General features: G+C 73.9%; 102 protein-coding genes, 5 tRNA genes, 4 pseudogenes and 1 riboswitch (1 of these 112 only partly in view). Of the genes and pseudogenes, 24 read left to right on the forward strand and 87 right to left on the reverse strand.

The window, feature by feature from the left end; all coding sequences use genetic code 11:
• Positions 1-1,090, reverse strand: a 1,090-nt coding sequence (locus tag BN2279_RS10220; RefSeq protein ID WP_079032050.1) for a family 2B encapsulin nanocompartment shell protein, incomplete at its 3' end; no start/stop codon positions are given.
• 416 nt (positions 1,091-1,506) lie between these two features.
• Between BN2279_RS10220 and BN2279_RS10225 the strand changes: the two genes are divergently transcribed.
• Positions 1,507-3,951, forward strand: coding sequence for a right-handed parallel beta-helix repeat-containing protein (locus BN2279_RS10225; RefSeq protein WP_059008389.1), 2,445 nt, complete (start codon positions 1,507-1,509; stop codon positions 3,949-3,951).
• 32 nt (positions 3,952-3,983) lie between these two features.
• Here BN2279_RS10225 and BN2279_RS10230 read toward each other — a convergent pair whose 3' ends face one another.
• The gene (locus tag BN2279_RS10230) at positions 3,984-6,377 is read right to left on the reverse strand and encodes a hypothetical protein (protein WP_234347724.1); all 2,394 of its coding nucleotides are present in this window, start codon (positions 6,375-6,377) and stop codon (positions 3,984-3,986) included.
• 524 nt (positions 6,378-6,901) lie between these two features.
• On the opposite strand from BN2279_RS10230, the gene BN2279_RS10235 reads away from it, so the two are divergent.
• Positions 6,902-7,330: an ATP-binding protein gene (locus tag BN2279_RS10235; protein ID WP_159037188.1), complete on the forward strand. Its 429-nt coding sequence runs from the start codon at positions 6,902-6,904 to the stop codon at positions 7,328-7,330.
• Between the two features lie 13 nt (positions 7,331-7,343).
• Here the strand turns inward: BN2279_RS10235 and BN2279_RS10240 are convergent, their stop codons facing one another.
• Entirely contained in the window at positions 7,344-7,652 is a 309-nt protein-coding gene (locus BN2279_RS10240; protein ID WP_059008391.1) for an SHOCT domain-containing protein, read from the reverse strand.
• A gap of 168 nt (positions 7,653-7,820) precedes the next feature.
• On the opposite strand from BN2279_RS10240, the gene BN2279_RS10245 reads away from it, so the two are divergent.
• Positions 7,821-9,464 carry a bifunctional 3'-5' exonuclease/DNA polymerase gene (locus tag BN2279_RS10245; protein ID WP_059008392.1) on the forward strand — a complete coding sequence of 548 codons (1,644 nt, stop codon included), beginning with the start codon at positions 7,821-7,823 and terminating at the stop codon, positions 9,462-9,464.
• A 31-nt stretch (positions 9,465-9,495) separates the two neighbouring features.
• Here BN2279_RS10245 and BN2279_RS10250 read toward each other — a convergent pair whose 3' ends face one another.
• The gene (locus BN2279_RS10250) at positions 9,496-10,998 is read right to left on the reverse strand and encodes an SCO1417 family PLP biosynthesis transcription factor (RefSeq protein WP_059008393.1); all 1,503 of its coding nucleotides are present in this window, start codon (positions 10,996-10,998) and stop codon (positions 9,496-9,498) included.
• 108 nt (positions 10,999-11,106) lie between these two features.
• Between BN2279_RS10250 and yczE the strand changes: the two genes are divergently transcribed.
• Complete coding sequence (gene yczE / locus BN2279_RS10255) at positions 11,107-11,820, forward strand: membrane protein YczE (protein ID WP_079032051.1); 714 nt, start codon at positions 11,107-11,109, stop codon at positions 11,818-11,820.
• Positions 11,821-11,990: 170 nt separating this feature from the next.
• Complete coding sequence (locus BN2279_RS10260; RefSeq protein ID WP_059008394.1) at positions 11,991-12,365, forward strand: RNA polymerase-binding protein RbpA; 375 nt, start codon at positions 11,991-11,993, stop codon at positions 12,363-12,365.
• Positions 12,366-12,453: 88 nt separating this feature from the next.
• On the opposite strand, the gene fxsA is transcribed toward BN2279_RS10260, so the two are convergent.
• From fxsA to BN2279_RS10285, 5 genes are all read right to left on the reverse strand, one after another.
• Positions 12,454-13,041, reverse strand: coding sequence for an FxsA family membrane protein (fxsA, locus tag BN2279_RS10265; protein ID WP_059008395.1), 588 nt, complete (start codon positions 13,039-13,041; stop codon positions 12,454-12,456).
• A gap of 3 nt (positions 13,042-13,044) precedes the next feature.
• Positions 13,045-13,776, reverse strand: coding sequence for a polyprenol monophosphomannose synthase (locus BN2279_RS10270; RefSeq protein WP_059008396.1), 732 nt, complete (start codon positions 13,774-13,776; stop codon positions 13,045-13,047).
• A complete protein-coding gene (gene lnt / locus BN2279_RS10275; RefSeq protein WP_059008397.1) occupies positions 13,773-15,521 on the reverse strand; it encodes an apolipoprotein N-acyltransferase in 1,749 nt (582 codons plus the stop codon). The genes BN2279_RS10270 and lnt overlap by 4 nt, the downstream gene beginning before the upstream one ends.
• A gap of 481 nt (positions 15,522-16,002) precedes the next feature.
• Positions 16,003-17,643, reverse strand: a complete 1,641-nt coding sequence (locus BN2279_RS10280; RefSeq protein ID WP_059008398.1) for an amidohydrolase — start codon at positions 17,641-17,643, stop codon at positions 16,003-16,005.
• 47 nt (positions 17,644-17,690) lie between these two features.
• Entirely contained in the window at positions 17,691-18,131 is a 441-nt protein-coding gene (locus BN2279_RS10285) for an Lrp/AsnC family transcriptional regulator (RefSeq protein ID WP_199827702.1), read from the reverse strand.
• A gap of 206 nt (positions 18,132-18,337) precedes the next feature.
• Between BN2279_RS10285 and BN2279_RS10290 the strand changes: the two genes are divergently transcribed.
• The gene (locus tag BN2279_RS10290) at positions 18,338-18,697 is read left to right on the forward strand and encodes a hypothetical protein (RefSeq protein WP_079032085.1); all 360 of its coding nucleotides are present in this window, start codon (positions 18,338-18,340) and stop codon (positions 18,695-18,697) included.
• A 37-nt stretch (positions 18,698-18,734) separates the two neighbouring features.
• Here the strand turns inward: BN2279_RS10290 and BN2279_RS10295 are convergent, their stop codons facing one another.
• The gene (locus BN2279_RS10295) at positions 18,735-19,892 is read right to left on the reverse strand and encodes an acyl-CoA dehydrogenase family protein (protein ID WP_059008400.1); all 1,158 of its coding nucleotides are present in this window, start codon (positions 19,890-19,892) and stop codon (positions 18,735-18,737) included.
• 76 nt (positions 19,893-19,968) lie between these two features.
• Entirely contained in the window at positions 19,969-21,339 is a 1,371-nt protein-coding gene (locus BN2279_RS10300) for a peptidase C39 family protein (RefSeq protein ID WP_059008711.1), read from the reverse strand.
• A 134-nt stretch (positions 21,340-21,473) separates the two neighbouring features.
• On the opposite strand from BN2279_RS10300, the gene BN2279_RS10305 reads away from it, so the two are divergent.
• Positions 21,474-22,052: a uridine kinase family protein gene (locus tag BN2279_RS10305; RefSeq protein WP_059008401.1), complete on the forward strand. Its 579-nt coding sequence runs from the start codon at positions 21,474-21,476 to the stop codon at positions 22,050-22,052.
• 51 nt (positions 22,053-22,103) lie between these two features.
• Positions 22,104-24,002: an AAA family ATPase gene (locus BN2279_RS10310; protein WP_199827703.1), complete on the forward strand. Its 1,899-nt coding sequence runs from the start codon at positions 22,104-22,106 to the stop codon at positions 24,000-24,002.
• On the opposite strand, the gene BN2279_RS10315 is transcribed toward BN2279_RS10310, so the two are convergent.
• The 11 genes from BN2279_RS10315 to BN2279_RS10365 all read right to left on the reverse strand — a co-directional run bounded on the left by BN2279_RS10315 (position 23,994) and on the right by BN2279_RS10365 (position 33,144).
• Positions 23,994-24,428, reverse strand: a complete 435-nt coding sequence (locus tag BN2279_RS10315; protein WP_059008713.1) for a PH domain-containing protein — start codon at positions 24,426-24,428, stop codon at positions 23,994-23,996. The two genes, BN2279_RS10310 and BN2279_RS10315, sit on opposite strands and share 9 nt — an antisense overlap.
• A 71-nt stretch (positions 24,429-24,499) precedes the next feature.
• A complete protein-coding gene (gene hisG / locus BN2279_RS10320; RefSeq protein WP_059008403.1) occupies positions 24,500-25,348 on the reverse strand; it encodes an ATP phosphoribosyltransferase in 849 nt (282 codons plus the stop codon).
• Positions 25,349-25,417: 69 nt separating this feature from the next.
• Entirely contained in the window at positions 25,418-25,690 is a 273-nt protein-coding gene (locus tag BN2279_RS10325) for a phosphoribosyl-ATP diphosphatase (protein ID WP_059008404.1), read from the reverse strand.
• Between the two features lie 35 nt (positions 25,691-25,725).
• Positions 25,726-26,211 carry a 6,7-dimethyl-8-ribityllumazine synthase gene (ribH, locus tag BN2279_RS10330; RefSeq protein ID WP_059008715.1) on the reverse strand — a complete coding sequence of 162 codons (486 nt, stop codon included), beginning with the start codon at positions 26,209-26,211 and terminating at the stop codon, positions 25,726-25,728.
• A 93-nt stretch (positions 26,212-26,304) separates the two neighbouring features.
• Complete coding sequence (locus BN2279_RS10335; RefSeq protein ID WP_059008405.1) at positions 26,305-27,606, reverse strand: bifunctional 3,4-dihydroxy-2-butanone-4-phosphate synthase/GTP cyclohydrolase II; 1,302 nt, start codon at positions 27,604-27,606, stop codon at positions 26,305-26,307.
• Positions 27,603-28,259 carry a nicotinamide mononucleotide transporter family protein gene (locus BN2279_RS10340; protein ID WP_059008406.1) on the reverse strand — a complete coding sequence of 219 codons (657 nt, stop codon included), beginning with the start codon at positions 28,257-28,259 and terminating at the stop codon, positions 27,603-27,605. Before BN2279_RS10340 ends, BN2279_RS10335 begins: the two co-directional genes overlap by 4 nt.
• The gene (locus BN2279_RS10345; protein ID WP_059008407.1) at positions 28,256-28,891 is read right to left on the reverse strand and encodes a riboflavin synthase; all 636 of its coding nucleotides are present in this window, start codon (positions 28,889-28,891) and stop codon (positions 28,256-28,258) included. Before BN2279_RS10345 ends, BN2279_RS10340 begins: the two co-directional genes overlap by 4 nt.
• A complete protein-coding gene (gene ribD / locus BN2279_RS10350; protein WP_059008717.1) occupies positions 28,892-29,977 on the reverse strand; it encodes a bifunctional diaminohydroxyphosphoribosylaminopyrimidine deaminase/5-amino-6-(5-phosphoribosylamino)uracil reductase RibD in 1,086 nt (361 codons plus the stop codon).
• A 180-nt stretch (positions 29,978-30,157) separates the two neighbouring features.
• Positions 30,158-30,288: riboswitch (FMN riboswitch) on the reverse strand.
• Between the two features lie 183 nt (positions 30,289-30,471).
• On the reverse strand, positions 30,472-30,930 hold the full coding sequence (locus BN2279_RS10355; RefSeq protein WP_059008408.1) for a phospholipase: 459 nt from the start codon (positions 30,928-30,930) through the stop codon (positions 30,472-30,474).
• A gap of 259 nt (positions 30,931-31,189) precedes the next feature.
• Positions 31,190-32,629: a GuaB1 family IMP dehydrogenase-related protein gene (locus tag BN2279_RS10360; RefSeq protein WP_059008409.1), complete on the reverse strand. Its 1,440-nt coding sequence runs from the start codon at positions 32,627-32,629 to the stop codon at positions 31,190-31,192.
• The gene (locus tag BN2279_RS10365) at positions 32,626-33,144 is read right to left on the reverse strand and encodes a MarR family winged helix-turn-helix transcriptional regulator (protein ID WP_079032052.1); all 519 of its coding nucleotides are present in this window, start codon (positions 33,142-33,144) and stop codon (positions 32,626-32,628) included. Before BN2279_RS10365 ends, BN2279_RS10360 begins: the two co-directional genes overlap by 4 nt.
• A gap of 266 nt (positions 33,145-33,410) precedes the next feature.
• On the opposite strand from BN2279_RS10365, the gene BN2279_RS10370 reads away from it, so the two are divergent.
• Complete coding sequence (locus tag BN2279_RS10370) at positions 33,411-34,325, forward strand: LLM class flavin-dependent oxidoreductase (protein ID WP_059008410.1); 915 nt, start codon at positions 33,411-33,413, stop codon at positions 34,323-34,325.
• A 75-nt stretch (positions 34,326-34,400) separates the two neighbouring features.
• Here BN2279_RS10370 and BN2279_RS10375 read toward each other — a convergent pair whose 3' ends face one another.
• The 4 genes from BN2279_RS10375 to fmt all read right to left on the reverse strand — a co-directional run bounded on the left by BN2279_RS10375 (position 34,401) and on the right by fmt (position 38,708).
• Positions 34,401-35,384, reverse strand: coding sequence for a sugar-binding transcriptional regulator (locus BN2279_RS10375; RefSeq protein WP_059008411.1), 984 nt, complete (start codon positions 35,382-35,384; stop codon positions 34,401-34,403).
• 161 nt (positions 35,385-35,545) lie between these two features.
• A complete protein-coding gene (gene rpe, locus BN2279_RS10380; RefSeq protein WP_059008412.1) occupies positions 35,546-36,220 on the reverse strand; it encodes a ribulose-phosphate 3-epimerase in 675 nt (224 codons plus the stop codon).
• A 58-nt stretch (positions 36,221-36,278) separates the two neighbouring features.
• Positions 36,279-37,697, reverse strand: a complete 1,419-nt coding sequence (locus BN2279_RS10385) for an RsmB/NOP family class I SAM-dependent RNA methyltransferase (protein WP_059008719.1) — start codon at positions 37,695-37,697, stop codon at positions 36,279-36,281.
• Positions 37,698-37,775: 78 nt separating this feature from the next.
• The gene (gene fmt, locus BN2279_RS10390) at positions 37,776-38,708 is read right to left on the reverse strand and encodes a methionyl-tRNA formyltransferase (RefSeq protein ID WP_059008413.1); all 933 of its coding nucleotides are present in this window, start codon (positions 38,706-38,708) and stop codon (positions 37,776-37,778) included.
• Between the two features lie 425 nt (positions 38,709-39,133).
• On the opposite strand from fmt, the gene BN2279_RS10395 reads away from it, so the two are divergent.
• Positions 39,134-39,634: a hypothetical protein gene (locus BN2279_RS10395; protein ID WP_059008414.1), complete on the forward strand. Its 501-nt coding sequence runs from the start codon at positions 39,134-39,136 to the stop codon at positions 39,632-39,634.
• Positions 39,635-39,649: 15 nt separating this feature from the next.
• Here BN2279_RS10395 and BN2279_RS10400 read toward each other — a convergent pair.
• From BN2279_RS10400 to pyrR, 14 genes and pseudogenes are all read right to left on the reverse strand, one after another.
• A pseudogene (locus BN2279_RS10400) lies at positions 39,650-41,885 on the reverse strand (primosomal protein N').
• A gap of 74 nt (positions 41,886-41,959) precedes the next feature.
• A complete protein-coding gene (gene metK / locus BN2279_RS10405) occupies positions 41,960-43,183 on the reverse strand; it encodes a methionine adenosyltransferase (RefSeq protein WP_059008415.1) in 1,224 nt (407 codons plus the stop codon).
• Between the two features lie 254 nt (positions 43,184-43,437).
• Complete coding sequence (coaBC, locus tag BN2279_RS10410; RefSeq protein ID WP_059008416.1) at positions 43,438-44,652, reverse strand: bifunctional phosphopantothenoylcysteine decarboxylase/phosphopantothenate--cysteine ligase CoaBC; 1,215 nt, start codon at positions 44,650-44,652, stop codon at positions 43,438-43,440.
• 134 nt (positions 44,653-44,786) lie between these two features.
• Complete coding sequence (rpoZ, locus tag BN2279_RS10415; RefSeq protein ID WP_059008417.1) at positions 44,787-45,059, reverse strand: DNA-directed RNA polymerase subunit omega; 273 nt, start codon at positions 45,057-45,059, stop codon at positions 44,787-44,789.
• A 64-nt stretch (positions 45,060-45,123) separates the two neighbouring features.
• Positions 45,124-45,675 carry a guanylate kinase gene (gmk, locus tag BN2279_RS10420; protein ID WP_059008418.1) on the reverse strand — a complete coding sequence of 184 codons (552 nt, stop codon included), beginning with the start codon at positions 45,673-45,675 and terminating at the stop codon, positions 45,124-45,126.
• 60 nt (positions 45,676-45,735) lie between these two features.
• Positions 45,736-46,059, reverse strand: a complete 324-nt coding sequence (locus BN2279_RS10425) for an integration host factor (RefSeq protein ID WP_059008419.1) — start codon at positions 46,057-46,059, stop codon at positions 45,736-45,738.
• A gap of 235 nt (positions 46,060-46,294) precedes the next feature.
• Entirely contained in the window at positions 46,295-47,134 is an 840-nt protein-coding gene (pyrF, locus tag BN2279_RS10430; protein ID WP_059008420.1) for an orotidine-5'-phosphate decarboxylase, read from the reverse strand.
• Positions 47,131-48,246, reverse strand: coding sequence for a quinone-dependent dihydroorotate dehydrogenase (locus BN2279_RS10435; protein ID WP_059008421.1), 1,116 nt, complete (start codon positions 48,244-48,246; stop codon positions 47,131-47,133). Before BN2279_RS10435 ends, pyrF begins: the two co-directional genes overlap by 4 nt.
• Positions 48,247-48,253: 7 nt before the next feature.
• Positions 48,254-51,568, reverse strand: a complete 3,315-nt coding sequence (gene carB / locus BN2279_RS10440; RefSeq protein ID WP_059008422.1) for a carbamoyl-phosphate synthase large subunit — start codon at positions 51,566-51,568, stop codon at positions 48,254-48,256.
• Positions 51,561-52,715 carry a glutamine-hydrolyzing carbamoyl-phosphate synthase small subunit gene (carA, locus tag BN2279_RS10445; RefSeq protein WP_059008423.1) on the reverse strand — a complete coding sequence of 385 codons (1,155 nt, stop codon included), beginning with the start codon at positions 52,713-52,715 and terminating at the stop codon, positions 51,561-51,563. Before carA ends, carB begins: the two co-directional genes overlap by 8 nt.
• A 179-nt stretch (positions 52,716-52,894) precedes the next feature.
• Positions 52,895-53,533: a PH-like domain-containing protein gene (locus BN2279_RS10450; protein WP_079032053.1), complete on the reverse strand. Its 639-nt coding sequence runs from the start codon at positions 53,531-53,533 to the stop codon at positions 52,895-52,897.
• On the reverse strand, positions 53,530-54,825 hold the full coding sequence (locus BN2279_RS10455; RefSeq protein ID WP_059008424.1) for a dihydroorotase: 1,296 nt from the start codon (positions 54,823-54,825) through the stop codon (positions 53,530-53,532). The genes BN2279_RS10450 and BN2279_RS10455 overlap by 4 nt, the downstream gene beginning before the upstream one ends.
• Positions 54,822-55,811: an aspartate carbamoyltransferase catalytic subunit gene (locus tag BN2279_RS10460; protein ID WP_059008425.1), complete on the reverse strand. Its 990-nt coding sequence runs from the start codon at positions 55,809-55,811 to the stop codon at positions 54,822-54,824. The genes BN2279_RS10455 and BN2279_RS10460 overlap by 4 nt, the downstream gene beginning before the upstream one ends.
• A gap of 63 nt (positions 55,812-55,874) precedes the next feature.
• On the reverse strand, positions 55,875-56,450 hold the full coding sequence (gene pyrR, locus BN2279_RS10465) for a bifunctional pyr operon transcriptional regulator/uracil phosphoribosyltransferase PyrR (RefSeq protein WP_059008426.1): 576 nt from the start codon (positions 56,448-56,450) through the stop codon (positions 55,875-55,877).
• Positions 56,451-56,648: 198 nt separating this feature from the next.
• Between pyrR and bldD the strand changes: the two genes are divergently transcribed.
• The gene (gene bldD, locus BN2279_RS10470; RefSeq protein WP_059008427.1) at positions 56,649-57,149 is read left to right on the forward strand and encodes a transcriptional regulator BldD; all 501 of its coding nucleotides are present in this window, start codon (positions 56,649-56,651) and stop codon (positions 57,147-57,149) included.
• A gap of 49 nt (positions 57,150-57,198) precedes the next feature.
• Here bldD and nusB read toward each other — a convergent pair whose 3' ends face one another.
• From nusB to BN2279_RS10540, 14 genes and pseudogenes are all read right to left on the reverse strand, one after another.
• A complete protein-coding gene (gene nusB / locus BN2279_RS10475) occupies positions 57,199-57,624 on the reverse strand; it encodes a transcription antitermination factor NusB (RefSeq protein ID WP_059008428.1) in 426 nt (141 codons plus the stop codon).
• Between the two features lie 2 nt (positions 57,625-57,626).
• Positions 57,627-58,193, reverse strand: coding sequence for an elongation factor P (gene efp / locus BN2279_RS10480; RefSeq protein ID WP_059008429.1), 567 nt, complete (start codon positions 58,191-58,193; stop codon positions 57,627-57,629).
• Positions 58,194-58,258: 65 nt separating this feature from the next.
• Positions 58,259-59,401 carry a M24 family metallopeptidase gene (locus BN2279_RS10485; RefSeq protein ID WP_059008430.1) on the reverse strand — a complete coding sequence of 381 codons (1,143 nt, stop codon included), beginning with the start codon at positions 59,399-59,401 and terminating at the stop codon, positions 58,259-58,261.
• 62 nt (positions 59,402-59,463) lie between these two features.
• Positions 59,464-60,066: pseudogene (locus BN2279_RS10490) on the reverse strand (AAA family ATPase); the annotation flags it as partial.
• Between the two features lie 458 nt (positions 60,067-60,524).
• Complete coding sequence (gene aroQ / locus BN2279_RS10495; RefSeq protein WP_059008431.1) at positions 60,525-60,965, reverse strand: type II 3-dehydroquinate dehydratase; 441 nt, start codon at positions 60,963-60,965, stop codon at positions 60,525-60,527.
• The gene (aroB, locus tag BN2279_RS10500) at positions 60,962-62,077 is read right to left on the reverse strand and encodes a 3-dehydroquinate synthase (protein ID WP_059008432.1); all 1,116 of its coding nucleotides are present in this window, start codon (positions 62,075-62,077) and stop codon (positions 60,962-60,964) included. The genes aroQ and aroB overlap by 4 nt, the downstream gene beginning before the upstream one ends.
• A complete protein-coding gene (locus tag BN2279_RS10505) occupies positions 62,074-62,589 on the reverse strand; it encodes a shikimate kinase (RefSeq protein WP_059008722.1) in 516 nt (171 codons plus the stop codon). Before BN2279_RS10505 ends, aroB begins: the two co-directional genes overlap by 4 nt.
• A gap of 50 nt (positions 62,590-62,639) precedes the next feature.
• Positions 62,640-63,824, reverse strand: a complete 1,185-nt coding sequence (gene aroC, locus BN2279_RS10510) for a chorismate synthase (RefSeq protein ID WP_059008433.1) — start codon at positions 63,822-63,824, stop codon at positions 62,640-62,642.
• A 131-nt stretch (positions 63,825-63,955) separates the two neighbouring features.
• Complete coding sequence (locus BN2279_RS10515) at positions 63,956-64,792, reverse strand: shikimate dehydrogenase (RefSeq protein WP_059008434.1); 837 nt, start codon at positions 64,790-64,792, stop codon at positions 63,956-63,958.
• Positions 64,792-66,423 carry an endolytic transglycosylase MltG gene (mltG, locus tag BN2279_RS10520; protein ID WP_059008435.1) on the reverse strand — a complete coding sequence of 544 codons (1,632 nt, stop codon included), beginning with the start codon at positions 66,421-66,423 and terminating at the stop codon, positions 64,792-64,794. Before mltG ends, BN2279_RS10515 begins: the two co-directional genes overlap by 1 nt.
• 81 nt (positions 66,424-66,504) lie before the next feature.
• The gene (gene ruvX, locus BN2279_RS10525) at positions 66,505-66,969 is read right to left on the reverse strand and encodes a Holliday junction resolvase RuvX (protein WP_059008436.1); all 465 of its coding nucleotides are present in this window, start codon (positions 66,967-66,969) and stop codon (positions 66,505-66,507) included.
• Positions 66,969-69,638, reverse strand: coding sequence for an alanine--tRNA ligase (gene alaS, locus BN2279_RS10530; protein ID WP_059008437.1), 2,670 nt, complete (start codon positions 69,636-69,638; stop codon positions 66,969-66,971). The genes ruvX and alaS overlap by 1 nt, the downstream gene beginning before the upstream one ends.
• A complete protein-coding gene (locus BN2279_RS30540) occupies positions 69,625-69,999 on the reverse strand; it encodes a DUF6167 family protein (RefSeq protein ID WP_234347725.1) in 375 nt (124 codons plus the stop codon). The genes alaS and BN2279_RS30540 overlap by 14 nt, the downstream gene beginning before the upstream one ends.
• Positions 70,000-70,006: 7 nt before the next feature.
• A complete protein-coding gene (locus tag BN2279_RS10540) occupies positions 70,007-70,426 on the reverse strand; it encodes a DUF948 domain-containing protein (protein ID WP_059008438.1) in 420 nt (139 codons plus the stop codon).
• Between the two features lie 210 nt (positions 70,427-70,636).
• Between BN2279_RS10540 and BN2279_RS10545 the strand changes: the two genes are divergently transcribed.
• A complete protein-coding gene (locus tag BN2279_RS10545) occupies positions 70,637-72,913 on the forward strand; it encodes an ATP-binding protein (RefSeq protein WP_079032055.1) in 2,277 nt (758 codons plus the stop codon).
• On the opposite strand, the gene rpsD is transcribed toward BN2279_RS10545, so the two are convergent.
• Positions 72,901-73,512, reverse strand: a complete 612-nt coding sequence (gene rpsD, locus BN2279_RS10550; RefSeq protein ID WP_059008439.1) for a 30S ribosomal protein S4 — start codon at positions 73,510-73,512, stop codon at positions 72,901-72,903. The two genes, BN2279_RS10545 and rpsD, sit on opposite strands and share 13 nt — an antisense overlap.
• Positions 73,513-73,567: 55 nt before the next feature.
• On the opposite strand from rpsD, the gene BN2279_RS10555 reads away from it, so the two are divergent.
• Positions 73,568-74,434: a DUF2470 domain-containing protein gene (locus BN2279_RS10555; protein ID WP_107115529.1), complete on the forward strand. Its 867-nt coding sequence runs from the start codon at positions 73,568-73,570 to the stop codon at positions 74,432-74,434.
• Positions 74,435-74,450: 16 nt separating this feature from the next.
• On the opposite strand, the gene BN2279_RS10560 is transcribed toward BN2279_RS10555, so the two are convergent.
• The 4 genes from BN2279_RS10560 to BN2279_RS10575 form a co-directional block, all read right to left on the reverse strand.
• Entirely contained in the window at positions 74,451-75,824 is a 1,374-nt protein-coding gene (locus tag BN2279_RS10560; protein WP_059008440.1) for a replication-associated recombination protein A, read from the reverse strand.
• A gap of 57 nt (positions 75,825-75,881) precedes the next feature.
• Positions 75,882-76,523 carry a vitamin K epoxide reductase family protein gene (locus tag BN2279_RS10565; protein WP_079032056.1) on the reverse strand — a complete coding sequence of 214 codons (642 nt, stop codon included), beginning with the start codon at positions 76,521-76,523 and terminating at the stop codon, positions 75,882-75,884.
• A 97-nt stretch (positions 76,524-76,620) separates the two neighbouring features.
• On the reverse strand, positions 76,621-77,883 hold the full coding sequence (gene hisS, locus BN2279_RS10570; protein ID WP_059008442.1) for a histidine--tRNA ligase: 1,263 nt from the start codon (positions 77,881-77,883) through the stop codon (positions 76,621-76,623).
• Positions 77,884-77,894: 11 nt separating this feature from the next.
• Positions 77,895-78,608: an MBL fold metallo-hydrolase gene (locus BN2279_RS10575; protein ID WP_059008443.1), complete on the reverse strand. Its 714-nt coding sequence runs from the start codon at positions 78,606-78,608 to the stop codon at positions 77,895-77,897.
• Between the two features lie 185 nt (positions 78,609-78,793).
• Between BN2279_RS10575 and BN2279_RS10580 the strand changes: the two genes are divergently transcribed.
• The gene (locus BN2279_RS10580) at positions 78,794-79,645 is read left to right on the forward strand and encodes a peptidylprolyl isomerase (protein ID WP_059008444.1); all 852 of its coding nucleotides are present in this window, start codon (positions 78,794-78,796) and stop codon (positions 79,643-79,645) included.
• Positions 79,646-79,858: 213 nt separating this feature from the next.
• On the forward strand, positions 79,859-81,088 hold the full coding sequence (locus tag BN2279_RS10585; RefSeq protein ID WP_059008445.1) for a DUF349 domain-containing protein: 1,230 nt from the start codon (positions 79,859-79,861) through the stop codon (positions 81,086-81,088).
• Between the two features lie 82 nt (positions 81,089-81,170).
• Here the strand turns inward: BN2279_RS10585 and BN2279_RS10590 are convergent.
• The 15 genes and pseudogenes from BN2279_RS10590 to pgsA form a co-directional block, all read right to left on the reverse strand.
• Positions 81,171-83,459, reverse strand: a pseudogene (locus BN2279_RS10590) (RelA/SpoT family protein); the annotation flags it as partial.
• Positions 83,460-83,849: 390 nt separating this feature from the next.
• Entirely contained in the window at positions 83,850-84,410 is a 561-nt protein-coding gene (locus BN2279_RS10595) for an adenine phosphoribosyltransferase (protein ID WP_059008447.1), read from the reverse strand.
• The gene (gene secF / locus BN2279_RS10600) at positions 84,407-85,588 is read right to left on the reverse strand and encodes a protein translocase subunit SecF (protein ID WP_059008448.1); all 1,182 of its coding nucleotides are present in this window, start codon (positions 85,586-85,588) and stop codon (positions 84,407-84,409) included. The genes BN2279_RS10595 and secF overlap by 4 nt, the downstream gene beginning before the upstream one ends.
• 1 nt (position 85,589) lies before the next feature.
• Complete coding sequence (gene secD, locus BN2279_RS10605; protein ID WP_234347726.1) at positions 85,590-87,434, reverse strand: protein translocase subunit SecD; 1,845 nt, start codon at positions 87,432-87,434, stop codon at positions 85,590-85,592.
• Positions 87,435-87,524: 90 nt separating this feature from the next.
• Positions 87,525-87,971 (reverse strand): preprotein translocase subunit YajC, encoded by a 447-nt coding sequence (gene yajC / locus BN2279_RS10610; RefSeq protein ID WP_059008449.1) that lies wholly within the window; start codon positions 87,969-87,971, stop codon positions 87,525-87,527.
• A 191-nt stretch (positions 87,972-88,162) separates the two neighbouring features.
• The gene (gene ruvB, locus BN2279_RS10615) at positions 88,163-89,233 is read right to left on the reverse strand and encodes a Holliday junction branch migration DNA helicase RuvB (protein ID WP_059008450.1); all 1,071 of its coding nucleotides are present in this window, start codon (positions 89,231-89,233) and stop codon (positions 88,163-88,165) included.
• Positions 89,234-89,249: 16 nt separating this feature from the next.
• Positions 89,250-89,867, reverse strand: coding sequence for a Holliday junction branch migration protein RuvA (gene ruvA / locus BN2279_RS10620; protein WP_059008451.1), 618 nt, complete (start codon positions 89,865-89,867; stop codon positions 89,250-89,252).
• The gene (gene ruvC, locus BN2279_RS10625) at positions 89,864-90,418 is read right to left on the reverse strand and encodes a crossover junction endodeoxyribonuclease RuvC (RefSeq protein ID WP_059008452.1); all 555 of its coding nucleotides are present in this window, start codon (positions 90,416-90,418) and stop codon (positions 89,864-89,866) included. The genes ruvA and ruvC overlap by 4 nt, the downstream gene beginning before the upstream one ends.
• Before the next feature lie 94 nt (positions 90,419-90,512).
• Entirely contained in the window at positions 90,513-91,265 is a 753-nt protein-coding gene (locus BN2279_RS10630) for a YebC/PmpR family DNA-binding transcriptional regulator (RefSeq protein ID WP_059008453.1), read from the reverse strand.
• A gap of 61 nt (positions 91,266-91,326) precedes the next feature.
• Positions 91,327-91,917, reverse strand: coding sequence for a pyridoxal 5'-phosphate synthase glutaminase subunit PdxT (pdxT, locus tag BN2279_RS10635; RefSeq protein ID WP_059008454.1), 591 nt, complete (start codon positions 91,915-91,917; stop codon positions 91,327-91,329).
• A gap of 20 nt (positions 91,918-91,937) precedes the next feature.
• On the reverse strand, positions 91,938-92,786 hold the full coding sequence (gene pdxS / locus BN2279_RS10640) for a pyridoxal 5'-phosphate synthase lyase subunit PdxS (protein ID WP_234347773.1): 849 nt from the start codon (positions 92,784-92,786) through the stop codon (positions 91,938-91,940).
• Positions 92,787-93,034: 248 nt separating this feature from the next.
• A complete protein-coding gene (locus BN2279_RS10645; protein ID WP_059008456.1) occupies positions 93,035-93,595 on the reverse strand; it encodes a LemA family protein in 561 nt (186 codons plus the stop codon).
• A 53-nt stretch (positions 93,596-93,648) separates the two neighbouring features.
• A complete protein-coding gene (locus tag BN2279_RS10650; RefSeq protein ID WP_059008457.1) occupies positions 93,649-94,809 on the reverse strand; it encodes a glycosyltransferase family 4 protein in 1,161 nt (386 codons plus the stop codon).
• Positions 94,810-94,815: 6 nt separating this feature from the next.
• A complete protein-coding gene (locus BN2279_RS10655; protein WP_059008458.1) occupies positions 94,816-95,724 on the reverse strand; it encodes a phosphatidylinositol mannoside acyltransferase in 909 nt (302 codons plus the stop codon).
• 37 nt (positions 95,725-95,761) lie between these two features.
• The gene (gene pgsA, locus BN2279_RS10660) at positions 95,762-96,430 is read right to left on the reverse strand and encodes a phosphatidylinositol phosphate synthase (RefSeq protein ID WP_059008459.1); all 669 of its coding nucleotides are present in this window, start codon (positions 96,428-96,430) and stop codon (positions 95,762-95,764) included.
• 245 nt (positions 96,431-96,675) lie between these two features.
• Between pgsA and BN2279_RS10665 the strand changes: the two genes are divergently transcribed.
• The gene (locus BN2279_RS10665) at positions 96,676-98,352 is read left to right on the forward strand and encodes a hypothetical protein (RefSeq protein WP_059008460.1); all 1,677 of its coding nucleotides are present in this window, start codon (positions 96,676-96,678) and stop codon (positions 98,350-98,352) included.
• Positions 98,353-98,391: 39 nt separating this feature from the next.
• Here the strand turns inward: BN2279_RS10665 and BN2279_RS10670 are convergent, their stop codons facing one another.
• The 4 genes from BN2279_RS10670 to BN2279_RS10685 all read right to left on the reverse strand — a co-directional run bounded on the left by BN2279_RS10670 (position 98,392) and on the right by BN2279_RS10685 (position 101,763).
• Positions 98,392-98,976, reverse strand: a complete 585-nt coding sequence (locus tag BN2279_RS10670) for an HIT family protein (protein ID WP_059008461.1) — start codon at positions 98,974-98,976, stop codon at positions 98,392-98,394.
• A gap of 67 nt (positions 98,977-99,043) precedes the next feature.
• Entirely contained in the window at positions 99,044-101,023 is a 1,980-nt protein-coding gene (thrS, locus tag BN2279_RS10675; RefSeq protein ID WP_059008462.1) for a threonine--tRNA ligase, read from the reverse strand.
• A gap of 158 nt (positions 101,024-101,181) precedes the next feature.
• Positions 101,182-101,253: transfer RNA gene (locus tag BN2279_RS10680), tRNA-Val, on the reverse strand.
• A 42-nt stretch (positions 101,254-101,295) separates the two neighbouring features.
• Entirely contained in the window at positions 101,296-101,763 is a 468-nt protein-coding gene (locus BN2279_RS10685; protein WP_059008463.1) for an SRPBCC family protein, read from the reverse strand.
• Positions 101,764-101,923: 160 nt separating this feature from the next.
• Here BN2279_RS10685 and BN2279_RS10690 point away from each other — a divergent pair, with 160 nt between their 5' ends.
• Positions 101,924-102,337 carry an SsgA family sporulation/cell division regulator gene (locus BN2279_RS10690; protein ID WP_003959770.1) on the forward strand — a complete coding sequence of 138 codons (414 nt, stop codon included), beginning with the start codon at positions 101,924-101,926 and terminating at the stop codon, positions 102,335-102,337.
• Positions 102,338-102,502: 165 nt separating this feature from the next.
• Positions 102,503-103,087 carry a CGNR zinc finger domain-containing protein gene (locus BN2279_RS10695; protein WP_059008464.1) on the forward strand — a complete coding sequence of 195 codons (585 nt, stop codon included), beginning with the start codon at positions 102,503-102,505 and terminating at the stop codon, positions 103,085-103,087.
• Here the strand turns inward: BN2279_RS10695 and BN2279_RS29875 are convergent.
• Both BN2279_RS29875 and BN2279_RS10700 read right to left on the reverse strand, forming a co-directional pair.
• Positions 103,072-103,248, reverse strand: a complete 177-nt coding sequence (locus BN2279_RS29875; RefSeq protein WP_199827704.1) for a hypothetical protein — start codon at positions 103,246-103,248, stop codon at positions 103,072-103,074. The two genes, BN2279_RS10695 and BN2279_RS29875, sit on opposite strands and share 16 nt — an antisense overlap.
• A 79-nt stretch (positions 103,249-103,327) precedes the next feature.
• Entirely contained in the window at positions 103,328-103,711 is a 384-nt protein-coding gene (locus BN2279_RS10700) for a hypothetical protein (protein WP_059008465.1), read from the reverse strand.
• A gap of 105 nt (positions 103,712-103,816) precedes the next feature.
• Here BN2279_RS10700 and BN2279_RS10705 point away from each other — a divergent pair, with 105 nt between their 5' ends.
• Positions 103,817-104,335 (forward strand): DsbA family protein, encoded by a 519-nt coding sequence (locus BN2279_RS10705; protein WP_059008466.1) that lies wholly within the window; start codon positions 103,817-103,819, stop codon positions 104,333-104,335.
• Here BN2279_RS10705 and BN2279_RS10710 read toward each other — a convergent pair.
• The 3 genes from BN2279_RS10710 to BN2279_RS10720 form a co-directional block, all read right to left on the reverse strand.
• Positions 104,317-105,147 carry a GNAT family N-acetyltransferase gene (locus BN2279_RS10710; protein ID WP_059008467.1) on the reverse strand — a complete coding sequence of 277 codons (831 nt, stop codon included), beginning with the start codon at positions 105,145-105,147 and terminating at the stop codon, positions 104,317-104,319. The genes BN2279_RS10705 and BN2279_RS10710 overlap by 19 nt on opposite strands.
• Before the next feature lie 73 nt (positions 105,148-105,220).
• Complete coding sequence (locus BN2279_RS10715; protein ID WP_059008468.1) at positions 105,221-106,045, reverse strand: aminotransferase class IV; 825 nt, start codon at positions 106,043-106,045, stop codon at positions 105,221-105,223.
• Positions 106,020-107,114, reverse strand: coding sequence for a chorismate-binding protein (locus BN2279_RS10720; protein ID WP_059008469.1), 1,095 nt, complete (start codon positions 107,112-107,114; stop codon positions 106,020-106,022). The genes BN2279_RS10715 and BN2279_RS10720 overlap by 26 nt, the downstream gene beginning before the upstream one ends.
• A 110-nt stretch (positions 107,115-107,224) precedes the next feature.
• Here BN2279_RS10720 and BN2279_RS10725 point away from each other — a divergent pair.
• The 4 genes from BN2279_RS10725 (at position 107,225) to BN2279_RS10740 (ending at position 107,560) form a co-directional block, all read left to right on the forward strand.
• Positions 107,225-107,297: transfer RNA gene (locus BN2279_RS10725), tRNA-Gly, on the forward strand.
• A 23-nt stretch (positions 107,298-107,320) separates the two neighbouring features.
• Positions 107,321-107,391 (forward strand) — tRNA-Cys (locus tag BN2279_RS10730).
• A gap of 1 nt (position 107,392) precedes the next feature.
• Positions 107,393-107,464 (forward strand) — tRNA-Val (locus tag BN2279_RS10735).
• Between the two features lie 21 nt (positions 107,465-107,485).
• Positions 107,486-107,560, forward strand: a tRNA-Val gene (locus tag BN2279_RS10740).
• Positions 107,561-107,754: 194 nt separating this feature from the next.
• Here BN2279_RS10740 and BN2279_RS29880 read toward each other — a convergent pair.
• Entirely contained in the window at positions 107,755-107,922 is a 168-nt protein-coding gene (locus BN2279_RS29880) for a hypothetical protein (protein ID WP_199827705.1), read from the reverse strand.
• A 318-nt stretch (positions 107,923-108,240) separates the two neighbouring features.
• Between BN2279_RS29880 and BN2279_RS10745 the strand changes: the two genes are divergently transcribed.
• A complete protein-coding gene (locus tag BN2279_RS10745; protein WP_104530998.1) occupies positions 108,241-109,293 on the forward strand; it encodes a serine/threonine-protein kinase in 1,053 nt (350 codons plus the stop codon).
• Between the two features lie 34 nt (positions 109,294-109,327).
• Here BN2279_RS10745 and BN2279_RS10750 read toward each other — a convergent pair whose 3' ends face one another.
• From BN2279_RS10750 to cobT, 3 genes and pseudogenes are all read right to left on the reverse strand, one after another.
• A complete protein-coding gene (locus BN2279_RS10750) occupies positions 109,328-110,125 on the reverse strand; it encodes a TrmH family RNA methyltransferase (protein ID WP_104531006.1) in 798 nt (265 codons plus the stop codon).
• 50 nt (positions 110,126-110,175) lie between these two features.
• Positions 110,176-111,381, reverse strand: a complete 1,206-nt coding sequence (cobA, locus tag BN2279_RS10755) for a uroporphyrinogen-III C-methyltransferase (protein WP_059008472.1) — start codon at positions 111,379-111,381, stop codon at positions 110,176-110,178.
• A gap of 51 nt (positions 111,382-111,432) precedes the next feature.
• Positions 111,433-112,402, reverse strand: a pseudogene (cobT, locus tag BN2279_RS10760) (nicotinate-nucleotide--dimethylbenzimidazole phosphoribosyltransferase); it runs 946 nt beyond the window's last position.

The following is a 112,402-nucleotide window of genomic DNA, read 5'->3' on the forward strand; positions in this document are numbered from 1 at the left end:
TATCGTTCAGTGGCCATCTGGATAACGGTATAACCGATAAGCGAATCCTGTTAAAGAGAGCGGCCGCCCACCGAGATCTAGACTCTCGTGTGCAGCGGGGGGGGAGGATGGGTATAAGAGGCAGGGTGCGGATGCGCTGGCGCAGGTCGGCGTTGTGGAGCAGGCCGAACTCACGGTTGTTGACGAGTTCGTGCTCCTGCCGCTCGCGCAGCGCCTCGATGGTCAGGCGCAGTTGCTCCTCGACCTGGTTCATCGGCTCGCTGTAGAGGTCGGCGACCCGGGTGTGGACCCGCAGCACGGTCTGGGCGACGCTCAACTCGTATTCGCGCGGCGCCGGTTCGTAGTCCACGAAGGTCCCCGGCAGCACCGGCTCACCGGTGTGGCCCGACGCCAGGTCGATGGCGGACTCGCCGTGCGCGTTGCTACGGCCGGGCGCCGCGTCGCGGAACGCCGCCAGGTGCTCGGCCAGGGCCGGTGAACGGTCCACGAGGGCCTCGACGTCGGCGCGGGCGAGGGTGAGGACGGTGCCGCTGGTGAGCGCCCGCAGGCTGTGCTCCCAGGTGCCGGGGTCCTCGTCGGCGAGCACTCCGGCGCCGTAGAAGTCCCCGTCGGCGAGCACCCCGTGGTCGGTCTCGGTGTCGTACCGGCCGGCGCCGCGCCGGGCGAGCTTGCCGTGGGCGATCAGCACGACCCGGTCGGCCGGGGTGCCGGCCTCCACGATGACGTCGCCGGGGGCGAAGTCCCGCTGCCGGCAGGCCGCGGCCAGCTCCTGGAGCGCGTCGGCGTCGGAGAACCCGGCCAGCGCGGGAAGCTCTCCCAGCTCGGCGGGGATGACCCGCACTTCGGAACCGGTCGCGACGAATTCGACCCGCCCGTTTCCCACGGTGTGGGTGAGCCTGCGGTTGACCCGGAAGGTGCCGCCGGAAACCTGTACCCACGGAAGCACTTTGAGCAACCACCGCGAGGTGATGCCCTGCATCTGCGGCGGGGTCTTGGTGGTCGTCGCCAGATTCCGGGCGGCCGTCGTATCGAGGCTCAGCCGGGCGTGCGCCGTCTCGTTTCCCGGAGCGGTCTCGGGAGAAGTCGTCATGCCGGACACCCGCCAATCTGCGGTCGGAAATAGGCCATTAGGGGGATCCCGCGGAAGAAGCTAGAGGGTGCCGCAGAGGGCAGGCAATCACTCGAAAGTGGGGGAATCCGGGGATTCTCGCCGCGTCCTCGTGGGTATTGCGCGTAAACGTTCCTGCGAAAGCGCCACCCACCGTGCCCCGTTACGCACCGTGGGTGACCGCGTAGGCTGGGGGGCGTTCGGAGGCATGGACGGGGGCGCGGGGGCACACGGACGGCGCACGCGGGTGAAGATCGAACCAGTCATTCCATCGGCCCGGGGCGCGCTACCGTTGAGCAGCCAAGTCGGCGCGGCAGCGCGGCCGTCGGGCAGTCCGGCTCACTGGGTCACCATGTCAACAGGTCAGTCGTCGCACGAGGTTGGGGCACATCGGTTCCATGTCTAAGGGCTCGGTCCAGGTGACGCACTCCGGAACGGCGCGCTGGCGGCGCCGGACGGCCGTCTACGGCACGGTCACCGAGGCCCTGGCCGCCGCCGAGGACGGCGACGTGCTGACCCTCGGCCCGGGAACCTACCGCGAGAACCTCGTCGTCGAGCTGGCCGTCACGCTGCGCGGTCCCGGCGAGGGCCGGGACGGCGAGGCCCGGATCGCGCCGGTGGACGGCGTCCCGCTGACCGTCCGCGCCTCGGCCACGGTCGCGCATCTGCGTGTCGAGGGACAGGACACCGGCGTCCCCGCCGTGCTGATCGAGGGCGGCACGCCCGAGCTGTCCTCCCTCCAGGTGCACACCTCGTCCTCGGCCGGCATCGAGGTGCGCGGCGGCGCCCGGCCGACCGTCCGCCGGTGCGCGGTGAGCAACGCGACCGGCACCGGCATCAGCGTCGGGGACAGTTCCGGCGCGCTGTTCGAGGAGTGCCGGGTGATGGAGTCGGGCCGGCCGGGCATCAGCGTCCACGGCCCGGCGCATCTGCGGCTGGAGCGCTGCCGCGTGCGCCGCAGCGGCGGCGCCGGGCTGTCGGTCAGCGGGGACGGCAGCGCGGTGGACGCGGTGGAGTGCGGCATCCAGGACATCAACGGCACCGGCGTGCGGCTGGCCGAGCGCGCCACCGCGCACCTCACCGACTGCCGGGTCGGCACCACCACCGGGGACGGCATCACGCTCGACACGGAGGCGGTGCTGACGCTGACCGACAGCAGCGTCTCCGACGTCCCGGAGAACGCCCTGGACCTGCGGTCGCGTTCGGTCCTGACGCTGGTGCGCACGTCGGTCAGCGGCTTCGGCCGCAACGGCATGTCGGTGTGGGACCCGGGCACGCACGCCGACGCGCACGACTGCGAGATCCACCAGTCGGCCGGGGACTATCCGGCGGTCTGGGTGAGCGACGGCGCCACGGCGGTGCTGGAGTCCTGCCGCGTGCACCATGTGGCCGACGCGCTGTTCGTGCTGGACGCCGGGTCGCGGGCGGACGTGGTGGACAGCCGGATCGAGGACGTGCGCGGCTCGGCGGTCTCGGTCAGCGACGGCGCGACCGCCCGTATCGACGCGGCGCGGATCATGCGGGTGGGCACCGGGGCGTGGTTCCGGGACGCGGGCAGCGGCGGCTCGGTGACCGGCTGCGCGATCGACGGGGCCAGGACGGGCTTCATCGTCACCAAGGACGCGGACCCGGAGGTGGCCGACTGCACGGTGACCTCGCCGACCGAGGCGGGGGTCTACGTGTCGGCGGGCGGACGCGGCCGGTTCACCCGGACCCGGGTCGCCGACTCGCAAGGGTACGGCTTCCACATCATCGACGGCTGCCGCAGCGAGCTGAACCGCTGCCGCACCGAGCGGTGTTCGCGCGGTGGTTATGTCTTCGCCGAGGACAGCCCGCTGCTGACCGACTGCCACAGCGACGACACCGGCGCGCCCGGCGCCGATGTGCGGCTGAAGACGGCGGACGCGAAGCCGGCCGAGCCGCGGGCGACGGACACGGCGCCCGCGCAGGCCGCGACGCGGGCCACTCCCGCCGTTTCCTCCCCGGCCGGGTCGTCGGAGGCGCGGCCGGTCGCCGCGCCTGCGGAGGAGACGCGCCCGGCGGACGAGGTGCTGGGCGAGCTGGAGGAACTGGTCGGCCTCGACACGGTCAAACGCGAGGTCCGGGCGCTGATCGACATGATCGAGGTGGGCCGGCGCCGCCGGCGGGCCGGGCTGAAGGCGGCCTCGGTCCGCCGCCATCTGGTGTTCACGGGCTCCCCCGGCACCGGCAAGACGACCGTGGCCCGCCTGTACGGGCAGATCCTGGCCTCCCTCGGCGTGCTGGAGAGCGGCCATCTGGTCGAGGTCTCCCGGGTCGATCTGGTGGGCGAGCACATCGGCTCCACGGCGATCCGCACCCAGGAGGCGTTCGAACGGGCGCGGGGCGGCGTGCTGTTCATCGACGAGGCGTACGCCCTCTCCCCCGAGGACGCGGGCCGCGACTTCGGCCGCGAGGCCATCGACACGCTGGTGAAGCTGATGGAGGACCACCGCGACGCGGTGGTGGTGATCGTCGCCGGGTACACCGCCGAGATGGAACGTTTCCTGGCGGTGAACCCGGGCGTGGCCTCCCGCTTCTCGCGCACCATCGCGTTCGGCGACTACTCCCCGGAGGAGCTGCTGAGCATCGTGGAGCAGCAGGCGCGCGACCACGAGTACGACCTCGGCGAGGGCACCCGGGAGGCCCTGCTGAAGTACTTCACGGGCATGGACCGGGGCCCCTCGTTCGGCAACGGCAGGACGGCGCGGCAGACGTTCGAGGCGATGGTGGAGAGCCACGCGGGCCGGGTGGCCCGGGTGGCGGACCCCAGCACGGAGGAGCTGACGCTGCTCCACCCGGAGGACCTCCCGACTCTCCCGTGACGACCGCCCCGCGGCGGGCCGGTGGCGAGGGTTCAGGCGCCGGTCGTGCCCGGCTGGCCGGGGATGGCGGGGGCGTCCAGCAGGACGCGGTCGAACAGCTTGGCGCGTTCCGCCGCGTACGCCGGGTCGGCGGCGTAGTCGCTGTGGCCCAGGACGGGTTCGGGCAGCGGGCGGCGGTGGGTGCGCCCGTAGTGCAGCGGGTCGGCCAGCGGGCCGAGGTCCACCGGCCCGGCGGCGCCGGTCACGCCGACCGGGCCGCCGATCGGGTCGGTGTCGCGCCACAGGTTCCGCCAGCGCGGCATGTCCCGGTGCAGGGCGGTCAGCGCCCGGGGCCCGAAGTAGGCGGGGAACCACCGCCCGTACAGGCGGGCCAGCGGCGAGCCGTGGGTGAGCAGCGCGATCCGGGAGCGGGTGGCCGCGTCGAGCTGCCAGACGGCCGCGGCGGCGAGCACGCTGCCCTGGGAGTGGCCCGAGATGACCAGCCGGCCGCCGGTGGACTCCACCCAGGTGCTCATCCGCCACGACAGGTCGGGCACGGCCCGCTCGGCGTAGCAGGGCGGCGCGAACGGGTGCGCGGCGCGCGGCCAGAACGTGCCGACGTCCCACAGGATGCCCACGGTCCGGCGGGCGGACGTGTCGCGGGAGGCCCGGCGGCCGAGGGTCAGCAGCAGCAGGACCCCGGCGCCCATCAGCCACGAGCCGAGGGTCTGGCAGGCGTCGGCCGCGGCGGCGAACGGGGCGGGCGCGTCGTCGGCGGCCCGGGAGGGGGTCTCGCCCGTCGCGGAACCGGCGGCGGCCACGACGCCGAGGACCAGCGCGGTGCCGGTGAGCCAGCCGATCAGCAGCGGCGCGGCGTCGGTCAGCCCGGCCCGGGCGGTGGCGGCGGCGATGCCGGCGCTGCGCTCCTTCAGCGGCGCGCAGTTCTCGTCGGCGTAGCGTTCGACGACGCGGGGGGCGAGGCGGCGGGCCTCGCGTGCGGCGTGGAGGAGGGCGGCGGCGGCGAGGACCACCACGACGAGCAGCAGCGGCGGGATGACGGCGGCGGCCCAGCTCAGCACGGTCGGCGGCCCGGCGATCACCGCGCCGGGCTCGCCGGGCGCGGCGGAGGGGTCGAGCCAGTCGGCGACGCGCTGGGCGACGCCGCCGGTGAGGATTCCGCCGAGACCGCAGCCCAGGACGGCGACACAGGCCCCGCCCAGCCCGTACAGCGTGCCCCGGTCCGCGTCGGGCGTCCGCCGGTGCAACTGGTTGGCGGCCAGCGCCACGCCGAGGATCAGCACGACCTGGGCGATCATCAGGACCGGGAAGACGCCCGCGGCGCCGGGGAAGTGGCCGGAAGCCTCCCAGCCGGGGCGGTCCCACGCGGTGTGCGCGAGGACCAGGGCCAGCAGCGCCAGGGCACCCCAGGGCAGCGCCCGCGAGGAGGGCGGCTCGGGCCGTTCGTCGGGCTCCTCCTCGGTGCGGCCGTGCCGCGTCTGCTGGACGGCGACCACACCCCAGCCCGCCGCCGTCAGCGCGAGCAGCAGCCAGCCGGCGGCCATCGGCGCGGTGTCGCCGTCCGGGCCCCGGTCGTGCCCGCCGGTGGCGAGCAGCAGCGCGGTGGCCACGGTCAGCAGCCCGGCGGCGGTGTGGGTGGCGCGCAGCCGGGCGACCAGGCCCCGGCCGTACCAGAAGCCGGGCAGGCTCAGCACGGCGTGCTCCCCGGCGTCGGGGCGCGGGCGCGGCGGCGGGGACGCGGACTCGTAGGAGCTCCAGGTGCGGTAGGACAGCCACCACAGCAGGACCACCAGGCCGGCGGGGAGCACGGCGGCCAGCGCGAGGCGCCGGCCCGGCTGGGACCACCAGCCCTCGCCGGGGCCGAACGGCTCGATCCACGAGGTGCCCTCGGCGCACGCGGCGGCCCCGGCGCACTGCCAGGCGACGAGGTCGAGCGAGACGACGCACACCGAGGCGACGAACAGCAGGGTGAGTGAGAGCGCGAGAAGGCGCACGAGGTAGTCGTACACCTGGTGTGCGCGCCGTGCGCCGCGCGCGGGCGGGCGCATCCAGTGCGCGATGTTGATGACCATGAAGGGCAGGAGCAGCAGCCACAGGACGCGGGAGGCGTCGCCGGAGGTGAGGTTGCACCAGCAGTACGCCTCGCGCAGCGGCGACCTGTCGTCCCAGGGGCGGTCGTCCAGATCGTCCGTGCGGCGGTGGATGTTGGCGGTGTCGTCGCCGGTCACGCGGGTGACGCGCGGATCCGCCAGCATCTCCCCGGCGGTCGTGCCGCCGACGCCGTGCACCAGCAGCTCCAACGCGGGCTCCGGCGGGACGCCCGCGCCCCGCCCTTCGCCCGCGCCGCTCCCGGTGCGGGCGGCCGGTCGTGCGATGCCCTCGACGGCCATCGGCTCGTCCCCCTGTTCGACTGTCTGACGCTCCGCCATATTGCCCTGCTCACGTCATCTCCGCCGCGCACGGCCCCGAACCACGGGCCGGCGGACACGGGTCCGTACGGGATGACTCCCCGGGCGCGGAGTCGGTTCCCTGAGCGCCCGTCAGGACGCGGGGCCGGCGAACCGCCAGGGACGCTATCGGCAGGTGACGGCCCGTCAGGGCGGGACACGCGGACCGCGGGGCGTCGGCTGCCCCGCGCGCCGGACCCGGGGGCCGGCCCTTATACACATCCCGAGGCCCCGAGACAGGCAGAAAACTCGCATTCCGTCCTCCTCTTGTAAAAAAAAACTCCACTGCACGCTCTCCCCGGCATTCCTGCGCTTAACCTCCTCGTAGTACACTTCTCACGTCGTATCTGCAGCCGTCGGCCCCGGTCCGGCGCGGAATCGAGGGACGCGGGCGGTGGCGACACGCCGAACGCGCCACAGGGCGCGACGCGGTACCCCAAAACAGAGCGAGATGCCATAATCCGGACACTTTCTCCTCGGTCCGCGCACAGAATGCGGTGAACCTCATGGTGATCAGCCCTCGCGAAGCCCCCGGTCCGCACCGCACGGCGGAGTTCGCCGCGACCCCCGCCGGAGCGGGCGAGGCCGGCCGGGCGGTGTCGGCCCGCCTGCGGAGCTGGCGGCTGCCGCAGCTCGCCGACCCGGTGGCGGACGGCGTCGGCGCGCTCCTCGCGGACATCCGCCGCCATGCCGGTCCCGAGCAGTCGTGCACGGTCGAGGTGACGCTGCTGTGGGACCGGCTCGCGGTGTCCGCGCGCCCCGCCGGCACCCGGGCCCCCCACGTCCCGGCCCTGGCCACCGTCCGCGACAGCGGCGGGACCCGGACGTACACGGACGAGGGCGGCCGGACGGTGTGGTTCACGCTGCCCGTGCCCTATCCCCCGACGCCGCCCGAGGCGCACGCCGTGCGCCACCCGTGGGCCGCGCACGCCTGACGCGGCGCCGCGCTCAGGGCGCGTCCTCCTGGCCGCCGCCCGGCACCGGCCCGGTCAGCACGGCGAGCCGCGCCCGGTACTCGTCCTCCTCGATCTCCCCGGCCGCGAAACGCCTGCCGAGCAGGTCGACGGGCGTCTCGTGGCCCGGCCGCCCGTCCCGGGGGTACCGGAGGTACGGCGGGCCGCCGGGGGCCCGGCCGCGCCGCGCGGTACGGCGCAGCAGCCAGAAGGCGCCGATCAGGACGGCGGCCCACACCAGGGGGAAGAGCAGGAACCACGGTCCGGGTCCCTCGTCGCGGAAGCCGTGCGCCAGAAGCTCCATGGCGTTCTCACTCCTTGTCGTCTTGTTGTCCGTTCATCCGTCGGTCTTGCTTCGAGCCTCCCGCCGGACGGCGGTCGCGGCGTCGTACGGGCAGCGGCTTCCGGGCTGCTCCGCGCGGAGTACGCGGTGTCGGCGTCGATGTCAGTGGCGGCTGCCAGACTCGGCGGCATGGGCAGATGGGCGCTGACCGAGGACGCCGACGGCTCGGCGCGGGTGTGCCCGCTGGACGACGACGGCCGGCCGGCGGGACCGGTCGTGACGGAGCCGGGCGCCGCCGAGGCCGTGCGCGCCCGGCCCGGTGTGACGCGCTGGGTGTGGCGGTCGCCGGCGGCGGTCTACCCCAGGCTGCTGGCGGCCGGGCTCCGCGTGGAGCGGAGCTACGACGTGGAGGCGGCCGAGGCGCTGCTCCTGGGCCACGAGGGGGCGTACGGGCTGCCGCGTTCGCTGAGCGCGGCGTTCGCCCGGCTGCGCGGGCTGCCGGTGCCGGCCGATCCGCCGCCGACCGCGCCCGACGCGGCGCAGGCGTCGCTGTTCGAGGCGGGCCCGGTGCCGTTGCCGGGGGACGCGGACCCGCTGGAGGCGCTTCTCGACGTGTATGCCGGGCAGCTCGCCCGGGTCGGCTTCGCGGCGCACCCGGAGCGGATGCGGCTGCTGCTCGCGGCGGAGTCGGCCGGGACGCTGGTCGCGGCGGAGATGGGCCGCGCCGGGCTGCCGTGGCGGGCGGACATCCACCGCCGGGTGCTGGACGAGTTGCTGGGCGAGCGCTATCCGGGCGGGGCGCCGCCCCGGCGGCTGGCGGAGCTGGCCGAGCGCGTCTCGGCGGCGTTCGGCGAGGGCGCGCGGGTGCGGCCCGACCTGCCGGCCGACATCATCCGGGCCTTCTCCCGGGCCGGGATCAAGCTGCGGTCCACCCGCGCCTGGGAGTTGCGGAAGATCGACCATCCGGCGGTGGAGCCGCTGCTGGAGTACAAGCGGCTGTACCGGATCCACACCGCGCACGGCTGGTCGTGGCTGCGGTCCTGGGTGCGGGACGGCCGGTTCCGCACGGAGTACGTGCCGGGCGGCGCGGCGTCGGGCCGCTGGACGACCAACGGCGGCGGCGCGTTGCAGATCCCCCGCGTGGTGCGCCGGGCGGTGGTGGCCGACCCGGGGTGGCGGCTGGTGGTCGCCGACGCCGACCAGTTGGAGCCGCGCGTGCTGGCCGCGATCTCCCGCGACCCCGGGCTGATGGCGGCGGCGGGCGGCTCGGGCGACCTGTACGCGGCGCTGTCCCACCGGGGGTTCTCCGGCGACCGGGCGGCGGCCAAGCTGGCGCTGCTCGGCGCGATCTACGGGCAGACCTCCGGCGACGGGCTGAAGCACCTGGCGGACCTGCGGCGCCGGTTCCCGGCGGCGGTGGCGTATGTGGACGAGGCGGCCCGGGCGGGCGAGGGGGGCCGCCTGGTGCGCACCTGGCTCGGCCGGACCTCCCCGCCGGGCGCGGTGGACGAGACGGACCCGGTCCCGGGCGGCACCCCGTCGGCGCGGGCCAGGGGCCGCTTCACGCGGAACTTCGTGGTCCAGGGCAGCGCGGCGGAGTGGGCCCTGCTGATGCTGGCGTCGCTGCGCGCGCTGCTGCGCGGCATGAGGGCGGAGCTGGTGTTCTTCCAGCACGACGAGGTGATCGTGCACTGCCCCGAGCCGGAGACGGGCGCGGTCACGGAGGCGATCCACGCGGCGGGTGACGCGGCGGGCCGCCTGGCCTTCGGCCCGACGCCCACCCGTTTCCCGTTCACCACGGCGGTGGTGGAGTGCTACGCGGACGCGAAATGACGCCCGCGCCCCGGCGGACGGCGGGGGCGGGTCAGGTGATGTAGCCGGAGGGGGTGTCGGTGCCCGGGCCGAGGGCCTCGGTGACCTGGCGGGCCGCCGCCGCGAGGCGGATCGCGGCCTCCTCGGCGACCGGGCCGCTCACCGTGAACGGGACGCGGAGGTAGCCCTCGAACGCGCCGTCGAGGCCGAACCGGGGGCCGGACGGTACGCGGACGCCGAGCCGTTCGCCCGCGACCGCGATCCGGGAGCCCGACAGTCCGCCGGTGCGCACCCACAGGGTCAGGCCGCCGCGCGGCACGGCGAACTCCCACTCCGGCAGGTGCCGCCGCAGCGCCGCCACGACCGTCTCGCGGCTGTCCCTGATCTCCGCGCGGCGCTGGACGATCGCCTCCTCCCAGCCGCCCGTCGTCATCAGCCACGACACGGCGAGCTGTTCGAGCACCGGACTGCCGAGGTCCGCGTAGGCGCGGGCGGCGATCAGGCTGCGGATCACCTCGGGGGCCGCCCGGACCCAGCCGATCCGCAGCCCGGCCCAGAAGGTCTTGCTCGCCGACCCCACCGTCACCACGCTCGTGCCGCCGTGGTCGAACGCGCAGACCGGCCGGGGCTCCTCCCCCGGCTCCACATCGAGGGCCAGGTCGACCATGGTCTCGTCCACGACCAGGACCGTCCCCGCCGCCCGTGTCGCGGCGACCAGTTCGCGGCGCTGCTCCTCGTCGGCCAGGGCCCCGGTCGGGTTGTGGAAGTCGGCCACCACGTAGGCCATGCGCGGCGCCGCCTCCCTGAGCACGCGCCGCCACAGCGGCAGGTCCCACCCGGTCAGGCCCTCGCCCATCGCGACCGGCACCAGGCGGGCGCCGGCGTCACGCATGAGTTGCAGGACGTTGGCGTAGGAGGGGTGCTCGACGGCGACCCGTTCGCCGCGCGGGGCGAACAGCCGGCAGATCGCCGCCACGGCGCCCATCGCGCCGGTGGTGATCATGATCTGTTCCGGCATGGTCGGCACACCGCGCGCGGTGTAGCGGTCGGCGAGGGCCTGCCGGAGCGTCAGCAGCCCGGCCGGAAAGTCGCCGTGGGTGCGGGCGGCGGGCGGCAGCGCCTCCAGGGCCGCCTGGAAGGAACGGGTCAGCCACGGCTCGGGCGCGGGCAGGGCGGCGCAGCCCAGGTCCAGCATCGAGCCCGCGGCCTCCGGCGGGAGCGGCTCCAGGCCGCGCGAGGGCAGCGGCCGGCCCGGCGGCACGGCGGTCCAGCTTCCCGAGCCGCGCCGTGACTCCAGGAAGCCGTCGGCGCGCAGCGCCTCGAACGCGGCGGCCACGGTGGTACGGCTGACGGCCAGCGCCCCGGCCAGCTCCCGTTCGGCGGGCAGCCGGGCGGCGACGGGGACCCGGCCCTCCAGCACCAGCAGCCGCACGCCGTCGGCGAGCGCGCGGTAGGCGGGGGTACGGCGGGCGGCGGGCCCGCGCTCGTAGGCGTCCTGGGAGCCGAGCAGCCGGGCGAGCTGGCCCGCGCCCACGGTCGAGGTCCACTGGGGCATGATTCAAGGCCACCTTTCCGGGATTGGCCGTGGCTGGGCCGACCGTCCGGGCCACAGAGTGGCACGGGTCAGGCCACTTGCGCCAGGCATGCACCGGAAGGGGTCCTCATGAAGCGTCTGCCTCGGCGCCTCGTCCAGCTCTACGGCGGCCTCGTGCTGTACGGGGTGAGCGGCGCCATGCTGGTGCGCGCGGGCCTCGGACTCGACCCGTGGGACGTCTTCCACCAGGGCGGCGCCGAACGCACGGGTCTGTCCATGGGCATGGTGCTGAACCTGACCGGTCTGCTCGTGCTGCTGCTGTGGATCCCGCTGCGCCAGCGCCCCGGGCTCGGCACGATCTCCAACGTGCTGGTGATCGGCACCGCGATGGACCTCACCCTCGCCGTCTTCCCCGGCGTCGGCGCCCTGGCGGCCCGGGTCCCGCTGATGCTCGGCGGGGTCGTGCTCAACGGCATGGCGACGGGCCTGTACCTGGCGGCCCGGTTCGGCCCCGGGCCGCGCGACGGGCTGATGACCGCGCTGCACCGGCGGACCGGCAGGTCCGTCCGCCTGGTGCGGACCGGGATCGAGGTGCTGGTCCTGGCGGCCGGCGTGGCGCTCGGCGGCACGGCCGGGGTGGGAACCGTGGTGTACGCCCTGGCGATCGGGCCGCTGGCCCAGTACTTCCTGGGCGTCTTCGCGATCAAGGACCCGCCCGGGGACGCGATCAAGGACGCGGAATCCGGAATGGATTTCGATGACCGGCGACGGCGGGGTATTCTACGCCCTTGGTCCCGCCGGATGGACCGTTACCCCGAGCCATCCTGTGCGGACGCCGGGTGACATCTCCTCTCAGATGTGACAAACCGGACGCCGGTGGGTACTAATCGGGGCGGTACGACGGGACGACGCATGACCTGCAACGGGAATCTTCACCGCCGACCGGACGTTGACCTAAGCGATGATGACAGCGACACCTGTCCTGTGGGCGACCAGCCCGGGAGGCACGATTCATGAGTGAGCGAGCTCTACGCGGCACGCGGCTCGTGGTGACCAGCTACGAGACGGACCGCGGTATCGACCTCGCGCCGCGTCAGGCGGTGGAGTACGCATGCCAGAACGGCCATCGGTTCGAGATGCCGTTCTCGGTCGAGGCCGAGATCCCGCCGGAGTGGGAGTGCAAGGTATGCGGCGCCCAGGCCCTGTTGGTGGACGGCGAGGGCCCGGAGGAGAAGAAGGGCAAGCCCGCGCGCACGCACTGGGACATGCTCATGGAGCGCCGTACCCGTGAGGAGCTGGAGGAGGTGCTGGCCGAGCGGCTGGCCGTCCTGCGCTCCGGGGCCATGAACATCGCGGTGCATCCGCGCGACAGCCGCAAAACGGCGTAGCGGAGCGTCCGCGCCGCCGACGAATGAGGGCTCGGGTCACCTCGTGTGACCCGATCCCTCTTTTGTTATCCCTCTTTGTCGTGCCCGCTCAGTGCCCCGCGCCGGGCGGGCGTCCGTCGTCGCGGTCCGGGCGCTGGTCGTCGTCGTCCCTGATGACCTCGCCGCGCACGATCCGGCCGTCCGCGTCCCGCGCCCGCGCCCGCTCGCGCGCCGCCATGGCCTCGTCGAACGCGGCGCCCAGCGGGCCGGAGCGCCGCCGCACGAAACGGGCGCCCGCGCGGCGCAGCAGGGCCGCGGTGGGCGGGAAGAGGCACAGCAGCCCCACGGCGTCCGAGGCGAAGCCCGGCAGCATCAGCAGCAGCCCGCCCAGCATGGTCAGCCCGTCGCCGCCGCGTGCCCCCGCGCCCGGCGCGGGGGCGGCCGGGTCACCGGCCCGCAGGCCTTCGCTCAGCCGCCGCCACGCGCGCCGCCCGGCCCGTTTCACCACCGCCCCGCCCAGCAGGAACGCGGCCAGCAGCAGCAGGAGGACCGTCACCCCGCCGGCCGCGTCGCCGACGGTGATCAGCAGCCAGATCTCCAGCAGCGCCCAGCCCGCGACCGCGAGAGGCAGCAGGGCCAGGGGGCCGCGCCCGCGGCGTGGCCGCCGGAGCCGGGTGGGGTGCGCGCCGCTCGTCATGCCTCAAGTGTGCCTGGTGCCGGTGAGTTTTCCGAGGCGGGCGGCCAGGCCCCAGGCGGTGACCCGCCACAGCGCCTCGACCACGATGTCCCGGCTCATCTTGGAGTCGCCGTGCTCACGCTCCACGAAGGTGATGGGCACCTCGGCGACACGGTGACCGGCCCGGACGACGCGGTGGAGCAGGTCCACCTGGAAGCAGTAGCCCTTGGAGGCCACGTCGGTCAGCAGATCGCTGTCGAGCACATGGCCGCGGAAGGCGCGGAAGCCGCCGGTGACGTCGCGCACCGGCAGGCCCAGCAGCAGCCGGGAGTACGCGCTCCCTCCGCGGGAGAGCAGCTCGCGGTACCGGGGCCAGTTCACGATCCGGCCGCCGGGCACCCAGCGGGAGCCGAGCACGAGATCGGCGCCGCCGAGCGCGGCCAGCAGCCGGGGCAGTTCCTCGGGGCGGTGGGAACCGTCGCCGTCCATCTCCACCAGGACGTCGTACCCCCGGGCCAGGCCCCAGCGGAACCCGGCCACGTAGGCGGCGCCGAGCCCCTCCTTGCCGGGGCGGTGCAGCACGTGCACGTGGTCGTCGGCGTCGGCGATCTCCTCGGCGATCTTGCCGGTGCCGTCCGGGCTGTTGTCGTCGGCCACGAGGATGTCGCAGTCGGGCACGGCGGCGCGCAGGCGGGCGAGGAGCGGGGGAACGTTGTCGGCCTCGTTGTAGGTGGGCACGATCACCAGGACTCTCATGCGGCGGCCTCTCCGCGTGCTGCGTGTTGTTCCGGCCCCCCGGAATCTCCGTGCTCCCCGGCGTCCCCGGGCCGCCCGCGCCGCCGCGTCCGGCGGTCCCGGAGGGCGGTCCCGGCCCACGCCAGCAGGCCGAGACCGGCCAGCGCCCACTCCGGCGCGGCGCCCACCCGGTCCGCGACGGTCCTGTCGTCCCGCAGGGGCAGGTCGGCCAGCAGGACGTCCTCGGTGAACTCCTCGGTCCGCTGCTCGATCTCGCCGTCCGGCGCGACGACGGCGCTGATGCCGCTGGTGGCCGCCGTGACGACGGCCCGCCCGTGCTCGACGGCGCGCAGCCGCGACATGGCGAGCTGCTGCTCCGGCTGGCCGGTGCGGCCGTAGGTGGCGTTGTTGGTCTGGACGATCAGCGCGCGGGCGCCGTCGTTGACGGTGTCCCGCATGATGCCGTCGTAGGCCACCTCGAAGCAGATGACGTCGCCGAGGCGGGCCGGGCCGATGTCCAGGACGCCGGTGCCCTCGCCCGGCGCGAAGTCGCGCGGGATCCGTTCCAGGCGGCTGATGACCTTGCTGAGCTGCTCGCGGAAGGGCACGTACTCGCCGAACGGGACGGGGTGCTGCTTGGTGTAGGAGTCGCCGGGGCCCGTCTCGGGGTCCCAGACGATGCCCTGGTTCTCGACGTATCCCTCCTTGGTGGGGTGGTCCACCACGGCGCCGACCAGGATCGGCACGCCCACGGCGCTCACCGCGCGCTCGATCGCGGCGCGGGCCTCGTCGTCCTCGAAGGGGTCGAGGTCCGAGGAGTTCTCCGGCCAGATCACGATGTCGGGGCGCTCCACCCGGCCCTCGTCGATGTCCTCGGCCAGCCTCAGCGTGGCGTCGACGTGGTTCTCCAGGATCATCATCGGGCGGCCGAGGAAGTCCATGCCGGGCTGCTGGACATTGCCCTGGACCACGGCGATCGACACCGTGTCGTCCGCGTCGGTGGGCACCGGGACGGCGTACCCGGCGGCCGTGACGGCGGCGGCCAGCCCGGCCGCCCCGGCAGCGGGCAGCACCGCCACCGCGGCGCGCGGCGCGCGCCACGGGCGGTCCGCCAGCCGGAGCGCGGCCCAGGACAGCAGCGCCCCGGTCAGCGCGGCGGCGAACGTGACCAGCGGGGCGCCGCCGAGCGCGGCCAGCGGCGTGAACGGGGCGTCGGTGTTGGCGAAGGCCAGGCGGCCCCAGGGGAACCCGCCGAACGGGACCCGGTCCCGGGCCCACTCCTGGGCGACCCACAGGCCCGCCGCCCACAGCGGCCAGGCCCGCAGCCGGGAGGTCACGGCCAGCGCGGCGCCCATCGGCGCGAAGAACAGCGCCTCCACCAGGGACAGACCCACGACGGCGTCCCAGCCGATGACGTGCAGCCACTTCAGCAGCCCCACGAAGAACGGCAGCCCCATCGCGAAGCCCAGCCACGCGCCCTGACGGGCGGTCCGGCCCCGGGCGAGCGCGGACAGCGCGGCGACGGCGAGGATCGACAGCGGCCACAGGTCGTACGGCGGGAAGGCCACGACCAGCGCGAGCCCGGCGACGGCGGCGGCCAGCCCGGATCGCCAGTGCCGCCGGACCCCGCCCGCCGCCCGCCGCAACCGGCCGGGACCGCGCCGCGCGACGGCGGCGGACGGCGGCGGAGCGCCGCCCGTCCGGGGCGCGGTGGGGCGCGCGTCGGCGGTCTCGCCGGCCGTGGTCGTCTCGGGGCCCGATGACACGGTCGCTGGCCTTCCTTCGAGCGCGGGCGATGGGAAACGACCGTACCCCGAACAGGACGTGACGCGGCCACGCGGGGGCTGCGGATCGGGACCCGGCGCCCTTCGGTCCGACCCGGGACCCGCTGGCTGCGGGTCGACCGAAAGCCGTTGTCTACTGAGCTGCCGGGCCCCGCCCGGGTCTCACCTGCCGACGGGCGAAACCTTCCGCCCCCGTGCCGCAGGCCCTGGACCTGGCTCCCGCCGGCGGGGCACCGGGTCTTGGCACCCCGCCCACTGGCCCAGCGGCGTTCGACGGCTGCGCGGAGGAGCGCCGGCCGGACGTCCTGTGGTGGACCCGGCCGAACCTACCCCTCGACGACCGTCGCCTGTCAACAGTGGTCTGACCTGGATCTTTCGGTCAAAACGGCTGGTCAATGCCGCGGGACGGCGGCGGCGCGGCGGGCGGAGCGCACGTCGTTCGGCGGGATGCGCGAACGATGGATCACTCGTTCAGCCGGGCGTATACGGGCCGGCCGCCGACGACCGTCCGCAGGCACTCGGGCAGCGGCAGGCCCGGGGTGAGGTCGGGGAGCCCGGGGGTGCCCGAACGCGGGTCGGTCGACCAGCGCGCGATGCGGTTGTCGGGGGCCTGGACGACGAGGTCCCCGGTGCGCCACAGCGCGTAGTCGGCCGGGGCGCCGGGGACCAGCACGCCCGCGTCGTCGCGGCCGATCGCGCGCCACCCGCCGCGCGTGTGGGCGGTGAACGCGGCGCGGACGGAGATCCGGTGTTCCTCCGTGCGGTGGAACGCGGCGGCCCGGACCGTGCCCCACGGGTCGAGCGGGGTGACGGGCGCGTCGGATCCGAAGGCGAGCGGGACCCCGGCGCGCAGCCACGCGGCGAACGGGTTGAGCGCGCGGGCGCGCCGGGCGCCCAGCCGTTCGGCGTACATGCCGTCGGTGCCGCCCCAGGCGGCGTCGAAGGCGGGCTGGACGGAGGCGGTGAGCGCCAGTTCGGCGAAGGCGGCGACGGCGTCCTCGTCGGGCATCTCGGCGTGCTCCACGCGGTGCCGCAGGGCGCGCACGCGGTCCGTGCCGAGGCGCTCGGCCGCCGCCCGCGCGCCGGACACCACGTGGGACAGCGCGGCGTCGCCGATGGCGTGGAACCCGGCCTGGAGGCCGGCCTCGGTGCAGGCCGTCAGGTGCGCGGCGATGTCGTCGGCGGTGAGGTACGCGGGGCCGGTGTGCGGGGCGTCGGCGTAGGGGTGGGGGAGGTGGGCGGTGTGCGAGCCGAGGGAGCCGTCGGCGAACAGGTCGCCCGCGGCTCCGGCGGCGCCGAGTTCGCGGATCTGGTCGGCCTCCTTCGCGCTGGTGACGAGGGCGGCCCAGTAGCCGGTGACGCGCGGTCCCGGCTCGGCGGCGGCGAGGGCGAGCAGGGCGGTGAAGTCGTCCTCGCCGGAGATCTCGGGCCCGGCGCACTCGTGGACGGCGCCGATGCCGAGCGCGGCGGCCCGCCGCAGCGCGGCGCGCTGGGCGGCGGCGCGCTGCGCGGGGCTGACGGTGGCGTCGGCGGCGCGCCGGACGGCGTGGTGGGCGTCGCCGGTCAGCGGCCCGTCGGGGTGGTGGCCGGGGAGGCGGGTGACGCCCGGCACGCGGTCGAGCAGGGCGGTCGTGACGAGCGCGGAGTGGGCGTCGACGCGGGCGAGGTAGAGCGGCCGGCCGCCGGTGGCCGCGTCGAGTTCGGCGCGGGTCGGGGGGCGCCGTTCGGGCCAGCGGGTGGCGTCCCAGCCGTGGCCGATCAGGACGCCGCCGGCCGGGGTGTCCGCGGCGTGGGCGCGGACGCGTTCCAGCGCGTCGGGCAGGGACCGCGCCGGGGCGAGGTCGAGTCCGGTCAGCGCCAGCCCGGTCGCCGTGGTGTGCACGTGCGCGTCCGTGAACGCGGGGGTGACGAGGGCCCCGTCGAGGTCGATCACCTCGTCGGCGGAGCCGGCCAGCGCGTCGGCGGCGCCCTCCGAGCCGATCCAGGCGACGCGGTCGCCCTCGACGGCCATGGCCGTGGCGAACGGGTCGGCGGGGCTGTGGACCTCGCCGCGGCGCAGGAGCACGGTGCGCGGCGGCCCGCCGGGGGTGGAACCAGTGGTCATGGGCCCCAGTCTCCCCGCCGGGAGGCCGTCCGCGCCCCGGGGGTCCGCTACACGCGGGGCGGGCGCGCCTCGTAGGGTGTGGAGAGCACCACGGTGGTGCGGGTGGAGACCCCGGCGAGCGCGCGGAGGCGGGCGAGCAGGTGCTCCAGTTCGGCGGGGGTGGCGACGCGGACCTTGAGGATGTAGTTCTCGTCCCCGGCGACGCTGTGACACGCCTCGATCTCGGGGACGCCCGCCAGCCGGTCGGCGATGTCGTCGGGGGCGCTGGGGTCGAAGGGCTTCACCGAGACGAAGGCGGTCAGCGGCAGCCCGATGGCCTCGGGGTCGACGATGGCGGCGTATCCCCGGATGACGCCGCGTCGTTCCAGGCGGCGCACCCGCTGGTGGACCGCCGAGGTGGAGAGCCCCGTGGCCTTGCCCAGGTCGGTGTAGCTCATCCGCCCGTCCGTGACGAGCAGTTCCACGATGCGCCGGTCCAGTTCCTCCACGGCAACGTAACCTACCCGGAACGGCGGCGCCATGGAGCGTCCACCCCGGAACCGGGGCCGTGGAGCCGGGAACGGTTCCGCGACGGCTGTGTGACGAACGACACAAACACCTGTCCGCGTACGGTTCCCGTTCGCGATTATCCGCCGAGCGCGGCGGGAAATGCTTGCTGTGGCCAACGCCGCCGCGCCATCCGAGGGGGATGTTCATGCGCACTGTGAAGTCACCGGATTCCGATGAGGACTTCGCCGAGTTCTACGACGAGGACGCGGACGGGGATCTGATCCGCGTCCAGTGCCCCGACTGCGCCGCTCCCATCGCGCTCGCCGAGCCGGGGGCGGCCCTGCCGCAGCACGCGCTCTGCCAGACGCCGTGGAACCCGTTCGGCCTGACCGTGTGCCCCGGCTCGGGCCGGGTGGTGGCCGCCGAGGGCACCGCGATCGTGCCGATCGCGGTCGGCGGTGACGACGACGCCGTACTGGTGACGCTGCCGGAGGGCCTCGACTGGCGGCTCCAGCCCTTCTCGCACGCCCAGGTCGGCGTGCCCGCGATGCGTCAGGCGGCGTGAGCCGGGCGGCCGTCGAGGCCGCGCGCCGCGCGAGCAGTCAAGCCGCGCCCGTCAGGTGCCGCGCGATGACGGTGCGCTGGATCTGGTTGGTGCCCTCCACGATCTGGAGCATCTTCGCCTCGCGCAGGTACCGTTCGGCCGGGAAGTCGGCCGTGCAGCCGTCTTCGCCCAGGAGTTGCACCGCGTCGGTGGTGACCCGCATGGCGGTGTCCGTGCAGAACAGCTTGGCCATCGCCGCCTGCCGGCCGAACGGCTCGCCCGCGTCGCGGAGCCGGGCCGCCGCCAGGTAGAGGGCGCGGCCCGCCTCGATGTGGGTGGCCATGTCGGCGAGCATGAACCGCGGGCCCTGGAAGTCCGCGATCCGCCGACCGGACCGCTCGCGCCGGGTCGTGAACGCGACGGCCTCGTCGAGCGCCGCCCGCGCCAAACCGGTCGCGCAGGCGGCGATCCCCAGGCGGCCGGAGTCCAGCGCGGCCAGGGCGATGGTGAGGCCCTGCCCCTCCTCCCCCAGGCGGCGCGTGTCGGGAACGCGGACGCCGTCGAAGTGGAGCTGGGCGGTGGGCGATCCGTTCATCCCCATCTTCCGCTCGGGCGCGGCGGCGGTGAGGCCGGGCGCGTCGCCGGGGACGAGGAACGCGGTGATGCCGCGCGGCCCGTCCGCCCCGGTGCGGGCGAAGACCGTGAGGAAGTCGGCGACGCCGCCGTGGGTGATCCATGCCTTGGTGCCGGTCAGCACCCAGTCGTCGCCGTCGCGGACCGCGCGGGTGCGCAGCGAGGCGGCGTCCGAGCCGGAGTTCGGCTCGGACAGGCAGTACGCGCCGAGTGTGCCGCCGCCGAGCATGGCGGGCAGGTGCGCGGCGCGCTGCGCGGCGGTGCCGAAGGCGGCCGTGGCGTGGCAGGCGAGGGTGTGGACGCTGACGCCGAGCCCGACGGTGAGCCGGGCCGCCGCGAGTTCTTCGAGGACCTGGAGGTACACCTCGTACGGCTGGTCGCCGCCGCCGTACGCGGCCGGGTAGGGCAGGGCGAGCAGCCCGGCGGCGGAGAGCCGGGCGAAGACGGCCCGGGGGAAGACGGCCGCGGCCTCCTCGGCCGCGGCCGTGGGGCGGATCTCGCGCCGGACGAGGTCGCGGACGAGGGGCAGCGGGTCGCGGGCCTCGCGGGGGGGCGGCGGCCCGGGGTGCTCGGGGGACTGCATCTGTTCCTCCCTGCGGGGTGCCGGCAGGTCGTGGATCGCGCGACGGACCGCCGGATCGCGGGCTCCCCGGCCCGCTTCAGCGGACCCCGGCGCGGGCCAGCGCGTGGCGCTGGGCGGAGGTCAGGGTGGTCGGGAAGTACAGGTAGCAGACGCCGCCGGTGCCGCCGCGGACGGCGCCCCCGGCGTCGTACCGCTTGGTTCTCAGCCAGATGTTCTCGAACTGCCGGCGGGGGTAGACGCGGCGGACCGCGTCGTTGTCGTCGCTCGCCGGGTCGTTGGCGATGACGTCGCCCTCGGCCGTGAAGCCGATGACCGTCATCAGGTGGCCGGAGGTGCCGTATCCGGCGCCGTCCAGCTCGCCCTCGTGGAAGGACTGCGAGGTGATCAGCGGGATGCCCGCCGCGACCAGCCGCTCGGCGTCGGTGAGCGTGGCGAGGCGGGTGACGACGGCCTGGAGGTCGGGGTAGGTCGCGGCGTAGGCGGCGTTGAACGGCCAGTTGCCGCAGCCGCCGTACTGGTGGTCGAACGTCCGGCGGGCGGCGTGGCAGACCTGCGGGTCGGCGAACTCCGGGTTCACCCAGGCGAGTTCCTCGGGGGTCGGGTGGCGGCCCCAGGACTCGATGATCATCTGGGACGAGGTGGGGCTGCACCACGCCTCGCCGCCGTTGTCGTACTCGGGGTACTGGCCGATGTGGATGTTCTGCGAGTAGCGCGGCACGGTCAGTTCCACCGCCGTGCCGGTGCCGGGCGCGGTCGCGGGCACCTCGAACCGGTCGGGCCCGTCGGACGTCATCGCGCCCGGCCGCCACACGGTCGGCGCGGCGCCGGAGCCGGGGGCGCGGTGGAGCGTCAGCCGCAGCCGGTAGGCGGCCAGCCGCAGGCCGCTCGCGGTGTCGTCGACGGCGACCGTGTCGGTCCAGACGGTGCTCCGGCCGTCCGTCTGGTCGTCGACGGAGGTCCGGCGGACGTCCTCGTCGCCGGAGGCCCAGACGCCCAGCGTGTACCAGGGGGTGCGGGTGCCGTCGGTGTAGGTGGCGCGCGTCTCGACGCGCGGCCAGGTGCCGGGCGGGGGGGCCGCGTTCCAGGGGGCGATCAGCTCGCTCGCCGGGGGGGCGGGCCGGTGCTCGGGGGAGAGCCAGGTGGCGTACTCCCACAGGCGGGTCGTGCCGGTGTGCGGGTCGGTGTACTCGACGGTGCCGAGCGGTCGCGCGAGGGTCACGCCGGGCCGGGGGCCGGCGACGGCCGAGGTGCCCGCGGCGGTGCCGGCGCGCCAGTCGGCGGCGGAGGTCCAGCCTCGGTAGCCGATGGTCGAGGCGGGCGCGGCGCCGCCCCGCGGCGCGGCGGCGGGGGGGGAGCCCGAGCCCGCGGGGACGGAGGCGGCGGAGCCGACGGCGGCGGCGAAGGCGGCGGCGAGGACGGTGCGGCGCGGCGTGGTGGTCACGGTGATGGTCTCCCCGTTCGGCGTCCTGACGTCACCACTATCGCCCGTGCCGGTGCTGACGGCCAGTGAGTGCGCGGGAGCGGAGAGCGCCACTATTGGTCTGGACCAGAGGTGTCCGGTGGGGCGTTACGCTGGCCGCGATGATCCCCACCGCCGACGACGGGCTCGCCGGGCTGCCCGCCCGGCTCGCCGCCCTGCCGCCGTCCTGCGGCCCGGTGCGGCTGGTCGCGATCGACGGGCACGCCGGTTCGGGCAAGAGCACCCTCGCCACGCGGCTCTCCCCCGCCCTCGGCGGCGCGCCCGTGGTGCGTCTGGACGATTTCGCCACCCACGACGCGTTCTTCGGCTGGGTGGAGCCGCTGACCCGGCTGGTGCTGCGCCCGCTCGCGGCGGGGACGGCCGCCCGCCACCCGGTGTACGACTGGGAGCGGCGCGCGTTCACCACCACCGCGACCGTGCCCCCCGCGCCCGTGGTGCTGCTGGAGGGGGTGGGCGCGGGGCGGCGGGCCCTGCGCCCCCATCTCGCCTTCCTGGTCTGGATGTCGGTGCCCGCCGAGGTGGCGTGGGCGCGCGGCCGCCGCCGGGACGGCCCGGGACTGGCCGGATTCTGGGCCCGGTGGGAGGCCGCCGAGCACCGGCACTTCGCTGATGATCCCTCAGAGCCCTTTGCGGATATCCTGATGACACCGAGGGATGGTGCTTACCAAGCCCGCGAATGAGGCCCTCCGGGTGCTGAGGGCAGGCAGCGGGAGCCCGTTGTGGGGGTCGTCATGAGTTCTGGCACGCACGGCGCGCGGGTTCCGCATACCGGGGCCGATCTGGCCTGGCTGCGCGGTGTGGACGCGTACACGGCCGCGGCCTACCCGGAGGCGGAGGAGGAGTTCCGCGCGGCGGTCCGGGAGGACCCCGGGATGGCGGACGCCTGGCTCGGGCTGCACGCGCTGCGGACCGACGTACCGGCCGCGCTCCAGCAGATGTACCGTCACCGGGACCGTTTCGGCGAGCAACGTGCCCGGCACAAGCGGCCGTTGAGTTCCTGGTACTGGCTGGGCTGGTGGGTGCAGCCGGTGCTGGACACCGAGCGGGACCTGCTGCTGGCGCACGCCTCGCAACTCCTGGACGGCCGGCGGATGACGGAGCTGGACCGCGCGCTGGCCGAGTGCCCGCCGCCCGAGGCCGACGCGCACGCCCGCTTCCTGCACGCCTGCCGGTGCTACCTGTCGAAGGACTGGGAGGGGCTGTTCCGGTTCACCGCCACGCTCACCGACGATCCCCAACTGGGCGTCGAGGCGGGGCTGTTCGCGGGGGTGGCCCGGGGCAGGATGGGGATGTACGACCAGGCCGAGCCGCTGCTGACCGGCGCGCTGATGCGCTGCCGCAGCGAGCAGCCGCAGCGCAAGGAGCTGCGGTACTGGCTGGCCAGGGCCCGCGAGGGCAGCGGGCGCAGCGCGGCGGCGATCCCGCTGTACCGCGCGGTGCACCAGGTGGACCCCGAGTTCATGGACACGGCGGTGCGGCTGTCGGCGCTGGCCGCCGAGGACCCCGAGACGGCGCACATGCTGGCCTCGGCGCCCGGGGCCGTGGACGGGCCGCTGCCCGCCGGGGCGGTGGCCGGCGACGACGGGCCGGCGCTCCCGGCGGGTTCCCGGGGGCGGCGGGTGCCGTTCCCGGCGGCGGCCGGTGGCGAGCGCCCGGCCGCCGGGACGGGCACGGCGGCCGGTCACACGGCGCCGCCCACCGGGTCACGGCTCCTGCCGCCCGCCCCCGATCCGGCGCTGCTGGCGCGGACGCTGGCGGAGCTGGACCGGATGGTGGGCCTGGAGCCGGTGAAGGAGCAGGTCCGGGCGATGTCCGCGCAGTTGCGGATGGCGCGGCTGCGGTCCGGGCAGGGCCTTCCGGTGCAGCCGCCGAAGCGGCACTTCGTGTTCTCCGGCCCCTCGGGCACGGGCAAGACCACGGTGGCGCGGATCCTGGGCCGGATCTTCCACGCGCTGGGCGTGCTCGGCCACGACCGGCTGGTGGAGGCCCAACGGGCCGATCTCGTCGGGGAGTTCCTCGGGCAGACGGCGGTCAAGGCGAACCGGCTGATCGACTCGGCGCTGGGCGGGGTGCTGTTCATCGACGAGGCGTACAGCCTGGTCCACTCCGGCTACAGCAAGGGCGACGCCTACGGGGACGAGGCGCTCCAGGTGCTGCTGAAGCGGGCCGAGGACAGCCGGGAGCACCTGGTGGTGATCCTGGCGGGCTACCCGGCGGGCATGGACCGGCTGCTGGCCGCCAACCCCGGGCTCGGGTCCCGGTTCTCCGCGCGGGTGGAGTTCCCCAGTTACCGGCCCGACGAGCTGACGGCGATCGGCGAGCTGCTGGCGTCCGAGCACGGCGACACGTGGGACGCCGAGGCGCTGGAGGAGCTGCGCAGCATCAGTGAGCACGTGGTGGCCGAGGACTGGATCGACGAGCTGGGCAATGGCCGGTTCGTGCGCACGCTGTACGAGTCGAGCTGCGCGTTCCGGGACATGCGACTGTCGGACGCGGCCACCGCGCCGACCCGGCAGGAGCTGTCCACGCTGCGGCTGCCGGATCTGATGCAGGCGTACGGCGAGGTGCTGTCGAGCCGGGGCGGGCACCGGCAGGAGACGGAGGAGGACGGGCTGCCGCCGCTACCGTGACGGCCGCTGTGCCGCGTCCGGGGTGCCGAAGGCCGCGGCCAGGGCGCGCAGGGCGCGGGCGTCGGCCAGGGCCCGCCGCCGGGCGACACCCGGCTGGATCGCCATCACGGCCTGCACCGTGCCGTCCGCGAGGTCGAGCGTGACCCACGGGTCGCCGGGCCGCAGCGTGACCCGCAGGATCTCGGGCCAGGCCAGGTGCCGGGTGGTGGTGAGGTTGACGACGGTCACGCCGTCCGGGCCCGCCGTCGCCCTGGGGCGGCTGAGCAGCGCCATCACGGCCCAGACGATCAGCCCGACGCCGCTGAACGTCAGCCGGTCCCCGAGGGTCCAGCTCACCGCGCCGCCCGCCGGGAGGAGGATGGCGACGGCGGTGAGCACCGTGAAGACGGCGGCGCCGATCGTCATCAGCACGATCCGGGTGACCATCGGCCGGAACGTGACGGGCAGGTCCGGCAGGTCCGACGGCTCGGGGTGCCCGGCGGCGGGCTTCGGCTCCGTCACAGCCGGGCGGCGTGGATGCCGGTGGTGAGGATGGCGCGGGCGCCGAGGTCGTACAGCTCGTCCATGACGCGCTGGGCGTCCTGGACGGGCACCATCGAACGGACCGCGACCCAGCCCTGGTCGTGCAGCGGGGAGACGGTGGGCGATTCGAGGCCCGGGGTGAGGGCCACGGCCTTCTCGACCAGCTCGGCGCGGATGTCGTAGTCCATCATCACGTACCGGCGGGCGACCAGGACACCCTGGAGGCGGCGCAGGAACTGCCGCACCTTGACCTCCTGCGAATCGTCCCCGGGCCGGCGGATGACGACCGCCTCCGAGTGCAGGATCGGGGCGCCGATGACCTCCAGGCCCGCGTTGCGCAGCGTGGTGCCGGTCTCCACGACGTCCGCGATGACCTCCGCGACGCCGAGCTGGATCGCGGTCTCCACCGCCCCGTCGAGGGAGACGACGGAGGCGTCCACGCCGTTGTCGGCCAGGTGCTTGGCGACGACCCCGGTGAACGAGGTGGCGATGGTCAGGCCGCCGAACTCGCTGACGTCGGTGACCGTGCCGGGCCGGGTGGCGTAGCGCAGTGTGGAGGCGGCGAAGCCCAGCTCCATGATCTCCTCGGCGCGGGCGCCGGAGTCCAGCAGCAGGTCGCGGCCGGTGATACCGATGTCGAGGCGCCCCGAGCCGACGTACACGGCGATGTCGCGGGGGCGCAGGTAGAAGAACTCGACCTGGTTCTCCGCGTCGATGAGGACCAGCTCGCGGCGTTCCTTGCGCTGCCGGTAGCCCGCCTCATGGAGCATGGCCGCCGCAGGCTCGGACAGTGAACCCTTGTTGGGGACGGCGATGCGCAGCATGGGCGTGGAATTCCTTACGTGACGTCGTGAACGGTCGTGCGGAACCGGCCGGGACGGGCCGGCGGGGGGTCACAGGTGAGCGTATACGTCGTCCAGGGAGATGCCCCGGGCGACCATGAGCACCTGGAGGTGGTAGAGGAGCTGCGAGATCTCCTCGGCGGTGCGGTCGGTGTCCTCGTGCTCGGCCGCCATCCACACCTCCGCGGCCTCTTCGACGATCTTCTTGCCGATGGCGTGGACCCCCGACGCCACGAGTTCGGCGGTCCTGGAGGTACGGGGATCCCCGGCTGCTGCCTTGTGCTGGAGCTCGGCGTAGAGCTCATCGAAAGTCTTGTTGGCCATGGTGCTGCCACCCTACGGCGTGCCGCGGCCCCGGCTCACCGCCGGGGTTCGGGGACGGCGCGCAGGACGGCGGCGGTGGCGACGGCCGCGCTGACCGCCTCGTGCCCTTTGTCCTCCTTGGACCCGGGCAGCCCGGCCCGCTCCAGGGCCTGCTCCTCGGTGTCGCAGGTCAGGACCCCGAAGCCGACGGGGACGCCGGTGTCCACGCCGACCTGCGTGAGGCCCTGGGTGACGCCCTGGCAGACGTACTCGAAGTGCGGGGTGCCGCCGCGGATGACGACGCCCAGCGCGACCACCGCGTCGTAGCCCCGGTCGGCCAGGACCCGCGCGGCGACGGGGAGTTCGAAGCTGCCGGGAACCCGCACGAGGGTGTGGTCGGGCACGCCGTACTCCTCCAGCGCGCGCAGGGCGCCGGAGACCAGCCCGTCCATCACCGTGGTGTGCCACTGGGCCGCCACCACGGCCACGCGCAGGTCCGCGCCGTCGATCGTGGTCAGCTCCGGGGCGCCCTTGCCGCTCACGCGCATCTCCTCGTTCCTCGTCCGTCGGGGGTGACGGGTGTGTGTGTCGGTGTACTGGTCGGGGGTGTCAGGGGTGTCGGAAGTGGTGGCCGGTCACTGGTTGCCGCAGGCCGGGACCGGGGCCGCGTCGAGCCACGGCAGGTCGTGGCCCATGCGGTCCCGCTTGGTCCGCAGGTAGCGCAGGTTGTGCTCGCCGGCCGGCACGGGGGACGGCTCGCGGCCGGTGACGAGCAGCCCGTGCCGGGCCAGCGCGGCGGTCTTCTCGGGGTTGTTCGTCATCAGCCGCAGGGAGCGTACGCCGAGGTCGGCCAGGATCCTGGCACCGGCGGCGTAGTCGCGGGCGTCGGCGGGCAGGCCCAGCTCCAGGTTCGCGTCCAGGGTGTCGTGGCCCAGTTCCTGCAACTCGTAGGCGCGCAGCTTGGACAGCAGGCCGATGCCGCGCCCCTCGTGGCCGCGCAGGTACAGGACCACGCCGCGGCCCTCGGCGCTGATCCGGTCCAGCGCGGCGCGCAACTGGGGGCCGCAGTCGCAGCGCTGGGAGCCGAAGACATCGCCGGTGAGGCACTCGGAGTGGACCCGGACCAGCACGTCCTCCCCGTCCGCGAGGTCACCGGTGACGAGGGCGATGTGCTCGACGCCGTCGGCGGTGGAGCGGTAGCCGTAGGCGCGGAACTCGCCATGGACGGTGGGCAGCGTGATGGCGGCCTCGCGCCGGACCGACGGCATGGCCTCGTCGCCGGCGGCGCGGCGGTAGGCGATCAGGTCCTCGATGGAGATGATCGCCAGGCCGTGGCGGCGGGCGAAGGAACGCAGCTCCGGCAGGCGCAGCATGGTGCCGTCCTCGCCGGCGATCTCGACGACCACGGCGGCCGGGCGCAGGCCCGCCAGCCGGGCCAGGTCCACGCCGGCCTCCGTGTGGCCCTCGCGGACCAGGACGCCGCCGGTGCGGGCGCGCAGCGGGAAGACGTGGCCGGGGCGGGCGAAGTCGCCGGGGACGGCGGCCGGGTCGGCGAGCAGCCGGATGGTGGTGGCGCGGTCGGCGGCGGAGATGCCGGTGCCCACGCCGTGCGCGGCGGTGGCGTCGACCGAGACGGTGAACGCGGTGCTCATCGACTCGGTGTTCTTCTCCACCATCTGCGGCAGGTCGAGCCGTTCGATGTCCTCCGGCTCCATCGGCACGCAGATCAGCCCGCGGCACTCGCTCATCATGAAGGCGACGACCTCGGGGGTGATCAGTTCGGCCGCCATCACGAGGTCGCCCTCGTTCTCCCGGTCGGCGCGGTCGACGACCACGACGGGCCGGCCGAGCGCTATGTCGGCGATGGCCCGCTCGATGGGGTCCAGGGGCGGTTCACCGGCACCGGACGGGACGGGGGTGTTCTCTCTGACGGTCATGCTGCTGCTCCTTCCCAGGCGGGCCCTGGCACGGCGCTGCGGGATCGCAGCCACCAGTCGCGCAGGCCCCACAGGACGAGGACGAGGTAGACGAGGTAGACGAAGGCGGAGAAGGCGAGGCCGCTGTCGAAGGCGAGCGGGACGCCGACCAGGTCGACCAGGAGCCAGGCGAACCAGAACTCCACCAGGCCGCGGGCCTGCGCGACCATGGCGACCAGGGTGCCGACGAAGATGTAGGCGTCGGGCCAGGGGTTCCAGGACAGGTCGGGGTAGGCGGTGAACAGCCCGCCGACGGCGAGGGTGCCGACGGCGGCCCCGCCCGCCAGGGCGGCGCGCTCCCGCCAGGTGGCGAACCGGACGGTGACGTGCCCGTCGGCCGAGCCGTCCCGGCCGCGCCCCCACTGCCACCAGCCCCACAGGGCGACGGTGACGACCAGGAGCTGCTTGCCCACTCCCCCGCTCAGCTCGGCGGAGGCGTAGGCGGTGATCAGGATGAGGCCGGACAGCACCTGCACGGGCCAGGTGAGGAGGGAACGGCGCCAGCCGAGGGCGAGGGCGGCGAGCCCGGCGACGTTGCCGAGCATGTCCGACCAGATGACGTCCTGCCCGAAGGCGGTGAAGACGGTGGCGTCGAGCTGGTCGATGAGGTTCACGGGAGCTCCGCTCCGGCGTCCGCGCCCGTGCCGCGCGGGGCGGTGCCGTGGGCGAGGAGCCGTTCGACGTACTTGGCCAGGACGTCCACCTCCAGGTTCACCGGGTCGCCGGGGCGCTTGAGGCCGAGCGTGGTGAGGGCGAGCGTGGTGGGGATGAGGCTGACGGTGAACCGGTCGTCCGCCGCCTCGACCACGGTGAGGCTGACGCCGTCCACGGTGATGGAGCCCTTCTCCACCACGTAGCGGGCCAGATGGGCGGGCAGCGAGACGGCGACGATCTCCCACCGGTCGCCGGGGATCCGTTCCAGAACGGTGCCCGTGCCGTCCACGTGGCCCTGGACGAGGTGGCCGCCGAGGCGTCCGCCCAGCGCCATCGGGCGCTCCAGGTTCACCCGGGAGCCGGGTTCGAGGGCGCCGAGGCCGGTGCGGTCGAGGGTCTCGGCCATCACGTCGGCGGTGAACTCGCCGTCACCGCTGTCCACAACGGTCAGGCAGACGCCGTTGACCGCGATCGAGTCGCCATGGGCCGCGCCCTCGGTGACCAGGGGGCCGCGCAGCCGCAGCCGCGCGGAGTCACCGGCGCGCTCGACGGCGGTGACCTCGCCCAGTTCTTCGATGATTCCGGTGAACACTCAGCGCTCCTCGAGGGGGGTGGCGGGGACGGCGGTGATCCGCAGGTCGGGACCGATCCGGGTCACGTCGGTCACGCGCAGGCGCAACGCGTCCGCGATCGTGGTGATTCCGGCCCCGGCCAGGGCCTGCGGTCCGTCGCCGAGAAGGGCCGGGGCAAGATACCCGGTGACCTCGTCGACGGCGCCGGCGGCGGCGAAGGCACCGGCCAGGGTGGGCCCGCCCTCCAGCAGGACGGAACGGACCTCCCGCGCGTGCAGGGCGGCGAGCAGGGCGGCGATGTCGAGGCCGCTGCCGTGCGCGGCGCGCGGCAGCCGCACCACCTCGGCCCGGCCGGTGAGGTGCGCGGTGCGTTCCGCCGGGACGTCGGCGGCGACGGCGACGAGGGTGGGCGCGGCACCGTCCAGCACCCGGGCGCCGGGCGCGACGGCGGTGGCCTCGGTGTCGGCGACGACGCGCAGCGGCGGGCGGGCGTCGGGGATTCCGCGCACGGCGAGGTGCGGGTCGTCGGTCCTGGCGGTGCCGGAGCCGACGAGCACGGCGTCGGACTCGGCGCGCAGCCGGTGCACGTCGGCGCGGGCGGCGGCGGAGGTGATCCAGCGGCTGGTGCCGTCGGCGGCGGCGACGCGGCCGGCGGGGGGCGCGGCGTACTTCCAGCGCACGGGGGGGCGTCCACGGCGGACGGAGGTCAGCCCGGCGGCGTTGACGGCGGCGGCCTCGTCGGCGAGCAGGCCGCCCGCGACCTCGATCCCGGCGGCGGCGAGGGTGGCCGCGCCGCCCGCGGCGCGCGGGTCGGGGTCGGCGACGGCGTAGACGACGCGGGTGATCCCGGCGGCGATCAGGGCCCGGGTGCAGGGGCCGGTGCGGCCGGTGTGGTCGCACGGTTCGAGGGTGACCAGCGCGGTGCCGCCTCGGGCGGCGTCGCCCGCCTCGGCCAGCGCGTGGATCTCGGCGTGCGCGCCGCCGGCCCGCCGGTGCCAGCCCTCGCCGGCCGGACGGCCGGCCGCGTCGAGGACGACGCAGCCGACGACGGGGTTGGGGCTGGTGGCGCCGAGGCCGCGGGCGGCGAGGGCGACGGCACGGCGCATGGCCTCGGCCTCACGGCCGGCGCGGGGCGCGGTGTCGGGGGCGGCCACCGGATCCTCCTGCCTGGTCAGGCACGGCTCCGGGGCGGTGGGACATGAGCGGAACACACGGGTCCGGCGGTCCGGGACAGGAGCCACCCCCGTCAGGGGGCGGCACGGCCTCGGCATACCGGGCCCGTTCCGCCGCGCACTGCCTCCCATCCGGACTTTGACCGTCGGTCCAGGAATTCCACCTGGTCAACCGGCCGCTGGCAGCGGACGGGTCGCGGACTATAACCGCCGGTTCGGAGTTTCACCGACCCCGGAGTGCGCTACGTCACTGGTACGGGTCCCAGTGTGCCACGGCGGCGCGGGGCGCACCCGGCGCTGTGGGGCGACTCACAGTGTGGACGGGAGCCGGACCGGATCGGGTGGCGCCGGAGGGACCCGCGCGGCGCCGGCGGTCCCCGGAAGGTGGGACAGAGGCGGAAACGGGGGCCGCCGGAGCCGGGTGACGGTCAGCCGAAGGTCTTGACGGCCTGGTAGTACGTCCACGCCGTGGCGTCGCAGGACGTCTCGGTGGCGCCCGAGTAGCCGTCGCACACCCGCTTCAGGTCGGCGTAGAACGCGTCGTCGAGCCGGGACTTGTTGGCGTCGAAGGTGCCGGCCGCCTTGTAGTTCCGGTACCCGAAGTCATGTCGCGCACATGACAGCTTAAAAGGAAAACCGAACGGGTTGTCCGGCGAGGAGGAGCAGTAGTCGGTGCTCCAGTCGAACCCGTAGGCCGACCAGGCGGTCTGGTTGTCGCGGGCGGCGAGCCAGGTGTTGTAGCTGGTCGCGCTGGTCTGCGTCCAACTGGACAGCACCTGCGGCTTGTCGACGGGAGCGGCGGTGGCCGGGGCGGCCGAGACGGCGACGGCCCCGAGGGCGAGGGCGGACGCGGACAGAGCGGTGGCGAGCCGTTGGCGGGTGCGCATGCGTTCCTCCGGAGATCGGGCGGCCCGCCGCGAAACGGGCCACGAGGTCCGGGAACCACGCTACGCAGCCGTCAAGGAAGCTCAACGGCGCTTCGATGCACAAGAGTTGACGGCGCGGAGAAATGCGGGTCGGAATCGGTCAACGCGCGTCACCCGTGCGCCGTCACGCCCCGCGCCATGACGCAAGGACCGGCATCACCCGGCGGCACGCGCGCCCCGGTGGGCGCGCGGCGACCGCCCCGCGCCCACCGGCCCCGGGCTACTGCCAGCTCGCGTGCAGCGGCTTGCCCTCCGCGTACCCGGCGGCGCTCTGCACGCCGACGACGGCGTTCGCCGCGAACTCCTCCAGCGTGGCCGCCCCCGCGTAGGTGCACGACGAACGGACGCCCGCGATGATCGAGTCGATCAGGTCCTCCACGCCGGGCCTGGCCGGGTCGAGGAACATCCGGGAGGTCGAGATGCCCTCCTCGAACAGCCCCTTGCGCGCCCGGTCGTACGGCGAGTCGTCGCTCGTCCGGTTCCGCACGGCGCGGGCCGAGGCCATGCCGAAGCTCTCCTTGTACAGCCGCCCGTCGGCGGACTGCTGGAGGTCGCCGGGCGACTCGTACGTCCCCGCGAACCACGATCCGATCATCACGTTCGACGCGCCCGCGGCCAGCGCCATCGCCACGTCGCGCGGGTGCCGCACGCCGCCGTCGGCCCACACGTGCTTGCCGTGCCTGCGCGCCTCGGCCGCGCATTCGACGACCGCCGAGAACTGCGGCCGGCCGACCCCGGTCATCATCCGGGTGGTGCACATCGCGCCGGGACCGACGCCGACCTTGACGATGTCCGCGCCCGCCTCGATGAGGTCCCGGGTGCCCTCGGCGGAGACCACGTTGCCCGCGACGACGGGCACCCGCGGGTCGAGGGCGCGCACCGCGCGCAGCGTGGTGATCATCGACTCCTGGTGGCCGTGCGCGGTGTCCACCACCAGCGTGTCCACGCCCGCGTCGAGCAGCGCCTTGGCCCGGCCCACGACATCGCCGTTGATCCCCACGGCCGCCGCCACCCGCAGCCTGCCGTGCGCGTCGGTGGCCGGGGTGTACAGGGTGGCGCGCAGGGCGCCCTTGCGGCTGAGGATGCCCACCAGCCGCCCGTCCGGGCCCACGGCCGGGGCGATCTTGCGGTGCGCGGTGTCCAGGGTGGTGAACGCCTCGCGCGGGTCCATGCCCGCGTCGAGCAGCAGCAGGTCCCGCGACATGACCTCGCCGAGCTGGGTGAACCGGTCCACGCCGGTCAGGTCCGTCTCGGTCACGATGCCGACCGGCCGCTCCTCGGAGACCACGACACCCGCGCCGTGCGCCCGCTTGGGCAGCAGCGACAGCGCGTCGCCGACCGTCTGGGTGGGGTCGAGGACGATCGGGGTGTCCAGCACCAGATGGCGGCGCTTGATCCAGGCGATGACCTCGGTGACCACGTCCAGCGGGATGTCCTGCGGGATGACGGCCAGCCCGCCCCGGCGGGCGACCGTCTCGGCCATGCGGCGCCCGGCGACCGCCGTCATATTGGCCACGACGACCGGGATGGTGGTGCCGGTCCCGTCCGGGGTGGCGAGGTCCACGTCCTGGCGGGACACGATCGCGGACCGGTTGGGGACCATGAAGACGTCGTCGTAGGTCAGGTCGTACGACGGAACGGAGTCGTTGAGGAACTTCATGCCTGCTCGCTCGCTCTCTCACCTGCTGTGTGCGGATCTGGCGGGTGGGGAGCTGCGGCTCCTGTGTCAGTATCGCCCATGTCCACGCCGACCGGGCCGGCCGTCCGTTCCATCTCGGTGATGATCTTGGTGAGCGCCCGGCGCAGGTGGTGCCGCTCCTCGGCGGTGAGCGTGGCCGTGGCGCGCAGCTCCAGCCGGTGGCGGGCGTCCTCGACCGGGCCCTGGACGGCCCGTCCTCGTTCGGTGAGGTAGAGCCGGACCAGCCGCGCGTCCGCCGGGTCGCGCCGTTTGACGAGCAGCCCCGAAGCCTCCATGCGCGCCGCCGACTTGACCACGGTCGGCGTGGCGACGCGCAGCCGCTCGGCGATCTCCCCCGGGGTGAGCCCGTCGGTCTCCCACAGCGTCTCCAGCACCAGGTTCTGCCCGACGCGCACCCCGTGCCGGCGCATCGCGTCGTCGGCGGCACCCCGCATCAGCTTGCCGGCGCGGATGAAGAGCGGGAGGAATTCGTTCATGTGGGGGACCCTAGGGCCTCTCTTCTGGATCCTCGAGGGGCCGCGCGCCCTGGCATCCCGCCTGGCCGCGTTGCCGAATCGCGCGAGTACGGACAAGTACGAGCTGCGATCCGGCGCCTTGCCAGCCGGGCGCGCATGGGGGCACCTCCCAGGCCCCCGAGGGCCTGGGGGACACGCGGCCTGATCCACGAAGACCCAGAAGACAGGCCCTGGCCGAGGGTATCGTTAGCCGGGCAACGTTAGGCGGCTAACGAAGGGGGCTGGTCATGACGGTAGGCCGCGAACGAGTGAGCTTCGGTATCAAGACGCCACAGGCGTACACGAATTACGACGAAGTGCTGCGGGTGTGGGAGGAGGCGGACGGGATCCCCGAGATCGAGCACGCGTGGCTCTGGGACCGGCTGTACCCGCCGTTCGGCAAGACGAACGCCCCAGTCCTGGAGAGCTGGACGCTGCTCGCGGCGCTGGCCGCCCGGACCGAGCGCCTGGGGCTGGGCATCCTGGTCAGCAGCAACCGCAAGCGCCCGCCCGCCCTGCTGGCCAAGATGGCGGCGACCGTGGACGCCGTCGCGCACGGCCGGCTCACGGTCGGCATCGGCGTCGGCGGCACCCGCACCGCCGAACCCGAGCCGGCGACCGCCGAGTACCGGGCGTACGGTCTCCAACTCCCCACGGCGGCCGAGGGCATCGCCCGGCTGGACGAGGCGTGCGTGGTGCTGCGGCGGCTGTGGACCGAGGAGGTCTTCGACTTCTCGGGCCGCTACTACCCGCTGACCACCGCCCCGTCCTCACCCCGTCCCGAGCGCCGCCCGCCGCTGCTGATCGGCGCCGCGGGCCCGCGCGCCCTGCGGGTGGTGGCCCAGCACGCCGACATCTGGAACATCTCGGGACCCCCGCACAACGACGTGTCCGTGATCCGCGACCGCATGCGGGTCCTGGACGAGCACTGCGCCGCCATCGGCCGCGACCCGGCCGAGATCACGCGCTCGGTGCAGACCCATGTCTCCTACCCCGACCCGGCCTCCACCCGGGCCCTGGTCCTGGAGCTGATCGACGCGGGCGTCACCCACATCGTGCTCAGCCTGAAGACGCCCTTCCCCGAGGCCGTGGCCCGCTGGACGACGGACGAGATCATCAACCCCGTCCGGGAGCACCTGGCCACGACCGCCGGAGCCGTCTGAGTCCGGCCCCGGCACTCCCCCGCCCCCCGGTTCCCTACTCCCCGCGTCCCGCGGCGAGTCCGGGCCGTCCCGGACCTAGTCGTCCGGGTCGGCCCGGTCCAGGGCCGGGCGGCGGCCCGGAGGCTGCGACAGGAGGCGGTCGGCCGCCGTGGTGTCCGTGACGAGGCTGGTCACCAGCCCGGACCGGAGCACGGCGCCGATCGCGTCCGCCTTGCGCCCGCCGCCCGCGATGGCGACCACCTCGGGGATGCGGCGCAGCCGCTCCGCCTCCACGGTGATGCAGCGCTCCCCCAGATCCCGCCCGACGCGGCGGCCGTCCGACGCGAAGAGGTGGGCGGACATCTCCGCCGCCACCCCCAGCGACGCGTAGTGCTCGCGCTCTTCCTTGCCGAGCATGTCGTGCACCGTCGAGATCCCGGCCTCCCACGAGCCGATGGAGACCGCGGCGATGGTCACCTTGTCGAAGTAGTCGAACGCCGCCGCGATGCCCGGCTGTCTGCGCAGCGCCGCCGCGGTGCCCGGGTCGGGCAGCAGCATCGGCGCGTAGATCGGGTGCGCCGCGCCGCCGGAGACGGCCGCCGCCCGGCGCACCGCCTCCACCGAGCCGCGCTCCGCCGTGCCCGCGTCGTAGACCCCCGTCAACTGCACCACCGTGCACGGCGGCAACTCCCGCAGCGCCGCCGCCATATGGATCGTCGAACGCCCCCAGGCCAGCCCGAGCACGTCCCCCTCGTCCACCAGCTCCCCCAGCAACTCCGCGGCCACCTCGCCCAGATGCTCCGGGTCGGGAGTGTCGTCGGCCGTGTCGGAAGGGGATTCGGCGACGACCACGTGCCGCAGGCCGTAACGGGCCCGCAACGCGTCCGACCGATCGGCGTCCAATTCGGCGGGAACCCTGATCTCGATGCGCACCAACTCGTGCTCCACGGCGGATTCCAGCACCCGGGCGACCTTGAAGCGGCTGACCCCGAATTCGTCCGCGATCTGGATCTTGGACTTGCCCTCCAGATAGAAGCGGCGCGCCATCGCCGCCGCCTGCATGAGCTCGGCGGGCCCCATCCGCGTGGCTGACCTCCCGGTCTGCACCGCACTCACCTCACTGTCTTCCGGCTCTTGTGTCCCCGCTCACGTTCTGCGCGTTCATCCTCGCAGATCCGCGGGGGCGCTGATCCTTGTCCTGCGCCGCGAGGACACCGTGGAACCGGATCGACGACTGGTGTTCACCCGGACGTGGCGCGGCCGGCGGCCTTCTCCGCCCGCTCCCGCAGGGCGCGCACCGCCGCCGCCGGGTCCTCGGCGCCGTACACGGCGGAGCCGGCCACGAACACGTCCGCGCCCGCCTCGGCGCATCGCTCGATCGTGTCGGCGGAGACACCGCCGTCGACCTGGAGCCACAGCGGCAGCCCGTGACGTTCGATCAGACGCCGGGTGCGCCGGATCTTCGGCAGCATGATGTCGAGGAACGCCTGCCCACCGAAACCGGGTTCGACCGTCATCACCAGAATCATGTCCAGTTCCGGCAGCAGGTCCTCGTACGGCTCGATCGGTGTGGCCGGCTTCAGCGCGAGCGAGGCGCGCGCGCCCTGCGCGCGGATCTCGCGGGCCAGCCGGACGGGCGCGGCGGCGGCCTCGGCGTGGAAGGGGACCGAGCCGGCCCCGGCCTCCGCGTAGGCGGGCGCCCAGCGGGCCGGGTCCTCGATCATGAGATGGCAGTCCAGCGGCGTGTCCGTGGCCTTGCCGAGCGCCTCGACGACGGGCAGTCCGAGCGTCAGGTTGGGCACGAAGTGGTTGTCCATGACGTCGATGTGGAGCCAGTCGGCCCCCTTGACGGCCGCCGCCTCCTCGGCGAGGCGGGCGAAGTCGGCGGACAGCATGCTGGGATTGATCTGAGCCATGGCCTCAAGTATTCAGCAGTTCCGCAGGCGGCGCGCACACGCGTGCGGGCCCGCCGCCTCACGCCGTGCGGCGCAGCAGCGCGAGGTACATCGCGTCGGTGCCGTGCAGGTGGGGCCACAACTGGACGTCCGGGCCCTCGCCCAGCTCCGGCACGCCCGGCAGCAGCGGGCGGGCGTCGATCCACTCGGCACCGGCGCCCGGCAGCCCCTTCAGCACGTCCGCGACGACGAGCCGGGTCTCGGCCAGATGCGGGGAGCAGGTCGCGTACCCCACGACGCCGCCGGGCCGCACCGAGGCCAACGCGCCCCGCAGCAGCTCACGCTGAAGCGCCGTCAGCCCGTCGAGGTCCTCGGGCCTGCGCCGCCAGCGCGCCTCGGGGCGGCGCCGCAGCGCGCCCAGGCCGGTGCACGGCACATCGACCAGCACCCGGTCGAACGTGCCCGGCCGCCAGGCGGGGCGGGTGCCGTCGGCGACGACGACGTGCGCCGGGCCGGGGTTGCCCTCCAGCGCGCGGGCGACCAGCCTCGCCCGGTGCGGCTGCTTCTCGGCGGCGACCAGGGTGGCGCCGCGCCCGGCGGCCAGCGCGCCCAGCAGCGCGGCCTTGCCGCCGGGGCCGGCGCAGCCGTCCAGCCAGCGCGTGTCGGGCCCGGACAGCGGGGCGTTGGCGAGGGCGAGGGCCACGAGCTGGCTGCCCTCGTCCTGGACGCCCGCCCGTCCGTCGGCGACGGCGTCCAGCGCGCCCGGCTCGCCGCCCTCGGCGAGCCGCACCGCGTACGGCGACCAGCGTCCGGGCTCGGCGTGCGGGTCGGCGGCGGGCAACTCCTCGGCGGTGGAACGGCCGGGCCGCGCGACCAGCGTGCCGCGCGGCCGTTCGTTGTCGGCCGCCAGCAGGGGCTCGATGCCGTCCCGGCCCCCGCCGAGCGCGTCCCACAGGGCGGCGACGATCCAGCGCGGGTGGGCGTACTTCAGCGACAGGTGCCGCTCGGCGTCCTCCTCGTACGGCGGCGCCAGCTCGGTCACCCAGCCGTCGAGGTCGCGGGCGGCGACCCGGCGCAGCACCGCGTTGACGAACTTGGCCCGCCCGTCGCCCAGCACGCAGCGGGCCAGCTCGACGGCCGAACTCACCGCCGCGTGGCTGGGGATGCGGGTGCCCAGGAGCTGGTGGGCGCCGAGGGACAGCACGTCCAGCACCGGCGGATCGACCTCCCGCAGCGGCCGGTCCACGCACGCGGCGAGCACCGCGTCGTAGGTGCCCTGGCGGCGCAGGGTGCCGTAGACCAGCTCGGTGGCGAGGGCGGCGTCCCTGGCGTCGAGGGTGCCGGCCTCCCGGGCCCGGCCCAGCAGCGGGGGCAGCACGAGGTTGGCGTACGCGGCGCGTTCGTCCACGGCGCGCAGCGCGTCGTAGGCGAGGATCCGGACCGGGTCCTTGTGGGGACGGCGGTAGGGCCTGGGGCGGCTGCGCGGCCGGCTGCTCACGGGGTGGGTCACTTTCGCAGTACGGAACGGTGGACTGTCCAGGGTACGGGCGCCCCACCGGGCGGCGCCCGGAGCCGTCTAGTCGCCCAGCCGTTCGCCCGGGGCGACGCGGATGCCGCGGGCCCAGTCGGCGGCGGGCATCGGGCGCTTGCCCTGGGGCTGGACCCAGTTCAGTCGCACGGCGTGCGAGCCGGTGCCGACCCGGACGGTGTGCTTGTCGGCGGCCAGTTCGGCGGGCGCGAGGTCCGTGCGCTCGGGGGCGAGCGCGACCTGCCGCAGCTTGAGCCGCTCGCCGCGGAACACGGTCCACGCGCCGGGCGCCGGGGTGCAGGCCCGCACCAGCCGGTCCACCCGCAGCGCGGGCGCGGTCCAGTCCACGGCGGCGTCCTCGACGGAGAGCTTGGGGGCGAGGGTGACGCCCTCGGCGGGCTGCGGAACGGCGTGCAGGGTGCCGTCCTCGATGCCGTCCATGGTGGCGGCCAGCAGCCCGGAACCGGCCAGCGCGAGCCGGGTCAGCAGATCGCCGCTGGTGTCGTCGGGACGGATCCGCTCGGTCAGGACGCCGTACACCGGGCCGGAGTCCAGGCCCTCCTCGATGAGGAACGTGGTGGCGCCGGTGACCTCGTCCCCGGCGAGCACGGCGTGCTGCACGGGCGCGGCGCCGCGCCAGGCGGGCAGCAGCGAGAAGTGCAGGTTGACCCAGCCGTGGCGCGGGATGTCGAGGGCGGCCTTGGGCAGCAGCGCGCCGTAGGCGACCACCGGGCAGCAGTCGGGGGCGATGGCCCGGAGCCGGTCGAGGAACTCCGGCTCGCGCGGCCGGGCCGGGCGGAGGATCTCGATGCCCGCCTCGCGGGCGCGCTCGGCGACCGGACTCGGCGCCAGCCGGCGCCCCCGGCCGGCCGGGGCGTCGGGCCGCGTGACGACGGCCGCCCCCTCGTGCCGCCCGGACGCGAGCAGGGCGTCGAGCGCGGGGACGGCGACCTCCGGAGTGCCGGCGAAGACGAGCCTCATCGTGGGTGTGTCACCTGATCCGTTCATGGCGGGCGGTCCGGGAGATGCGGAAAGAAGTCTACGGTCCGGAACACGGGGCGGCGCTTTGAGGGGTGTTTGAGGGGTGTCTCTTCTACACCTCTCCGTGCCCCCGATACACGCAGCAAAGGAGTCTACGAGGAGAAGAAGGAAAAAGTTATGTATGTTCGAGCAGAAGACGGCATACGAGATTTCTGCCTGTATCGGGGGCTCGGAGATATGTAAAAGAAAAGAAACAGTTTGAGGGGTAGGGGGAGGGGCGTGCGGATCGGTGTGCGCTCCCGTGTGGTGATGTCGCGCCCCATCAGCGTGACTCCGGCGACCGGTGACGCGTTGGTCAAGGCAGATTGACCGCAATGGGCCGACTTTCGGCCCGCTTCCTTGACGCCGGTTCGAGAGGCTTGTTCATGGCCGACCACGCCACCCCTGACGCTCAGGCACGGGCCAGCCTGCACCTGCTGGTACGGGACATCGAGCGGGTCCGCCGGCAGGTGGACGCGCTGCGCACCCTCACCGCCCAGCTCGGCAACGTCTACCGCCCCCGCAGGTCCGGCCCCTCGGCCGGTTTCGTCGTGTACGGGCGCGCGCCCGCCCCGACCGTCCGGCTCGCCCAGGAACTCCGGGACAGTGTGGAGGCCCTGGTGACGGCCGCGGTCGACTTCGACCGCTCGCTCGGGTTCTCCTGGGACGCCGTGGGGTCCGCCCTCGGCGTCACCAAACAGGCCGTGCACCGCAGGTACGGCGCGCGGCGGGCCGGTGCGCGCGAGGGTGTGCGGCCGGAGGTGCCGGTGCCGACGGGAGCGCCCCCGGCCCGGCCGCTGCCCGCGCGGCCGGTTCCCCCGCTGGCGGCCCAGCCGCTGGCCGGTGAGTCCAGGCCCGGCGCGCTGCCCGGCCAGCGCAGCGGCTGAGCCGCGCGCCCGTGGTCAGCCGATGTCGGGCGGATCGACGCGGACCCAGGCCCGCGCCCCGTCGTGCCGGGCGAGCCGGGCGGCCTGGGCCGTCTTCAGGGCGGCGGCGAGCGGGCCGCCGCTGCCGGGCGGCACCCGGATCAGCGCCCGTTCCCACCGCTCGCCGGGCGGCGGCTCCCCCGTGCGGCGCGGCCGGCCCGGTTCGGTGACGGGCAGCGGCACCGGGCCGAGGATCTCGGCGGCGGGCGGCAGCCGTACGGCGGCGAGCAGCGCCGCGACCGCCTCCGGGGGGCCGCTGACGGCGGCCATCCGGGAGACGGGCGGGAAGCCCAGCGCCGCGCGGTCGGCCAGTTCACGCACCGCGTGCCCGGCCGGGTCCCAGCGCACCAGGGACTGCACCGGCCGCAGCGTCGGCTCCGCGAGAACCACCACCGTGCCGCCGTCGCCCTGCGGCCGGACCCGCGCCGCCGCGTTCAGCCAGCGGCGCAGCGCCTCCTCCCCCGACCGCAGGTCGGGGCGGCCGAGCAGCGCCCAGCCGTCGAGCAGCAGCGCCGTCGCGTAGCCGGGCCCCTCCGGGACGGGTTCGGCGCCCGGTGTGCTGACGACCAGGGCGGGCCGGTCCGGCACGGTGTCCACCACGTGGTCCCGGCCGGAGGTGCGGACCGGGACGGCGGGGAACGCGCGGCCCAGCTCCTCGGCGGTGCGCCGGGCACCGATCACGACGGCCCGCAGCCGCCCGTTGCCGCACTCCTCGCAGGGCCAGCCGGGGGCCTCGGTCCCGCACCAGCCGCAGCGCAGCGCCTCGTCGGCGCCCACGGCGGCCAGCGGCCCGTGGCACCGACCGCAGCGGGCCGGGGTGCGGCAGCGGGCGCAGGCGAGCCGGGGCGCGTACCCCCGGCGCGGCACCTGGACGAGCACCGGGCCCCGGGCCAGCCCGTCGCGCAGGGCCTGCCAGGCGAGGCTGGGCAGCCGGGCCGAGCGGGCGGCCGGGTCGCGGGCCTCGTCGCCGCCGCCGACGGTCCGGACCAGCGGCGCGGTGGCCCGCACGGTGTCACGTCCGGCGGTGAGCGGCCGGGCCCAGCCGGTCTCCACGAGCTGCGCCGCCTCGGCGGTGAGCGCGTGCCCGCCGAGCAGCACGGCCGCGCCGTCCTGCGCGGCGCGCAGCACCAGCACGTCGCGGGCGTGCGGGTGGGGGGCGCGGTCGTCGCGGTGCGCCTCGTCGCCGTCGTCCCAGATCGCGGCCAGGCCGAGGTCCCGGACGGGGGCGAACATGGCGGCCCGGGTGCCGACGACGCACCGGACGGCGCCCCGGCTGACGGCGAGCCAGCGCCGGTACCGCGCCTCGGGTCCGGCGTCGGCGGTGAGCAGCACATGGTGGTCCGCGCCGAGCAGCGCGGTGAGCGCGGCGTCGGCGCGGGCGGCGGCGCGGCCGTCCGGCAGCACGGCCAGCGCGCCGCGCCCGGCGGCCAGCGTGGTGGCCAGCGCGCGGGCCAGCTCGTCGGGCCAGTGCGGGCCCGGCAGGGCGGTCCACACCGCCCGGGGCGCGTCGCCCCTGGTCAGGGCGTCGAGGAACGCCGGGCCGTGCGGGTAGCGGGTCCAGCTTCCGGGGCCAGGGGCGACGCGACCCGGGCGGTGTGGACCTCGCCCGCGGGCGCGCGCGCCAGCAGCGGCTTCCCCGGTCGCCGCGCCCGGCGGGCGCGGCTCCCTGCCACCGAGCGGGCCCTCGGTCCGGCGCTGCGGCGGGTGTGCCGCCGCGGGGCCGACCGGTCCGCCGGGGCGGGACGGCGAGCTGGACGACGTCGGCGAGGGCCCCGGCGTACCGGTCGGCCACGGCGCGGCACAGCCGCAGCAGCGCGGGATCGAGGACCCGCTCGGTGGACAGGACCTGCGCCAGCGGGGCGAGGACCCCGGGGAAGTCGCTGTCGGCGCGGCGCTCGACGACGAACCCGTTGATCAGGCCGCCGCCCTCGCGGCGGCCCTCGCGCTGGCGGGCGCCGAAGCGGACCCGGACCCGGACGCCGGGCTGGGCCTCGGCGTCCATGGCGGCGGGCACCGCGTAGTCGAAGAGCCGGTCGAGGTGGACGAGGCCCTTGTCGACCAGGACGCGGGCGACGGGCAGGTCGGCGGCCAACGCCGCGTTCCGCCAGGTGCGGGGCCTGGCCCGGGGCGCGCCGGGCGCGGACCGCTTGACCAGCGCGAGCTGCTCCACGCCGGCCGGGCCGCCGGCGCGCTCGTGTCCCTCGTCCTCCACGCGGGCCAGTACACCAGACGGGTCGGACGGTCCGGCGCCCCCGGCGGGGGCCCCGGACCGTCGCGGACCGTTTCCTACAGGCCGGCCGCGGCGCGCAGCGCGTCCACGCGGTCGGTGCGCTCCCAGGTGAAGTCCGGCAGCTCACGGCCGAAGTGGCCGTAGGCCGCGGTCTGGGCATAGATCGGGCGCAGCAGGTCCAGGTCGCGGATGATGGCGGCCGGACGCAGGTCGAACACGTCGGTGATGGCCTGCTCGATGCGCTCGGCCGGCACGGTCGCGGTGCCGAAGGTCTCCACGAAGAGACCGACCGGCTCGGCCTTGCCGATGGCGTAGGCGACCTGGACCTCGCAGCGGGAGGCGAGCCCGGCCGCGACCACGTTCTTGGCGACCCAGCGCATGGCGCAGGCGGCGGAACGGTCCACCTTCGACGGGTCCTTGCCGGAGAACGCGCCGCCGCCGTGCCGGGCCATGCCGCCGTAGGTGTCGATGATGATCTTCCGGCCGGTGAGCCCGGCGTCGCCCATCGGGCCGCCGATCTCGAACCGCCCGGTCGGGTTGACCAGCAGCCGGTAGCCCTCGGTGTCGAGCTTGATGCCCTCGTCGACCAGGGCCTTCAGCTCGGCCTCGACGACGAACTCCCTGATGTCGGGGGCCAGCAGCGAGTCCAGGTCGATGTCGCTGGCGTGCTGGCTGGAAACGACCACGGTGTCCAGGCGGACGGCCTTGTCGCCGTCGTACTCGATGGTGACCTGGGTCTTGCCGTCGGGCCGCAGGTAGGGGATGGTCCCGTTCCTGCGGACCTCGGAGAGGCGGTGCGACAGGCGGTGGGCCAGCCGGATGGGGAGCGGCATCAGCTCGGGCGTCTCGTCGCAGGCGTAGCCGAACATCAGGCCCTGGTCGCCCGCGCCCTGGCGGTCCAGCTCGTCCGTCTCCTTGCCCTCGGCGGCACCCTCGACCCTGGCCTCGTACGCGGCGTCCACGCCCTGGGCGATGTCGGGAGACTGGGAGCCGATGGAGACGGAGACGCCGCAGGAGGCGCCGTCGAACCCCTTCTTGGAGGAGTCGTAGCCGATCTCCAGGATCTTGTTCCGGACCAGGGCCGCGATCGGCGCGTACGCCTTGGTCGTGACCTCTCCGGCCACATGGACCAGACCGGTGGTGATCAGGGTCTCGACCGCCACGCGCGAGGAGGGGTCCTCCTTGAGGAGCGCGTCGAGAATGGTGTCGCTGATCTGGTCGGCGATCTTGTCGGGGTGACCTTCGGTCACGGACTCCGAGGTGAAGAGACGGCGGGACACATCGCTCCCTGGGTTGCAGCGGCTGCTGGCTCAAGCACTGGCTGAAAAGCACTGGCGACGGGCCACGGTGGGCACGGTCGGCGCCAGTGTATCCGGCGGGGAGGCCGTGTGAACCTGTGGCGCAGAGCCCGGTTCGCACCGCCTCGGAAGGTCAACTTTAACGGCCGGACGTCACTCTGAGGAGGGCGCGCCCGCACTGCGAGACGGTGACCGGCGGCGCCCCGGCGCCGTCGCGCGGCCGTGCCCGCCCGCGCTCAGACGGGCCAGTGCCGGACCACGGCGTCCCAGACCCGATCGGCCAGCGCCTCCTTGGGACCGTGCGGAACGGCGGTCTCGCCGCCCGCGGCCTCGATGATCACGGCCTCGTTCTCCTCGGTGCCGAAGGCCAGCCCGTCCCCCACCTGGTTCACCACCAGCAGGTCGCAGCCCTTGCGGGCGAGCTTGGCGCGGCCGTTGGCCAGGACGTTCTCGGTCTCGGCGGCGAAGCCCACCACGATCTGGCCGGGCACGGGCCGGGCGGCGGAGAGTTCGGCGAGGACGTCGGGGTTGCGGACCAGGGCGACCGGCTCGGGGTCCTGGCCGTCCCGCTTCTTGATCTTCTGGCCGGCGCGGGCGGCGGGCCTGAAGTCGGCCACGGCGGCGGCCATCACCACCGCGTCGGCGTCGGCGGCGGCCTTCAGCACGGCGCCGCGCAGCTCCTCGGCGGTGCCCACCCGGACGACGTCCGCCCCGGCCGGGTCGGGCAGCGCGGTGTTGGCGGCGACCAGGGTGACCCGGGCGCCGCGGGCGACGGCGGTGCGGGCGAGGGCGTACCCCTGCTTGCCGGAGGAACGGTTGCCCAGGTAGCGGACCGGGTCCAGCGGCTCCCGGGTGCCGCCGGCGCTGATCACCACGTGCCGGCCGGCGAGGTCCGTGTCCAGGGCGCGCGGGCCCCGGTCGAGGACGCGGCGGCAGATCTCGAACAGCGCCTCGGGGTCCGGCAGCCGGCCCTTGCCGGTGTCGACGCCGGTGAGGCGGCCCACGGCGGGCTCGACGACGACGCAGCCCCGGCGGCGGAGCGTGGCCACGTTCTCCTGGGGGGCGGGGGGTTCCCACATCTCGGTGTGCATCGCGGGCGCGAAGACCACCGGACATCGCGCGGTGAGCAGGACGTTGGTCAGCAGGTCGTCCGCCCGGCCGCCCGCGGCCCGGGCGAGCACGTCGGCGGTGGCGGGGGCGATGACGACGAGGGCGGCGCGCTGCCCGATCCGCACGTGGGGCACCTCGTGCACGTCGTCCCAGACCTCGGTGGCGACGGGGGCGCCGGAGAGCGCGGACCAGGTGGCGGCGCCGACGAAGTGCAGCGCGGACGCGGTGGGGACGACACGGACCTCGTGCCCGGACTCGGTGAGGCGCCTCAGCAGCTCACACGCCTTGTACGCGGCGATCCCGCCGCCCACGCCGAGGACGACCCGGGGCTGCTGCTCCATCGCTCGGCCTCCTCCCGCTCTCGTCGGCGAACCGGCACCGTCCATCCTGCACCACGGCATGCCACGGGCCCGGCGGGGGGGGGCCCGCCGGGCCCGTGGCATGCCGGCGAACGAGCCCGGCCGGCCGCTTCCGGTCAGTCCGTGGCGCCTTCGACGGCCTCGGAGGTCAGCAGGCCCGCGTTGATCTCGCGGAGCGCGATCGACAGGGGCTTCTCGTGCACGTGGGTGTCCACGAGCGGGCCGACGTACTCCAGCAGACCCTCGCCGAGCTGCGAGTAGTAGGCGTTGATCTGGCGCGCGCGCTTGGCGGCGTAGATCACCAGGCTGTACTTGGAGTCGGTCGCCTCCAGCAGCTCGTCGATCGGCGGGTTGATGATGCCCTCGGGCGTGGTGATGGAGGAGGACACGCTCTGCCTTCCGCTGGGGATCCGTGGGGCCTACACCCCACATCAACAAATGTCAACAAAATGCTCAACGCACCAAGGCTAGCAGCTCGGCGGCGACGTCCTCGACGGAGGTGTTCACCAGGGTGACGTCGAACTCCGGCTCGGCCGCCAGCTCCGTCCTGGCCGCCGCGAGCCGGCGCTCGATCACCTCGGGGCGCTCGGTGCCCCGGCCGGTGAGCCGGCGGACCAGCTCGTCCCAGCTCGGCGGCGCGAGGAAGACCAGCCGGGCGTCGGGCATCGAGGCGCGGACCAGCCGGGCACCCTGGAGGTCGATCTCCAGCAGCACCGGATTCCCCGAGGCCAGCCGGTCGAGGACGGCACGACGGGGCGTTCCGTAGCGGTTCCCGGCGAACTCGGCCCATTCGAGCAGCTCGCCGTTGGCGATCAGCTTGTCGAACTCCTCGTCGTCCACGAAGAAGTAGTGCACGCCGTGCCGCTCCCCGGGGCGCGGCTTCCGCGTCGTGGCGGAGACGGAGAGCCACACCTCGGGGTGGGCCTTGCGCATATGGGCGACGACCGTGCTCTTGCCCACCCCGGAGGGGCCGGAGAGCACGGTCAGTCGCGGACGATCGGTCATGCGGCGATTATCCCGCTTCCCGCGGCGGTCGCGAAAACCGCCCGCGGGGAGAGGGGGTGTTCAGGCGGGGGTGCCGCCGAACTCGCGTTCCAGCGCCGCGATCTGGTTGGAGCCGAGCCCGCGGACCCGGCGGCTCTCGGAGATGCCGAGCCGCTCCATGATCTGGCGGGCGCGGACCTTGCCGACGCCAGGCATCGACTCCAGCAGCGCGCTGACCTTCATCTTGCCGATGACATCGTTCTCCTGGCCCTGCTTGATGACCTCGTGCAGCGAGGCGCCGGAGTGCTTGAGCCGATTCTTGACCTCGGCGCGCTCCCGGCGAGCCGCGGCGGCCTTCTCAAGCGCGGCTGCGCGCTGTTCAGGGGTAAGGGGCGGAAGAGCCACGCCTACGTCACCTCGGTTGTCGAACTGTCGGATACGGAACGGTGAGGAACCTAGTAGCCCCGCACCGGAGGGGCAACGAGCAACGCGCTCGGGTGCCCCGCTTCGACGGAGACTAGCGGCCGACGCGGCATTAAGTCAGGGAGAATCGGCAAAAAGTCCTGGTCAGCTCAGGAGCGTCCGCGACATTACCGACATTTGCCCACGTCTGCCACCGCCGGGGGACGGCCGATCACGCTCAGGAACCGGTGAACCGCGCGGTCTCCTCCGCCTCGCGGGCCGCCGCGGCACGCAGTGCCGCCGCCGTGGGGCCGTGCCGGAGCAGTCCGCGGCTGACGGCCGGCAGGACGTTGCGCACCGCGCCGCCGAACACCCGCGGCAGATCCGACGCGGCGGCGCCCTGCGCGCCCAGCCCCGGGGCGAGCAGCGGACCGTTGATGTCCAGGTCGGCGCCCGCCTCGGCGAGCGTCGCTCCCACCACCGCGCCGAACGAACCCAGCGGCGTGGCACCCGCGTTCTCCGCCGCGAGCCGGTCCAGGACCGCCTGCGCCACCGACGCGCCCCCGGCCGTGACGGCCCGCTGGACCTCGGCGCCCTCCGGGTTGGAGGTGAGGGCCAGGACGAAGACACCGGCGCCGTTGGCCCGCGCCAGGTCGAGGGCCGGGCGCAGCGAGCCGTAGCCGAGGTAGGGGCTGAGGGTGACGGCGTCGGAGAACAGCGGCGCGCCCTTGTCGAGATACGCCCCGGCGTACGCGGCCATCGTGGAGCCGATGTCGCCGCGCTTGACGTCCATCACCACCAGCGCGCCCGCCGACCTGGCGTCGGCGACGGCCCGTTCGAGCACCGCGATGCCGCGCGAGCCGAAGCGCTCGAAGAACGCCGACTGCGGCTTGACCGCCGCGACCCGGTCGGCCAGCGCCTCCACCACGGTCCCGGCGAACCGCTCCAGCCCGCCGACGTCGTCGCCGAGCCCCCACTCGGCGAGGAGGGCCGGGCGCGGGTCGATGCCCACGCAGAGCGGGCCGCGCTCGTCCATGGCGCGGCGCAGCCGCGCGCCGAAGGGCTCGGGGGATGTCATGCGGCTTCCTCTCCGGTCCGCGCCCCGGCCCCGACGGCCTCGGCGAGGGTGGCGTACGGGCTGGCGGCCAGCCGTTCGGCGAGGCCGCGGTGGAGGGCGCGGGTCCAGCCGGGTCCCGCGTAGACGAACCCGGTGTACCCCTGCACGAGGGGGGCGCCCGCGAGCACGCGCTCCCATACGTCGTCGGCCGTCTCGACGCCGCCGACGCCGATCAGGGTGACGCGATCGCCCACCCGGGCGTACAGGCGGCGCAGCACGGCGAGCGCGCGCTCCTTGACCGGCGCGCCGGACAGGCCGCCCGCGCCGATGGCCTCCACCGTCCCGGCGCCGGTGGTCAGGCCGTCCCGGGCGATGGTGGTGTTGGTGGCGATGACGCCGTCCAGACCGAGGTCGAGGGCGAGGTCGGCCACGGCGTCCACGTCCTCGTCGGCGAGGTCAGGGGCGATCTTGACCAGCAGCGGGACCCGGCGGTCCGGCACGGCCCGGTCGGCGGCCTCGCGGACGGCCGCGAGGAGCGGGCGGAGCCGGTCGGCGGCCTGGAGGTCGCGCAGGCCCGGGGTGTTGGGCGAGGAGACGTTGACGACCAGATAGTCGGCGTGCGGGGCGAGCCGTTCGGTGGAGGTGACGTAGTCGGCGACGGCCTCCGTTTCGGGGACGGCCTTGGTCTTGCCGATGTTGACGCCGACGACCGGGCCGCGCGGCCGGCGCGCGAGGCGGGCCGCGACGGCGGCGGAGCCGTCGTTGTTGAAGCCCATCCGGTTGACCAGGGCCCGGTCCCGGGTGAGGCGGAACAGGCGCGGGCGCGGGTTGCCCGGCTGGGGCCGCGCGGTGACGGTGCCGATCTCGACGAAGTCGAAGCCGAGGCCGGTCAGGCCCTCGACGCCCACCGCGTTCTTGTCGAAGCCGGCGGCCAGCCCGAACGGCCCGGGCAGGTCCAGGCCCAGGGCCCGCACCCGCAGCGCGGGACAGTCCGGCGCGTACCGGGCCCGCACCAGCGCGCGCAGCCCCGGCACGCGGGCCCCGGCGCGGATCAGGCCGAACGCCAGTCCGTGCGCCCGCTCGGGGTCCAGCCGCCGCAGGACGGCGGCGAACAGCAGATCGTAGGGGGACATCGCGCGCCTACCGTCCCTCGCGTGCCGCGATCAGGTCACGGCCGTGCTCCTGGAGCGAACGGACGCCGACATCCCCGCGGTTGAGCGCGTCGATGCCCTGGACCGCCGCCGCCAGCGCCTGGACCGTGGTCAGGCAGGGCACGCCCCGGGCGACGGCCGCGGTGCGGATCTCGTAGCCGTCGAGCCGGCCGCCGGTGCCGTAGGGGGTGTTGACGATGAGGTCGACCTGGCCGTCGTGGATGAGCTGGACGATGGTCGGCTCGCCGTTGGGTCCCTCGCCCTCGCCCTGCTTGCGCACCACGGTGGCGTCGATGCCGTTGCGCCGCAGGACCTCGGCGGTGCCCGAGGTAGCGAGCAGTTCGAAGCCGTGCTCGACCAGGGCGCGGGCCGGGAAGATCATGGCCCGCTTGTCCCGGTTGGCCACGGAGACGAACGCCCGGCCCTTGGTGGGCAGCGCGCCGTACGCCCCGGCCTGGGACTTGGCGTAGGCCGTGCCGAACACCGAGTCGATGCCCATGACTTCGCCGGTGGAACGCATCTCGGGGCCGAGCACCGTGTCCACGCCGCGCCCGTGCACGTCCCGGAACCGGGACCACGGCATCACGGCCTCCTTCACCGAGATCGGCGCGTCCAGCGGCAGCGTGCCGCCGTCGCCCCGCGCCGGGAGCATGCCCTCGGCGCGCAGTTCGGCGATGCTCGCGCCCAGGGAGATCCGGGCGGCGGCCTTGGCCAGCGGCACGGCGGTGGCCTTGGAGGTGAACGGGACGGTCCGCGAGGCGCGCGGGTTGGCCTCCAGCACGTAGAGGATGTCCCCGGCCAGCGCGAACTGGATGTTGATCAGGCCGCGGACGCCGACCCCGCGCGCGATGGCCTCGGTCGAGGCGCGCAGCCGCTTGATGTCGTGGCCGCCCAGGGTGATCGGGGGCAGCGCGCAGGCGGAGTCGCCGGAGTGGATGCCGGCCTCCTCGATGTGTTCCATCACGCCGCCCAGGTACAGCTCCCGGCCGTCGTAGAGGGCGTCCACGTCGATCTCGATCGCGTCGTCGAGGAACCGGTCGATGAGCACCGGGTGTTCGGAGATCAGCCCCGCGTGCCGCCGCAGGTACTCCGCCAGCGACGGCTCGTCGTACACGATCTGCATGCCGCGCCCGCCCAGCACGTAGCTGGGGCGGACCATCACCGGGTAGCCGATGCCGCCCGCGATGGTCTTCGCCTCCTCGAAGGAGAACGCGGTCCCGTACTTGGGCGCGGGCAGGCCCGCCTCGGCCAGCACCCGGCCGAACGCGCCGCGCTCCTCGGCCAGGTTGATCGCCTCGGGCGACGTGCCCACGATGGGGACGCCGTTGTCCTTCAGGGCCTGCGCCAGGCCGAGCGGGGTCTGCCCGCCCAACTGCACGATCACGCCGGCGACCGGCCCGGCCTGGGTCTCGGCGTGCACGATCTCCAGGACGTCCTCCAGGGTGAGCGGCTCGAAGTAGAGCCGGTCGGAGGTGTCGTAGTCGGTGGAGACGGTCTCGGGGTTGCAGTTGACCATCACGGTCTCGTAGCCGGCGTCGCTGAGCGCGAAGCAGGCGTGGACGCACGAGTAGTCGAACTCGATGCCCTGGCCGATGCGGTTGGGCCCGGAGCCCAGGATGATCACGGCGGGCTTCTCGCGCGGGGTGACCTCGGTCTCCTCGTCGTAGGACGAGTACAGGTACGGGGTGCGGGCGGCGAACTCGGCGGCGCAGGTGTCCACCGTCTTGTAGACCGGGCGCACCCCCAGGGCATGCCTGACCTCGCGCACGACGTCCTCGCGCAGGCCGCGCAGGCCCGCGATCTGGGCGTCGGAGAAGCCGTGCCGCTTGGCGGTGGCCAGCAGGTCGGGCGCGAGCAGGTCGGCGGCGGCCAGCTCGTCGGCGATCTCCTTGATCAGGAAGAGCTGGTCCACGAACCAGGGGTCGATCCGGGTGGCCTCGAAGACCTCCTCGCGGGTGGCGCCCGCGCGGATGGCGCGCATCACCGTGCCGAGCCGGCCGTCGGTGGGGATCCGGGCGGTGGCCAGCAGCTCGTCCTTGTCGCCGGGCTCGCCGGTGAAGTCGAACGGGGCGTCCTTCTTCTCGACCGACCGCAGCGCCTTGTTGAGGGCCTCGGTGAAGTTCCGGCCGATCGCCATGGCCTCGCCCACCGACTTCATGGTGGTGGTCAGGGAGGCGTCGGCGGCCGGGAACTTCTCGAACGCGAAGCGCGGGACCTTCACCACCACGTAGTCCAGGGTGGGTTCGAAGGAGGCGGGCGTCTTCTCGGTGATGTCGTTGGGGATCTCGTCCAGCGTGTAGCCGATGGCGAGCCGGGCGGCGATCTTGGCGATGGGGAAGCCGGTCGCCTTGGAGGCGAGCGCCGAGGAACGCGAGACGCGCGGGTTCATCTCGATGACGACGATCCGGCCGTCGTCGGGATCGACGGCGAACTGGATGTTGCAGCCGCCGGTGTCGACGCCGACCTCGCGGATGACGGCGATGCCGATGTCGCGCAGGATCTGGTACTCGCGGTCGGTGAGGGTCATGGCCGGGGCGACGGTGATGGAGTCCCCGGTGTGCACGCCCATCGGGTCGAGGTTCTCGATGGAGCAGACGACCACGACGTTGTCGTTCCGGTCGCGCATCAGCTCCAGCTCGTACTCCTTCCAGCCGAGGATGGACTCCTCCAGGAGCACCTCGGTGGTCGGCGACAGGGCCAGGCCCTGCCCGGCGATGCGACGCAGTTCCTCCTCGTCGTGCGCGAAGCCCGAGCCGGCACCGCCCATGGTGAACGAGGGGCGCACCACCACCGGGTAGCCGCCGAGCGCGGCGACCCCGGCGAGGACGTCGTCCATCGAGTGGCAGATCACCGAGCGGGCCGACTCGCCGTGCCCGATGGCCTCCCGGACGGCGGCGACGACGGCCTTGAACTGCTCGCGGTCCTCACCCTTGCGGATGGCCTCCACGTTGGCGCCGATCAGCTCGACGCCGTAACGGTCGAGGGCACCCGACTCGTGGAGCGCGATCGCCGTGTTGAGCGCGGTCTGGCCGCCGAGGGTCGGCAGCAGCGCGTCGGGGCGCTCCTTGGCGAGGATCTTCTCGACGAACTCCGGGGTGATCGGCTCGACATACGTGGCGTCGGCGATCTCCGGGTCGGTCATGATGGTCGCCGGGTTGGAGTTGACGAGGATGACCCGCAGCCCCTCGGCCTTCAGCACGCGGCACGCCTGGGTGCCGGAGTAGTCGAACTCGGCGGCCTGCCCGATCACGATCGGGCCGGAGCCGATGACCAGGACGGACTGGATGTCGGTGCGCTTAGGCACGCTGGCCCTCCATCAGGGACACGAAGCGATCGAAGAGGTAGGCCGCGTCGTGCGGGCCCGCCGCCGCCTCGGGGTGGTACTGGACGCTGAAGGCCGGCCGGTCGAGCAGCCGCAGTCCTTCGACGACGTTGTCGTTGAGACAGACGTGGGAGACCTCGACCCGGCCGTAGGGCGTGTCGGAGACCTGGTCGAGCGGCGCGTCGACGGCGAAGCCGTGGTTGTGGGCGGTGACCTCGACCCGGCCGGTGGCCAGGTCCTTCACCGGCTGGTTGATGCCGCGGTGGCCGTACTTCAGCTTGAACGTGCCGAAGCCGAGCGCGCGGCCGAGGATCTGGTTGCCGAAGCAGATGCCGAACAGCGGCGTGCCGCGCTCCAGCACGCCGCGCATCAGGGCGACGGGGTGCTCGGCGGCGGCCGGGTCGCCCGGGCCGTTGGAGAAGAAGACGCCGTCGGGCCCGGCCGCGTACACCTCGTCCAGGGTCGCGGTGGCCGGCAGCACGTGGACCTCGATGCCGCGCTCGGCCATCCGGTGCGGGGTCATGCCCTTGATGCCGAGGTCGACCGCGGCCACGGTCAGCCGCTTCTCCCCGATCGCGGGCACGACGTACGTCTCGGTGGTGGCGACCTCGGTGGCCAGGTCGGCGCCGGTCATGGCCGGCGAGGAGCGGACGCGCTCCAGCAGCGCGGCCGGGTCGCCGAGGGCGGCGCCGGAGAAGATGCCCGCCCGCATGGCGCCGCGCTCGCGCAGGTGCCGGGTGAGGGCGCGGGTGTCCACGCCGCTGATGCCGACGACGCCCTGCGCGGACAGCTCGTCGTCCAGGGTCCGCACCGAGCGCCAGTTGGACGGGGTGCGGGCGGGGTCGCGGACGACATAGCCGGCGACCCAGATCCGCCGGGACTCCGGGTCCTCGTCGTTGACACCGGTGTTGCCGATGTGCGGCGCGGTCATCACGACCACCTGGCGGTGGTAGGAGGGGTCGGTGAGGGTCTCCTGGTACCCGGTCATGCCGGTCGAGAACACGGCTTCCCCGAAGGTCTCGCCGACCGCGCCGTAGGCACGGCCGCGGAAGACCCGGCCGTCCTCGAGGACCAGCACGGCGGGCGCCGCGGCGGTGTGTCCGGGGGAATGTCCGGCGGAGGGGGTCATCGTGCGCCTTCCTGGGGGGTCTCGCGGGTGGTGCCGGTGGACCTCCGGGCCCACCAGAAAGGGAGCAATGTCGGCTGCCGCCTTTTGCCTGTGAAATACACTGTAGATCTAGTAATAAGGCTAGAGCAGCTCTCTGGTAAGTGCGTCGTGGGTCGCCGCTGGCCGCGGCGGCGGCTGCGTCAGATGAGTATAAGGGACAGGGTGGTGCCGGTGGTGCGGGGGGAGCCGGTGACGGCGGGAGCGCCGGGCACAGGGGCGTCGAACGGTGAGAACGCCCCCAGCGCCTCGATCCACTCGGCGTGCTCGGCCGGGTGGTCGGCGCGGAACCCGGAGTCGAGGAGCCGGTCGCCGTGCTCCCAGGTGATGACGAGCAGGCCGCCCTCGGTGAGGACCTTGCCGGCGATGCCCTTGTCGAGGCGGGCGCCGCGGATGCGGCCGGCCGGGATGAGGAAGTCGCCCGCGCCGGGGCGGACGACGGAGACGCCCGCGCCGGTCAGCGCCAGCTCGGCCCGGCTGCGGACGCCGAGTCCGTGCGCCACGATGCGGTCCAGCCAGCGGCCCGCGGTGGTGGTGCCGTGGTACCGGCCGGTCATCCGCAGCCGCGGCTCGCGGGAGCCGGACGGCAGGGGCGGCGGCTCGGGCAGGTCGCCCTGGAGGGGGGCCCGCCACTTCCAGCCCTCGCGCATCAGCCAGTACACGAGGACGACGAACAGCAGCAGCCCGACCACCCAGCCGACGCGGGCGGCCCAGTCGGTGACCTCCTGGGAACGGCGCTCGGCCTCCGCCACCACCAGCGCCGGGGTCTGTCTCGGGATCATGCCAGCTCACCGTCCTTCACCGTGGCCCGGCCGCGCAGGAACGTGTGGACGACGCGGCCGGGCAGCTCGCGTCCGCGATACGGGCTGTTGCGGCTGCGCGAGGCGAACCCGGCCGGGTCCACGACGGCGCGGTGCGCCGGGTCCAGCAGCGTGAGGTTCGCCGGCTCGCCGGGGGCGACGGGCCGGCCCTGCCCGGCGAGGCGGCCGATGGCGGCCGGGCGGGCGGACATCCGGTCGGCGACACCCGTCCAGTCCAGCAGGCCGGTGTCGACCATCGTGTGCTGGACCACGGCGAGCGCGGTCTCCAGCCCGATCATCCCCATGGCCGCGGCACCCCACTCGCAGTCCTTGTCCTCGTGCGGGTGCGGGGCGTGGTCGGTGGCGACGCAGTCGATGGTGCCGTCCGCCAGCGCCTCGCGCAGCGCGAGCACGTCGGCCTCGGTCCGCAGCGGCGGGTTCACCTTGTAGACCGGGTCGTACGAACGGACCAGGTCGTCGGTGAGCAGCAGGTGGTGCGGGGTGACCTCGGCGGTGACCTGCCAGCCCTTGGACTTGGCCCAGCGGACCAGTTCGACGGAGCCCGCGGTGCTGAGGTGGCAGACGTGCACCCGGGAGCCGACGTGCGCGGCGAGCAGCACGTCGCGGGCGATGATCGACTCCTCGGCGACGGCGGGCCAGCCGGTCAGCCCCAGCTCGGCGGAGACGACGCCCTCGTTCATCTGGGCGCCCTCGGTCAGCCGGGGCTCCTGCGCGTGCTGGGCGATGACCCCGCCGAACGCCTTCACGTACTCCAGGGCCCGCCGCATGATCACGGCGTCGTCCACGCACTTGCCGTCGTCGGAGAAGACCACGACCCCGGCGGCGGAGTCGTGCATCGCGCCCAGCTCCGCCAACTGCTTGCCCTCCAGGCCCACGGTGACCGCGCCGACCGGCTGGACGTCGCAGTACCCGGACTCCCGGCCCAGGCGCCAGACCTGCTCCACGACGCCCGCGGTGTCCGCGACGGGGAACGTGTTGGCCATGGCGTGGACGGCGGTGAATCCCCCGGCGGCGGCGGCCCTGGTGCCGGTGAGGACCGTCTCGGAGTCCTCCCGGCCCGGCTCGCGCAGGTGGGTGTGCAGGTCGACCAGGCCCGGCAGCAGGACCAGCCCGTCGGCCTCGACCACGTCCGCGCCCGCGGCCGGCAGCCCGTTCCCGACCTCGGCGACCGTCTCGCCGTCGATCAGGACGTCCCGCGCCCGGCCGCCCAGGACCTTCGCACCGCGGATCAGTGTCCGGCGGCTGTCACTCATGCTCGATCTCCCAGATTCTCCGTCAGGCGGGCGGGGGCGGCCGGGGCGCCGCCCAGCAGCAGGTACAGGACGGCCATCCGGACGCTGACCCCGCCGGACACCTGCTCGACGGCGGTGCAGCGCGGCGAGTCCGCGACCTCGGCGGTGATCTCCATGCCCCGGTTCATCGGCCCGGGGGGCATCACCACGGCGTGCTCCGGCATGCGGGCCATGCGGGCGCCGTGCAGGCCGTACCGGCGGGCGTACTCGCGCTCGGTGGGGAAGTAGGCGGCGTTCATCCGCTCGCGCTGCACGCGCAGCATCATCACGGCGTCCGACTTCGGCAGCACGGCGTCGAGGTCGTAGGAGACCTCGCAGGGCCAGTGGTCCACGCCGATCGGCAGCAGCGTCGGCGGGGCGACGACGGTGACCTCGGCGCCGAGCGTCGTCAGCAGGTGGACGTTGGAGCGGGCCACCCGGCTGTGCAGGATGTCGCCGACGATCGTGACGCGGCGGCCGGACAGATCGGCGCCGGTGCCGCCGGACGCGCCGCCGACCAGGCGGCGGCGCAGGGTGAACGCGTCCAGCAGCGCCTGGGTGGGGTGCTCGTGGGTCCCGTCGCCCGCGTTGACGACGCTGCCGCCGATCCAGCCGGAGGTGGCCAGCCGGTGCGGGGCGCCGGAGTCGTGGTGCCGGATGACCACGGCATCGGCGCCCATGGCCTCCAGGGTGAGCGCGGTGTCCTTCAGCGACTCCCCCTTGGAGACCGAGGACCCCTTCGCGGAGAAGTTGATCACGTCGGCGGACAATCGTTTCGCCGCCGCCTCGAACGAGATCCGGGTGCGGGTGGAGTCCTCGAAGAACAGGTTGACGACGGTCCGCCCGCGCAGGGTCGGGAGCTTCTTGATCGGCCGGTCGGCGACGCGGGCCAGCTCCTCGGCGGTGTCGAGGATCAGCACGGCGTCGTCGCGGGTGAGGTCGGTGGCCGAGATGAGGTGGCGCATCATCTGGTGCCTTCCGTGGGTCGAGGGGGAGCGTGCCGGTGCGAGGGGAGCCTTCGGCGGCGGGCGCTACCGCTCGCCGGAGGGGGCGCGCTCGCGCACGCCCAGCAGCACGCCGTCACGGCCGTCCTCCTCGGTGAGCAGGACCCTGACCGTCTCCCGCAGGGAGGTCGGGATGTTCTTGCCGACGTAGTCGGCCCGGATCGGCAGCTCGCGGTGGCCGCGGTCCACCAGGACGGCGAGCTGCACGGCGCGCGGGCGGCCGATGTCGCCCAGCGCGTCCAGGGCCGCCCGGATGGTGCGGCCGGAGAAGAGCACGTCGTCGACGAGGACGACGAGCCGGCCGTCGACACCGTCGCCGGGGATCTCGGTGCGCGCCAGGGCGCGGGCCGGGCGCAGCCGCAGGTCGTCCCGGTACATGGTGATGTCGAGGGAGCCGACGGGCACCGGGTGGCCGGTGATCTCGCGCAGCTTGCCGGCGAGCCGGCCGGCGAGGAAGACGCCACGGGTGGGAATGCCGAGCAGCACCACGTCGTCGGCGCCCTTGGCGCGTTCGACGATCTCGTGGGCGATGCGGGTCAGTGCCCGCGCGATGTCCGGCGCCTCCATCACGGAGCGGGCCGGAGCCGGGGTGTCGCTGTCCATACGAAACGGACCTCCTTCCCCGCCTCACGGGACGGGCCTTAAAGGACGTCTGGCCGATCGGGCCCGACAATAGCAGGCCGGATCGGTACGCTGCGCATCGCCCCTGGTCAGGGACCGACTGCCGGTCCTCCGCTTGACGAGGCTTATTACGCTGCGTAACCTCACAGTGAGTTACGAAGTAGCCGTCCGGGGAGACACATGTCCAGCGAATACGCCAAACAGCTCGGAGCCAAGCTCCGGGCCATCCGCACCCAGCAGGGTCTGTCGCTTCACGGGGTCGAGGAGAAGTCCCAGGGCCGGTGGAAAGCGGTCGTGGTCGGCTCCTACGAGCGCGGCGACCGGGCCGTGACCGTGCAGCGCCTCGCGGAGCTGGCGGACTTCTACGGGGTCCCGGTGCAGGAGCTGCTGCCCGGTTCGACTCCCGGGGGTGCCGCCGAGCCGCCGCCGAAGCTCGTGCTCGACCTCGAACGGCTCGCGAACGTGCCGAGCGAGAAGGCCGGGCCTCTGCAGCGGTACACCGCGACGATCCAGAGTCAGCGCGGTGACTACAACGGCAAGGTGCTGTCCATCCGTCAGGACGATCTGCGCACCCTCGCCGTGATCTACGATCAGTCGCCCTCCGTGCTGACCGAACAGCTCATCAGTTGGGGCGTGCTGGGCGCCGACGCGCGCCGCGCGGTGCAGGCCGAGGAGTCCTGATTCCTCGCGGTGGGGGGCGGGCCCGGCCGGGCCCGCCCCCCACCGGGCCCTAACGGCGGAGCGTGGGCTTGAGGTCCTTCAGCCTGCCGAGCAGACCGTTCACGAAGGCCGGCGAGTCATCGGTGGAGAACTCCCTGGCGAGCTGCACGGCCTCGTCCAGCACCACCGCGTCGGGCGTGCCGTCCTGCCAGATCAGCTCGAAGGTGCTCAGCCGCAGGATGTTGCGGTCCACGGCCGGCATGCGGTCCATCGGCCAGCCCACGGTGTACTGGGCGATCAGCTCGTCGATCCGCTCCGCCCGCTCGGCGTACCCCTCCACCAGCTCCCGGGTGTACTCGCTGACCGGTGGCTGCCGGTCGTCGGTCCGGGCCAGCCGGACCCAGTCCGCGAGGACCTCGTGGGGCGCGGCGTCGCGCTGATCCGCCTCGAAGAGGATCTGGAGCGCGCGCTTGCGGGCCTTGCTGCGGGCAGCCACGGTTAGTTGTTCACCCGGCCAAGGTAATCGCCGGAGCGGGTGTCGACCTTGATCTTCTCGCCCGTGGTGATGAACAGCGGGACGCCGATCTCGTACCCGGTCTCCAGCCGCGCGGGCTTGGTGCCGCCGGTGGAGCGGTCGCCCTGGACGCCCGGCTCGGTGTACTCGATGACCAGCTCGACGGCGGCCGGAAGCTCCACGAACAGCGGGTTCTCCTCGTGGATGGCGACCGTGCACTCCTGGCCCTCCAGGAGGTAGTTGGCCGCGTCGCCCACGGTGTCCGGGCTCACGTAGAGCTGGTCGAAGGTCTCGGTGTCCATGAAGACGAAGTCGGCACCGTCCTTGTAGGAGAACTGCATGCCGCGCCGGTCCACGGTGGCCGTGTCGACCTTGGTGCCGGCGTTGAACGTCCGGTCCACCACCTTGCCGGAGAGTACGTTCTTGAGCTTGGTGCGTACGAAAGCGCCGCCCTTGCCGGGCTTGACATGCTGGAACTCGACAACGGACCAGAGCTGGCCCCCGTCGAGCTTGAGCACCATGCCGTTCTTGAGGTCGTTCGTGGTGGCCACGGTCGCGGATTCTCCTACAGACTGCCTTGGGATGACCGCGGTTCCCCGCGCGGCCCCGGCAGGGCTCACAGAGCGAGGAGTTCCTTGGTCGTGATGGTGAGTAGCTCGGGTCCGCCGTCCGCGAGCGAGCGGACGACGAGCGTGTCGTCGATCCGGACACCGCCCCGGCCTGGGAGATGCACCCCCGGCTCGACGGTGACCGGAACACAAGGGCCCAGTCTACCCATGGCGGCGGGTGACAACCGAGGGTCCTCCCCGATCTCCAGACCCACCCCGTGTCCGGTGACCGGCCCGAGCGCCGTGCCGTGCCCGGCCGCGGCGAGCACGTCCCGCGCGGCCCGGTCCACCTCGCGGTACTCGGCGCCCGGCGCCAGCGCCTCCCGGGCCGCCCGCTGGGCGTTGAAGACGACCTCGTACAGCTCGATCTGCCAGTCCGCCGGGCTGGTCCCGATGACGAACGTCCGGCCGATCTGGCAGCGGTAGCCGCGGAACCTGGCGCCCAGCCGGACCGTCAGGAAGTCGCCCTCCTCGACCCGGCGGTCGGTGGGCCGGTGCCCGGCCAGCCCGGAGTGGCCGCCGGTCGCGACCGAGGTGGGGAACGCCGGGCCGTCCGCGCCGTGGTCCACCAGACGGCGTTCCAGCTCCAGCGCGAGATGGCGCTCGGTACGGCCCACGAGGATCGACTCCAGCAGCTCCCCCAGCGCCCGGTCGGTGATCTCGGCCGCCACCCGCAGCGCCGCGATCTCGTCCTCGTCCTTCACCAGCCGCTGCGCCTCGACCGCGCAGCCCAGGTCGGTCAGCTTCATCCCCGGGGCCGCCGAGGTCACCGCCCGGTGCCGCGCGACGGTCAGGTGGTGCTCCTCGACGGCGAGCGCCTCCGCGCCCGCCCGCGCGGCCAGCTCGGCCGCCGCCACGGCCGGGTCGTCGGCGCCGTCGAGCGCCACGGCGCGCAGCCCGCCCTCCTCGGCCACCGGCGGCCCGGCCGGGTCGCGCGCCGGGTCCCAGTGGCCGAACAGCACGTCGTGCCCCGCGTGCCCCACCAGCAGCGCCGCCCCCGGCGGCACGTCGCAGGGTCCTGACCCCGTGGCGGGCACGGAACCGGCCAGGGAGCGGACGTTGGCCGGCCGGGAGATCAGAGCGGCCACGCCACCCGCGGGCGAACAGCGGGACCGCAGCCGTGACCGTCGGGCCGCGTGTACCTCGGACATGGCCCGAGCCTAAGCGGGACCCGGGCGCCTCGGCCGCCTGGAGAGGGCCGGACGGGCGCGCGTCACCACTGGGGCGGGCTGGAGAGGCTGTGGGCCACCGCGTCGTCCAGCATCCGTGCCGTGGTGGCCACGTCGTGCCGCGAGTTGTCGATGATGGGCAGCCCCGACCCGTACCAGCCGGCCATCCGGCCGTGGATCGTGGCGACTTCCTCGTCGGACAGCCGCCGGGTGCCGGTGCGGGCCGCGTTCCGCTCCAGGACGACCTCCAGGCCCGGGAGCAGCACGATGGGGATCAGCCCTGGGCCGACGTGCCGCTTCCAGCCGCCCAGGCCCACCGCGGGCCGGTCGGGGAAGACGGCGTCGTCCAGGATGCAGGAGATCCCGTTCGCCAGGTAGTTCCGCGCGGCGAAGCCGCAGGTGCGGCGGGCCAGGCGGTACTGGGCCTCGGAGCGGTCGTCCCAGCCGGACCGGGGGTCGGCGAAGCCGGAACGCACCCATTCGCGCACGTCGTCCAGGCTGATGTGGGCCGTCGGCACCGGTCTGCGGTCCGCCCAGAACCGGGCCACGGTCGTCTTGCCGGCCCCGGCCGGCCCGATCAGCAGCACCGCCACCCCGGCGTGCGCGGCGTCCGGCACGGCCGCCCCCGGCACGGGGGCCGGGGGCGGCCGTGCCGGACGCCGCGCACGCCGGGGCCGGCCCTTTTACACCTCTCCCAGCCCCCCCGACAGGCAGGAAACCCCGATGGCGTCTTCCTCTTTGAAAAAAAAAACTTCCACTCCACCTCTACACCGCTCCCCTACATCCCACTCTCTCAACCTACACCCCGCACAAGAGAGCCACGCACCCGCGGATCGGGCCGGTGCCCGAAGAAGACGTAGGTGGGTCGCGGACGCACCGCCCCGGGGGAGTCCCCGTCCCCCCCCCCGCCCCGCCCGACGGCACCACGGCCGGACACCTCCGGCCGTGGTGCCGTCGGGCGGGGCGGGAGGAGGCACGGGCATTCCACCGGGCTGTTGCATCCGCTACCCACCTACGTCTTCTCCGGGCACGGCCGCGATCGGCGCGTGCATGCCATCTGTGTGCGGTGAAACGCTCGGCACGGCCGCGGAGTGCCGTGCCCCGCTCAGCCTGCCATCTCCTCGGCGAGCGCACGCAGCGCCAGGAGATACGAGCCGATGCCGAACCCGGCCACCGTGCCGCTGGCGACCGCCGCGACGACCGAGGTGTGCCGGAACTCCTCCCTGCGGTACGGGTTGGAGATGTGCACCTCGATCAGCGGGGCGGTGCGCTGGGCGGCGGCGTCGCGCAGCCCGTACGAGTAGTGCGTGAACGCCCCCGGGTTCAGGACGACGGGGATCGCGCCGTCCGCCGCCTCGTGCAGCCAGCGGATCAGCTCGCCCTCGTCGTTGGTCTCCCTGACCTCCACCGCGAAGTCCAGCTCCTCGCCGAGCGCGCCGCAGCGCTCGACCAGTCCGGCGTAGGAGGTCGAGCCGTAGACGTCGGGCTCGCGCGAGCCGAGACGGCCGAGGTTGGGCCCGTTGAGGACCAGGACGGGGCGGCTCACGCGGCGATCTCGGCGTGCGCGGCCAGCAGCATGGCGGGGTCGGGGCCCTCCAGCACGGACGGCCTGGCCAGGCCGTCCAGGACGATGAAACGCAGCCGGTCGCCGCGTGATTTCTTGTCGATCCGCATGGCCTCCAGCAGCCGGGGCCACTGGTCGCCCCGGTAGGTGACCGGCAGGCCCACGGCGGTCAGGATCGCCCGGTGCCGGTCGGCCGTGGCGTCGTCCAGGCGGCCGGCGATCCGGCCCAGCTCGGCGGCGAAGACCATGCCGACCGAGACGGCCGCGCCGTGGCGCCAGTTGTAGCGCTCGTTCTTCTCGATGGCGTGCCCCAGCGTGTGGCCGTAGTTGAGGACCTCGCGCGGCCCGGCCTCCTTGAGGTCGCCGGAGACCACGTCGGCCTTGACCCGGATCGACCGCTCGGTCAGCTCGGCGGTGTGCGGGCCGTCGGGGCGGCGGGCGGCCTGCGGGTCGGCCTCGATCAGCTCCAGGATGGCCGGGTCGGCGATGAACCCGGCCTTGATGATCTCCGCCAGCCCGGACACGTAGTCGTGGACCGGGAGCGAGCCGAGGGCGGCGAGGTCGCACAGGACCCCGGCCGGCGGGTGGAAGGCGCCCACGAGGTTCTTGCCCTCGGCGGTGTTGATGCCGGTCTTGCCGCCCACCGCCGCGTCCACCATGGCCAGGACCGTGGTGGGTACGGCGATCCAGCGCACGCCGCGCAGCCAGGTGGCCGCCACGAACCCGGCCAGGTCGGTGGTGGCGCCGCCGCCGACGGCGACGACGACGTCGGTGCGGGTGAAGCCCGACTGGCCCAGGGCCCGCCAGCAGTAGGCGGCGACCTCGGCCGTCTTGGCCTCCTCGGCGTTGGGCACCTGGACGGCGATCGTCTCGTAGCCCTGGCCGGCGAGGTCCTCGCGCAGCACCTCGCCCGTCTCGGCGAGCGCCTCGGGGTGCAGTACGGCGACGCGCCTGGCCTCGCCGCCGATGAGCCCGGGCAGCTCGCCCAGCAGGCGGTGGCCGATCAGCACGTCGTACGGCGCGGTCCCCGCGCCGGCGCCGACGGTGATCCGGGTGGGGGTGTCCGTGGGGCTGTCCTGCCCGGTGGTGGTCATGCTGTCCTGAGCTCCAATGCGTCGAGCACCGCCTGGACGACCTCGTCCGGCGTACGGTCCGCGGTCTGCACGACCGCGCGGGCGACCTCGGTGTACAAGGGGCGTCGTTCCTCCATCAGAACGCGCCAGCGCTGCCGGGGGTTCACCGCGAGCAGCGGGCGCGCCGTGTCCAGGCCGACCCGGTGGACGGCCTCGGCGAGGGCGACGTCGAGGAAGACCACGGGCCGCCCGGCCAGCAGGGCGCGGGTGCCGGCGTCGAGGACGGCGCCGCCGCCCAGCGACACGACGCCGTCGTGGCCGGTGACGGCGGCGCGCACGGCGGCGGCCTCCAGCGCGCGGATCCGCGGCTCGCCGTCCTCGACGAAGATGTCGGCGACGCTCTTGCCGGCCGTCCGCTCGACGTCGGCGTCGGTGTCGCGCAGCGTGACGCCCAGCCGCTCGGCCAGCAGCGCGCCCACGGTGGACTTCCCCGCCCCGGGCGGCCCGACGAGCACCGCGGCGGGCCCGGGCATGGTGGACTCCCCGCCCCGCGGCGCGGAGTCCCCGCGCGGGACGCCGTCGCTCACCGGACCCCCAGGTTGTCCAGGAACCCGGTGACGTTGCGGCGGGTCTCGGTGGCGCTGTCGCCGCCGAACTTCTCGGCCACCGCGTCCGCGAGCACCAGCGCGACCATGGCCTCGGCCACGATCCCGGCGGCCGGGACCGCGCAGACGTCGGAGCGCTGGTGGTGCGCGCGGGCCTCCTCGCCGGTGGCCACGTCCACGGTGGCCAGGGCCCGCGGCACGGTGGCGATCGGCTTCATCGCGGCCCGCACGCGCAGCAGTTCACCCGTGCTGAGGCCGCCCTCGGTGCCGCCGGAGCGGCCCGAGGCGCGCCGGATGCCGTCCGGGGTCGGCACGATCTCGTCGTGCGCGAGCGAGCCGGGGACCCGGGCCAGCTCGAAGCCGTCCCCGACCTCGACGCCCTTGATCGCCTGAATGCCCATCAGCGCGCCCGCCAGGCGGGCGTCCAGCCGCCGGTCCCAGTGGACGTGCGAGCCGAGGCCCACGGGCACCCCGTAGGCCAGCACCTCGACCACGCCGCCCAGGGTGTCGCCGTCCTTGTGCGCCTGGTCGATCTCGGCGACCATCGCCTCGCTGGCGTCCGGGTCGAGGCAGCGCACCGGGTCGGCGTCGAGCCGCTCGGTGTCGCCGGGGCCCGGGTACGCGCCGTAGGGGGCGCGGGCGCCGCCCAGCTCCACCACGTGGGAGACGATCTCGATCCCGGCCGTCTCCTTCAGGTAGGAGCGGGCGACCGCGCCGAGGGCGACGCGGGCGGCGGTCTCGCGGGCGGAGGCGCGCTCCAGGATGTTCCTGGCGTCGTCCACGCCGTACTTCTGCATGCCCGCGAGGTCGGCGTGGCCGGGGCGGGGGCGGGTCAGCGGGGCGTTGCGGGCCAGGCTCGCCAGCTCCTCGGGGTCCACCGGGTCGGCCGCCATGACCTTCTCCCACTTGGGCCACTCGGTGTTCCCCACCATGACCGCCCCCGGGGAGCCGATGGTCAGGCCGTGCCGGACGCCCCCGAGGAACGTGACCTCGTCGCGCTCGAACTTCATGCGCGCCCCCCGGCCGTAGCCGAGGCGGCGGCGGGCCAGCGCGTCCGCCACCAGGTCCGTGGTGACGGGCACCCCGGCGGGCAGTCCTTCCAGCGTCGCCACGAGTGCGGGGCCATGCGACTCCCCCGCCGTCAGCCAGCGCAGCCTGCTCAAGGGTGCTCCTCAACGATGTCGTCGCCGTGCGGTGTCATCCCCGATCCTGCCATGCCCGTGGCGGGCTTCCCCCGGCCGTCTGACCTGCGAGACACCGGGCGCCGGCCGACGCCGGGACGGCGTCGCGCGGTTCAGCGGGCGGCCAGGGCCGCGAGGCCCGCTTCGCGCATCTCCTTCAGCGGAGCGGGCGCCAGGCCCGTCATCGCCTCGACCTGGAGGACCGCCTGGTGGACCAGGAGGTCCAGGCCCCCGATGACCTCGCCGCCGCGCCGGGTCCAGGCCGCCGCGAGGGGCGTGGGCCAGGGGTCGTACAGCACGTCGAAGAGGGTGCCGGGCGCGCCGGGCACGGCCGCGGCCAGCTCGTCGGCGGCGCCCGCCGGGGTGGTCGCGACGACCAGCGGCGCGTCCAGCGCGCGGTGGGCCAGCGACCAGTCCTCGGTCCTGACGGCGACGCCGAGCCGTTCGCCCCAGCCGCGCATCTCGGCCGCGCGCCCGGGGCTCCGGACGTAGGCGGTGACCTCGCCGTCGCAGATCTGGGCGAGGGCGGCCAGCGCCGAGGAGGCGGTGGCCCCGGCGCCGAGGACGGCGGCGGCGGGCACCCGGGTCACGCCGTGCTCGCGGAGGGCCTCCACCAGGCCGGGGATGTCGGTGTTGTCGCCGAGGAGGCGGCCGTCGGGCGCGCGGACCACGGTGTTGACGGCCTCGACGGAGGCGGCCGTCGTGCTGAGCCCGTCGAGCAGCGGGATGATCGCGCGCTTGAGCGGCATGGTGAGCGACAGGCCCGCCCAGTTCGGGCCGAGTCCGGCGACGAAGCCGGGCAGTTCCTCCTCGTCCACCTCGAACCGGCCGTAGGTCCAGCCGGTCAGGCCCATCGCCCGGTACGCGGCGCGGTGCAGCGCCGGGGAGAGGGAGTGGGCGATGGGCGAGCCGAGGACGGCGGCCCGGCGGGCGTTCGGCGCGGCGGTCATCAGCCGTCCCCTTCTTCCTCCCGGGCCTGGGCCTGGGCCTCGTTGAAGTCGGCGACGTTCCGGTCGTGTTCGTCGGGGTCGGCGGTGAAACGGGTGTCGCCGGGCCGGACGGTGACGAAGTAGAGCCAGTCGCCGTCGGTCGGGTTCAGCGCGGCCTCGATGGCCTGGTGTCCGGGGTTGTCGATCGGACCCGGCGGCAGGCCGTACTCCTGGTAGGTGTTGTACGGCGATTCGAGCTGGGTGTCCGCGATGGAGGTGTCCAGTGTGGAGCGACCCATCGCGTAATTGATGGTCGAGTCGAACTGGAGCATCATGTCGATGTCCAGCCGGTTGTAGATGACCCGGGACACCTTGCCGAACTCGTCGTCCGCCTGCGCCTCGGCCTGGATCAGGGAGGCGATGACGAGGATCTCGCGGGGGGACCGGTCCAGCCGCGCGGCCTCCTCCGCCAGGCCGATCTCCTCGAACTCCGCCTCGGCGCGGTCCACCATCTGCCGGAGCACCTCCTCGGGCGCGGTGTCCGAGGCGATGTCGTAGCGGGTGGGGAAGAGGAAGCCCTCCGGGTCGCCCTCGGCCCAGTCCGGCAGGCCGAGGTCGGCGGTCCCGGCGACCTCCTCGGTGGTGCCCTCCGCCAGGCCGAGGTAGGTGTCGACGGTGGCGTAGACCTGGGTGGCGCGCAGCCCCTCGGGGATGGTGAGCGCGCTGACGGCGGACGGGTCGAGGAGCAGCTCGACGGCCGCCTCGGCGGACATCTGTTCACGGAGGACGTAGACACCCGCCTGGATACGGGGCCCGTCGGCACCGGCGGCCTCCACGAAGGCGTCGTGGCTGGCGACCACGCCCTCCTCCTTGAGGATGTTGCCGATCTGGGAGACCGAGGAGCCGGACGGGATCTCGATCTGGACCTCGCCGGTGCCCTCGCCCGCGTAGTCGGGCGCCGGGCCGAAACGGTCCTGGTAGAACTGGTATCCGTACCAGCCGACACCGCCGACGCCGCCCACCACCAGGATCGCGGCGGCCAGGCAGCCGTAGCCGCCGCGCCGCCGTTTGGGCCGGTCGCCGCGCCGGCCGGACCGCCGGGGCGCCTCGTCCCTCGGGCGGGGGTCGTCGTCCCCGTCGCGGCCGAAGAAGTCGGGGGTCGCCGGGTCGGGCCGCGGCTCCGGGTCCCACTCGGTCTCCCGGTCGTTCCCCGACACGGGCGGCGGCTCGTGGTGCGGCTCGTGATGCGGCGCTGCGGCACCGGGATGTTCCCGCTCCGGCGGGGGCGCGTAGCCCTGGTGGTCGTGCGTCGGCGCGTAGGGGTCCTGGTACTGCTGTCCGGTGGGGTACGGCTCGGCCTGCTGCTGGGGCTGATGCTGCCGGCCGTAGGGGTCGGTGCCGTAGTACTGGCCGGTGCCGGGGTCCCAGCCGCCCTGCTGCTGCGGGTACTGGTCGGGGTAGTACGGCTGGTGCGGCTGCTGGTGCGGGTCCCAGGGCTGCTGCTCCTGCTGCCCGCCGTACTGGTCCCAGGAGTTCTGCTGTCCCTGCGGGGAGACCGCGCCGTCGTAACCGCCGGTCCACCCCTGGTCCCCGTAGAGGGGGTCCTCGGGGTGCCACGGTTCGGAGCCGGGACCCCGGCCATAGTCAGTCATCGATCCCCTTGTGCCGCAAGGCGGCGACCGCTCCCCCCGGCCCCGCGGTCGCCCTTCCGCGCGAACGTTACCGCACCGCGATCAGACAACCACTTCGACGCACTGCCCCGGCGGGCGGCCCGCGCTCCGTTCCGTGTCCAGCGCGCTCTGCAGGATGACGACGGCGGCGGCCTGGTCGATCCGGGCCCGGCCCTTCTTCTCCTTGACGCCCGACGCCCGCATCCCCCGGGTGGCGGTGACCGTGCTCAGCCGCTCGTCCACCAGCCGGACGGGGACCGGCGCGATCCGGCGGGCGGTCTGCTCGGCGAAGGCCCGCACCCGCGTCGCGGCCGGGCCCTCGCCCCCGTTGAGGGAGCGCGGGAGCCCGACCACGACCTCGATCGGCTCGTACTCGGCGACCAGTTCGGCCAGCCGCCGCTGCGCGGCGGGCACGTCCCGCCCGGGCACCGTCTCCACCGGGGTGGCGAGCAGCCCGTCGGGGTCGCTGCCGGCGACCCCGATCCTGGCCTCCCCGCCGTCGACGCCGAGCCGCCTGCCGCGGCGCATCAGGCGGCGCCCGCGACCTGGCGCTCGATGGCGGCGAGGGCCTCGTCGATGGCGGCCGGGTTCTGGCCGCCGCCCTGCGCCACGTCGGGCTTGCCGCCCCCGCCGCCGCCGAGGGCCTTGGCGGCGGTGCGCACCAGGTCACCGGCGGCGAGCCCGCGTCCGCGGGCGGCCTCGTTGGTGGCGACGACGGTCAGCGGACGGCCGCTCACCACGGTGAACAGGGCGACGACGGCGGGCCGTTCGCCGGGGATCCGGCCGCGCACGTCCAGCACGAGCTTGCGCAGGTCGTCGGCGGTGGTGCCGTCCGGGACCCGCCCGGCCGCCCGGGCCACCCCGCCGATGTCGCGGGCGCCCGCCGCCAGACCGCCGGCGGCGGCCAGGACCTTCTCGGCGCGGAACCGCTCGATCTCCTTCTCCGCGTCCTTCAGCCGGCCCAGCATCCCGGAGATCCGCTCGGGCAGCTCCTCCGGGCGGCCCTTGAGCAGCTCGGTGAGCTGGGCGACGACCGTGTGCTCGCGGGCGAGGAAGCGGTACGCGTCCACGCCGACGAGGGCCTCGACGCGGCGCACGCCGGAGCCGATGGAGGACTCCCCGAGCAGCTTGACCAGGCCGAGCTGGGCGGTGTTGTGCACATGGGTGCCGCCGCACAGCTCCTTGGAGTAGTCCCCGATGGTGACGACGCGGACCCGGTCGCCGTACTTCTCGCCGAACTCGGCGATGGCGCCCTGCTTCCTGGCCTCGTCCATCGACATCACCTCGGCGGTGACGTCGAGTTCGCGGGACAGCACCTCGTTGATCTTCTGCTCGACGTCGGCGAGGACGGTGCCGGGCACGGCGGCCGGGGAGCCGAAGTCGAAGCGGAAGCGGCCCGGCGAGTTCTCCGAACCGGCCTGCGCGGCGGTCGGGCCGAGCGCGTCGCGCAGCGCCTGGTGGGTGAGGTGGGTGGCGCTGTGGGCGCGGGCGATGGCGCGGCGGCGCTGGATGTCGATCCGGCAGTGCGTGCCCGCCCCGACCGTCACCTCGCCGACCAGGACCTCACCCTTGTGGACGATGACGCCGGGCACCGGCTGCTGGACGTCGCGGACCTCGACCACGGCGCCGGACTCCAGGCGCAGCCGGCCGGTGTCGGCGAGCTGGCCGCCGCCCTCGGCGTAGAACGGGGTGCGGTCGAGCACGACTTCCACCTCGTCGCCCTCCTGGGCGGCGGGGGCGGAGACGCCGTCGACCAGCAGCCCGACGACGGTGGCCTCGCCGTCGGTCCTGGTGTAGCCGATGAACTCGGAAACGCCGGCCGCGTCCGCGACCTCGCGGTAGGCCGACAGGTCGGCGTGGCCCTGCTTCTTGGCCCGGGCGTCGGCCTTGGCGCGGTCCCGCTGCTCCTTCATCAGGCGCCGGAAGCCCGCCTCGTCCACCGACAGGCCCTGCTCGGCGGCCATCTCCAGGGTCAGGTCGATCGGGAAGCCCCAGGTGTCGTGGAGCAGGAACGCCTTGTCGCCGGGCAGGACGGTGCCGCCCGCGGTGCGGGTCTCGGTGACGGCGGTGTCGAAGATGTTGGTGCCGGCCTTGAGGGTCTTCAGGAACGCGGCCTCCTCGGCCTCCGCGACCGTCTCGATGCGCTTGCGCTCGGTGAGCAGCTCCGGGTACTGCTGCCCCATGGCGCCGAGGACCACGTCCACCAGCTCGCCGACGACGGTCCCGGTGGCGCCGAGGATGCGCATGTTGCGGATGGCGCGGCGCATGATGCGGCGCAGCACGTACCCGCGGCCCTCGTTGCCGGGGGTGACGCCGTCTCCGATGAGCATCACGGAGGTGCGCATGTGGTCGGCGACGACGCGCAGCGAGACGTCGGACTCGGCGCCCGCGCCGTAGGCCACGCCGGTCAGCTCGCCCGCCTTGTCGATGACGACGCGCAGGGTGTCGGTCTCGTACATGTTGCGCACGCCCTGGAGGATCATCGCCAGGCGCTCCAGACCGAGGCCCGTGTCGATGTTCTTGGCGGGCAGGTCCCCCAGGATCGGGAAGTCGTCCTTGCCCTCGCCGGGGCCGCGCTCGTACTGCATGAAGACCAGGTTCCAGATCTCCACGTACCGCTCGTCGTTGACGGCGGGGCCGCCCTCGGGGCCGAACTCGGGGCCGCGGTCGTAGTTGATCTCGGAACAGGGGCCGCAGGGCCCGGGGACGCCCATGGACCAGAAGTTGGGTCCCATGCCCAGGCGCTGGATCCGCTCGGCGGGGACGCCGATGACGTCGCGCCAGATGCGCTCGGCCTCGTCGTCCCGCTCGTAGACGGTGATCCACAGCCGCTCGGGGTCCAGGCCGTAACCGCCGTCGGCCACCGGGGTGGTCAGCAGCTCCCAGGCGTAGCGGATGGCCCCTTCCTTGAAGTAGTCCCCGAAGGAGAAGTTGCCGCACATCTGGAAGAACGTGCCGTGCCGGGTGGTCTTGCCGACCTCCTCGATGTCCGGCGTGCGCACGCACTTCTGCACGCTGACCGCGCGCGGGTGGGGCGGGGTGGCCTCGCCGAGGAAGTACGGCTTGAACGGCACCATGCCCGCGGGGACCAGCAGCAGCGTCGGGTCGTCCGCGATCAGCGACGCCGACGGCACGACGGTGTGCCCCCGCTTCTCGAAGAAGCTCAGCCAGCGGCGGCGGATTTCAGCCGACTCCATCAGTGGTCCTCTTTTCCGTGTTCCCGTACTCGGGGGCGACCCGCTGTCCGGGGGCCGCGGTGATGTCGGTGGCCCGGCCGAGCGGGACCCGGCGGACGGGCGGCGGCAGCATCCGGCCGGCGGCGCCGGGATCCTCGGGGCCGAGGCCCAGGGCGTCGTTGAGCTCGTCCTCCCGCTGGGCCATCCCGGCCCTGACGTCGAGGGCGAACTGCCGGGCCCGGTGGCCGGCCTCGACGGCGCGGTCGGCCGCCCGGGCGGCGAGGCTCTCGGGCGTGAGGCGGCGCAGGGTGCGCTGGACCTTGGTGGTGGCCCAGACGCCGGCGGCGGCGCCGGTCGTGAACCAGAACGCTCGGCGGATCATGGGGGGATCAGTCCTTTCCCGACCGGCGGCGCCGGGCGGCGGGCACCCGCCGGGTCACGACGACGGGCTCGGCCGGCGGGGCGCCGCGGCGGCGCAGCGCCCGGCGGACGCCGTAGCCGAACGCGGCGACCTTCACCAGCGGCCCGCCGAAGGTGGACGCGACGGTGGCGGAGAGCGCCGAGGCGTTGGCGGCGACGTCCTGCACGTCGACGGCGATGGCCTCGACCCGGTCGAGCTGCGTCTGGGCGGAGCGGACGGTCTGCGACGCCTCGCCGAGCAGCGGAACGGCCTGCTCGGTCACGCCGTCGAGCAGCCTGGTCGCCGCCCTGAGCGTCTGGGCGAGCCTGACGAGGGCCACCGCGAGGAACGAGACGAGGATCGCCCAGAAGACGGCCACCAGCAGGCCGGCCACTTCTCCACCGGACACGTACGCACCGCTTCCCTCGGACGGGTTGTTTCTGGACAGCTTTCGGGTCGGCCGCCGCTCGCCTGGGCTGGCGGCCCGATCCGCGTGCGGCGGCAGATCCCGACCCTATCGCGCCCGGCGCCCGCGCTCGTACCGCATTCCGGCGTCCGTGCCAAGGGCGGCGGCCCACAATTGTACGTTCTGCATACCCCCGAGTACTCTGCGTGTCTCATGCGAGGCTTTCAGGATTCCGAGCCTCCGGCTCGGGAGACGACCAGGCTCGAACGCCCGGCGGGCAACCTCCCCGCGGAGCTCACCAGGTTCATCGGTCGGCACACCGAAGTGGCCGCGCTGATGCGGGAGTTGACGACGTCCCGGTTGGTCACGGTGACCGGGGTCGGGGGCGTCGGGAAGTCGCGCTGCGCCGTCCGGGCCGCCCGCGAGGCGCGGGAACGCTTCTGTGACGGCGTCTGGCTGGTGGAGCTGGCCGCCGTCCGCGATCCGGAACTGCTGGAGCACGCCGTGGTGGAGGCCCTGGGGGTCACCGACCACACCGGCCGCCCGCCGCGCGTGGTGCTCACCGAGCGGCTGGCCGAGCGGCGGCTGCTGCTGGTGCTGGACGGCTTCGAGCACCTGGTCGAGCAGTGCGCCGCGCTCGTGCACGAACTCCTGCGGCAGGCTCCCGGGTTGCGCATCCTGGCCACCGGCCGGTGCCCCCTCGGCGTGGCGGGCGAACGGCTCTACCCGCTGGCCCCGCTGGAGGCACCGGCCCCCGGCTCGGACGAGGCCGGCACGCTGGCGCCGCTGAGCGAGGCCGCCTGGCTGTTCGCCGAACGGGCCGCCGCCGTGCTGCCGGAGTTCACGCTGGACGAGCGGAACCACAAGCTGGTGGACGACCTGTGCCACCGGCTCGACGGCATCCCGCTGGCGCTGGAGCTGGCGGCGGGCCGGCTGCGCACGCTCTCCCTGGAGCAGACGCTCGCCCGGCTGGACGACCGGTTCCGGCTGCTGGTCGGCGGCAGCCGGGGCGCGCCGCCGCACCACCAGACGCTGCGCACGGCGATCGGCTGGAGCCACGAGCTGTGCACGCCCGCGCAACGGCTGCTGTGGGCCCGGCTGTCGGTCTTCGCCGGGCACTTCGACCTGGAGGCGGCGGAGTACGTCTGCTCGGGCCCCGACCTGCCGGCCGAGGAGGTGCTCGACGTGCTCACCGAACTGGTCGCGCAGTCGGTGGTGAGCCGGGAGGACGCGCTGTCCGGGGTGCGTTACCGGATGCTCGACACGTTGCGCGCGTACGGCGCGGACTGGCTGGCGGCGACCGGGGACACCGACCGGCTGCGGCGAAGGCACCGGGACTGGTTCACCGGGCTGGTGACGTGGTGCGAGCTGGAGTGGTTCAGCCCGCGGCAGGAGCAGGTCGCGCTGCGCGTGGACGACGAGATGACCAATCTGCGGGCCGCGCTCGACTTCGCCCTGAGCGACGGGGAGGACGCCCGGCTCGCGCTCTACCTGGCCGCGACGATGGCGTTCTGCTGGATCGGCTGCGGACGGCTGAGCGAGGGCCGGGTCTGGCTGGACCGGGCACTCCAGCTACGCACCGAGCACGCGGAGACCCGGCTGAAGGCGCTGTGGGTCGTCGGCTATGTCGCGGTGCTCCAGGGCGAGCCGGAGGCGGCGGTGCGGGCGCTGCACGAGTGCCAGGAGGGCGCGGAGCGCACCGGCAACGCCCGGGCCGCCGCGTACAGCCTGCACCGCACCGGCTGTCTGGCGCTGATCCAGGACGAGACGCAGCGGGCCGAACGGCTGCTGCGGGCCGCGCTGGAACGGTTCGACGAGGCCGGCGAGCTGAACAGCGACGTGCTGATGTGCCAGGCGCAGCTCGCCATGGCCATCGCCTTCCAGGGCGACCTGCCCGGGGCGGTGGCGCTGTGCGAGGAGGCCAGGGAAGTGGCGGACGAGCACGGCGAGCGGTGGGCGCGGACCTACGCGCTGTACGTGCTGGCCTTCGCGGCGTGGAGCAGGGGCGACACCGGCACCGCGCGGGCCCTGCTGGAGGAGTCCCTGCCGGTGAACCACACCTTCCGCGATCTGGTGGGCACGGTGCTGGCGCTGGAGCTGCTGGCCGGGATCACGGCCACCGAGGGCGACCCGGCGGAGGCGGCGGTGCTCCAGGGCGCGGCGGGCAAGCTGTGGGACTCGGTGGGGATGCAGCTCTTCGGCTCCAAGGCGTTCAACGCGCCGCATGTCGCCTGTCAGCAGCACCTGGTGCGGCGGCTGGGCGCGGCCCGGTTCCGCGAGTGCGTCCAGGAGGGCGAACGGCTGAGCACGGCGCGGGCCGTGGCCCGCGCGCTGCGGCGCCGGAACCGGGGCGCCGGGGAGCAGCCGGAAACGCCGGGCGGGGCCAGGGAGCTGACGGCGCGGCCGGAGCCGGCCCGGCCGGCCCTGCCGCCCGCTCCCCGCGCCGAGGGCGGGGAGCAGGAGCGGTCGGCCGGCGGTCAGCGGGCGTAGAACTCCACGACGAGCTGCTCGTCGCAGATCACCGGGATCTCGGCGCGGTTGGGGTCGCGGTCGAGGCGGAACGCGAGGCTCTCCAGATTGACCTGGAGGTAGCGCGGGGTCTCGCCCGCGCCCGCGTAGCCGCCCTCGCGGGCGACGAGGAACGGGTGCTTGGCGCGGCTGCGTTCGCGGACGGAGACGATGTCGTCGGGGCGGACGCGGTAGGACGGCTTGTCGACCTTGCGGTCGTTGACGGCGATGTGGCCGTGGACGACCATCTGGCGGGCCTGGTAGATGGTGCGGGCCAGGCCCGAGCGCAGGACAAGGGCGTCGAGGCGCCGCTCCAGCTCGATGATGAGCGCCTCGCCGGTCTTGCCGGTGACCTTGCGGGCGCGCTCGTAGGCGCGGACCATCTGCCGCTCGCTGATGTCGTACTGGGCGCGCAGCCGCTGCTTCTCCAGCAGCCGGACCTTGTAGTCGCTGTTCTGCTTCCGGCCGCGCCCGTGCTCGCCGGGCGGGTAGGGGCGCTTCTCGAAGTACTTGACGGCCTTCGGGGTCAGCGCGATGCCCAGGGCTCGCGACTTCTTGACCTTGGGACGCGACTGGTTCACGTTGAACGGACCTCCGTGTAAGTTAGGTGAGCCTTACCTTAGCTGAGGAGTGCGCATGATTCGACCTGGGAACCCCGCGCCCCGCGCCGGACACCGAAGCCAGGAAGTCCGGGAGGACGACCGCGAACACCGCGACGGGGGCCGGCCATGCCCCGGCGACGACGCCCGGCAGCCGACGGCGGCCGAGCGCGTGCGCACGCTGCTGGAGTCCAACGCCTCCGCCGCGCTTGCCATTCCGGGCTCAGGGGCGGAGGAACTGGGCCATACCGTCCCCGAGTCGCGCGCCGTGACACCGGCCGGCGACGTGCTCCTGCTCGTGCCGTCCCGCTCCCCCGCGGCACGCGCCGTGGCCCACGCCCAGGACGACGACGTGACCGCCGTGATGGAGATCACGGACGTGGCGCCCGTCGCGGTGCCCTATCGCATCCGGGGGCGTGGCTGGGTCGCCGGCTGGCTGACCCCGCTGACCGGCGAGGCGCGCGCCGACGGGGCCCGGCTCCTGGCCGAGCAGTGCCCCGGGGGGCCCGTCCCCGGACCCGACTGGGCGCTGCTGCGCCTGGAGGTCGGCGAGGCGTACACCGACGATCTGTGGGGCGCCGCGCACGTGGAGCCGGAGGAGCTGGCCGAGGCCGAGCCCGACCCGCTGGCCCGCCACGAGGCCGACCTGCTCCAGCACATGGCCACCGCGCACGCGCCCCAACTCCGCTCGCTGTGCACGCTGCTGGGCGACCGTGGCGCGGGCTGCGCGGCGGCCTGGGAGGCCGTCACCCCGCTCGGGCTCGACCGGTTCGGCCTGCGGGTCCGCTTCCGGGCGGGCGCGGCCTGCTTCGACGCGCGCTTCGAATTCCCCGAGCCCGTGGGGGACATCAGCAGGCTCCGGCACGCCCTGCGGTGGCTCTTCGAGGCCGCGGCGGCGGACTGAGCCCGGCCCGCCGCGCTCAGGGCCTTGAGCCGGACTCCCCGTCCCCGGTCAGGCGCTGCCGCACCCGTTCGAGTATCTCCCCGTAACGGGCCTCCGCGCCGTGCCGCGTGGGCCGGTAGTACCGCTTGCCGTGCACCGCGTCGGGCGCGTACTGCTGGGCCGCGATGCCGCCGGGCAGGTCGTGCGGATACTGATACCCGGCGCCGTGGCCCAGCCGCTCGGCGCCCCGGTAGTGACTGTCGCGCAGATGGGCGGGCACCGGACCGGCCAGCCCCGCCCGGACGTCCGCCCGCGCCTCGCCGATGGCGACCACCGCGGCGTTCGACTTGGGGGCGAGGGCCAGGGCGATCGTGGCGTGCCCGAGGGTGATGGCGGCCTCCGGGAAGCCGATGAGCGCCACCGCCTGCGCCGCCGCCACCGCCGTCGGCAGCGCGGTCGGGTCGGCCATGCCGATGTCCTCGCTGGCGGAGATCATCAGCCGCCGCGCGATGAACCGGGGGTCCTCCCCCGCCTCGATCATCCGCGCCAGGTAGTGCAGCGCCGCGTCCACGTCCGAACCGCGGATCGACTTGATCAGCGCGCTGGCCACGTCGTAGTGCTGGTCGCCGTCCCGGTCGTACCGCACGGCCGCGCGGTCCACCGCCTCCTCCAGGGTGGTGAGGCCGATCTCCGCCTCGCCCTTGGCCAGCGCCGCGCCCGCGCCGGCCTCCAGCGCGGTCAGCGCCCGCCGCGCGTCGCCCCCGGCGATCCGCAGCAGGTGCTCCTCGGCGTCCCCGGTCAGCGAGACCGCGCCGCCCAGGCCGCGCTCGTCCGCCACCGCCCGGCGCAGCAGACCGCGCAGGTCCTCCTCGGTCAGCGGCTCCAGCGTCAGCAGCAGGGACCGCGACAGCAGCGGGGAGATCACCGAGAAGTGCGGATTCTCCGTGGTGGCGGCGATCAGGGTCACCCACCGGTTCTCCACGGCGGGGAGCAGCGAGTCCTGCTGCGCCTTGCTGAAGCGGTGGATCTCGTCCAGGAACAGGACGGTGTCCTTGCCGTACGCCCCGGAGGAGCGGCGCGCGCCGTCGATCACGGCCCGCACCTCCTTCACCCCGGCGGTGATGGCCGACAGCTCCACGAACCGCTTCTCGGTGGCCTGGCTGACCACATACGCCAGCGTGGTCTTGCCCGTGCCCGGCGGGCCCCACAGGATCACCGACGAGGGCCCGGCCGGGCCCTTGCCGCCCTCACCGGCCAGGCGGCGCAACGGCGCCCCCGGGAGCAGCAGACGCTTCTGCCCGACCACCTCGTCCAGGGTGCGCGGGCGCATCCGCACGGCCAGCGGCGGCGCCGCGCCGGCATCCTTCTCCGCGCGCTCCTCGGCGGCGGCGGTGAACAGATCGGGCTCCACGCCACCGACCCTAAGCCACGCCACCGACAGCCCCGCCCGGCCCGGGTCCGGTGGGGGTCAGCTCGTCCAGAAGTCCCACCAGCGGGTGAGGATCAGCATGCCGATCACGGCGATGTGCACCGCGGGGATCAGCCAGTGGAACTCCTCCATCGCGGTCCGCACCCCCGCGGGCGCGGGCAGGAAACCGTTCCGCACGTTGTGCAGCGTCGTGTACCAGAACATGACGATGGTGGCGACCCAGGCCAGGCAGCACCACAGACACAGGGCGTTGATCTCGTACAGCGACTGGTACTGCAGCCAGGTGCAGAACGCCACCCCGAAGAGGGTGCCGAGCTGGAGACCGAGCCAGAACCAGCGCCGGTACCGCGCCCCCGCCAGCAGCCCCATGCCGATGGCGACGACCATGCCGTAGGTGACGAGCCCGAGCATCGGGTTGGGGAAGCCGAACACCTCGGCCTGGTCGCTCTCCATGATGCTGCCGCAGGAGACGACGGGGTTGAGGCTGCAGGCCGGGCTGAAGTCCGGGTCCTCCAGCAGGTGGAACTTGTCCAGGACGATGACCCACGAGGCCACCACCCCGGCCAGGCCCGTGATGACCAGCATCAGCGCGAACGCCCGCCCCGCGCCGGTGCCCGGCCGCCCGTCCCCGCCGCGCACCGGTCCCTCGGTGCGCTCCACGTCCATCGCCGATGTCACCATCTCGCCTGTCCACTCCGTCGTCGCGGCTACGGGCCTCATTGTGCCCCAGTGACACAACGCCTACGGAGCGGCACTGTCAACCCGGCCCCCGCGCGCGTCAGGCCAGCCGGCCGCGCAGCTCGTCCACCACCGACTCCAGCCGGACGGGCGTCTGTTCGCCGCTGACCAGGTCCTTGACCTGCGCCACGCCCTCGGCCAGATCCCGTTCGCCGGCCACCAGGGCGAACCTGGCGCCGCTGCGGTGGGCCGACTTCATCGCGGACTTGACGCCCCGGCCGCCGAACGCGAAGTCCGCCGCCACCCCGGCCCGCCGCAGCCCGGTGACCACGGCGAACAGCGCCCGCCGCGCCTCCTCGCCCAGCGGCACCGCGAACACGTCGGTGGCCGACGGCAGTTCCAGCGCGACGCCCTCCGCGCGCAGCGCCAGCACCGTGCGGTCCACGCCCAGCGCCCACCCCACGGACGGCAGCGGCGGCCCGCCGATCATCTCGGACAGCCCGTCGTACCGGCCGCCGCCGCCGACGGCCGACTGCGCGCCGAGCCCGTCGTGGACGAACTCGAACGTGGTCCGTGTGTAGTAGTCCAGACCCCGCACGAGCCGGTCGTCGTCCGCGAAGGCGACCCCCGCCTCGGTCAGCGACTCCCGGACCCGCTCGTGGTACTCCTTGCACGCCTCGCACAGGTGATCGCGCATCACCGGCGCGCCGGTGAGCTGACGCCGCACGCTCTCGCGCTTGTCGTCCAGCACCCGCAGCGGGTTGATGCCGATCCGCGCGCGGGTCTCCTCGTCGAGGTCCAGACCGCGCAGGAACTCCTGGAGAGCGGCCCGGTACACCGGCCGGCAGGTGCGGTCGCCCAGCGAGTTGAGCAGCAGCCGCACGTTCCGCAGGCCGAGCGACCGGTAGGCGTCGGCCGCGAGGATGATCAACTCGGCGTCGAGAACGGGGTCCTCGGCGCCGATCGCCTCCGCGCCGACCTGCGAGAAGTGCCGGTAACGGCCGGCCTGCGGGCGCTCGTACCGGTAGTAGGTGCCCGAATACCACAGCTTCACCGGCAGGTTGCCCGCGCGGTGCAGGTTCGCCTGGAGGGCGGCGCGCAGCACGGACGCGGTGCCCTCGGGGCGCAGCGCGAGGCGGGTGCCGCCCTTGGTGGTGAGGGTGTACATCTCCTTGGTCACGATGTCGGTCGACTCGCCGACACCGCGCGAGAAGAGCTCCACGTGCTCGAAGCCGGGCGTCTCCACATAGCCGTAGCCGGCGCGGCGCAGCGGGGCGGCGATCGCCTCGCGCACCGCGAGGACGGCGGCGGAGTCCGGGGGGATCAGGTCGTACGTGCCCTTGGGGGCGGAAAAGGTGCTCACTGGTGAGGAGTTCACAATCCTGGTCGCGGGGCCGCCGCGTCGGCGGCTCCCCGGCCGGCGGCCAGCTCCCGCAGATACGGGTTGCCGGCGCGCTCGCGGCCGATGGTGGTCTGCGGGCCGTGCCCGGACAGCACCACGGTCGAGTCATCGAGCGGAAGGCAGACGCGAGCCAGCGACCGCAGGATCTCGGCGTGGTCACCGCCGGGGAGGTCGGTGCGTCCGATGGAGCCGGCGAAGAGCAGGTCGCCCGAGAACAGCACCGGCGGGATGTCGGACTGTTCGGGCATCCGGAAGGTCACCGACCCCTTGGTATGGCCCGGGGCGTGCGCGACGGAGAACGACAGGCCGGCGAGCGACAGCTCGGCACCGTCGGTCAGCTCCCGCAGGTCGTCCGGCTCGCCCACCGTCAGCTCGCCCAGCAGCGGCTGCCCGATGCGCATGCCCAGCGCCTTGCCGGGGTCGCTGAGCATGTAACGGTCCGCCGGGTGGATCCAGGCGGGCACGTCGTGGGCGCCGCAGACGGGGACGACCGAGGCCACGTGGTCGATGTGGCCGTGGGTGACGATGACCGCGACCGGCTTCAGCCGGTGCTTGGCGATCGTCTCGGCCACCCCGTCCGCGGCCCGGTGACCGGGGTCGATGATCACGCACTCCTCACCGGCGGCGGGCGCGACCAGATAGCAGTTGGTCCCCCAGGCCCCGGCGGGAAAGCCAGCGATCAGCACGGTCGTCCTTCGGTCGTCGGGCGCGGTTCACGCTCGGGATGCCAGGCCACAGGGCCCGTCACCGGGCCCTCACGGCCCCGGGAGGGCCCCGGGCAGACGGCCTCAGCCTACCGGCGACGGTGCGGCACGGGCGAACCCGTATACGGTGACGCCACGAGACGACGAGTCGACAAGGGGAGAGCGCGGTGGTCAGCAAGGATCAGCGGCGGAGGCAGCTCGCGCGGGCGAAGTGGGAACGGCAGCAGGCGCGCCGGTTCGACCGGGCACGGAAGGGCCGGCGGCTGCGGCTGGTCCTCTCCGTCCTCCTGGTGCTGCTCATCGCGGGCGGCGTCACCGCCTTCGTGGTCCTGACCGGGGACGACGACACGAACGACGAGGCGTCCGACGCGGAGGCGACCAGTTCGCCCGAGCCGGAGGAGGCCCCCGAGGACCCGTGCGAGGAGCCCGCGCCGGGCGAACCGTCGGACCAGCAGTGGGACGCCGAGCCGGAGATGTCGGTGGACACCGGCGTCGACCACGTGATGCGGCTCGCGACGACCTGCGGCGACATCGAGATCACGATGGACACCGAGGCCGCGCCGCACACCGTGAACTCGTTCGCGTTCCTGGCGGGCGAGGGCTACTTCGACCACTCGCCGTGCCACCGGCTGGTGACCGAGGGCATCTACGTGCTCCAGTGCGGCGACCCCCAGGGCACCGGACAGGGCGGCCCCGGATACACCATCCCGGACGAGAACCTGGACGCCCCGGAGCTGGAGGGCGGCGTCTACCCGGCGGGCACGGTGGCCATGGCCAACAAGTACGACCCGTCCGCCGACACCGGCCGGGACACGGGCGGCAGCCAGTTCTTCCTGGTCTACGAGGACAGCCCGCTGCCGCCGGACTACACGCCGTTCGGCAAGGTGACCGGCGGCATGGACGTGCTGGAGACGATCGCCGCGACGGGCGCGGCCCCGGCCGACCCGACCACCGGCACCACCGCGCCGTACGCCACGGTCGTCATCGACGAGGCCACGGTCGAGCCGGTGAACGACTAGCAAGCACCCGCCCCACCGGTAATTTCCGCCCGGCAAGGTGCGGACAGCCGGGCGGCCTGTCGCCTATGTTGGCGGTGTGCAGGGCGCCTGCGCCGGTCAGGCGGGGAGAGCGGCCGGTCAGGCGGGGAGAGAACAGCCGGTGGACCCGGACGAGAACTGTGTGCGGTGCCGGGGGCGTCACGCCCTGTCGCGCGCATCGAACGAGGAGGCGCTGTGAGCAGCGAGCCGTGGGGTCGCGTCGACGAGACGGGGACCGTGTACGTACGGACGGCGGACGGGGAGAAGGCCGTCGGCTCCTGGCAGGCGGGCTCCCCCGAGGAGGCGCTCGCCTATTTCGAGCGCAAGTACGAGGGTCTGGTCGTGGAGGTCGATCTGCTGGAGCGCCGGGTGCGCACCACGGATCTGGCGGCCAAGGACGCGATGACCGCGATCGGCCATCTGCGCGAGCAGGTGGCCGAGGCCAACGCGGTGGGCGACCTGGCGGCGCTCGCCCGGCGTCTCGACGAGCTGGTGGCGCTGGTGGAGTCCCGCCGCGAGGAGCGAAAGGCGGCGCGCGCCCGGCAGAGCGAGGAGGCCAGGGCCGCCAAGGACGCGCTGGTCGCCGAGGCCGAGCAGTTGGCGGTCAGCGATCAGTGGCGCACGGCGGGCGAGCGGCTGCGGGCCCTGGTCGACACCTGGAAGGGCCTGCCCCGGCTGGACCGGAAGACCGACGACGAGCTGTGGCACCGCTTCTCCCAGGCCCGCTCCGCGTTCTCCAAGCGCCGCAAGTCGCACTTCGCCGCCCTGGACTCGCAGCGCGACGAGACCAAGCGCCGCAAGGAGAAGCTGATCGCGGAGGCCGAGGCGCTGGCGGACTCGACGGACTGGGTGACGACCGCGGCCCGCTACCGCGACCTGATGCAGGACTGGAAGGCGGCCGGGCGCGCGCACCGGGACGTGGAGGAGGACCTGTGGGCCCGGTTCCGGGCGGCGCAGGACGTGTTCTTCCAGGCCCGTTCCGGGGCGTTCGCGGAGCGCGACGCCGAGCAGCGCGACAACCTGGCGCGCAAGGAGGAGCTGGCGGCCGAGGCCGAGAAGCTGCTGCCGATCACCGACATCAAGGCGGCCCGGGCGGCGCTGCGGTCGATCGGTGAGCGCTGGGAAGCCATCGGGCACGTGCCGCGCGACGCCAGGGCGGCGATCGAGGCCCGGATGCACGCGGTGGAGCGGGCCGTCGCGGAGGCCGAGGAGGTCGAGTGGCGGCGGACCAACCCGGAGGCCCGGGCCCGCGCGGCCGGGCTGACCGGGCAGCTCCAGGACGCGGTGAACCGGCTGCGCGAGCAGGCGGAGCGGGCGCGGGCCCAGGGCAACACGGCGAAGGCCGAGAAGCTGGAGCAGGAGCTGGCCGGGCGGCAGGCGCTGCTCGACCAGGCGCTGAAGGGACTCCAGGAGTTCGGCGGCTGACGCGCACGGCGTATGACGACGGCGGCGAGGCACCCGGTGCCTCGCCGCCGTCGTCATACGGCCCGGTACGGGCCGGGCGGGCTCAGGGCCGGCGCGGTGAGGACGTCACCCGGTAGACGTCGTAGACGCCCTCCACGCCCCGCACGGCCTTCAGGACGTGGCCCAGATGCTTGGGGTCGCCCATCTCGAAGGTGAAACGGGAGGTGGCGACCCGGTCCCGGGACGTCTGCACGGCGGCGGACAGGATGTTGACGTGCTGGTCGGACAGGACCCGCGTGACGTCCGACAGCAGCCGGGAGCGGTCCAGCGCCTCGACCTGGATGGCGACCAGGAAGACCGACGACTGGGTCGGCGCCCACTCGACCTCCAGGATGCGGTCGGGCTCCTGGGTGAGGGAATCGACGTTCACACAGTCCGCGCGGTGCACGGAGACGCCGTTGCCCCGGGTGACGAACCCGATGATCGGATCGCCGGGCACCGGGGTGCAGCAGCGGGCCACCTTGACCCACACGTCGTCCACGCCCTTGACGACCACTCCCGGGTCGGAGTGCGCCCGCCGCTTCCCGCGCGCCGGGACCGGCGGCGCGGTCTCGGCGATGTCCTCGTTGGCCGCCTCCTCGCCGCCGACCGCCTGGACCAGCTTCTGCACCACGCTCTGCGCCGAGACGTGGCCCTCGCCGATCGCGGCGTACAGCGAGGAGATGTCCGGGTAGCGCATCTCGTGCGCCAGCGTGACCAGGGAGTCGCCGCTGAGGACGTGCTGGATCGGCAGGTTCTGCTTGCGCACGGCGCGGGTGATGAAGTCCTTGCCCTGCTCGATGGCCTCGTCGCGGCGCTCCTTGGAGAACCAGCCGCGGATCTTGTTCCTGGCCCTCGGCGACTTCACGAAGCCGAGCCAGTCGCGGGACGGGCCGGCGCCCTCGGCCTTGGAGGTGAAGATCTCCACGGTGTCGCCGTTGTCGAGCGTCGACTCCAACGGCACCAGGCGCCCGTTGACCTTGGCTCCTATGGTCCGGTGGCCGACCTCCGTGTGCACCGCGTACGCGAAGTCCACGGGCGTCGCGCCGGCCGGCAGCGCGATCACGTCGCCCTTGGGCGTGAAGACGAAGACCTCGTTGCGGGAGAGGTCGAAGCGGAGCGACTCCAGGAACTCCCCCGGGTCCTCCGTCTCCTTCTGCCAGTCCAGGAGCTGCCGCAGCCACGCCATGTCGTCGACGGTGCTGCCGCCGCCCTTCTTCGGCGCGTCCGAGCGCACCTTGGATGAGCCGGCGACGGCCTGCTGCTTGTACTTCCAGTGCGCCGCGATGCCGAACTCGGCGCGCCGGTGCATGTCGAAGGTGCGGATCTGAAGCTCGACGGGCTTGCCGCCCGGCCCTATCACCGTGGTGTGCAGCGACTGGTACATGTTGAACTTCGGCATCGCGATGTAGTCCTTGAACCGCCCCGGCACCGGGTTCCACCGGGCGTGCACGGTGCCGAGCGCCGCGTAGCAGTCGCGGACGGTGTCGACCAGGACGCGGATGCCCACCAGATCGTAGATCTCCGCGAAGTCGCGCCCCCGCACGATCATCTTCTGGTAGACGCTGTAGTAGTGCTTGGGCCGGCCGGTGACCGCCGCCTTGATGCGGGCGCCCCGCAGGTCGGACTGGACCTCGTCGATGACGGTCGCCAGGTACTCGTCCCGCTTCGGGGCGCGCTCGGCGACCAGGCGCACGATCTCGTCGTACATCTTGGGGTAGAGGATGGCGAAGGCCAGGTCCTCCAGCTCCCACTTGATGGTGTTCATACCGAGCCGGTGGGCCAGCGGCGCGTAGATCTCCAGCGTCTCGCGGGCCTTCTGCTCCTGCTTCTCGCGCTTCAGGAACCGCATGGTCCGCATGTTGTGGAGGCGGTCGGCCAGCTTGATGACCAGGACCCGGGGGTCCTTGGCCATCGCGACCACCATCTTGCGGACGGTCTCGGCCTGGGCCGCCTCGCCGAACTTCACCTTGTCGAGCTTGGTGACACCGTCCACGAGCTGGGCGACCTGGTCGCCGAAGTCGCGGCGGAGGCTGTCCAGGCCGTACTCGGTGTCCTCGACCGTGTCGTGCAGCAGCCCGGCCATCAGCGTGGAGGCGTCCATGCCCAGCTCGGCCAGGATCGTGGTCACGGCCAGCGGGTGCGTGATGTACGGGTCGCCGCTCTTGCGCTTCTGCCCCCGGTGCCAGCGCTCGGCCACGTGGTAGGCCCGCTCGATCTGGCGCAGCGCGGCGGTGTCGGCCTTGGGGTCGTTGGCGCGGACCACCCGCAGCAGCGGTTCCAGGACCGGGTTGTACGGGGTGGAGCGCTGGACGCCGAGCCGGGCGAGCCGGGCCCGCACACGGTTGGAGGCTGGCTCTTATACACATATGACGCTGCCGACGAAGAGGATAGTGCAGCTCTCGGGTGCTCTCGCACACCTCCACATACAGATGATACCGATAGCTTTGTCACCCAGTCGTTGGTGACGATAACATTCGTCAGATCCTTCAACGCTCTCGGACTGAGGCGAGCGGCTGGGCGTCGTCTGGCAAGGGCACTCCTTCTCGGGCCCTCTCCCGTCCATGGGCGGGGCGGGAAGGGGAGCGGTCCTCGGGGCCGTGGTGCGACCTTGAGGAGAGTCCGGCCGGGAAACGATCGGACTGCCATGGTAACGAGCCCGGAGGGATCGCTCCCGCTCAATCGGCCCACGGATCAGGGCGCCCGCTTGACGGCGGGCGCCCTGATGTGTGTCCGGGACGAATCAGACAGTGATGAGCGCCTGGTAGGGGGCATCGGCCAGCGCGGGGAGCACCCTCGCGCGCCCCCCGAGAAATTCGAGCTCCATCAGCACCGCGAGCCCCGCCACGCGCGCCCCCGTGCGCTCGATCAGGCGCAGCGACGCCTCGGCGGGGCCCCCGGTGGCGAGCACGTCGTCCACCACGAGCACCCGGTCCTCGGCGGTCAGGCCCTCGGCGTGGATCTCCATCTCGGCGCTGCCGTACTCCAGCTCGTACGCCTGGGAGAGCGTCGCGCCCGGGAGCTTGCCCGCCTTGCGGACCGGGACGAAGCCCAGCCCGGCCCGGACGGCGACGGGGGCCGCGAGGATGAAGCCACGCGCCTCCAGGCCCGCCACCTTGGTGGCGCCGTGCTCCAGGGCGAACGCGGCCAGCGCGTCGGTGAGCGCGGTGAACGCCTCCGGGTCGGCCAGCAGCGGGGTGATGTCCTTGAAGACGACGCCCGGCCGGGGATAGTCCACGACGTCACGGATCCGGCTCAGCAGCAGCTCCGCCAGCGCGCCGGGCTCCGGGGCGGCGGCGGTCACCGGCGCTTCCCGGAGGGCCGGCCGCGGCCCCGGCTCCGGGACGGCGGCTGACGGCGGGCGGCGCGCGGACCGGACGCCCCCCGGGCGGCGGCCAGCGGCGCGGCGGCGTCCCGCTCGTCGGACTCCTCCTCGTCGGGCCCCTCGGCCACCGGCTCGTCATCGGCCGGGACGGCACCGGCATCGGCTCCGTCGCCCTGGTCGCCCTGGTCGCGCTTGGCGCGTCGGGCGAGAACCTTGCGGTCCTGGGCCTTGATCGCCGACTCGCGCGACTTGAGGTCGGAGACCAGGGGGGTGGCGATCATGATCGACGAGTACGCGCCGGCGGTGAGACCGACGAACAGCGACAGCGCGATGTCGTTCAGCATGCCGCCGCCCAGCAGACCGCCGCCGATGAACAGCAGCGCGCCGACCGGCAGCAGCGCCACCACCGAGGTGTTGATCGACCGGACCAGCGTGCCGTTGAGGCTGCGGTTGGCCAGCTCGGCGTAGGTGTGGCGGGTCTGCTTGGTGAAGTCCCGCGTCTGTTCCTTCAGGCCGTCGAAGACCACGACCGTGTCGTAGAGCGAGTACCCGAGGATCGTCAGCAGACCGATCACCGTGCCGGGCGTGACCTCGAAGCCGACGAGGGCGTAGACGCCGACGGTGATCGTGATGTCGTGGATCAGCGCGATCAGGGCCGCCAGGGCCATCCGCCACTCGAAGGCGATGGCCAGGTAGATCACCACGAGCACCAGGAAGATGATCAGACCGCGCCACGCCTTGTCGGCGATCTGGTCGCCCCAGCTCGGGCCGATCACCTCGGCGTTGAGGTCCTCGGTCGGGATGCCCAGCTCCCCGGCCAGCGCCTCGCGGGTGGCGTTGGACTGGTCGGTGTCCAGGCCGCTGACCTGGATACGCATCGAGCCGTCGTCGCCGAGCGTCTGCACCAGCGCCTGACTGCCCGAGACCTCCTCGGCGACCTCGCGCGCCTCCTCGACGGAGATCTCCGTCGCCGGGGTCGTGAAGACCGCGCCGCCCTCGAACTCGACGCCCATGTGCAGGCCGCGCACGGCGAGCCCGGCGAAGGCGAGGATGGTGATCAGGACGGAGACGGCGTACCAGATCTTCCGACGGGCGACGAAGTCGACGCCGACCTCTCCGCGGTACAGCCGGGCACCGAGATCTCCGAGCCGCGACATCTCAGGCCTCCTTCGGGTCGCTGGAAACGGGGACGGGCGCGGGACGGCGACCGCGCAGCAGGGGCTTGGCGCCCAGCCGCTCGGGGTCGAGGCCGGACCAGGGGTGCCCGCCGGAGAAGAACCGCCTGCGGGCCAGCAGGGTCATCAGCGGCTTGGTGAACAGGAAGACGACCACCACGTCGAGGAGTGTGGTCAGGCCCAGCGTGAACGCGAAGCCCTGCACCTTGCCGACGGTCACCACGAAGAGCACGGCGGCGGCCAGGAAGGACACGAAGTCGGAGACCAGGATGGTGCGCCGGGCCCGCGGCCAGGCCCGTTCGACGGCCGGACGCAGCGTGCGTCCGTCCCTGACCTCGTCCCGGATGCGTTCGAAGTAGACGATGAACGAGTCGGCCGTGATGCCGATGGCGACGATCGCGCCGCAGACGGCCGGCAGGTTCAGCGCGAAGCCGATGGTCGGGCCCAGCAGCGACATGATCGTGTAGGTGAGGACGCTGGACACGATGAGGCTGGCGATCGCGATGAGCGACAGGCCCCGGTAGTAGACCAGCATGTAGATCACGACCAGGCCGAGGCCGATGCCGCCGGCGACCAGGCCGGCGCGGAGCTGCTCGCCGCCCAGGGTCGCGGAGACGGTGGAGACGCTGGCCTCTTCGAAGCTCAGCGGCAGCGCGCCGTACTTGAGGATGTTGGCCAGGTCCTCGGCGGACTCCTGGGTGAAGCTGCCGGAGATCTCGGCACGCCCGCCGCCGAGCCGCTCGGAGACCGAGGGGGCGGAGACGACCTCGCCGTCGAGCACGATGGCGAACTGGTTCTGCGGCTGCACCTGGGCGGCCAGTTGCTCGGTGACGTCCGCGAACTCTTCGGCGCCGGAGTCGCTGAACTCCATCTGCACGATCCAGCCCTGGCCGAGCTGCGTGTCGTAGACCGCGTCGGCGCCGGTCACGTCGGTGCCGGGGACGGCGACGGGACCGAGGGCGTACTTGGCGACGCCCTCGGCGTCGCAGGCGACCACGGTCTCCTCGTCCTTCGCCTGGGCCGCGGCGCGACCCGCCTCCAGGCGGGCGGCCTCGGTCGAGCAGTCCAGGGCGTCCAGGTCGGCCTGGATCGCGGCGGCCTCCGCGGCGGCGTCGCTCTCGGCGTCACCGGATCCTTCCGCGGGGTCCTCCTCGTCCTCGCCCTCGGCCCGGTAGGAGGCGTGGGAGGCGGTGGTGGCGGAGCCCGTGGCGGCACCGGGGGCGGGCAGCCCCTGGTTCTCGCTCTCCGTGCCGTCCCCGGTCGCCTCGTCCGTGGGCTCGTCGGTCGGCTCGTCGCTCGCCTCGTCGGTCGGCTCGTCGCTCGGTTCGTCCGTGGGTTCGTCCGTCGGCTCGTCCGTGGACTCCCCGGTGTCCTCCTCGGGGAGCGGCTGGGCCGAGGCGGCCGAGAGCACCGGCCGGAAGCCCAGCTCGGCGGTGGTGCCGACCTGCTCCCTCGCCTGCTGTTCGTCGGACCCCTTGGGGATGTTGACGATGATGTTCCGGTCGCCCTGGGTCTGCACCTCGGCCTCGGAGACACCGAGGCCGTTGACGCGGCGCTCGATGATGTTGACCGCGGTGTTGAGGTTCGTCGCGTTGATCGCGTCCTCTTCGCCCTCGTCGGCCACGGCTTCGAGCGTGATGCTCGTGCCGCCGGCGAGGTCGATGCCCAGGCGGGGCTTGGTGTGGCCGGAAAGGAACATCCCCCCGACGAGGGCCGCCATGGCCAGGAGGATCAGCGCGAGCGCCCGTCCCGGGCGGCCCTGGGCTCCCCCGGACCTGACACCCTTCTTCTGTGAGGACCTGCTGAGGCCCTTCTTCGGTGTCGCCACCTTCTCGTCTCTCTCTGTCCAGCGGCCCGCGACCGGACGATCGCCGCGCGGCTCACGCGGATTGGCTGACCGACGGCCGTGCCGTCACGGTCAGGACTTGGATCCGTTCTCGCCGTCGTCCTTGGCGTCGCGGGAATCCGCCTCGTCGTCCCCGGACTTGTCGAGATCGACGCGGCCCCCGTCGTCGGGACCCTCCCCGGTGATCGAGGAGGCGTCGTCCGGCACCACGGGGGCGTCGTCGTCCACGAAGGCGGGCTCGCCGCTCACGATCCGCTGGTACTCCTCGGCGTCCAGCACGGCGCCGATGGCGTTCTTCGCGAACAGGGCGTGCACGCCCGGAGTGATCTCCAGCAGCACGGTGTCGTCACGGACTTCCTTGACCTGGGCGTACATGCCTCCGATGGTCCGGACACCGGTGCCCGGCTCCATCTGGTCGCGCATCTCCATGGCCTGGCGCTGCCGGTTCTTGGCAGATCGGGTCATCAGCAGCATCACACCGATGAGCAGAATGAAAGGGAGCAGAAGCGCGATATCCACGATGGAGGAATTTCCTTGTGTTCGGCCGCTGACCGCGGCCCGTATCGGGGTGGCACGCCGCCCTGGTGGTCGGGACGGCATCGGCGGAGTCTAGGCGAGTCTTCGCCGGGGGAACAACGTCCTGGATGCTATCGGAGTTCCGCACCCCGGAATACCGCCCCTTTCCCGGGCGTTCCCCGGCGTTCCCGGTGTCACTCCCCGAACAATCCCTCCTGTCCGCCGCCCGCCGCGGGGAGCGGCGGTTCGAGACCGAGGTGGTGCCAGGCGGCGGGGGTGGCGACGCGCCCGCGCGGGGTCCGCGCCAGCAGGCCCTCCCGGACGAGGAACGGCTCGGCGACCTCCTCGACGGTCTCCCGCTCCTCCCCCACGGCGACGGCGAGCGTGGACAGGCCGACCGGGCCCCCGCCGAACAGGTGCAGCAGCGCGTGCAGCACCGCGCGGTCCAGCCGGTCCAGGCCCCGGCCGTCCACCTCGTAGACCGCCAGGGCGCGCACCGCCGCCTCCTTGTCCACGACGCCGTCCGCCCGGACCTGGGCGTAGTCCCGGACGCGGCGCAGCAGCCGGTTCGCGATGCGGGGGGTGCCCCGGGAACGGCCGGCGATCTCGGCGGCGCCCTCGGGGGTGACCTCGACGTCCAGCAGGCGGGCGGAGCGGTGGACGACCCGCTCCAGCTCGGCGGGGGCGTAGAACTCCATGTGCCCGGTGAAGCCGAACCGGTCGCGCAGCGGCGGCGGCAGCAGCCCGGCCCTGGTGGTGGCGCCGACCAGCGTGAACGGCGGCAGCTCCAGCGGGATGGCGGTGGCACCCGGGCCCTTGCCGACGACCACGTCGACCCGGAAGTCCTCCATCGCCATGTACAGCATCTCCTCGGCGGGCCGCGACATCCGGTGGATCTCGTCCAGGAAGAGCACCTCGCCCTCGGTGAGGGAGGACAGGATCGCGGCCAGATCGCCCGCGTGCTGGATCGCCGGGCCCGAGGGGATGCGGATCGGGGCGCCCATCTCGGCCGCGACGATCATGGAGAGCGTGGTCTTGCCCAGGCCGGGGGCGCCCGAGAGCAGGACGTGGTCGGCGGTCGCGCCACGGGCGCGGGCGGCCCGCAGCACCAGATCGAGCTGCTCGCGGACGCGGGTCTGCCCGATGAACTCCCCCAGGTCCTTGGGCCGCAGCGCGGCCTCGACGGCGAGGTCGTCGCCGTCGGCGGCGGCCCCGACCAGCCGCTCGGCCTCCGGCCCCCCGGGCTCGTCGTCGTACCGTGTCATGGCCGTTCGCCTCCTGTCACCGGGCGCGGTTCAGCGTCTGGAGGGCGGCGCGCAGCAGGCGGGAGACGGACGGCTCGTCCCCGCCCGCCTCCGGGGCCGGGGCGACGGCGGTGATCGCCTGCTCGGCCTCGCGCGGCGCGTACCCCAGGCCGACCAGCGCGGTCTGCACCTGCTCGCGCCAGTCGGGTGTGGCCGCCGGCGCGGCGGGGGCGGCGGCGGTGGTGGGGCCGGTGGGCGCGCCGAGCCGGTCCCGCAGTTCGAGCAGCAGCTTCTGGGCGCCCTTCTTCCCGATGCCGGGCACGGCCGTGAGCGCCTTCTCGTCACCGGTGGCGACGGCGAGGCGCAGCGCGTCCGGGCTGTGCACGGCGAGCATCGCCTGGGCCAGGCGCGGCCCGACGCCGCTGGCGGTCTGGAGCAGCTCGAACACCTGCCGCTCGTCGTCGTCCGCGAACCCGTAGAGCGTGAGGGAGTCCTCCCGGACGACCAGCGAGGTGGCGAGCCGGACGGGGCGGCCGAGGCGCAGCGCGGCCAGGGTGCCGGGCGTGCACTGGACGGCGATCCCGACGCCGCCGACCTCGACCACGGCGCGGTCGGGGGCCAGGGCGGCGACCTGCCCGGAGACGAAGGCGATCATGATGCGGCGGTGCCCTTCGGACGGGGTGCGGCGGAAGGGGGCGGGGCCGCCGCGGGTGCCCGCCGCAGGCGGTCCTGGGCGGGGGCGCGCCAGATGTGGCAGATGGCCAGCGCCAGCGCGTCGGCCGCGTCGGCGGGCTTCGGCGGCGCGTCGAGCCGCAGCAGCCGGGTGACCATGGCGCCGACCTGCGCCTTGTCGGCCCGGCCGCTGCCGGTGACGGCGGCCTTGACCTCGCTCGGGGTGTGCAGCGCGACCGGCAGCCCGCGCCGGGCGGCGCACAGCATGGCCACGGCGCTGGCCTGGGCGGTGCCCATGACGGTGCGGACGTTGTGCTGGCTGAAGACGCGCTCGACGGCGACGGCCTCCGGCCGGTGGGTGTCGAGCCACTCCTCGATGCCGCGCTCGATCAGCACGAGCCGCTCGGGGACCGGAGCCTCGGCGGGCGTCCGGACGACGCCGACCGCGGCCATCCGCAACGGCCGCCCGGCGGCCCCCTCGACGACGCCGACACCGCAACGGGTGAGCCCCGGATCCACGCCCAGCACGCGCACCGGCACTCCCTCACTCGCCCCGACAGATCGACACCACAGGCAGGCTATCGGCCGCCACCGACAATCGCGGCGGTCCCGGCCCGGGCGGCGGGAGTTACAGGTCGACCTTCGCCATGACGTCGTCGGGGACGTCGAAGTTGGCGAAGACGTTCTGCACGTCGTCGCTGTCCTCCAGCGCGTCGATCAGGCGGAAGATCTTCCGGGCGCCGTCCTCGTCCAGCTCGACCTGCATCGTCGGCTGGAAGCCCGCCTCCGCCGAGTCGTAGTCGATGCCGGCCTCCTGGAGCGCGGTCCTGACCGCCACCAGATCGCCCGCCTCGCTGATCACCTCGAACGACTCGCCCAGGTCGTTGACCTCCTCGGCGCCGGCGTCCAGCACCGCGCCCAGCACGTCGTCCTCGGCCAGTCCGCTCTTGGGGACGATCACGACGCCCTTGCGGTGGAACAGGTAGGACACCGAACCGGGGTCGGCCATCGAGCCGCCGTTGCGGGTCATGGCGACGCGCACGTCGGAGGCGGCGCGGTTGCGGTTGTCCGTCAGGCACTCGATCAGGACGGCGACGCCGTTGGGGCCGTAGCCCTCGTACATGATCGTCTGGTAGTCGGCGCCGCCGGCCTCCAGGCCCGCGCCGCGCTTGACGGCCCGGTCGATGTTGGTGTTCGGGACCGAACTCTTCTTCGCCTTCTGGATGGCGTCGAAGAGAGTGGGGTTGCCGTCCGGGTCCGCGCCGCCCGTCCTGGCGGCCACCTCGATGTTCTTGATCAGCTTCGCGAACAGCTTGCCGCGCTTGGCATCGATCACGGCCTTCTTGTGCTTGGTGGTTGCCCACTTGGAGTGGCCGGACACAGCGCTGCTCCTTCGATCTCACCGATTTCGAACCCGACGTGGTGATCCTACCGGCCGCCGCCTACCCCGCCGTGCGCACCATCTCGGTGAACAAGGCGTGTACCCGGTGGTCGCCGGTCAGCTCGGGATGGAACGCGGTGGCCAGCAGCCGGTCCTGGCGGACGGCGACGCAGTGCCCGTCGTACTCCGCGATCGGCTCCGCGCGCGGCCCGAGGGACTCGACCCAGGGCGCCCGGATGAAGACGCCCTCGACCGGGTCGCCGGGCACCCCGGCGACGTGGACCGCGGCCTCGAACGACTCGTTCTGCCGCCCGAAAGCGTTACGCCGCACGATCATGTCGATGCCGCCGACGGTCTCCTGACCCGCGCGCGGGTCGAGGATCTTGTCGGCGAGCATGATCATCCCGGCGCAGGAGCCGTACGCGGGCATACCGTCGCCGACCCGCTCGCGCAGCGGCTCCAGCAGGCCGAAGACGGATGCCAGCTTGGAGATCGTGGTGGACTCGCCGCCGGGGATCACCAGCCCGTCGACCGCCGCCAGCTCCTCGGGCCGGCGCACGGACGTGGTCCGCGCGCCGACCGCGTCGAGCGCGGCGAGATGCTCCCGGACGTCGCCCTGGAGGGCGAGGACGCCGATGAGGGGGGAACTCACGTGCCCGGTGCCTCGCTCACTCACCAGCCGCGGGAGGCGTAGCGCTCGCCCTCGGGCAGGGTGTCGATGTTGATGCCGACCATGGCCTCGCCCAGCCCGCGCGAGACGTCCGCGATGACCTTCGGGTCGTCGTAGAAGGTGGTGGCCTTCACGATGGCGGCGGCGCGCTTCGCCGGGTCGCCGGACTTGAAGATGCCGGAGCCGACGAACACGCCCTCGGCGCCGAGCTGCCGCATCAGCGCCGCGTCGGCCGGGGTGGCGACGCCGCCGGCGGAGAACAGCACGACCGGCAGCTTGCCCAGCTCGGCGACCTCCTTGACCAGCTCGTGGGGCGCCCGCAGCTCCTTGGCGGCGGCGTACAGCTCGTTGTTGTCCAGGCCGCGCAGGCGGGAGATGTCGGACTTGATCTGCCGCATGTGGCGGACCGCCTCCACGACGTTGCCGGTGCCGGCCTCGCCCTTGGAACGGATCATCGCGGCGCCCTCGGCGATGCGGCGAAGGGCCTCGCCGAGGTTGGTGGCGCCGCAGACGAAGGGCGTGGTGAAGGCCCACTTGTCGGTGTGGTTGACCTCGTCGGCCGGGGTGAGGACCTCGGACTCGTCGATGTAGTCCACGCCGAGCGCCTGGAGCACCTGGGCCTCGACCAGGTGGCCGATGCGGGACTTGGCCATCACGGGGATGGAGACGGCCTCGATGATGCCGTCGATCATGTCCGGGTCGGACATGCGGGCCACGCCGCCGTCCTTGCGGATGTCGGCCGGGACCCGCTCCAGCGCCATGACGGCCACGGCGCCCGCGTCCTCGGCGATCTTGGCCTGCTCCGGGGTGACGACGTCCATGATCACGCCGTTCTTGAGCTGCTCGGCCATGCCGCGCTTGACGCGCGCGGTGCCGGTCTCCGGGGCCTGGGTGGTGCTGGGGGACGTGCTGGACACGGATCGACCTCACTCGACGGGAACGCGGGACTTCGGGACTCACGTGGCACCAGGGGTGCGACGGGACGCGCCCCATCGTAGAACCGTTCGAACGCGGACCACGAGCGGCCCGGCGCCCGGAGGGATGCCACTGCCTCGATGACACCGCACGGTGGCCCCCGTCGCAAAGGGCCAATCGTCGCTCAGTGGCCCGGTCCTTCGGCCCGCGCGGCGAACTTGTCGAGGGACGCCGGGGGCTCGTCGTCCATCTCGAAGGCGAGCGGGAACGGCGCGTGCCCGGCCAGCCGGAACCAGCGGACCGTGCGGTGCCGGCGCACCGCGCGGGCGGCGCGCACCGCGTCGTTGTGGAAGCGCCGCGCCATCGGGACCCGGCGCACCGCCGCCACCAGCTCCTCGGCGGACGCCTCGCCGCCTGGCGCGTCGCGCACCGCCCTGACCTGGGCGGTCTCGGCGAAGACGGCGCGCAGCGCCTGGCTCAGCTCGCTCTCGGCGACCTCGCGGCGCTCGTCCCGCGCGAGGCGGGCGGCGTGCGCCGCCTGGTAGAGCACCATCGAGGCGGCCGGATCGAGCACCCCGGCGGTGGCCAGCTCCTGGGCGATGGAGGCGCGGCGCAGCAACTGGGCGTCCAGCGCGGCCCTGGCGGCGTCGATGCGGGCGTGCAGCCGGTCGAGCCGGCCCGCGGTCCAGCTCAGGTAGAGGGCGATGAGCACCGAGACGGCGGCGATCCAGATGACTGTGGTCACGCCCGGTCACCCTACCGGGCCACGCCCCGCGCCCCGGCCGCCGGCCGCGGCCGTCAGTCCCGGCTGAAGCCGAGGCGGCCGAGCAGCCCGGCCCGGTCGTCGGGCGCGACGGCCTCGGCGCCCGCGGTGACCGTCTCGTAGACGGCGAGGATGTCCGCGCCGACGGTGGACCAGTCGAACCTGCGCACGTGCTCGCTGCCGCGCTCGCGCAGCTCGGCCAGCCGGGCGGGGTCGCCCAGCAGCCGGACGGCGGCGGCGGCCAGGGCGTCGGCGTCCTCGTTGGGGAACAGCTCCCCGGCCGTTCCCCCGTCCAGCACCTGTGCGAACGCGTCCAGGTCGCTGGCGAGCACGGGCGCGCCCGCCGACATCGCCTCGACCAGGATGATGCCGAAGCTCTCGCCTCCGGTGTTGGGCGCCACGTACAGGTCGACGCTGCGCAGCAGCCTGGCCTTGTCCTCGTCGCTCACCATGCCGAGGAACTCGACCCGGTCGCGCATCTCGCGCGGCAGCGCGGCGACGGCCTCCTTCTCGTCGCCGCGCCCGGCGACCAGCAGCCGGGTGTCCGGGCGGGCGGCGAGGATGCGCGGCAGCGCCCGCATCAGCACCGGAAGTCCCTTGCGTGGCTCGTCGATCCGGCCGACGAAGCCGATCGTGCCGCCCTGCCACTCGGCCTTGGGCTCGGCGTCGGCGAAGACCCCGCCGTCCACGCCGTTGGGGATGACCACGGCGTCCCCGCCGAGGTGCTCGACCAGGGTGCGGCGGGCGTACTCGCTGACGGCGATGCGGGCGCTGATCTTCTCCAGCGCGGGCTGGAGGATCGGGTAGGCGGCGATCATCGCGCGGGAGCGGGGGTTGGAGGTGTGGAACGTGCCCACGATGGGCCCGCGCGCCGCCCAGCAGGTCAGCAGCGCCAGGGAGGGCGCGGCCGGTTCGTGGATGTGCAGCACCTGGAAGTCCCCGTCGTGCACCCAGCGCCGGACGCGGGCGGCGGACAGGAAGCCGAAGTTGAGGCGGGCGACCGACCCGTTGTACGGCACGGGCACGGCGCGGCCGGCGGAGACGACGTACGGCGGCAGCGGGGTGTCGTCGTCGGCGGGGGCCAGGACGGAGACGTCGTGGCCGCGCCGGATGAGGTGCTCGGCGAGGTCGCGGACGTGGAACTGCACCCCGCCGGGGACGTCCCACGAGTACGGGCAGACGATGCCGATGCGCATGAGGGCCTACTTCCCTTCCCGTGCTCCGGCGCGCGGCGCGGCGTCGGCGGTCCACAGCCGTTGCAGCATGTGCCAGTCCTGCGGGTGCTCGGCGATCTCGGCGGCGAACGTGTCGGCCAGGACCTGGGTCATGGCCGCCGTCCGCTCGGCCCGCGTGCCGCTCTCCGGCACCGGGACGGGCGGGTGGACGCGGCCCTTGAGGACCGGCGTGTCGTCGTACCACAGCGCGGCGGGCAGCAGCAGCGCGCCCGTCTGCTGGGCCAGCATGGCAGGTCCCGCCGGCATCCGCGCCGCCTCGCCGAAGAAGGAGACCTCCACGCCCGAGTCGGACAGGTCCCGGTCGGCGACCAGGGCCACCAGACCGCCGGCGCGCAGCCGCCGCGCGAGCTTGCCGAGCGAACCGCCGGTGTGCGGCAGCACCTCCATGCCGAGCCCTTCACGGTAGGCGACGAAGCGGTCGTAGAGGCTCTCGGGCCGCAGCCGCTCGGCGACGGTGACGAAGGGGGTGTCCAGCGCGGTGACGAGCCAGGCGCCCGCCAGGTCCCAGTTCCCCATGTGGGGCAGCGCGAGGACGACGCCCCGGCCGCGGGCCAGGCCGTCGGTGAGGTGGTGCATGCCCTCGCCCTCGAACGAGCCCCTGATCCGGTCCGTGCTCCACACGGGCAGCCGGAACGACTCCGTCCAGTACCGCAGGTAGCTGCGCATCCCCGCGCGGGACAGCTCGCGCAGCCGCTCCTCGTCCGCCCCGGGCACGACCCGGGCGAGGTTGGCCTCCAGCCGCCGTACGCCCGCGCCGCGCCGGCGCCAGGCGGCGTCGGCGGCGCGCCGGCCGAGGGCGAGCGCGGCCGGCTCGGGCAGGCGTTTGACGGCGCTCCAGCCCAGTCCGTACAGCCCGTCCGCGAGCCGTTCCCTCATGTCCGCTCCCCCACGTCCGGCCCTCACGAATGACCCCTCACGAATGGCCGCTGCCCTGCTGGCGCGGGGCCGCCGCCTCGGCCTCGGCGGACTCCCGGCGCACGGTGACGACCCGCTGGACGAGCGTGATGGCGCTGCCGACGGCGACCACCCACAGCGCGACGGGCAGCAGCACCCCGATGCGCGGCACGTCGAACGTCCGCTCCCAGCCCGCGAGTCCGGCGCAGACCAGGGTGATCACCAGCCGTTCGGCGCGTTCGACCAGGCCGTTGACGGCGACCGGCAGGCCGATGCTCTCGCCTCTGGCCTTGGTGTAGGACACGACCTGCCCGCTGGCGAGGCAGAACAGCGTCGCCGCGCAGAGCACGAGGTTGTCGCCGTCGCCCGCGTACCACAGGGCGATGGCGGAGAAGATCGCCGCGTCGGCGACCCGGTCGAGGGTCGAGTCGAGGAAGGCGCCCCACCGGCTGGTGCGGCCGAGCTGGCGGGCCATGTTGCCGTCGACCAGGTCCGAGAAGACGAAGAGGGTGATGACGACCGTGCCCCAGAAGAACTCTCCCCGGGGGTAGAAGGCCAGTGCTCCCGCCATCACTCCCACGGTGCCGATCAGCGTCACCGCGTCCGGGCTCACCCGCAGACGGATCAGCAGAGCGGCGAAGGGCGTGAGGACACGCGTGAAGAAAGCACGCGCGTACTTGTTGAGCATGTCCTGGTCCAAAAGGTCACAGTGGGGCCGCGTGGTCAGGCGGCCGCCGGAGGCCCCATCGTAGCCACGCGCGCGCGACCGTGACGCGGGGCCCGTTGCGAAGGGCGGCCCGCGTCCCGCGAGGAGGCGGTGGCGGCGGCCCGCGGCCGATAGGCTGGGCGCGGTCAGGTGTGCTGTGCCCGCCGGACGGGAACTGCCCTGACGGTGGCTGGTGTTCGAGGGGTTTCGAGGACTGGGGGTACCCGATGGCGGGCCTGGACGATCTGCGGAAATCGGCGGGGGTGGAGTTCGACTTCGCGCCGGGCGCCCAGGTCCCGCTCTCCGGCGCCGGGAGCGGGCGGACCGGTGTCAGCCATGCCCTCGCGTCGGTCGTCTACCGCGACGGCGCGCCCGAGGAGATCAAGGAGCCGAACGACGCGGCGGCGGTGAAGGAGGGCAAGTTCTCGCTGCTGGAGCCGAACCTGGGCGAGGCCGTCACCCGGGCCATCGAGAAGCGGATGCTCGCCGACGACCGCAAGCCGCTGATCCAGTCGTTCGGCGTCGAGCCGCAGGTGGTGGTGGAGCACGCGCTGGCGGCGAAGCGGATCCGCCGGCAGCGGGACCGCCGGCTGACGGTGATCATGGCCGTCTTCGGGCTGCTGTTCCTGCCCGGGGTGCTGATATGGCTCGGGCTGTTCCAGCTCCGCCGCACGCTGGCCGGGTCGCTGGCCCAGCGGGCGGGGGCGTTCGGGCAGGTGCTGCTGGCCGCCGTGTTCGGGCTGATCGTGCTCCTGGTGCTGGCGCTGCCGGTCTCCGGCGTGGTCCAGCTCTACGTGTGGGCGGTGCTGCCCGCGCCGATCATCGGGTGGTTCTGGGCCAAGCAGATCGCCGAGCGCACCGCCCGCAACCTGCGGGCGTTCTGGGCGGAGCTGGCGGGCGGCAGCGGCACGGGCGCCCGCATCCCGGAGGCCGTCCCGCAGAACCCGAACGACGCGGACGCCGAGCGGCTGCGGATCGGGCTGGCGAAGCTGTCGGCGGAGCAGAGCAGCAATCTCGTCTACTACGCCGGCCCCGCCGGGATACTGGGCATGGGCCAGCGCTGGGCGAGCTGGACGCTCGCCGAGGAGTTGCGGCCACGCGACCCGGGCCGGGACATCGACCCCTTCCGCAGTTGGGACGTGGCGCGCGCGATGGGCGACCAGCTCCGGCTGCTGGAGCGCGGCCCGCTGCACACCGGCGGGTTCACGACCCCGTCGATAACGCACTGGGTGGTGCGGCACGTCGGCGAGGGCGCCACGGAGGTGTCCCGCCCGGACGGGCCGACCGCCGACGGCTACAGCTTCAGCAACATCGAGGTCCAGCGGATCTGCAACGAGCAGCAGTACGACAGCGGCGACCGGCACTACCTGGGCGTGCAGTTCGTGCTGTGGGACGGCGAACTCGTCGTCACGATGATGATCACGGTGACGGTGCTGCACCGCACGCTCCGCATCGAGGTCACCGCGCACGCGCTGGGCCCGATCCACGGCTTCTTCCGCAAGAAGCCGAAGGACAACACGCGGACCGTGCGCAACCCGCTGCGGCCGTGGAAGAAGGAGGAGCAGACGCTGCCGCTGGTCGACGCCAAGGAAGTGGTGCGGCTGGCCGCCCGCGCCCCGCTGACGTGGTTCCCGGCCCAGTTGGACAAGCTGGGCGGCACCATCGCGCTGCCGGAGCCGTTCGGCCTGCGCCACACCTGGGCGACCCCCATGGGGGGCAACCGCTTCATGATGGACGACCTGCTGCGGACCCCGACCCCGGTGCTGCGGGTGGCGCACGCGGCGGCGCTGAAGGTGCTGAAGGACAACGGCGTGGACATCTCGTCGTTCGAGGCCCGCGCCGCGGCGCTCAGCGGCCTGGTGCAGGCGGCCGAGCCGAAGAAGGCCGACGAGTACAACCTGTAGGCCGCACCGGGCGGGCCGGCGCTCCGGCCCGCCCGGTCCTCAGTCCTCCGTGGTGGCCGCGGTCGTGGCGTCGGGCCAGGCGTCGGCGAGCATCCGCCGGGTGTCGGCCAGGAGTTGGGGCAGCACCCGGGTGTGGCCCACCACGGGCATGAAGTTGGAGTCGCCCCCCCAGCGGGGCACCACGTGCTGGTGCAGGTGGGGCGCGATGCCCGCGCCGGCCGCCGAGCCCTGGTTGACGCCGATGTTGAAGCCGTGCGCGCCGGAGGCCCGGCGGATCGCGGTCATGGCCTGCTTGGTCAGCTCGGCCAGTTCGGCGGTCTCCTGGGCGGTCAGGTCGGTGTAGTCCGCGACGTGCCGGTAGGGCACCACCAGCAGGTGACCGCTGTTGTACGGGTAGAGGTTCAGCACGGTGTAGACGGCCTCGCCCCTGACGATGATCAGGCCGTCCTCGTCGCTCTTGCCGGGGATCACGCAGAACGGGCAGCCGTCCTCGGCTCCGGGACCGGTCGGCTTGCCCTCCCCCTGGATGTAGGCCATCCGGTGGGGCGTCCACAGGCGCTGGAACGCGTCCGGCGTCCCCACTCCGATCTGCTGTTCCGGCTCACTGCTCATGTCGGCCAGCATATGGCGTCGCCCGCGCGGAGCGGGCCCCGGGGCGGACGCCCCGGGGCCCGTCGGCCGGTGGTCCGGGTCAGACCTGGACGCGGGCGCGGACGGCCTCGGCGATCTCGTCGAGTGCCTCGGCGCGCGGAATGCCGTTCTTCTGCGATCCGTCGCGGTAACGGAAGCTGACGGCGCCGTTGGCGACGTCCTCGTCGCCCGCGATGACCATGAACGGGATCTTCTGCTTCTGCGCGTTGCGGATCTTCTTCTGCATGCGGTCGGCGGAGGAGTCCACCTCCATGCGCAGGCCGCGATCCTTCGCCTCGGCGGCGAATTCCCGGAGGTAGGGCACGTGCCCGTCCCCGATGGGGATGCCGACCGCCTGCACCGGGGCGAGCCACGGCGGGAAGACGCCCGCGTAGTGCTCCAGCAGCACGGCGAAGAAGCGCTCGATGGAGCCGAACAGCGCGCGGTGGATCATCACCGGCTGCTGCCGGGTGCCGTCCGCCGCGGTGTACTCCAGGGCGAAGCGCTTGGGCTGCTGGAAGTCGACCTGGATCGTGGACATCTGCCAGGTCCGGCCGATGGCGTCCTTGGCCTGGACGGAGATCTTGGGGCCGTAGTACGCGGCGCCGCCCGGGTCCATGACCAGCTCAAGGCCCTGCTTGGCGGCTGCCCGGCGCAGTTCCTCGGTGGCCTCCTCCCACTCCTCCGGCTCACCGATGAACTTCGGCGAGTCGTCGCGGGTGGACAGCTCCAGGTAGAAGTCGCTGAGCCCGTAGTCGCGCAGCAGGTTGAGCACGAAGGTGAGCAGGCTGTCGAGCTCGCCCGGCATCTGCTCCTTCGTGCAGTAGATGTGGGAGTCGTCCTGGGTGAAGCCGCGGGCGCGGGTGAGCCCGTGGACGACGCCCGACTTCTCGTACCGGTACACCGTGCCGAACTCGAAAAGCCGCAGGGGCAATTCCCGGTAGGACCGCCCACGCGCCCGGAAAATCAGGTTGTGCATGGGGCAGTTCATCGCCTTGAGGTAATAGTCCTGCCCCTCGAATTCCATGGGCGGGAACATCGACTCGGCGTAGTTCGGCAGATGCCCGGAAACCTCGAAGAGCTTGCCCTTCGTGATGTGCGGGGTGTTGACGAATTCGTACCCGGATTCCTCGTGCCGGCAGCGCGAATAATCCTCCATGACCTTGCGGACGGTGCCGCCCTTGGGGTGGAAGACCGCGAGTCCGGAGCCCAGTTCCTCCGGGATGGAGAACAGGTCCAGCTCGGTCCCCAGCCGCCGGTGGTCGCGCTTCTCGGCCTCGGCCAGGAACTCCAGGTGGGCCTTCAACTGGTCCTTGGAGGGCCACGCGGTGCCGTAGATCCGCTGGAGCTGCGGGTTGCGCTCGCTGCCCCGCCAGTACGCGGCGGCGGAGCGCATCAGCTTGAACGCCGGGATCAGCCGGGTGCTGGGCAGGTGCGGCCCGCGGCACAGGTCCTTCCAGCACAGCTCGCCGGTCTTGGCGTCCACGTTGTCGTAGATGGTCAGCTCGCCGGCGCCGACTTCGGCGTCCGCGCCCTCGGCGGACTCGGCCGCGGCGCCCTTGAGGCCGATCAGCTCCAGCTTGTACGGCTCGGCGGCCAGCTCGGCGCGGGCCTCGTCGTCGGACACCACCCGGCGGGCGAAGCGCTGCCCCTGCTTCTGGATCTGCTGCATGCGCTTCTCGATGCGCCCCAGGTCGTCCGGGTGGAACGGCCGGTCGACGTCGAAGTCGTAGTAGAACCCGTCCTTGATGGGCGGCCCGATGCCGAGCTTCGCCTCGGGGAACAACTCCTGCACGGCCTGCGCCATGACGTGGGCGGTGGAGTGCCGCAGGATGTCCAGCCCGTCGGGCGAGGTGATGTCCACCGGCTCGACCTCGTCGCCGTCGGACGGCTCGTACGCCAGGTCCTTGAGCTGCCCGGCGACGCGCGCGGCGACGACGGAGCGCTCGCCCTCGAAGAGCGCGGCGGCCGTCGTGCCGGTGGCCACCACGCGTTCTTCCCGCCCGGAATCGCGATGGATGATCACACGGACGTCTGACACCGGTCTCTCCTGACTCATGTGTGGTGAACGCGGCCTGAGATGCCGTCGCGCTCCGCATCGTACCGACCGCGCGCCCGCGCGGACGAAGGCGGGCGAGGGGACGAGGGAGGAACGCGGAAGGCCGGTCCGCCGCTGTGGCGAACCGGCCTTCCCGGGGGTGGGCGATACTGGGATCGAACCAGTGACCTCTTCGGTGTGAACGAAGCGCTCTCCCGCTGAGCTAATCGCCCGGGGTCGTGCCCTGCGGCACGGGTAGAACCATACAGGCCAGGTCACCCGTCATCCAAATGAACTCCCAACCAGGCGCGGAGCCCTTGCCGTCCCGAACGCATCATCAGGGCGTGGTTGGCGGCGAACACCGGCCGCGCGGCCCACGACAGGGGCCGCAGCAGCGGCTTGCGCAGCGCGGTGTCCTGCTCGTAGCGCACCGAGGAGCCCCGCCCGCTGGGCGCGACGGTCCAGCGCACCCAGCCGTCGAGGTCGCCGGACAGGAGCACCTCGATCCGCCCGGTCGCCGCGTCGCGGAGCCCGGCGCGGACGCCGACGCGGAGCGAGAAGGGAAGAAAGGAACGGAAGCGGGCAAGCCCGGTGTCGTGGCCCGTGCGGACGACCTCCCGTATCTCGCGCCACCACCGCGGATAGTCCTCGGGCCGCTCCAGGACGGCATAGACGGCGCCAGGCGGGGCAGCTACCCACCAGTCGTCGTTGAATCGGTAACGGCTCCAGCGGCCGTCCGTCATACGTCGCCTCCACGCTTGGACATATCACTACTCCTCCATTCGAATGACATTAAAGGCCACAAATGGGGCAGAGGGGTTTACAACCGGCGGGTACGTGGCATCTGGAATTCGCCGACGTGCGAATCCCCGAGCGCACACTGAGCGAAAGGCCCTGGCGCTTATGAACACCACGGTCAGCTGCGAGCTGCACCTGCGCCTCGTCGTATCGAGCGAGTCCTCACTACCTGTACCCGCGGGGCTGCGGTATGACACGGCGGATCCTTACGCCGTACACGCCACATTTCACACCGGAGCCGAAGAAACCGTCGAATGGGTTTTCGCCCGCGACCTCCTCGCCGAAGGACTCCACCGCCCCACGGGCACCGGTGACGTCCGGGTCTGGCCCTCCCGAAGTCACGGGCAGGGAGTTGTCTGCATCGCCCTCAGCTCCCCCGAGGGGGAGGCCCTCCTGGAGGCCCCGGCGCGGGCCCTCGAATCCTTCCTGAAGCGGACCGACGCCGCCGTCCCACCCGGCACGGAACACCGGCACTTCGATCTCGATACGGAACTCTCGCACATTCTCGCCGAGAGTTAGAGACCCGCCGGTTCCTCACGCCGTCTGAACTCGGGGCGACGGCGCGGAACCGGCGTTGACCGCACCACGGCGCCGCCGAGGGGGCTTCCCCTCGGCGGCGCCGTGGTGTCCGGGCAGCCGCTAGAGTCTGGCCTCACCGTTCCCAGACCGGATGGGGAGCCCTCCGTGCTGATCAACCACGACACCCGGTGCGCCCTCGACCACACCGTCGACCTGCTGAACACCGTGGTCGGCTCCCGGGACACCCTCACCGACATGGCGGCCCTGCGGGCCTTCGTGACCCGGCACGCGGTGAGCGGTGTGCGGCTGGCGGAGCTCGCCGAATCCGATCTGCGGGCGGTGCGGAAGGTGCGCCGGCGGTTCGCCGAGATCTTCGCCGCCCCCTCCGACCGGGCGGCGGCCGAGCTGATCAACGCGCTGGTCGCCGCGGCCGGCACCACACCCCGCCTGACGGACCACGACGGCCACGACTGGCACGTGCACTACTTCGCCCCCGGCGCCTCGGTCGCCGAGCACCTGGCCGCCGACTGCGGGATGGCCCTGGGCTTCATCGTGGTGGCCGGCGAGCGGGAGCGGCTGCGCCGCTGCGAGGCACCCGGCTGCGGGCGCGCCTTCGTCGACCTCTCGCGGAACCGGTCGCGCCGCTACTGCTCCAGCCGCACCTGCGGCAACCGGCTGCATGTGGCGGCGTACCGGGCCAGGCGGCGGGACTCCGAGACGGTCCCGGCGAGCGGTCACAGGAGGAACTGATCGTGCGCTCCCGCGAGGAGCAGCAGGGTGCCGACGACGGTCAGGAAGAGCATCAGCGGCGGCTGGGACAGGGCGTACAGGCAGCCGCGCCCCTCCGCGGGCGGCGGCGGGGGGCGGTCGGCCGGCTCGGGGACCGGTTCCCGGGTGCTGGTGTGGGCCATGGCGTCATGATCATGACGCGATCGGACGCGGGTGCGCGCGCACCACGCCTGGCCCCGCCCCCGGTGACGTGCCCGAAGGTCAGATGCCGTGCTTCTTCAGGATCGCCTCGATGTCCGCGAAGTCGTCCGCCTCGCCGCCGCGCCGGGCGGCGCCGGGCAGGGACCTCGGCGCGTCCGGGGTGTCCCGCCCGGACCGGCCGCCGCCCGCGCCTCGGCGCTCGGCGAGCCGGCCGGCCAGGAACAGCAGCGCGGCGCAGCCCAGCACGCCGACCCCCGCCCAGGCCACCGGGTTGAAGGTCATGTTCAGCACGAAGCGCACCACGCCGGTCATCGCCAGGCCGACGGGCAGCAGCGCCACGGCCGCGACGCGCAGGGCCAGGGCGAACCGGCGGCGGCGCGCCACCATCAGCGCGGCGCCCAGGCCCGCGGCGGAGAGAAGAGTGCAGACAGCGCCGATCAGCATCTCCCCATCCTGCCGCGTCCGGGGTCGGGAGGCCATGGACGACGGCCCGGATCGGGGTTTTCTCCGGGTCGGTCCGGCCCCGGGGAGGATGGAAGACTGTGCGGCATGAACGACAAGACCGGTTCCCGCGCCGTACTGGACGTGTGGTGCGACCTTCAGTGCCCCGACTGTCACCGCGCGGAGGCCGATCTGCGCGCTCTGCGGGAGCGGTTCGGGCCGGCGCTGGAGATCAGGCGCCGGCACTTCCCGCTCAGCCGCCACCAGCACGCGCTGGCCGCCGCCCAGGCCGCCGAGGAGGCGTATCTCCAGGGCAGGGGCGAGGAGTTCTGGACCACGCTGCTGGCCCGTACCGCCGATCTGGAGGCGCGCGGCACCGAGGTGCTGCTGGAGGTCGCCAGGGAACTGGGCCTGGACGCCGACGAGGTGGACACCGCGCTGATCGACGGCCGGCACATGCTGATCGTGGACGCGGACCAGGCCGAGGGCGAGGCGCTCGGCGTCACCGGCACCCCGACGTATGTGATCGGCGGGACGCGGCTGGACGGCGGCAAGAGCCAGCACGGACTGCGGGAGCGCATCGGCGAGATCGCCGAGTCCCTGCTCGCTCAGCCCAGCGACTTGTAGAAGTGGATCTCGACGGGCTCGTACCCCAGTGACGCGTAGAGCCGCAGCGCCGGGGTGTTGCCCGCGAACACGTTGAGCCCGAGCAGCCGGGCTCCGGCGGCCCGGCAGATCCGTTCGGCCTCGCGCATCAGGGTGCGGCCGTGGCCGCGCCCCCGGTGTTCCGGCGCCACCTCGACTTCGTAGACGTAGGCGTCCTCGCCGTGCCGCAGCCGCCCGGTGTCCAGGGAGACCCACAGGGTCCCGGCGTCAGCGCCCTCGTGGGTCAGGACGCGCAGGACCGCGTCCTCGGTGGCCGGGCCGTCGGGGAGCAGCGTGGCGTAGGCCCGCTCGGCCCGGGCCTCGGCGGCGGCCGGGGCCCTGCCCCGGCCGGACCAGGAGCGGGCGGACGCGGCCCGCGCGGCGTCGCGCCAGGCGGGGAACTCGGCGGCCGTCATGTCGCGCAGGGCGCTGCCTGGCGGCGGCGCGGGCACGGGGTCGGTGAGGTGCTTGACCAGGTGGCGGTTCCGTTCCGTGTAACCGAGGGCGGTGGCGAGGGTCAGGGCGCCGTCCGCCGTCGCGGGCACCGACGCCTCGGCCTCATGGCAGCCCCAGGCGCGCAGCGCCTCCTCGGCGGCCAGCACGGCGACCGTGGCCCGGCCGCGCCGGCGGTCGGGCGCGGCCACCTCCAGGTGATCGACGCGGCCGGTGCCCCGCGTGGCGGAGAGCCGCAGGGAGCCGGCGTCGCGGCCGTTGACGCGGATGTCGAACGCCCGGGACCGGCCGCCGTCGGCGGTGCGTTCCTCGGGACCGGCGGGTCGCAGTGTCGTCGTCATCGCCGGATGTCTACCCCGTGCCCCGCCGCCGCGTCACCCGGTTTTGCCCGTCCGGCGCGCGGAGGTGGCGCGGTCAGGGGTCGATGTCGGCGGCGGAGCGCTCGCGGAAGATCCGGGCGGCCTTGACGGTGGCGGGTCCCGGGGCGCCGGGCAGCGTCCGGCCGTCGACGCGGCGCACGGCCTGCACGTCGCGGAGGCTGGAGGTGAGGAAGATCTCCTCGGCGCGTTCCAGGCAGTCCATGGGCAGGTCGGTCTCGGTGGCGCCGACCCATTCGAGGACCAGGGCGCGGGTGATGCCGGCCAGGCAGCCGGAGGTCAGGGGCGGGGTGTGCACCTCGCCGTCGAGGACGACGAAGACGTTGCTGCCCGTGCCCTCGCACAGGCGGCCGGCCGTGTTGGCGAAGAGGGCCTCGCTGGCGGCTGACTGGCGGGCGCGGGCGAGCGCGATGACGTTCTCCGCGTATGAGGTGGTCTTCAGGCCGGTGAGGGCGCCGCGCTCGTTGCGCGTCCAGGGGACCGTGACGACGGCGGTGCTCTCCGGGACGCGGGGCGCCGCCGCGTGCGCGACGAGCAGCGTCGGCGGGGCGTCGCCCCGGTCGGAGCCGAGCGGCGCGGGCCCGCCGGTGTAGGTCACGCGCAGCCTGCCGAACGGCAGCGGCGTGGCCGCGAGAACCGCCTCGCAGGCGTGCCGCCCCTCGTCACGGTCGGGCTCGGGCAGGCCGAGCCCGGCGGCGGAGGCGGCCAGCCGGTCCAGGTGCCGGCTGACGGCGAAGGCACGGCCGTTCTCCGTCCTGAGCGTCTCGAACACACCGTCCCCGACGGTGAGTCCGTGGTCGAAGACGGAGACCCGCGCGCTGTCGGCGTCGCGCAGCTCACCGTCCAGCCAGATCAGCGCCATGGTGGCTCCTTCCCCTCTCGCCCTCGCGGCCCCGAGGGCCTCCCGTAGACGCTACCCCGACCAGCCGCGAAGCCTTCAGCTCCGTCTCGGCCCACTCCCCCGCCGGGTCGGAGTCCCAGGTGATGCCCGCGCCGGTGCCGAACCGCAGGACCGGGGCCGCGCCCGCCGTGCGGTCGATCCAGAACGTGCGGATGCCGACGGCGAGTTCGCCCACGCCGCGATCGGCGTCCACCCAGCCGACGGCGCCGCAGTACGGGCCCCGGGGGACGGTCTCCAGCGCGTCGATGACGCGCAGGGCGCTGGACTTGGGAGCGCCGCTCACCGAGCCGGGCGGGAACGCGGCGGCCATCAGGGCGGGCCAGCCGGCGCCGGGCGCCAGCTCGCCGCGCACGGTGGACACGAGGTGGACCAGGCCCGGATAGCTCTCGACGACGCACAGTCCCGGCACCGTCACCGATCCGGGGACGCAGACCCGGCCGAGGTCGTTGCGGACCAGATCGACGATCATCACGTTCTCGGTGTAGTCCTTCGCCAGCAGGTCGGCGGCGCTGCGGCCGGTGCCCTTGATCGGGCCGGATTCCACGGTGCGGCCCCGGCGGCGCAGGAACAGCTCGGGGGACGCGGTGGCGATCGCCACGCCGTGCGCGGGCAGCCGGACGGTGCCCCCGTACGCCGCCGGGTGGGAACGGGCCAGCAGCGCGGTCAGGGCGTCGATGTCGGGGTGCGCGGTGGGCAGCGGCGCGGAGAGCACGCGGCAGAGGTTGATCTGGTAGACGTCGCCGGCCGCGATGTGCTCCCGCACGCGGCGCACGCCCGCCAGGTAGGCGGCCCGGTCCAGGGAGCTGGTCCAGGCGGCCGGGTCCGGGCCGTGCCAGCGCCCCCGCGCGGCGGCGGGCGGTGGTGGGGCGGGCCGGACGTCGGAGAACCGGGCACACACCAGCCGCCCCTCGAAGCCCGAGACCACCGCCCACCAGCCCGCGGAGTCCAGCGCCGCCGGATCGCTGGTGACGTCGGCGAGGCCGGTGGCGAGGAATCCGCCGAGCCGGGCGAGCGGAGCTGAGTCGTGCATGTGTGCGAGTCTAGGCGGCGCTCAGGCGATACGAAGTTTGAGCTGGCCCGCGAATCCGCTAAGGTTCATGACGTCGCCCGGGCGAGCAAGTGGCCTCGGGGACAACGGTTGCGGACGTAGCTCAGCTGGTAGAGCACCACCTTGCCAAGGTGGGGGTCGCGAGTTCGAATCTCGTCGTCCGCTCGAAGGGGGCCCCGCCCCCATCCGGTGGAGTGGCCGAGAGGCGAGGCAACGGCCTGCAAAGCCGTCTACACGGGTTCAAATCCCGTCTCCACCTCGGACGATTAGCTCAGCGGGAGAGCGCTTCCCTGACACGGAAGAGGTCACTGGTTCAATCCCAGTATCGTCCACTGGATCCGCGAGGATCCCTCGCGCGATTAGCTCAGCGGGAGAGCGCTTCCCTGACACGGAAGAGGTCACTGGTTCAATCCCAGTATCGCGCACCAGCAGATGGCGGAGGCCGGGAGAGCGACGCTCTCCCGGCCTCCGTCGTCGTCCCACGCGCGTGGCGTGGGCAGCGGTGGTGCCCGGGCAGCTCCCCAGCTACCCGGGCCCATAGCCGTCCGCCTCACCCCCGTCCCCACGGGGCTGTCAGCCGGTGTCCCCGACCCGGGCCGCTCTCCCGGGCCCGGGGCGCCGCTCAGCGCCCCAGCATGCCGGCCACGGACGACGCCTGTGTCATGACGGCGTCGACGCCGCCGATGACGATCGAGAGGGCGATGGCCAGCGGCAGCACCATCGCCGTCGCCACCAGCGGGTGGCGCTGGTCGGTCCTGGCGGTGCGCTGACGTACCGCGGTGCGTGCCATCTCTCCCCTCCCGACGTCGTGTTGGCAGCGGCGGGCGGGTGACCTCGGGGGACGAGTGCTGCGCCCGCCGCTTGAACTCCACAGTAGGTCCGCCTCCCCGCCCGTGGCGTCAGCCCGGCGTACCGGCCCGTGGCCTCCCCCAGGATGAGACGGCCCATGATCGACTACTCCCCAGGGTGGACGTCGCCGCCGGCGGGCCAGGGGTTTCCCCCAGGGAGGGGCGTAGGACCGAGGGCGCGTGTGCGCGCGGCATTTCGGTGCGCGGGCCGCGCAGTCCGTAAGCTGTGGCCATCACAAGCACCGGGCAGCGAGGTGGACATGGCGATGATGCGGCTCCGGCGCGAGGACCCGCGAGTCGTCGGCGCGTTCCGGCTCCACCGGCGGCTGGGCGCCGGCGGGATGGGGGTCGTGTATCTCGGCTCGGACCGGCGCGGCCAGCGGGTCGCGCTGAAGGTCATCCGGCCCGATCTGGCGGAGGACCAGGAGTTCCGTTCGCGGTTCGCCCGCGAGGTCTCCGCCGCGCGGCGGATCCGGGGCGGCTGCACGGCCCGGCTGGTCGCCGCCGACCTGGACGCCGCCCGGCCGTGGTTCGCCACCCAGTACGTGCCGGGGCCTTCGCTGCACGACAAGGTGATGGAGCAGGGCTCGCTGTCGGCCGCCGAGACGGCCGCGATCGGCGCGGCCCTGGCCGAGGGTCTGGTCGCGGTGCACGAGGCCGGGGTCGTGCACCGGGACCTGAAGCCGTCGAACATCCTGCTGTCGCCCAAGGGGCCCCGGATCATCGACTTCGGCATCGCCTGGGCGACCGGGGCCAGCACCCTGACGCACGTGGGCACCGCGGTGGGCTCCCCCGGCTTCCTGGCGCCCGAGCAGGTGCGCGGGCAGCCCGTCACCCCGGCGACGGACGTCTTCTCGCTGGGCGCGACGCTGGCCTACGCGGCGCTGGGCGATTCGCCGTTCGGGCAGGGCAGTTCCGAGGTGATGCTGTACCGCGTGGTGCACGAGGAGCCGCAACTGCGGGGCGTGCCCGCCGCGCTGGCGCCGCTGCTGCGCTCGTGCCTGGCCAAGTCGCCCGAGGAGCGGCCCAGTACGCTCCAGCTCTCGCTGCGGCTGAAGGAGATCGCGGGCCGGGAGGCGCGGGGCGTGGGCCAGCCGGCGCCGCGCCAGCGGCCGGCCCCCGAGCCGCGCGCTCCCGCGCCCCGGCGGCCGGAGGGCACCTCGTCAGGGACCGCCGCCCGCCGGCCGCGGGCGGGGCGCCCCGCGGGAGTGGACGGGCGGCTGCTGCGGCAGCGGCTCGTGGTGTTCGTCACGGTGACCTTGCTGGTGGCGCTGGGCATCGCCGCGGCGCAGGGGTGCCAGGGGCCGTTGTGACGGCTCCGGCGCGGCCCGTGCCGCGACGCCGGGCTCAGCCCTGGGCGACCGCGTAGAACGCGACGGCCGCGGCGGCGGCCACGTTGAGCGAGTCCACCCCGTGCGCCATCGGGATCCTGACCCGGGCGTCGGCGGCGGCGAGGGCGCGGGCGGTGAGGCCCTCGCCCTCGGTGCCCAGCATCAGGGCCGCCTTCCCGTTCCCCAGCTCCCGGACGGCCGTGCCGATGTCGGTGGCGGCGGGGTCGGGGGTGAGGGCGAGCAGCCGGAACCCGGCCTCCCTGACGTCCGCCAGGCCCCGGGGCCACGGTGTCAGGCGGGCGTAGGGCAGGGAGAAGACGGTGCCCATGGAGACCTTCACCGAGCGCCGGTAGAGCGGGTCCGCGCAGTCCGGGGAGAGCAGGACGGCGTCCAGTCCCAGGGCCGCGGCGCCCCGGAACACGGCGCCGAGGTTGGTGTGGTCGTTGACGGCCTCCAGGATCGCCAGCCGCCGGGCCGAGGCCAGCAGCCCGGCGGCCGGGGGCAGCGGCGTGCGGCACATGGCGGCGAGCGCTCCCCGGTGCACGTGGTAGCCGGTGACCTGCTCGGCGACCTCGGGGCTGACCACGTAGACCGGCGCGTCCGACGACTCCACGACGTCCGCCATGGCCTCGGCCCAGCGGGGCGTGAGGAGCATGGAGCGCATCGGGTAACCGGCGCGCAGGGCGCGGCGGATGACCTTCTCGCCCTCGGCGATGAACAGTCCCTCGGCCGGCTCCAGCCGGCGCCGCAGGGCGACGTCGGTGAGCGACGTGTAGTCGGCCAGCCGCGGGTCGCCGGGCTCGCTCACCGGCACCGGGCCGGGAACGGCGCCGGCGACCGCGCCGGGGTCCGGGTGGGGGCCGGTCACGCCACCGTCACCACGTCGCCGACCACGACGATGGCCGGCGGCCTGACGCCCTCCTCCGCGATGCGCCGGCCCACGGACTCCAGGGTGGCGTCCACGCGGCGCTGGGCGGCGGTGGTGCCCTCCTGGACGACGGCGACGGGTGTGCCGGCGGGGCGACCGTGCCGGATCAGGGTCTCGGCGATGGCGCCCATCCGTTCCACGGCCATCAGCAGCACCAGGGTGCCGCGCAGGGCGGCCAGCGCCTGCCAGTCCACGAGGGAGCGCGGGTCGTCCGGCGCGACGTGCCCGCTGACCACGGTGAACTCGTGGGCGACGCCCCGGTGGGTGACCGGGATGCCCGCGGCGGCCGGGACGGACACGGCGCTGGTGACGCCGGGGACCACGGTGACCGGGATACCGGCCTCGGCCAGCGCCTGGGCCTCCTCCTTGCCGCGGCCGAAGACGAACGGGTCGCCGCCCTTGAGCCGGACCACCGACTTGCCGGCCTTGGCGTGCTCGATGAGCGCGTTGTTGATGGCCTCCTGGGCCATGAAGCGGCCGTAGGGGATCTTGGCGGCGTCGATGACCTCGACGTGCGGGGGCAGTTCGTCCAGCAGGTCGCGGGGGCCGAGCCGGTCGGCGATCACCACGTCGGCCTCGGCGAGGAGCCGCCGGCCGCGCACGGTGATCAGGTCGGGGTCGCCGGGTCCGCCGCCCACCAGGGCGACGCCCGGGGTGCGGCGGCGGTGCCGGGGCGCGGTGAGGGGGCCGTCGCGCAGCCCCTCGACGACGGCGTCCCGGACGGCGGCGGAGCGGCGCGGGTCGCGGCCGGTGAGCACGGCCACGGTGACGCCCTCGCTGCGGCCGGTGGCCGGGGTCCAGGCGGTGGCGGCCTCGGCGTCGTCGCTGCGGACGCACCAGACGCGGCGCTCCTCGGCCTCGGCGGACGCGGCGGCGTTGACCCGTGGGTCGTCGGTGGCGACGAGCGCGTACCACGCGTCGGCTATGTCCCCGAGGCGGTAGCCCCGGGGCTCCCAGCGCAGCTCGCCGGTCTCGGCCATCGCCTCGACGGAGGGGGTGACCGAGGGGGCGATCAGCAGGACGTCGGCGCCCGCGGCGAGCAGCGCCGGAAGCCGCCGCTGGGCGACGGGGCCGCCGCCGATGACGACGACGCGGCGGCCGGTCAGACGCAGGCCGACAGGGTAGGCGGGTTGTTCATGCATCGGTGGTGCGGGCTCCTCGACGCTTCACTGACGGGCAGGGGGCCCCTCACCTTAATTCTTGTCCGTCACCCCGGCCGAGTCGAAGGTGGCGACCTCGCGCATCGCGCGGGCGGCGCTCTGCACGACGGGGAGCGCCAGCAGCGCTCCGGTGCCCTCGCCGAGCCGCAGGTCGAGGTCGACCAGCGGGCGCAGGCCGAGCGCGGTGAGGGCGGCCAGGTGGCCGGGCTCGGCGCTGCGGTGTCCGGCGATGCACACGGACACGGCCTCGGGGGCGATCGCGCGGGCCACCAGGGCGGCGGCGCCGGCGCTGACGCCGTCGAGGATCACCGGGACGCGGAGCGAGGCGCCGCCCAGGATCAGCCCGGTGAGGGCCGCGTGTTCCAGGCCGCCGACGGCGGCGAGGACGCCGATGGGGTCGCCGGGGTCCGGCTCGTGCCGCTGGAGGGCGCGGCGGACGACGTCGATCTTCCTGGTGTGCGTCTCGTCGTCGATGCCGGTGCCGCGCCCGGTGACGTCGGTGGGCTCGGCGTCGGCGAAGACGGAGATCAGCGCGGCGGCGACGGTGGTGTTGGCGATGCCCATCTCGCCGGTGAGGAGCGCCTTGTTGCCCGCGGCGACGAGGTCGCGGGCCGTCTCGATGCCCACTTCGACGGCGCGCATGGCGTCCTCGCGGCTCATCGCCGGTCCGTTGGTGAAGTCGTCGGTGCCGGGCCTGACCTTGCGGGGCAGCAGGCCGGGCGTGCCGGGCAGTTCGGCCTTGACGCCGACGTCGACGACGCAGACCTCGGCGCCGACCTGGGTGGCGAAGGCGTTGCAGACCGCTCCCCCGCCCAGGAAGTTGGCCACCATCTGGGCGGTGACCTCCTGGGGCCAGGGGGTCACGCCCTGGGCGTGGACGCCGTGGTCGCCGGCGAAGATGGCGACGGCGGCGGGCTCGGGAACGGGCGGCGGGCACATCCGTGACAGGCCGCAGAGCTGCGCGGAGATGACCTCCAGGGCGCCGAGGGCGCCCGCGGGCTTG

This window comes from Streptomyces specialis (assembly GCF_001493375.1).
GTDB lineage: Bacteria > Actinomycetota > Actinomycetes > Streptomycetales > Streptomycetaceae > Streptomyces > Streptomyces specialis.

What these genes read in the sequence shown, in the direction of transcription:
- BN2279_RS10315 (WP_059008713.1), bottom strand. Translation starts at nt 24,428, where the DNA reads ATGGTCACCCGGATCGTGCTGATGACGATCGGCGCCGCCGTCTTCACG.
- BN2279_RS10705 (WP_059008466.1), top strand. Translation starts at nt 103,817, where the DNA reads ATGAACGACAAGACCGGTTCCCGCGCCGTACTGGACGTGTGGTGCGAC.
- BN2279_RS10360 (WP_059008409.1), bottom strand. Translation starts at nt 32,629, where the DNA reads ATGAAGTTCCTCAACGACTCCGTTCCGTCGTACGACCTGACCTACGAC.
- BN2279_RS10245 (WP_059008392.1), top strand. Translation starts at nt 7,821, where the DNA reads ATGGGCAGATGGGCGCTGACCGAGGACGCCGACGGCTCGGCGCGGGTG.
- BN2279_RS10280 (WP_059008398.1), bottom strand. Translation starts at nt 17,643, where the DNA reads ATGACCACTGGTTCCACCCCCGGCGGGCCGCCGCGCACCGTGCTCCTG.
- fmt (WP_059008413.1), bottom strand. Translation starts at nt 38,708, where the DNA reads ATGAGGCTCGTCTTCGCCGGCACTCCGGAGGTCGCCGTCCCCGCGCTC.
- BN2279_RS10335 (WP_059008405.1), bottom strand. Translation starts at nt 27,606, where the DNA reads ATGACCGTCAGAGAGAACACCCCCGTCCCGTCCGGTGCCGGTGAACCG.
- fxsA (WP_059008395.1), bottom strand. Translation starts at nt 13,041, where the DNA reads ATGACGAGCGGCGCGCACCCCACCCGGCTCCGGCGGCCACGCCGCGGG.
- BN2279_RS10565 (WP_079032056.1), bottom strand. Translation starts at nt 76,523, where the DNA reads ATGGTGACATCGGCGATGGACGTGGAGCGCACCGAGGGACCGGTGCGC.
- BN2279_RS10290 (WP_079032085.1), top strand. Translation starts at nt 18,338, where the DNA reads ATGCGCACTGTGAAGTCACCGGATTCCGATGAGGACTTCGCCGAGTTC.
- ruvA (WP_059008451.1), bottom strand. Translation starts at nt 89,867, where the DNA reads ATGATCGCCTTCGTCTCCGGGCAGGTCGCCGCCCTGGCCCCCGACCGC.
- BN2279_RS10485 (WP_059008430.1), bottom strand. Translation starts at nt 59,401, where the DNA reads ATGTCCGAGGTACACGCGGCCCGACGGTCACGGCTGCGGTCCCGCTGT.
- BN2279_RS10670 (WP_059008461.1), bottom strand. Translation starts at nt 98,976, where the DNA reads ATGCTGGCCGACATGAGCAGTGAGCCGGAACAGCAGATCGGAGTGGGG.
- hisG (WP_059008403.1), bottom strand. Translation starts at nt 25,348, where the DNA reads ATGCTGCGCATCGCCGTCCCCAACAAGGGTTCACTGTCCGAGCCTGCG.
- yczE (WP_079032051.1), top strand. Translation starts at nt 11,107, where the DNA reads ATGAAGCGTCTGCCTCGGCGCCTCGTCCAGCTCTACGGCGGCCTCGTG.
- BN2279_RS10355 (WP_059008408.1), bottom strand. Translation starts at nt 30,930, where the DNA reads ATGCGCACCCGCCAACGGCTCGCCACCGCTCTGTCCGCGTCCGCCCTC.
- BN2279_RS10325 (WP_059008404.1), bottom strand. Translation starts at nt 25,690, where the DNA reads ATGGCCAACAAGACTTTCGATGAGCTCTACGCCGAGCTCCAGCACAAG.
- BN2279_RS29880 (WP_199827705.1), bottom strand. Translation starts at nt 107,922, where the DNA reads ATGGCACGCACCGCGGTACGTCAGCGCACCGCCAGGACCGACCAGCGC.
- BN2279_RS10650 (WP_059008457.1), bottom strand. Translation starts at nt 94,809, where the DNA reads ATGCGCATCGGCATCGTCTGCCCGTACTCGTGGGACGTCCCCGGCGGG.
- BN2279_RS10375 (WP_059008411.1), bottom strand. Translation starts at nt 35,384, where the DNA reads ATGGGGCCCGCCGAGCTCATGCAGGCGGCGGCGATGGCGCGCCGCTTC.
- BN2279_RS30540 (WP_234347725.1), bottom strand. Translation starts at nt 69,999, where the DNA reads ATGATCCGCCGAGCGTTCTGGTTCACGACCGGCGCCGCCGCCGGCGTC.
- bldD (WP_059008427.1), top strand. Translation starts at nt 56,649, where the DNA reads ATGTCCAGCGAATACGCCAAACAGCTCGGAGCCAAGCTCCGGGCCATC.
- BN2279_RS10555 (WP_107115529.1), top strand. Translation starts at nt 73,568, where the DNA reads ATGATTCGACCTGGGAACCCCGCGCCCCGCGCCGGACACCGAAGCCAG.
- BN2279_RS10230 (WP_234347724.1), bottom strand. Translation starts at nt 6,377, where the DNA reads ATGGCGGAGCGTCAGACAGTCGAACAGGGGGACGAGCCGATGGCCGTC.
- BN2279_RS10240 (WP_059008391.1), bottom strand. Translation starts at nt 7,652, where the DNA reads ATGGAGCTTCTGGCGCACGGCTTCCGCGACGAGGGACCCGGACCGTGG.
- BN2279_RS10235 (WP_159037188.1), top strand. Translation starts at nt 6,902, where the DNA reads ATGGTGATCAGCCCTCGCGAAGCCCCCGGTCCGCACCGCACGGCGGAG.
- pyrR (WP_059008426.1), bottom strand. Translation starts at nt 56,450, where the DNA reads ATGGACAGCGACACCCCGGCTCCGGCCCGCTCCGTGATGGAGGCGCCG.
- BN2279_RS10260 (WP_059008394.1), top strand. Translation starts at nt 11,991, where the DNA reads ATGAGTGAGCGAGCTCTACGCGGCACGCGGCTCGTGGTGACCAGCTAC.
- BN2279_RS10250 (WP_059008393.1), bottom strand. Translation starts at nt 10,998, where the DNA reads ATGCCCCAGTGGACCTCGACCGTGGGCGCGGGCCAGCTCGCCCGGCTG.
- BN2279_RS10745 (WP_104530998.1), top strand. Translation starts at nt 108,241, where the DNA reads ATGGCGATGATGCGGCTCCGGCGCGAGGACCCGCGAGTCGTCGGCGCG.
- secF (WP_059008448.1), bottom strand. Translation starts at nt 85,588, where the DNA reads ATGTCGCGGCTCGGAGATCTCGGTGCCCGGCTGTACCGCGGAGAGGTC.
- BN2279_RS10505 (WP_059008722.1), bottom strand. Translation starts at nt 62,589, where the DNA reads ATGCCCGGGCCCGCCGCGGTGCTCGTCGGGCCGCCCGGGGCGGGGAAG.
- cobA (WP_059008472.1), bottom strand. Translation starts at nt 111,381, where the DNA reads ATGCATGAACAACCCGCCTACCCTGTCGGCCTGCGTCTGACCGGCCGC.
- BN2279_RS10450 (WP_079032053.1), bottom strand. Translation starts at nt 53,533, where the DNA reads ATGATCCCGAGACAGACCCCGGCGCTGGTGGTGGCGGAGGCCGAGCGC.
- BN2279_RS10515 (WP_059008434.1), bottom strand. Translation starts at nt 64,792, where the DNA reads ATGACCGCCGCGCCGAACGCCCGCCGGGCCGCCGTCCTCGGCTCGCCC.
- BN2279_RS10370 (WP_059008410.1), top strand. Translation starts at nt 33,411, where the DNA reads ATGACGGTAGGCCGCGAACGAGTGAGCTTCGGTATCAAGACGCCACAG.
- aroB (WP_059008432.1), bottom strand. Translation starts at nt 62,077, where the DNA reads ATGACCACCACCGGGCAGGACAGCCCCACGGACACCCCCACCCGGATC.
- BN2279_RS10395 (WP_059008414.1), top strand. Translation starts at nt 39,134, where the DNA reads ATGGCCGACCACGCCACCCCTGACGCTCAGGCACGGGCCAGCCTGCAC.
- gmk (WP_059008418.1), bottom strand. Translation starts at nt 45,675, where the DNA reads ATGACCGATCGTCCGCGACTGACCGTGCTCTCCGGCCCCTCCGGGGTG.
- BN2279_RS10690 (WP_003959770.1), top strand. Translation starts at nt 101,924, where the DNA reads ATGAACACCACGGTCAGCTGCGAGCTGCACCTGCGCCTCGTCGTATCG.
- rpe (WP_059008412.1), bottom strand. Translation starts at nt 36,220, where the DNA reads ATGGCTCAGATCAATCCCAGCATGCTGTCCGCCGACTTCGCCCGCCTC.
- BN2279_RS10455 (WP_059008424.1), bottom strand. Translation starts at nt 54,825, where the DNA reads ATGAGTGACAGCCGCCGGACACTGATCCGCGGTGCGAAGGTCCTGGGC.
- BN2279_RS10295 (WP_059008400.1), bottom strand. Translation starts at nt 19,892, where the DNA reads ATGCAGTCCCCCGAGCACCCCGGGCCGCCGCCCCCCCGCGAGGCCCGC.
- pdxS (WP_234347773.1), bottom strand. Translation starts at nt 92,786, where the DNA reads ATGGCCGAGCAGCTCAAGAACGGCGTGATCATGGACGTCGTCACCCCG.
- BN2279_RS10700 (WP_059008465.1), bottom strand. Translation starts at nt 103,711, where the DNA reads ATGCTGATCGGCGCTGTCTGCACTCTTCTCTCCGCCGCGGGCCTGGGC.
- BN2279_RS10225 (WP_059008389.1), top strand. Translation starts at nt 1,507, where the DNA reads ATGTCTAAGGGCTCGGTCCAGGTGACGCACTCCGGAACGGCGCGCTGG.
- mltG (WP_059008435.1), bottom strand. Translation starts at nt 66,423, where the DNA reads ATGACTGACTATGGCCGGGGTCCCGGCTCCGAACCGTGGCACCCCGAG.
- BN2279_RS29875 (WP_199827704.1), bottom strand. Translation starts at nt 103,248, where the DNA reads ATGGCCCACACCAGCACCCGGGAACCGGTCCCCGAGCCGGCCGACCGC.
- coaBC (WP_059008416.1), bottom strand. Translation starts at nt 44,652, where the DNA reads ATGGAGCAGCAGCCCCGGGTCGTCCTCGGCGTGGGCGGCGGGATCGCC.
- BN2279_RS10305 (WP_059008401.1), top strand. Translation starts at nt 21,474, where the DNA reads ATGATCCCCACCGCCGACGACGGGCTCGCCGGGCTGCCCGCCCGGCTC.
- pyrF (WP_059008420.1), bottom strand. Translation starts at nt 47,134, where the DNA reads ATGACATCCCCCGAGCCCTTCGGCGCGCGGCTGCGCCGCGCCATGGAC.
- ruvX (WP_059008436.1), bottom strand. Translation starts at nt 66,969, where the DNA reads ATGCGCCGCGGCAGGCGGCTCGGCGTCGACGGCGGGGAGGCCAGGATC.
- BN2279_RS10365 (WP_079032052.1), bottom strand. Translation starts at nt 33,144, where the DNA reads ATGAACGAATTCCTCCCGCTCTTCATCCGCGCCGGCAAGCTGATGCGG.
- BN2279_RS10685 (WP_059008463.1), bottom strand. Translation starts at nt 101,763, where the DNA reads ATGACGGACGGCCGCTGGAGCCGTTACCGATTCAACGACGACTGGTGG.
- alaS (WP_059008437.1), bottom strand. Translation starts at nt 69,638, where the DNA reads ATGGAGTCGGCTGAAATCCGCCGCCGCTGGCTGAGCTTCTTCGAGAAG.
- BN2279_RS10435 (WP_059008421.1), bottom strand. Translation starts at nt 48,246, where the DNA reads ATGTCCCCCTACGATCTGCTGTTCGCCGCCGTCCTGCGGCGGCTGGAC.
- BN2279_RS10545 (WP_079032055.1), top strand. Translation starts at nt 70,637, where the DNA reads ATGCGAGGCTTTCAGGATTCCGAGCCTCCGGCTCGGGAGACGACCAGG.
- BN2279_RS10655 (WP_059008458.1), bottom strand. Translation starts at nt 95,724, where the DNA reads ATGAGGGAACGGCTCGCGGACGGGCTGTACGGACTGGGCTGGAGCGCC.
- BN2279_RS10715 (WP_059008468.1), bottom strand. Translation starts at nt 106,045, where the DNA reads ATGGCGCTGATCTGGCTGGACGGTGAGCTGCGCGACGCCGACAGCGCG.
- BN2279_RS10720 (WP_059008469.1), bottom strand. Translation starts at nt 107,114, where the DNA reads ATGCACGACTCAGCTCCGCTCGCCCGGCTCGGCGGATTCCTCGCCACC.
- BN2279_RS10710 (WP_059008467.1), bottom strand. Translation starts at nt 105,147, where the DNA reads ATGACGACGACACTGCGACCCGCCGGTCCCGAGGAACGCACCGCCGAC.
- ribD (WP_059008717.1), bottom strand. Translation starts at nt 29,977, where the DNA reads ATGCGCCGTGCCGTCGCCCTCGCCGCCCGCGGCCTCGGCGCCACCAGC.
- carA (WP_059008423.1), bottom strand. Translation starts at nt 52,715, where the DNA reads ATGACCCCCTCCGCCGGACATTCCCCCGGACACACCGCCGCGGCGCCC.
- BN2279_RS10460 (WP_059008425.1), bottom strand. Translation starts at nt 55,811, where the DNA reads ATGATGCGCCACCTCATCTCGGCCACCGACCTCACCCGCGACGACGCC.
- BN2279_RS10270 (WP_059008396.1), bottom strand. Translation starts at nt 13,776, where the DNA reads ATGAGAGTCCTGGTGATCGTGCCCACCTACAACGAGGCCGACAACGTT.
- BN2279_RS10310 (WP_199827703.1), top strand. Translation starts at nt 22,104, where the DNA reads ATGAGTTCTGGCACGCACGGCGCGCGGGTTCCGCATACCGGGGCCGAT.
- BN2279_RS10665 (WP_059008460.1), top strand. Translation starts at nt 96,676, where the DNA reads ATGGCGGGCCTGGACGATCTGCGGAAATCGGCGGGGGTGGAGTTCGAC.
- pgsA (WP_059008459.1), bottom strand. Translation starts at nt 96,430, where the DNA reads ATGCTCAACAAGTACGCGCGTGCTTTCTTCACGCGTGTCCTCACGCCC.
- ruvB (WP_059008450.1), bottom strand. Translation starts at nt 89,233, where the DNA reads ATGACACGGTACGACGACGAGCCCGGGGGGCCGGAGGCCGAGCGGCTG.